This window comes from Paraburkholderia sp. RL17-337-BIB-A (genome assembly GCF_046025895.1).
GTDB lineage: Bacteria > Pseudomonadota > Gammaproteobacteria > Burkholderiales > Burkholderiaceae > Paraburkholderia > Paraburkholderia fungorum_C.
In genome coordinates, this window is sequence record NZ_JARESY010000002.1 from 1,900,652 (window position 1) to 2,015,994 (window position 115,343).

Sequence of the window (115,343 nt, forward strand, 5' to 3'; positions counted from 1 at the left end):
GGTTACGGAAACCTGTTCGGCCCTGACGACGTGACTGAGCTGTTTGCAGCGGTTGAGCGTTGCGACGAGAAGTTGAGCAGACGCCTCTATCTGTGGCATCTGTCCGACGCGATTCCGGTATCCGACATACCAGCGGTACTCGACAGCATGTGCGTGGCCGCCGAAACGCCCTCCCCTGATTCGCCGGCGCGCAACGAATCAGTTGTGTCACACGCTTTGAGCCTGATGCTCGGCAAGCTTTTCAAAAGCGACCAGCAGATTGCGCCTCGGAGCCTCTGGAACTGGCTGGATAGGCTCAGCGGCGACAAGGCTTCGGTGACGGCCTACACGGGTCTGAAAAAAGCGTTGTCCGAAAGGAAAGCTGACGTCATGGCTGCAGTTAGAGTGGGCCTGCTTCAGTTGCCCGCCGACACGAACCCGTATCTGTTCTTCCAGCGCCTTCAGGCGATGACGGCGGGCGCGATTGATGTCACAGAGTTTCTCGACACGCTCGCGAGTGTCATTGAGTCGACTTCGCCAGAGGACACAGGTTTTACAGTCGTATATGAGCTTGCCATCTGGCTGTTGTATGGGCGGACAGCCGAGCGTCCTGCTCTTTTCGAACGATTGTACGAGTTAGGTGAGCAGGAGGGCCTTCGGGCCCGCAGGGACGCCATGCTGGTCTCCGAAATCTCCGAATGGAGGGCGGCTGATGCCAAGCGCAAGCGCGACGAGCGCGCCCAGGCCGAAGCAGCGAAAGTGAATGGTATGTCGTCCTTCTCCCGACACGAGGCCGCAATTCGCGCAGGCACGGCGTCTGGATGGATTGGCTGGGCCGCCGAGGTGTATCTGGGGAAAAGGGCCGACGTCAACCATGGCCTCAAACCTCGCGGTCGTCTTTCGGAATTCCTTGGCGACAATTTTGCCGAGTCAGCCCTGATCGGCTTGATCGCGACGATTGAACGGCCGGACATTCCCGACGTCGAAACCATTGCGGCCAGATCCTTGAACGGCTCAATACCACATTGGTGGCTCGCACTTGTTGCCGGACTCGATGCGCGTTGCGAGCGACACGCCGGCATCGAAGGGATTCCAGACACACTGGTTGGAGCGGCGTTGGCGATCGACCTTGTCTGCCCGACCAGCGAGCGGGACGGGAACACGTCGCGCCGCAAAACCTTTGACTGGAAAACGACGGCGTTGCTAGGGAAACACTGATTTAATCGACGAGTTTGTAACCGCCGTGACGTAGTGAAGCGTTGTTAGAGCTGGAACGACGACAGAGCGATGCGGATGCGACAAATCAGTTTTGCGAGTGCGGAACAGCAAGGCAAGAAGCGGGTTACGCGGCGCGAGAAATTCCTGGGTGAGATGGAGCAAGTCGTGCCGTGGTCGCGCTTGCTGGCAGCATTGGAGCCCCACTACCCGAGAGGCACGAGGGGGCGCCCGCCGATTGGGCTGGAGCGGATGCTGCGGCTGTACTTTGTGCAGCAATGGTACGCATTGTCCGACGAGGGGCTGGAAGATGCGGTGAGCGACAGCGCGGCCATCCGGCAATTTGTCGGTATCGATCTGGGACATGAGGAGGCGCCGGACGCGACCACGGTGCTGAAGTTTCGTCGGCTGCTGGAGGCGCACAAGCTGACTGCGGTGCTGTTGGAGGAAATCAACGCGCACTTGCGCGAGCGCGGGCTGATGATGCGCGAGGGAACAATGGTGGATGCCACCTTGATCAACGCGCCGACCTCGACGAAGAATCGCGACAAGGCGCGCGACCCTGAGATGCATCAAACGAAGAAGCGTAATCAGTGGTACCACGGGATGAAGGCGCACGTGGGCGTTGACGCTGAGTCGGGCCTGGTGCACAGCACGCACTACACGGCAGCCAACGAGTCTGATGTGGCGCACACCCATGAGGTGCTGCACGGTCAAGAGGATCACGTGTTTCTCGATGCGGGTTACACGGGGGTGCACAAGCGCGAAGAGATAGTGAAGGCGCAAGCCGACGGTGCCATCAAGACAGAGGTGCGGTGGTCGGTGGCGATGAAGCGCGCCAAGCTCAAGGGCATGGCCGAAGGGCCGCTGAAGCAGTTGACGCAGGCCCTGGAAAAGGTCAAAGCGCAAATCCGGGCGCGGGTTGAACATCCGTTTCATGTGGTGAAGAACTTGTTCAACCACAAGAAGGCACGCTACCGGGGCCTGGCTAAAAACGGTGCGCAGTACGATACCTTGTTTGCGCTGGGCAATTTGGTGATTGCAAAGAAAGCGTTGTTGCAATCAATGGAGAACTCCGTCTGCGAGGCGCCATAGAGCGCAAAAACGGGGGCGAAAGCCCCGCAGAAGTGAAAATTCTCAGTGGCTAGCGGGCAAATCCGCTGCCGCCTCACGAAAGAATCCGCATCGTGCGCACAGCGTTGCACGATGCTGCTTTGTTCAGCGTTTCCCTAGAGAGGCCCGGACTTGCGCTCGATGTCTATCTAAAGGTGGTACGGACGGACCTCCGTGCGCGACCGCAAAGCGTGACAGGCCTTAGCGAGCTGCTTTCAATGGATGAGTTTGCGTGGTGTCGTGCTTCTGTGGCGATGGAGGTGTTGAACGGTTATCCAAATCTGCCCGAGCATTATCTACGCCGCTTGATGGAAGTCGTGGTAGCCAACGTTTCAATCCGTGACGACTTTCTGGCGCTCGCGAAAAATCGTCTGACGATAGGCTCACTCGAACCGCACGCTTACCCATATTGGCAGGTATCGGCGGTCCTTTTGCAGCCTGACGAGTTTGAGTCAGGATTCGTCGAGGGCGCCAGGATCCATGTTGCCCTGCTCTGGACTTTGAAAGACTTCGGCATAGCCGGGAGAGGCTCGCGCCGCGTAATTCCGACTTCAACACTTGAGCGCATTGTTGTCGTCGCGGCGAGCCATTTCCCCGATGCTCCGCACCCTGAAGGCGGATGGTCGGGCGATCGCAACCCGTGGGATGGCGCAGAATTCGTGAGGAGGCTTATCAACGTGATTGCTCTCGACACCAGCGCAGCCGCGACAGCCGCACTTGAGCGCCTGGCGAACATTGACACGCTGTCAACCTACAAAGACTATCTACTTCATGCCGCAGCGGAACAACGTGCACGCCGGCGTGATGCAGAATATCAGCAACCCGACTGGACGCAGACTATCGCTACCCTGTCAAACGGCGCACCTGCGAACGTCGCTGACTTCCATGCGTTGGTTGTGGACACTTTTCACGATGTGAGCACATGGATTGCAAACGCGAACAGCAATATCTACAAGCGTTTCTGGAATGAGGACAGTTTTGCCCGGATTAAAGACCCGAAATCCGAGGAGAGTGGTCGAGATGTTCTGATAGATTTCCTTCGCGACCGTCTCCGCATAAAAGGCGTCTCTGCTGAACCTGAGGGCCGGATGGTTCACGGCAAGCGCGCAGACATTGTCGTGACATGGCGTAATTTCAAGATACCGGTTGAGATCAAGCGGAACTACCACGCTGATGTCTGGGCCGCTCCGATGTCGCAACTGGATCGCCTCTACACGCGCGACCCAGGTGCATCAGGGTACGGCGTCTACATTGTTTTCTGGTTTGGCAACGTAGCGGACAAGCCGATGCCTCGGCATCCCGAGGGCGTTGCTTTGCCCGCTTCCGCTTCCGGGATGTCAGCCCAACTTGTCGACCTGCTGCCAGACGAGCGCCGGTCACACATCGCAGTCGTCGTGATCGACGTGAGTGGGCAGCCCAAAGCGCTTGAAGTTGTCGCATCCCGCGAACGGGATGCCTAACCGAATTGGCAGGACGGGCACCGATCTCGCCGGTTTTCACACACATTTCCGTCGCGGACTACCGGTCATCCTGCCCGCCAAGCTGCGCGACGGTACCCCCTATCAACCGAAATCCGCATCTAATGCTTGACGAAACACATGGGGGACCTCCAACTAACGAAAGATTGCCAACAGCTCGCCAACGTCTCCACGTTTATCGCTCGCCGCACTAACCGAACGGCGTGCGCTGTAGGTGTGAATCTCAGCGCCAGCGTACAGCTGGTGGGCGAACTCACAGTCGTGATTCGAAATTGCAACCGGTATCCCCTGCCCAGCAAGCTCTCTCGCGAGCTGGGCAAGTTCCAGCTGACGCTCCATACCGAAGACCGCCGCGCCGTACCCAGTGAAGCTGGCCGCATCGTCCCGGTCGCAATATGGAGGGTCCGCGTAAACAACGTCGCCAGGCATCGCGGAACGCATCACCCATACGAAGTCGTCAGACACAAAAGTTGCGCGTTGGGCCTTTTCATGGAAAGCGAGAATTTCCTCAACAGGAAACTTCGGGGAGCGTGATGGCCGACCGTACGGCACGTTAAACATTCCCCTTTTGTTATACCGGCATAACCCATTGAACCCATGCTTATTTAGATAGAGAAACTGCGCCGCTCGTAACATCCCACTGCTTTCCGTGTTGAACGACGCTCTGACCTCTTGGTATCGCTCCTGTGACCGATAAGACTCGTCGAAAAATGGCTCTGCGACTTCGATGAATTCATGAGGTCGTGCCGCGACTTCCCGATACAGTTCGACGAGGTGCGAATTGCTATCGCCAAGCAGGTACTCCTCGTAGTCTGTTCCAAGGAAAATAGCACCCCCACCCACGAATGGTTCGAGGAGTCGCCTGCCGCGCGGGAGCAGCGAAACGACATGCGGCAGAACTCGAGTCTTGCCCCCGACCCATTTGAGGAACGGCCGGCGCGGCGACGTCGCTTGAGATATTGGATGTTTTTGCATCCAACGTGAAGCACGTCGTTTTATCCGGCCGGACTCCCCCTACCGGCCTCCACCGCACAAAGGGGCAAGAAGCGGTCGCGCTGGCACACCTCGCCGTTCCCTCTGACACTTCGGTCGCCCAATCCGGACAGGTTCGGTGCGATGCGCTTTTGTGTTCCGATGAGCTATGCAACAGCGCTGCGCATTAGCGGCGCCTTTCCATGAACATAGTCTCGCCGCGTGAAGACACGTGGTGGCATTTGCCTTTTCTATTTCGTCGAATAGGCAGTCACCCGATTTCTCATCAGATGCACGCCATAACGTGCAACCTGCTGACATGCACATCATGGCGTGCAAACTCGATTGTCATAACCGCCAGTGCCACACACGGCACACCGCATCGTCTCAGAGATACGCACGACATCAATAAATCCGCACATCACATCATTTAACGTATTGATTTATCTAGGCAATATTAATTTTTACTCGATAAATACCAATCGAAATAACCGGACCCCCAATCCGGCCCGTTTAAATATTTGGATATTTTTAAAACCCCCTTGTTTTATACATCCCTCGCAAATATGATTTGCTCGTTCTATTAATTTTTCCGAGCAAATCGCTCGAGAACTTTACCTGCCAAATAATCAAGTTATGGTCGACAAATCATTCACCGGCGCCAAAATCTACACATACGAACCGGACGGCTCTGCGCCCGAGAGACTCAGACCGTTTGTAGGCGAGCCTTGCCTCCTTGTGAGAACCGATTCCCCTCGCTGGGCTAAATACGCCGGAAAAGAGGCTCCGTGCTCTTTGCTCTGCTTCCGCGCGCCCGACGGGCCTGTACTTGTCCTTAGCTACCGCATTCGCGAGTGCTTTTTGTTCGTGGTTGCCGACTTCGGCGACCCGGAGGTATGTCGACTGCTTGACTCGTGGAATAAGAAGGGCAGTTTGCAAACTCGGACAGTCTTCGGCGACAAGATGCTGACGGCCCTGGAGCCAGCGAAACGGCTTCAGCAGTTCGACGGTTTCAGGGATGAGGTACGACACCACGACGCGCATGCATTCGTCCGGAGTTCGGTGTTCCTGCGAGAAGCTGGAATTCTTGAGCAATATGCCACTCTCGTTGCAAGCAAAAGCCCCGTGCGCATCGCCAAAAGCGCGCTCACAGTCGACGTGCATATGCTTCAGACGGAAAAGCTTGCGGACGCTACGCTCGCGTACTTCATGGAACATCGGCCGGAGATATTTGACAACATGTTGCAATCAGTTGCGATGCACTGAATCCGCAACGTAGTCAGACCGCATCAGAGAAATTCCTCCATGGCCAAACGAAGCTAGGAACCAGCAATACGAAATCCAGCTTTCTAAAGCCACGCGCACGTAGTCGTTGCAGGAAGCCTTTAACCCGCGAATTAAAATGCAAACAGCTCAAAATATAGTGAAACAGGAAAAACTCTCAGCCGGAGACCTCAATGACGAGCTGCTCGACTCCATCCACGCCTATCTCGAGGAGGTAGTGGACCCGTGTTCGTTTTATGTTCCGGCTCGCGAGTTATTGACGAACAGGGAGGTGCTGCCGGACGAACAGTGCGTGCTCGTGGCCCTTCCTAACAGAGCGGCGTCAGGCTTTCCAGCGACCGCAGCGAGCTATGGTGCCATGGTCATCACTACGCCCGGGGACGAACATCTCGCTGCTCTTCTTCTTCGCGACGAGGCTATCGCCTTGCCACACCATGCCTTCGAAGCGTGGGGCGGCCCGCGTGCCCGGCGTCTGCTGGTTGTTTACCAGTTCGCCGACGCGGTAATCCTGGAAGAAGTCCCGATGACCGAGTCGCTCGTTGAAGACCTATCCATTTGCGCGGTAACCGCCCAGTCTGGAAGCCGACCGACATACGCCGAGCTGCTGGATAACGCGGATGACACCTCGTCGGATAGTCCACTTCAGGTTCTGGATAACCGACATATCCACAGAAAGGATACAAAAGAGGACAAGTCTTCGTCCGCATAGTCCATCCGGCACTTCTGCGTCCTCGTCCCCATTTTATTTGCCGAACAGAGAGATACCCACTCGCTGTTTTTCATCGCGCACACCGCCCGCGTGCTCCTAAACTTGAGTCACTTATCAACAACAATGTCCCAGATTATCCAGAGGCAGGAGACATCTGCTTCAACCAACGCGGTGCAGTCTTCCTCGCAGTCAGCCGCAGGCACGATCATCGCGACAACCGCGCCAACAGTACAAAGATTTTTCTGCGAACGCTCAACGCCAATACTTGACCGAGTATGGCATCTGTCGCGGCGGCATCGCGATACCTGTTTCCTGGTCAATCGCACCGCTTTGCCGGATGAACTTACACAGCAATTCACAGGGAAAGGATGCATCGTCGTCTCCGCGAAAACACAGTGGGACGTCGCGGCAGCCTTTCATTCCACGGACGCCTTGATCGGATACGCAGAGCTTGCGCTGCCGGCAGCCGAGATGAATCAACTCAAGGTCTTGCTTGCCTTTGACTACAAGACTCTGCTCATCGATTTCGAAGGCCTGCGTAATCGGGTTTTTCACATTTTTGAAGCCGAACTGCCCATCGTCTACAAGGCACAAGATTCGTGCGCTTTAGTGGTTCACCCGTACCATCCGCAGCATCTCGACTCGATGCTCAGCGCGGCGAGCGTCGGCCTCACAGCAGACTGGGACTGCACAGGACTCTCGTTCGAGGACGAAATTCGGCGCAGACTCCGGAGCAACTTACCGCGCAACGTCATTGTTGTTACCGACTGCATTGACATGACGAGGGCACCTGAGAGCGCGGAATTCGAAACTTAGCGCTTCTGCCTAGGTCAGCGGCGAAAGTGTCTCGCCTGTAATCAATACCCCTTCTTACCGCCGCACGCCGCCAGCCGCGCCACGATGCTGGCAAGCGCCGACGACAAGCGGCCTGCGATTCACGATACCCACCATCCGCACTGCCCCGCCTTCCTGCAGGTACCCGGATAGCCCCCGAGGCTTCCTCCACAACGTTACCACCCGCGCCTCTCCTTTATCTCTCGCGCATTAGGCACGACTCCAAATTTTTTCGAGAAATTTCGACGAAAGGCTAAAACCGGCTAAAACCCATCGCTTTACCTGTTTCCGCAATCGCAACAAGGAATCAGGATGTCGTACTCGAAGGACAACAACACACTTAAAGTCGCAGAATTGTTTGCTGGAGTCGGTGGATTCCGAATTGGTCTGGAAGCCATTCACGGAACACCCTTCTCTGTGACATTCAGCAACCAATTTGAACCATCAAAAAAAGTTCAGCACGCCAGCACTATCTATACGTCGCACTGGCCGAGCCAAATGCATATTAACCAAGATATTTTCGAGGTCCTTGCGTCCGAGTCAGGGCGCGAGGCAATACGCGAGGCATCACCGGACGTGCTTTGCGGTGGTTTCCCCTGTCAGGATTATTCGGTAGCAAAACCTCTGTCGCAATCCAACGGGCTTGCCGGAAAAAAGGGCGTCCTGTGGTGGTCTATTGCCGCAGTCCTCAAGCAACGCAAAGAGGACGACAAGCCGGTTAAATACATCTTGCTTGAGAACGTCGACCGACTGATTTCCAGTCCGGCATCGTGCAAGGGACGCGACTTCGCAGTCATCCTTTCTACTTTGAATTCGCTCGGGTACGCAGCCGAATGGCGCATCGTCAACGCAGCAGACTTTGGCTACGCGCAGCGTCGCCGGCGAGTTTTCATCGTCGCTTACCATGAGTCAACAGGCGTCTACCAGAACATGAAGACTGCGGGCCTTGCGTCCGCCAGTTCCGGGTGGCTTGACCATTCAGTCCTCAACGACGCACTTCCCTGCGTTCCTCGCAATCCTCTTGACGGTGCCACGCCGGCGTCAACCCTTCATTCAGACCCGTTCGACGAACAGCTCCATTACCGCCCCCTCTCGAATGGCAAATCGCCATTTTCAAACTGCGGATTGATGCTCGACGGCGCAGTTCGAACCTTCGCTGTCGACGCGGCAGAAATCGCTGACTTCACCGAGTTCACCGGTCAAGCAACGCCGCTTACGCTCGGGGACATCGTCAGCAGGACTGGTCCAGTTCCGACAACTTTCTACATCAAGAGAGAAGACGAGGAAAAATGGCTCGCCGCGAAGGCAGCAAAGAAAACTCCCCGAACGAAAAACGGTTTTGCATATAACTATTCAGAAGGTGCAATGTCGTTCCCCGACCCCTTGGACCGTCCGTCGCGAACGGTCATCACGTCAGAAGGCGGGACGACCGCAGCGCGCACAAAACACGCAATCCGCGAGTCCAGCGGCCTACTTCGCCGCCTGACTCCAGAAGAGCTGGAGGCGCTCAACGGATTTCCCCGGGGCCATACCGATATGCCCGGTGTTTCGGACGCCACACGCGCAGCGTTAATGGGGAACGCGCTAGTTGTGCCTCTCGTGACCCGAATTGGCGAGGCGTTGCACAAGGCCCACGTCCGATACGCGAACGCAGGATAACACGCGCAGCTATATCAAACACACGAAAATAACTGAAGGACACAATGATAATCGACCCACAACCCTTCCGCGAACGCGTCCACGGCGAAGTTTACGAGGAATCGCAACGCTACTACACCGATGACGCTATGGCCGATATTGGCGATGCGGGCGCAGACTATCCATCGCGGGATTTGCAACGCGCCCTTAGCGAAGCTGCGCGCCTCATTGATGTTCACGATGACGGAAGTGTCGCCTACTACGAATCCCTTGACCCCGACGTCATCGGCGAATGGGTCTTTGGTAGCTCGTGGAATAATCCTGACCGCTACGACGCAAAAAATGTGGCTCTTCTTCGAGATATTCTCACGCTCTATTGCGATGTGATGCGTTGTGCTTCCGTGTACGCAAACCACACGTACGACGATACCTGGCGCTTGCTGAACGATGAGAACTGGCTAGATACCCTCGGTTTCTCGGAACGTGCGTTTGCAATCGACAGCCTTCGACACCCGGGGTTGCGTAGGGCTGCTCAGGCGATTATCGAGCGCAGGCGATTTCGTTCGCGTCTGTGCAAACACGACAGCGCTCGCCAGGCGCAACATTCGCGTCTGACTCCTGTCGACTGGCCGGAGCTGTTTGAACCTGTCGAGCCGACAGAAGATACCGGCACGTACGGTCGCGTCCTCTACGAAGAGCTACCCGAGCGAATCCAGGATTTGATTGACGAGCAATCTGTTCTCGTCATCCGATGTGACTCGCTGAACGAGTCCGAGCACTCGGCACTCACCCGCGCGGCGTCAAAGCTCATTTTCGGAATTGACGTCTCTGGAAAGCCAGCCACTTTCGAAGTATTTGCAGGCGGTCTGTTGCGGATTCCAGTTATCGCGAACCGCAATCTGCTAAAAGAGATTCGAAGCCACCTGACGGTTGTATACGTGTTCGCAGACTACGCACTTCTCATCGAGTATCCGTGGCGTGGCATGACAGGAAAAGCGCGAATCGCCTCCGCAGAGTCTTTAGAAATACAGGCCTTCAAGAATCCGGCTCTCGTGCCTTCTACCGTAACGAATGACCTTCTTCCATGCAGGTTCATAGTCAACCGCGTAGAAGGACTGCCGACAAGTCGTCTGGACCTCTGGGCGGACGACGTCCCTTTCTAAGTCATCCGCACGCGTATTTCACATATCACACCACTCGACATCATGTTCAACCACACCAACTCTGCCGTGCCGCACGACGACGTCCTGCGACTTTTCGAGTACGCCAAATCATTGCTAGACCTGCATCAGGACACGGGCGTCGAATTCTGGAGAAACATCGATGAGACCGCTCTCGAAGTTTGGGTCCGCGAGGACCACGCTGACAAATCGAAACTTCTAGGCTCGCGCGACACGCTTACAGACCTGAGAGAACTGTTGTCCAGGCATCTCGCGAAGATGCGATGCGCCGCTGAATGGGTTCATCGCATCATTGAGGTGAGTGGCAACTCTCACCTCAAACCTGACGGCAACTATCGTCCTCCATTCTGGTCCCTTTGCCATAACTATCCTGCCCTCATTCGGGACTGTTATGGGCACGAAGACTTGCCGCACGCAATCTTGACGCTGATGAACAGGTGGTATCTCCCGTCGCCATCAGGCGACGCGGCGGGTGTCATGCAATTTCTGCAACACACGCTCATCAAGACGTCCGACAGCGAACCGCTTGCCCGTTTCCTTGCGGAGCCTTGGCTAGCCGGCAACCGATTTTATGTCGACCGCGACTTGCTCCAACCCATCATCGGGAACGCGACCAACGAACGGAAGGTTTTGATAATACCCCGGTTGAAAGAGTGGCAAGAGAGTTCACACGCGCTAACATCCGCGAACGCTACGCCTGTGATTGAGAAAGGCACGTCAACAGAGCGACTAATCGAAACATTCTCCGATGGCTTGCTCCGCCTTTCGATACTGGGCAGTAGCGAATACCTTGAGTTGGTTCGGAGTCGCATCGCCGTGCTGTATCTGCTCGATACCGGCGCATTGTTCGTGGAATACCCGTGGCATCGTTTCGGTTCTGGTCAACGTAGGTTAGACCAGCCACACGCCATCGCGTCTGGACAACTTCCAGTTGAGGGAGCGCAATACCCAGTCGAGCGACGTGACGATATGGCAGTAGCCGTAAACTGGATTGGAGAACGCATCACCGAGCTACCGAAATGGCACGTCGATACGGGAAGGTCATCAACCTGACTCAATAACACGCCGCTCAGCATGCGCAGTGCATGAGATGTGCCGTTCAAATGTCTAACAGGCCGTTGAAATATCCGTCGTTGATGCGCTCAGATGCATTACGACGGATGCTGGGTTTGCACTTTTGAAACGCGGAACACGTTTGCGGGCATTCGGCGTTACTCGCGGGTTCACCATATCGGTGTTATCCATCGCTTCCTGCCCCTCAACCGGCAAGTGTGCGCATACGCGTCAGGTTGTAGCCGACCTGCGTCAGCACGAAGAGCTGGTCTACGCGTTCAAGTCCCCGATACATCGCTTGTCGAATTCGTCCGACTGTCTTGCCCCATCCGAACACCTGTTCAATGCGCTTGCGCTTTTGCTGGCTGACGGCGTAGCCGGCCCAGCGCGTAGTTCGCTCGTCAATTGCTGAAAACCTCCTGGACGCCCATCGTTTTGCGCCACATGCGGCGTCACACGGTTCGCTCGACAACTGGCCACGAAACCGGCGGTGTCGTAGTTCTTGTCCGCGCCGACCGTGATGCCGAGCGGCGCAACACTTGCGGCATCGGCAAGCATCAGCTCGGCCGCGTCGCGCTCGGCGGTGCCCGTCGCCAGCGTCACCTGTGCGTTGACCACCAGGCCATGCCGGTTGTCGGTCAGCACGTGGCCCATATAACAGAGCATCGCCCCGGTTCCTTTGCTCTTGCGAAACAGGCGCGCCTGCTCGTCCGTCGTCGATTGGTGCGTCGCGTTACTGCGCTTCTGTCCGTGCCAGTTGTCATTCGGCGCGGGCGGTTCGTCAGGAGGCGTGTCGTCTTTGTCTGGACTTGCCTTGGGCACAAAGCTCTTGTGCCCGGCCCATGCCTGAATCAACGTGCCGTCGACGCTAAAGTGCTCCCCGGAAAGATATCCGCGCTCGCGCGCGGTCTCGACCGTCTCGTTGAAGAGCAACACCAGCACATCGTGTTCGAGCAACCGGTCGCGGTTCTTGCTGAACGTCGAGTGGTCCCACACGGTCCCGTCCATCGGCAGGCCGACGAACCAGCGGAACAGCATGTTGTAGGAAATCTGTTCCACTAGCATGCGCTCGCTACGAATCGAATACAGCACCTGCAGCAAAAGAGCTCGCACCAGCTTCTCCGGCGCAATGCTCGGCCGACCTCCTTTCGCGTCAGCCTCGTACATCCGCGCGAACACATCGTCCATGCGTTTAAGCGCGTCATTGAGCCAGGTGCGAATCAGACGCAACGGATGGTCCTTCGGTACAAAATCGTCCAGCTTCAACACCGTGAACATTGACTCGGTAAAACCATCTGGCCCACGCATCCGTTCCATCTCGCTCTCATTGATGACATCAGTTCAACGTTTACGCCTGCGTCCCGGATGACCGCTACATGAGGTATTTCACCGGCCTGCTAAAAGAAGCGCACGCATTTTCCTCGCGGGCGCCTTGTCTCAGGATGGTCGGTGCGAACCAGCACCTGGCGAAAAGGAAGTCGACAATTTCCGCCCATCAGGCTGTCAGGATGTCCCAAACACGGAAGCTCTTGACTATGGGCGTCCAGTTTTCAGCGTCCGGGTGATTGCGATATGAATCGGGATCTGAGTCAAGCAAGCCGTTGAAGACCTCGAGCACGATCCTGCCGCCGACCGGACCAAGTTGCGTACCCGTTTCCGTCGCATTCTCGAGAAGGTCGTCCTCCGAAAACTTTCCGCTTCCGAACTTGGCGACGACATGCTGTTGTGCTTCGGCCAACACGTAAAACCAAAGCGGCGTTGAGGCCTTAAAGATGGCGTCGATTTCTCTATACTGGAACGTCTTGCTGGGAGACGAAGCGATCTGTTCTCGAACCATCAGCTTCACCGAGTCGGGAGCAATGTCCAGGCTGGCAGCAACCTCCTGGCCGGATGGCAACTCAAACGCGGCGCCGCGCCAGAGATTTCTGACAATCAGCGATGGCGGTGGATCATCGGCGACCGATGCCGGGAGAGAAGCCAGAGGATTCGAAACTGACGTGTCGATGCGATACGCAAACTGGAGACGCGGAGCGCCAGGAGCATCGTCCGGCGCGACGTTCTTTCCTCCCTTTCCGGCGGGTATGCCAGGTGCCGGATTCATGGTATTCCCCGCTGCAGTGCTCTCAAGAGACGAGTCGGGAAAGAAGCGGCGCCAGTCGCGGATCACATGATTGACGGGCAACTTCTGAAATCCCACGAGGCTCTGTTCATCCATCACGCCGTCGAAAATCGGAAACGACTGCCCGTCCTGAAGGAAGTAGCCGTTGCGTACCATAGAGTGGCCAAACCGGTACGCCGCCCCAGCGAACTCCAGCGGAATGCCCGATCGATTTACGGAGACATAAAGCTTGAATGCGTTTTCGTCTTGTGACTTCCCTTTGGCGTTCGGTCGACGAAGCTTATCGAAGTTCTCAATTACCTCTCGACTGACGATCCGTTTCAGATAGTCTTCAACCAGAACTTTCTGGTAGGTCCAGGTGACTTCCTGTCGGGCGGCCTTGAACAATGCCTTTCCGTTCAATCCTCGAGTGGCCGAAATCTTCCTTGCCATCTCGTTGTGAAAGGCTATGAACGCTGCATGGATCTGGCTGACAATGGAGTTTTCGTCGTTTCGTTTGTCGCCTATGATCGCCAGATCCGCGCTGTCGCGAAGCAGGTCACGGCGACCGCTCTCCGCATCAAGCACAGCACCCTGAACCAGGAACACGCCGGTCGGATCGTACATATCCGGTCGGTCGGTTGGTCCCTGCCCATAGAGACAGTCCAGATCAAAGCGCGGCGTGCGCTGCGACAAGGGTGACACGCTTCCGTCGAATGTCGAAACCGCATCAAACGACAGATCATGGTCGACAAACTGCCCGAAGTAAGTGTAGCCGGCGGGAACAAACATGTTTTCCTCGGCATCGGGCCCTGGGTCAACCGAATCTTCGGCAGCTTGCATATCAAGGGCCAGCCGCGCCAGATCGCCCTTGCTGTGCTGATCAGATTGCGCTGGCAAGCAACGAACAAACAAAAACTGATTTTGGCCGGCGGCGCCGTGCCTCGGAATATCGCTCATCATCGCTCCTCGGAAAGTTGAACGCGGCTTTAATGGCGATCCAAGTCGCACGATATGGTTGCGTTCACAATAGGTATTGTTTTACCTAGCGCGACGAAGTATAGGTATAGCTTACGTGTTGCCAATGGGTAAGTTGCATATCGAGCGTGCGGTAGCGCACAGACGAAATCATAGCCCTACAGGAAAGCGGCTCACCGACAACACGGCCCGATATCAATCCGTGCCATGCTCTCGTGCTTCAGACGAGTTTTTGTAAACCTTCCATTTTAAAAAATACCCGCATCCAGTAATTTTTTCTATGATTTCCAGGCGGGTTTCAAAAATAATATTTTCTCTCAGCCTCAACGGCAAACGTAGTTGCATAGTTGAAGTTGCAGCTATTCACAGGCGCTGTAAGAAAAGATCATCCATCTGGCTTTGGATACGTTACGACCTGAGATTTGCGAGGAGGAAATATTCAGATACCACTCATTCGATGAAGTCTTCGCAAATGTGGCGCATTCCCCAGCGCGTTTCCTTCCTTCGTGCTCATTGAGCCCAAATAGCTTGACGTGCCGCAGAACGACGATCATCCGCCCCACAACATCAGTTCCGTCGGCGAGCAACGCAGTTCCTCCCGATGAACATTCAACAGCTTTCGACTTAAAGCTATTTAGCAGGCCAATTCAGGCGATCCAGTCAAACGACGCATGCGTATCATTGCAGTCCTAACGGCGAGGTCCGCTGAAGGCACAGCAGATTCGCACGCGTGCTCCCTGCCTCTGTCGGCGGAGCAGAGTCGCCGTCGCCACGTCACAGTTCCAAAACAAGCTCGCCCACTGTTAGGAGTCGCATACCGACCTTCGTGAAAGCAACAATCGACACAGAGATTCTTCTGCCATGCCAAGGATGTAACAGAAGGTTCACAAAAGTCCTCAAATATCTCTGTTGACACGCATATGAAAAAAGTTCGCTGTGTCTGCATTTTTGATCTAGAGTTATCACGACGTCTGAATCCGCGCCAATACGAAGCGAAGCAGATTTTGCGGATCGTGGCCTTACCTTCCTTGCAGCCTGAATTGCCCCTTCCTTAAGATCGGAGGGCGGGATGTCGTTTGCTTACCGTGATTTGGATGAGATTGATCTCGTACAGGAAGACTGTTCGAGGGCAACCATACCCGGGAGAATAAGAATGTCCAACCGCTTCCGCAGCTCTACATCGAAGTATGTGTACGGCGTTTTGGTGGGGCGCATCACAGATGGCCAGGAAAACCCGCACGGAAATTCGCCACACTACGAAATCCTGGTTGACGCAGCTGGCACGACATACCGTGTTGCCGTGAACATCCAGTCTGTCGAAGGGAGCGAGGTACTCGCCTTCTTCGACCCGAAGTATTCAAACAACACGAAGCTCGACCTGAACAGCCTTACGGACGGCGTGCACGGCTTCAAGGCGCTCTCAGATGGGCCCGGTGGAAACGGGCTTGACTACGTTCGGGACGACCTGTTTCCTTTCGAAAAAATGGCGCCCATTCCGCCGGATGGCAGCGGAGTCACACTCTCCGCCCTGCTTGACGCACAGATCGAACGTGCAAAGCAGGATTCCTTGTCGGTAGTAGTAGCAATGGGCGACAAATTTGACGACTCGCAAACAACGGAACAGGTTGGATTCGCCACGGGTCGCGGCGTACACGATATTCACATGATGCAGGGTAATAGCGGCCACTTCGCAGAAGACAACCGTATCAACGGAGACGGCGCTTTGTTCGTTCGCTTTTCAGGCGGCGAAACGATTGCCCTCTTTGTCAGGTTCTCGTCCCAGGCAACCAAAACTGACGACCACGGAAATCCGACGGACTCTTCCGATCAGTGAGCAATGCGTTATGCCCGACCGATTCAGTAACAGATCTGGAGCGTACTTTACCTAAGAGCCTTACACGCTTGCACACAGAGATCGTCCAATTCAGAGGGTTAGCATGCCCCGCCAACAAGCGCTTGTGCCCCGCCTGTGCCCGCACCAGGACGTCTCACACGTGACTGCAGAACCACACGACACACCGTCCTGCGGAGAACAACAATGCCTGAGAAAACCGTCCTGATTATCCGCCACGCTGAGAAACCGGAAGCAGGTGGCGACAGTGGAATCGATGGATCGGGAGCCCCTGATTCGAGGTCCCTGACACCGCGAGGTTGGCAACGGGCGGGTGTATGGGCGGAGCTGTTCGCTCCTTCGCTTGGCCATGCAGGCGTGTTGCCAAAGCCGGCTGTCGTATTCGCTTCAGCCCCAGCGACACATTCCGAAATCTCTGCGGGCAATAGCGGCAGCAAAAGCCGACGCCCCCTTGAAACAGTCTCACCACTCGCGGCTAAACTGGGAATCGAAGTCAACCTCAACTTTGGCAAAGGCCAGGAGATCGACCTCGCAACGGCAATTTCTCAGCTGGGCGGCGTGACGTTGGTCTGCTGGCAACACGAGGATATTGCAAACATCGCAACCGCACTGGCCCCGACCGTTGGCAATATCCCATCTCACTGGCCCGGCGATCGATTCAATGTTGTCTTTAGATTTACCCGCCCAGGGAACGAAGTACCCTGGAATTTCAATCAAGTGACGCCTGTCATGCTCCAGGGAGATCCGGCCAGCAGTATCTAGCTCGGTCGGCCTGCTCTTCAACCGAGATCAATCGACGCATTTCCGGGCGTTTGCCCGGAATTATCGTGCAGTGGTTCATACCTAAAAGAAACAGAAGTCAATCACCGTCCATACCATCGCCATAGGGGAACAGTCCATGCCATCCTTTGTCCAGAAATCAGGAACGAAGCTCGCGTTTAAAGCCTTCGTCGGTGACGCAAAAACACTCCTTGCCTTCAACCTTCCGGACAAGCGCGACGCGAAGAATCTGGCTGGTTTCACTGTTCAATGCAAACCTGACGGCCAGCCGGCGTACTTTCTTCAAAATACGTTGAGATTTGAGACTCCGGGAGATCATGCCCAGGACCAAAGTCAACCGCCAAACGCTAGCATCAACGCACCCTTCCACAAGTTTCGGTGGATCCACATCCCCGGTTCGGTGCACCAGGGAATTTCGCCTTTTTTTGGTAAATACACATACACCGCCACCCCCCGATATTTCAACGACGCCGGGGTGCTACAACCCCTCGACCCCGATCTCAGCGTATCGTTGTCGGTGCAGGTCGTTCCGTTTGTTAAAGGAAATATCGAACTTGGATTCACGCGCGGGTTCACGCAGTCCCAGGCATTTGTCAACCATTTCGGCCTTCACGCGCCCATCGAACCGAGCGGGGATGAACTCGTTTTCGATACATCTACGGTTGCAGGAACAAATGCGCAAGGCCAGCAATTTACTTTCGAGGATGAATACGGGTGGCTTGGCTTCACGGCCCGTCAAAAGATTCTTGACCTCCTGAACGACGTCCTTGCGGACAAGTCGAAGTACCTCGACGTCTTTGCTTACGACTTGAATGAACCGACCATAGTTTCGAGCTTTCTTCAGCTCGCCAAGCAAGGGCGAATTAGAATCATTCTCGATAACGCAGCACTGCACAATTCCGCAACAAAACCAAAACCAGAGGACAAGTTCGAAGATCAGTTTGTCAAGGTTGCAAAAAGTATGTCAGAGACCGACGCCCCCGAGCGGTCAAAGCAACCCACCCAGATTCTTCGAGGAAAGTTTGGACGGTTTGCACATGACAAGATTCTGATCGTCTACCAGGGTGACATGCCCGTTAAAGTCCTGACCGGGTCGACCAACTACTCAATTACAGGTCTGTACGTCAACTCCAATCACGTTATCGGATACTCGGACAAGAAAGTTGCTGCCATGTACGCGGAGTTGTTTAACACAGCGTGGACCGGGAGCGCAAAACTGGGAGATTTCGTGTCATCTGCGATCTCTCAAGAGACCTTCTCCACGTCAACGACGGCGACACCCAAAACCGAGATCACTTTTGCACCTCATAACGAAGACTTTGCGAATCAGGTGCTCCAGTCGATCGCAGACCGGATCGGCAAGGAAGGCTCGAAAGGCGCCAAGATCGGTAGCATTCTGTTTGCGGTGATGGCAGTTGACCAAGGCACCGGTCCAGTACTCGATGCGCTGAAGCAGGTGCACAAGAACCAGAAGATATTCAGCTACGGCATTACTGACAGCACGAGCGGTATATATCTGTATGCGCCGGGAAAGAAGACTGCTGTTCTGGTAACCGGCAAACCGACAAAAACAATACTCCCTCCGCCGTTTAACCAGGTTCGGAATATTGGAGGCATCGGCCATCAGGTCCACCACAAGTTTGTCGTATGCGGATTTAACGGCGACAACCCTGTAGTGTATTGTGGCTCGTCCAACCTCGCGCTCGGCGGAGAAACACACAACGGGGACAATCTGCTGGCCATCTACGACCCAGACGTCGCAACCGCGTTTGCAATCGAAGCGTTGACTCTTGTGGACCATTTTGACTTCCTGGACCGACTTTCACCAGCTAAAGCGACGACGACAAAGAGCCCGGCCGCCCAGAAATCGCAAGCCGCTGCCAACGCGCAATGGTTTTTGTCTACGAACGACCGATGGACAAAGCCCTACTTCGACTCCAACGACCTTCACTGCGTAGATCGGTTGCTGTTCGCCTGATGTAGTGAATCGATACGCAGAAATCGCCAAGCTACGCGGACGACCCGGCTTGAGTTCGCTTTGAGGCCGGCTACGGCTACGGCCCGGCACGCGTGAAGTTCAAGCCCGCCTGCGAGGATGTAATTATAGCTATCGGCAGTTGTGCAATGTCGTGACCCGGCGTTGGCTTCGCGCGTGTCCCGTCGGCACCGTGCCGATATGGACACTCACGAAATCCGACGACTGATTGTCAACCTGATCCGCAAGATCGCGATCATGAACGTTAATCACAGCTGCGCACGCGCCTCGGCGTGCACCCGCTGCCTCATCCAGCATGCGATGCTCATGCGATCGCGCGTGGCGGGCAGCACCTCGTGTTCAAACTGTGCCGAGAGAAACAACAGCAGCGTTCCTGCGCGCGGAAAGACGTCGTGATATGACTGATCGGCAAGGTAGAGCCGCAGTGCGCCGCCCTCGGCGTCCTGCCACCCTTCGTTGAGGTAGAACACGGCTGAGATCACGCGGCTGTCGTTGTTACGCAGGCAGTCGAGGTGGCGTGCATATCCGGCGCCTGGCCGATATACCGCGTAGTGCGATTCGCTATCGACCAGGCCTAGAAACAGGTCGCGGTTGAGCGCGACCCGTAGCGCTTCGATGCGATCGGCGAACGCCTGCTGCCGCATGCTCAGCGCCTCAGGTTGGAACCAGCGCGTGCTATCGCCGCGCAAGAGCGTGGCAGCGCGATCGGCCCCTACACGGGCTGGCGTCAACAGCTGCGCGTCGTGCATGTCCATGCATTCGGTCGACAAGGCCTGCGTCTGGGTCTGTGACAAAAAGTTCGGCACGACACACCAGCCATTGCCGGCGAGCGCACTCGTCGCGATGTCGAATTCGCTGGATCGAGAATTCACCGAGAGATTCATCGCCTCTTCCGGAGCGGCGTCGCGGATCAGGCAATCAACGAGCACTTCGATTTCCGTTTCAGTCAGAGGTCGTTCCAGAAACTCATCCCCTTTCACGTGCTCTCCCGATCGCGTCTCGCTCGGGTCTGCTACAAGCTTGCGAAAACCATCAGGCGTTGGTGGGGCCGCGTCGACCACAGGCATTGAAACGCGCCGGAGCCCAGGAGGAAGCGCGGGGTTGAGGTAGTCTATCTGTTTGGACATCGGCGCAGTCTACACGAGCCGGACATACCGACCGCTGATGCTCGAACGAAGGCTTTGCCCGACCCTTGTACACGTGAAAACGGCCATCAGGACGACGTCGGACCTAACGGCGGAAGCGGGTCGCTTGCGGTGAGTCACAGCGACGCTGTTCGCCACGGGTTTCAACCTGCGTCTTGAGCTTCTGACTTGCATGAAACGTGACAACTCGTCGAGCCCGAATCGGAATCGCTTCTCCGGTTTTCGGATTGCGCCCGGGGCGCTGCGGTTTGTCACGCAATCGAAAACCCCCGAAGCCGGACAGCAGCACGTTTTCACCACTTTCCAGCGCATCGCTGATCACTTCGAAAAGAGCCGTGACCATCTCCCTCGCTTCCTGCGCGTTAAGAGCTGCGCGGTCGCAGAGCAGGTCGATCAGTTCGGCCTTCTTGGGCGTTGGCGTTTCGGTGGACGCAGCGATATTCGAGGTCGGGCTATCGGATAGCATGGCACTGCGTTGCGCGGAAACAAGGGCTTCCAGTTCAGTTGCTTCCATTTGGTCCATATCGATAAAGCCGTGTGGCGATGATGAGGGACGGGGCGCAGCTATCCCGCACCGCCGCCACGAGCAATGCGCGCATCTGACGAAAATCAGGCTGGCGCCGCCCTTTCGCGCGCCCGCATGATGGACTGCCGCGTCGTGCCGTAGTCGCGCGCGAGCTGGGAGACCGATCAGTGCGGACGAGCGTTCCAGCGGCTTGCCTTCTGCGCGTGCGCGGGCAACACCTGCATGCGTTCGCTCGATCAGCAGGTCGCGTTCAAAGTCGGCGATCGCGATCAACACGCCCATGGTCATTTTACCGGCGGCACTCGCCAGATCGGCGCCACCGAGCGCGAGACAGTGAACGCGCCCCCCTCTCGGCAGCGAGTCGCTCAACCGTCGATCGCACGTCCACGGCATTGCGGCCCAGCCGGTCCAGCTTCGTCACGATGAGCACGTCGCCGAGTTCGAGCCGGTCGAGCAGCCTCGCGAACTGCGGACGGTCATTCGCTGCGACACTGACACTGATGCTCTCGGCCACGATTCGCCGCTTGGAGCATCCGTCCATAGAGCGCTGTCAGCAACTGCTCCTGGCGTGCGCCATCCGAACTGTTGTGGTTCAGCAGCCGCGCGTGATCGTGGTGTCTGTGCCAGTACTGAATGGCCCGTTCGATCTGGGCCAGAGTAAAACTCTGCATCGGTCCATCCGTCCCCCTCTAAAAATGTTTCGATTACAGGCATAGGTACAAATCGGCGGCAACGAGGCGGATTCCGGGCGGCGCCACTCCGCCGTCGGGCGCCCAGACGGAGCGACGATGAGCGATTTTTTTGCGGCTGGCCTTACCCATACGTGGTTACCTGTCGATGTCCAGCGCGAATGATAAACGATGCCTGTTCTGGTCGCGCGTTGCCGATGTCCATGTCGTAATACCATGGTCAGCTCATACGAAGCGAAGTCGGCGCGACGCCTTAGATCGGTAAATCAGCATGATTTTCTGTGAGACAGGGGTTGGCACGTAAGCACCCTCGCGCATAATGTTTACGCCTTCCCGAGCAACGGGCGGGTTTATTGATCGCTTACTGGGGAACAGCGCCGCCATGACTGACCGCTGGCGACCCTGACTCGCCGTTCGAAATGAGAACATGCGTGTCCGAGATCCGTCTTTCAGCGGCCACTCGACCAGCGTCTGAAATCGCTACCCAGTAGCTTGCCTTGCCCCACGGCCGTTTCAGCGGGACATCGCCAGTCTTTGATCAATGACGTCGCTTGTGTGAGATTTGAGCGCCAATCGACCGTCCCTGTGGCCATACCGCAACACTTGCATCAGCGATTGATGAAAGCCCGCGCAACGTCAGATTCGACAATGCGGCCTATTGCAAATATTCGGATGAGACACCTGATTGCTTCAGAAACACGGATGTGTAGGATGGAACCGACGTCAGCGCTCCCTGCGCAGCGTGTGTGTTTGGGCCGCAGCAATGTCTGCGGCTTTTTTTATGCATCCGGAATCGCTCCAGCATTTGCGCGAGCCATCCGGCGCCACTAACTCCGGTGGCACAAACGGCCGGCGCTGACTTACCGAAGGGAAAACGGCGGCCTCAGGCGTCGCCGACCGTCGATATGCGCTTTTGCGTATTCAATGGCAAACCTGCATGCTGCGCTCTCGGATGCGAAGTAACCAAGAATGCCAAATGTTTCGCGTTTGCCGTTCCGGTGCGTGACTATCGCAGTTGCTGCGTAGCCCGGGATGGAAACCGGAGCGAGAGGCATGATCGTCGACGCCTCGTATTCCACGGGATCAGCGTGCATGGCATGTCGCTCCTTGTCGTCGTTCGGCGAGCCAACAGTGGCGCCTCAATTACTTTATCGTAGGACAATTGTGTAACGATCAAAAGGTGCAAGATCGGGGAGATCGATAGATTGGGACGCGTCACCGTCATCTCTCTCGCGCATTAACTCACGATCACCGTCTGACTGGTGGTCTGACGGGCTATCCGGCCCTTTACCCTGTGATTTCTTCGCCCGACACATCGCCGCTCCGATCTGACCGGCGATGTCTCGGACCGACGAGCGCATGTACCAAGGCCACCAAGCCAGGTGATAGAACCACACGAACGCTGCGCGATACCCCCGGAGCCACTCCCGACGAACACCGGTTGAAGGAAAGCTCTCAAGGGGACGATGTCCGAGCGCCATCACGCCGATCGTTATCCAGAGGAAAGCAATCAGCAGGGTTGGAAGCGACAAGGCGCAGGCCGCGACGAACAGGGCAAGCGGCAGGCAGATCTCAAGCGCCGAACGTGTTCTTGTTGATTTCCGGTCGGAAGCCGCGTGGACCATAGCAGTAGTCGAGTTCCGGGCTGACGGTTACGCAGCCAATCGATGTTCGTAGTAAGGCCGGTCCCTGTCATCAAGGATTGCGTACGAGGCCGCGAGCTCCGCTGCATCCGGGTTCAACCACGCATTGATGTTCTCGGGCTTTATGGGCAGGATGCAGCGGTCATGCCCCGTTGCCGCGACCTCCGGCGGTGGCTCATCGGTTATAGCCGCAAAAGATAGCAAATCTGGCTGACCGGGTGCGCTCCATCGAGCCCATGTGCAGACAAGCTACGAGTCTAACGAATACGACTCGTCTGAGGCCTTCACGTTGCCTCTGCCACCCTTGTTCGAATATAGATGCAAAATCTACAAAGACTATCTTCTGGCGCGGCGCTGACGGTCTTCCCAGCGCCCCTCGACGAGAATCGTGCGCTGCGCGTTGCGCTGTTGTGGTTCTCAAGATTCATTGCAGCGGAACCAGAACAATCCGAACAGTCAATGCAATACGAGCTAGTCCCAGAAAACCACATGACAGTTGCTCGTCCGTCATTACCTTGCTCTCCATGGTCGCTCCTTTAAAGAACCAAAGACCAGCTTGTTTGGGCACTGTCGCTCTCTGTCACTCGACGCACGCCTGTCAAGACGCGGTCGGAAAGAGCGACGCCCTAACAGGCTGCGGAAATACCTTGCACTGAAGTCATCGCGACGGATAGCAAAAGCGTTGATGTAAGAACTGCACCCGCCCCCAGGAGATCATGCGCGGCACCAACACATTTACCGAGAGTTTGTTTTCCGTGCGCAAGCTGGACGATTTCGTTCCGCCCTCGCATCCGCTGCGCTCGATTCGCGTCATGGCGAACGAGGCGCTGGCGAAGATGGATCGGGTGTTTGCCGGGATGTACGAGGCCGACATCAAGGGAGGCCGGCCGAGCATCGCGCCGGAGAAGCTGCTTCGGGCCATGCTGCTGCAGGTGCTGTACAGCATCCGGTCTGAACGCCAACTCATGGAGCAAACGCAATACAACCTGCTGTTTCGGTGGTTTATTGGTCTGTCGATGGACGATTCAGTCTGGGTGCCGACGGTGTTCACGAAGAACCGCGAGCGTTTGATCCGGCACGATGCGGTGGTCGAATTCTTCAACGAAGTGCTGGGCGTCGCGCAGAAGAAGAACTGGTTGTCGGGCGAGCACTTCAGCGTGGACGGCACGCTGATCCAGGCGTGGGCGGGACACAAGAGCTTTGTGCGCAAGGACGGTGACGACAGGGATAACGACGGTGGCAGCGGCGAGGGCGACTTCAAGGGCAGCAAGCGGAGCAACGAAACGCACGAGTCGAAGACCGATCCCGATTCACGGCTTTACCGCAAGGGCAAGACGGCCAGCGAATTGCGTTACATGGGCCACACGCTGACCGACAACCGCCATGGGCTGGTGGTCAATGCCCGGGTGAGCTGTGCTGACGGACATGCCGAACGTGAAGCGGCCAAGGTCATGATCAACGATGCGCGGCAGGCGGCGAGCGATGCGGCTGCGCAAATCACGCTGGGCGCGGACAAGGGTTACGACGCAGAGGAGTTCATCGAAGCTTGCCAGCAGATGAAGGTCACGCCGCACGTGGCGCAGAACACGTCGGGTCGCCGTTCGGCCGTGCCCGATGAGATTGCGCGCAGTGTGGGCTACGCGATATCGCAGCAAAAGCGCAAGCTGATCGAACAAGGCTTTGGGTGGGCGAAGACCGTGGGGCGCATGCGCCAGTTGATGGTGCGCGGGTTGAAGAAAGTCGACCAGATGTTCGTGCTGAACATGGCCGCCTACAACCTCGTGCGCATGCGTTCGCTAGGACAGGTCCGCCCGTAGTGGCAGAAATTGCGGTCATGAGGCGAAAAACAGGCCTCAAACCGTCGAAAAACAAGCTGGATTCGCGTTGAAATTTCGCAATGCAGAAATTGCGCGGCGGTAGCCGCGCAGAGCGAAGGGCCTTGTTTCAGGAGGGGTGTATTTCCGCAGCCTGCTAAGGCTCAAGCAGGCGCAAGAGCCTCATCTCTTCGAAATCAAGTTCGGCTTCTATCCGATGCAGGACAGCATCGTCGATGCGACCTGCATCCTTGAGCTGCAAAAGCTCCCGACGTGAAACGCTCACCATGTCGAGTTCCAGGCGTAGTTGTCGCGCTCTGACATCGGCCCGCTGGGCTCCTTCGCGATGGGCTCGTTCGTTATTGCCCACTCGAACCTTTTATTCGTCGAGGAGCCGCTCGAGCGCGACATCATCTACTTTCTCTCTGCCTGCCTTTCTCGCTGATAGCTCCTGCAACGCCGCATTAAATGTTTTCGACCTCGCCTCCAGTTCAGACATCGTCTGACGCCCCACCGGTCGAATCCGAATGAGGCGAATCAAAAGGGAGAGCGTCCCGCCCTGAATGACCAGAGTGGAAATGATGAGCGAGAAGGCGCTGAAGACAATAAGGTCTCGCGCGGGAAAGTCGTTGGGCAACGCGAGTGCGGCCACGAGGGTGACTACTCTTCGTATACCTGCCCATGAGAGAATCACAGCCTCCCGAAATGACCAGGCTCGAACGGGATTGGTCTTCTTGAGCAGTTGCCCCGGAACGTACATCATGACGCCAACCCATACCAGTCTCGCAACGAACGTAGCGACGATGGTCGGTATTGCCATCTTCAGTCCGTCGACAAGTAACGAATCTTGCTGCTGCATGCGGACCATGATGCCTCGCAGTGCGAGCCCGATAAGGATAAACACCAGAGAGTTGAGAACGAACTCCGCAGCTTCCCACGTGGCCTTCGCCTTCAGTCGCATGCTCGCGCCGAAAACCCTATGCTGGCAAATCCCTAATATCAGTCCGCACGTCACAACCGAGAGCACGCCAGAGCCGCCCATTTCCTCAGCGAGGGCGTAGCTTGCCCACGCCATGATGAACGTCACGGTGATGCCGATAGCGACGTCTTCTATTCTGGCTATCAACCAGGTCATCAGAGTGCCACTGAGCGCCCCGATTGTGATCCCGATGGCAGTCAGCGAGATAAAGAGATTGCCGCCCCTTGACAGCGTGATATTGCCCGTTGACGCGGACAAAATGGCTATCTGGTACAGCAACTGACCGGACGCGTCGTTGACGAGGCTTTCCCCCTCGAGCGTCGTGACCAACCTGCCTGGCAGCGGATTCCGCTGGAGTATGGCCTTCGCCGCAACTGCATCAGGCGGAGACACGATGGCGCCCAAAGCAAAGCACGCGCTCCACTGCAGAGATGGATTGACCGTGTGGACAACGGCTGCGACGACAACCGTCGTAAACAGCACGGCTCCCAGTGCAAGCGAAATGATTGGGCCGACTTCCCTGCGAAAGTCATCCCATGCGGTATAGAACGCGCTGGACATCAGCAACGGCGGAAGGATTGCTGCAAGCACCAGGCCAGGGTCAAGCTCCAGAGAGCGCCCTCCAATGAGGGCTGCGCAACATCCGCCGACCAGGAGCGCGAGAGCGGGAGGAAATGCCACACGGTCCGCGAGCCAGGTCAGAACGCACGCGCCCGCCATCAGCACTAGCAGGTAATGGAAAAACTGGACATTATCCATGGGCAATTCCGAGAGCACGAGCGCTGCCTTGACAGGCAGCTAAAGTTTGTTTTTCTCTCGCATGATACGGCGCTCGGGCCTCGCCCGCGTGACACTACCAGCCATACTTCAACTCCAGCCCAACATAGTCGGAGTTACTCCCGCCCAGTTCGCGGATGGAATCTCCGACCCGGAAATGAACTGCCTCAACGGATGCAATCAGGTTGGTCGCCACCGTCCAGTCAGCACGTATTTGTGCGTAGGCGCCAGTCCATCGCGTGCCGTGGCCAGCAGTACCCGGGACGACAGCATTTCCCTGCTGATAAACCGCGTCGTTCGTGCTCATCCGCCATTGGAATCCAACGGCAAACAACAAGGCTAGCTTGCTGGACGGTTTGAGCGTAATCGAGGGTTTGACATGGATGAGGTTTGCATACCCCGTGTAGCCCGCCAACGTGAAGTAATAACCGTTCGGGAAAAGCGGATTGAAGGTCTCGACGCGGCCGTCGTTCAAATGGCGGTCACCGGATGCCGCATCAACCTGCAAACCGAACCGTGGCTTCCAGGGAGAATCGAGCGTATAGCCAAACAGCGAGCCAACCGCCCATGCAGCAATCGTCTTGTCGCCGACGTGGCCCGTTTGGTACATCGACTCCACGTCCCAATCTGTGGCAGCGATTTTCCCCGTATATCGCAGGTCAAATACATTGCGATGCTCATCGCCTTGCGCATCAAGGAACTGCGCACCGGCACGGGTGTAAAGCGAATAATATCCAGACAGGTCTCCTGGCCCCACGCCCTGACGTTCGAAACGCACGCCGCTAAACGTCAAATGGCGATTCGACGTGTCGTCGAATGCCGAGATGTCGCGGTACTGAACCGGTCGCGTCGCGTAGCCGATGAACCGCCACTTCTCGTACTCGTAGTCCGCCCATAGTGCATCGTATGCCTGCCTCACGTTTGGACCGTCACGCACAGAGATAAATCGCTGCAGGTCGAAGGCCATTTCCTGCCTCCCAATGCGCAACTTTATCGTTCCCGGGCCGAGCGGACTCACCCAGGCAACGAACGCCTGCTCCAGATCGAGCGGATTCTTGTCTGTCGTCTTCACCTGGTTCTTACCGAAGGCTCTTGCGTCCTCGAGTTGGACAAAAAATTGCAGATATTGGCCGATGCGGGCGTCAGCATGAACCTGCGCTCGCTGAATCACGTAGCTATCGGAGCCTGCCGAGCCGAGCCCGAAAAGCGGTGTCCCGCTGAACTCGAAGCGCTCGCGTAAATTGGCACCCAGCGACAGATACGAATATGGGTCACCTCCGAGCGGGATATATTTCAGGCTGTCGAGTGGCTTGCGCGGTACACAAGGATTCGCGAGAACGGACCAATCTTCTTGCCAGCGATTGAACATCACAACCGGCCGCTTGGCGTCACACGTCTCAGTCGGCGTGCCGCTCTGCTGAGATGGTTGCCCCTCGTCATCCGCCCGCGTGTCTTCACAGAACCCGAGCGCAAGCCCAGCAACGGCAATCCCTATATATGCTGCGAGTTGCATCCCACCTGGCCTCCCGCCCTGTCAAACATTGTTCTTCCAACCTCTATGGAGAGGAGCCCTCCGCCATCGCATACCCCACGCACTTTTCAGATGTCATCAAGGCCCGTCGATGCCTCCCTCCCTGTAGCACGACCAGCGATTGCGCGCGCAGGAGAAGGTGTCAAGAGGCAAGGTTACTACCGCGTTCCGGTGCATCCACGCGTGCATTGCCAGCCAGGCGAGCCCGATTACCGGCAACAGTAGAGCCCGGAAGCCAAAGTTTCTGTAAGCCAGAGCAACGGCGACACCGAGGGATTGAAAGCTGCGCATGATAGTGAGTTTCCTGTCCTGTTTTTTTAGACGCGAGAGCGTCGCTCACCGCTAGCCAGATAGGTGACCATCAAGAAGGCGGCAATCAGCCCGAGGTGCTCGAAAAAGCTGTTCAACGCAATGAAGCGCGCCACACCTTCCAGACGCCAGAAGTTGTTCGCCACGAGCATCGCCACCACCGTCAATGTAGCCAGCGCTCCCGCTCCGAGCCACGTGAACCTGTTGAAGATGATGCACAGGGAGCCGGCTATCTCCACGAAAATTGCCAAGATAGCCCAAAGCCACCCAGGATGGAGACCGAAGTGCACCTGCTCAGCGAGCGCGGCGTCGAAATGCATCAGCTTGGTGACGCCGCCAATGAGGTACGCTGAGACGAGACAGATGCGGACCAATGGCATCACCCACGGTTGACGCAGCAGCGCCGCTACCCAAGATGGACTGTCTGCCACTGGCCCTCGCTCTAGACCGCCCAGCACGCGCATCCCAGTGCTCCCCAAAAGCCCTTGTAGTCCGACGTCGGCGCATTGCCGAGCCACGCGCGCCGATGGTCGTGACCGTGAACGCCGCAAGCGCGCGCGCAGTCACATGCTGTGGACGCCACCTGCTGAAGCGGCGTGCCCGATTCGCCGCCCTGCTTCCACGCGGCAAATCCGCCATACTTTCGCACCGGTGACCAGTCAGGCATCGCCGGAGGTGGCGGACTATCGTCCAGCGAGGCGAATTCGCCAGTCGCGTACACAACCTTGCCGCCTACGACCGTAAGTAAAGACGACGTGCCAGCGATGTCGTCCTCGGCGCAGGCAAAGAAGTCGCGGTCAGGGACGATAAGGTCCGCGAGCTGACCCACTGCAATCTGCCCTTTCTTGCCGACTTCATTCGAGAACCAGGTGACCTTCTCGGTCCACATGCGCAGGGCCGTCTCACGGTCCAGACAGTTGCGCTGGGGATAAATGCGCCGGCCGCCGACCGTCTTGCCGGTCACCAACCAGGACAGGGAGACCCACGGGTTGTAGGACGCAACTCGCGTCGCGTCGGTCCCGGCTGACGTATGAATCCCTTTCTCGAGCATTCGCGCAACAGGCGGCGTTCCCTCAGCTGCCTTCTCACCATATCGCTCGACGAAATACTCGCCCTGGTACGCCATTCGATGCTGGACCGCAATCCCCCCACCGAGAGCAGCGATACGGTCCATCGACTTTTCTGTAATCGTTTCCGCGTGGTCAAAGAACCAGTTCAGCCCGGCAAGGGGTGTATCGCGGTTTACCTTTTCGAACACATCGAGCGCACGACTGATGGTCTCGTCGTACGTCGCATGCATGCGCCACGGCCAGCGATTTTCCACGAGCACGCGGATGACCCCTTCGAGGTCGCCCTCCATTTCCGGAGGCATGTCCGGGCGCGCCACCCTGAAGTCCTCGAAGTCCGCCGCCGAGAACGTGAGCATCTCGCCTGCGCCGTTGTTCCGGAAGTAGTCGTTCCCGTCCTTATACTTCGACGTCTTCGTCCAGTTGACGAAGTCTTCTTTCTCACCCTTGGGCTTTTGAGTGAACAGGTTGTAGGCCAGCCTGATGGTCAGCAGTCCCTCAGCGTCAAGCTTCTTGACGACCTCATAGTCCTCCGGGAAGTTCTGGAAACCGCCGCCGGCATCAATGGCTCCGGTGACGCCCAGTCTATTCAGCTCGCGCATGAAATGCCGCGTCGAGTTCAGCTGATATTCGAGAGGAAGCTTGGGCCCCTTCGCCAACGTCGCATAGAGGATGGCCGCGTTGGGCTTCGCCAGGAGCAACCCTGTCGGATTGCCCGCGCTATCGCGCACAATCTCGCCATCAGGGGGCTCAGGCGTGTCCTTCGTGTAGCCCACCACTCGCAGCGCCGCAACGTTCAGTAGCGCGCGGTCGTAGAGGTGCAGCATGAAAACCGGCGTGTCCGGTGCTGCAGCGTTCAGTTCTTCGATGGTCGGCAGGCGACGTTCGTCGAACTGGTGCTCCGTGAATCCCCCGACGACTCGTACCCATTGAGGGGGCGGCGTGATAGCAACCTGCGCCTTCAGCATGTCCATCGCAATCGCCAATGAGCGCACACCATCCCACCGGAGCTCCATGTTGAAATTCAGCCCGCCACGGATGATGTGGAGATGGTTGTCGATTAACCCCGGAAGCGCCGAGCGTCCCTTCAGGTCGACAGCGCGTGTGCTATCGGACTTGAGCTGCCTTATCTCGCTGTCGCTACCAACGGCGATGAATTTGCCGTCCCTGATAGCAACTGCAGTGGCAGTTGGCTTCGATTTATCTAGTGTCGTGAACCGGCTATTAAAAAGAATCAGGTCTGGCGAATCTAGCTGAGACGTCATGAATGCTTCTCCTCAGACGATACTCCCGCCGTGGGCCGAGGGCTCCCGGAGTCCCGGCCGGGCAAAGACCCAAACAGGTGTTGATTGCAATGCTCCTCCCTCCACGCCACACGAAGGTTGGCTCCGGAAAGCATCTTTTTTGCAACCGGGAAAATTTGCTCGCCCCCGAGTATGCCTAAAAGGCCTACGAGGGCGGCGATAGGAGGCGCCGGTGACGTCACGCCAATCAAGCTATAGACCACGCCTACCAGTATTCCAGCGAGCAGCGAAAGCACATAAGCTTTCATCGACCAACCCTCCTCTGGTTCGCCGCAAGCAACCGCCCGCGACGACGATGACCAAGCCGGAAAAACACCTGCACTGGTGCGACGACTGATGACCGGGCGTCAAACGCCCCCGGACGACGTATGGAATCCTCCGAGCAGTACACACACCGACCGAAAATATAAGTAGAACGCGGCGACCTCCGGACCGTAACTCTTTCGGTGCCCTAGCAGCTTAGGACTTTCAATCTCCAAAGAAAAGCGTCCTGTATCGCTATCGGCGACTTCACATCCGGGCAATGTGAACTATGCTAATTTTGGACCGCGAGACGCCATTGCTCATGTCCTGTTTTTCCAGCGAGGAACACCTAGCCCTTGGAGTCTTGAGACAACGCGAGGGCTGGCCTGACGCTCAAATCTGGCGCGACGTTTCGGTGAAACCTCATACGACGAGAGGACATCATGAGCCAAGAAAAACTCGAGGTACTTACTCCCACCAACAGCCAGGTCATCTTCATCGACCAGCAGCCTCAGATGGCTTTTGGCGTCCAGTCAATCGACCGGCAAGTACTTAAGAACAACGTCGTCGGACTGGCGAAGGCGGCGAAGACATTCAACATCCCGACGACTATCACGACGGTCGAGAGCGAAAGCTTCTCCGGCTTCACGTACCCGGAGCTGCTCGACGTGTTCCCGGACCAGCCCACTCTCGAGCGAACCTCGATAAACTCCTGGGACGACCAGAAAGTCCGCGACGCGCTCAAGAAAAACGGCCGGAACAAGGTCGTCGTCGCCGGCCTGTGGACGGAGGTCTGCAACACGACGTTCGCGCTCTGCGCGATGCTCGAAGGCGGCTACGAAATTTACATGGTCGCCGATGCGTCCGGCGGCACGTCGAAAGACGCGCACGACTTCGCGATGCAGCGAATGGTCCAGGCCGGCGCCGTCCCTGTCACGTGGCAACAGGTCCTGCTCGAGTGGCAGCGCGACCGGGCGCGCAAAGAAACGTATGACGCAGTGATGGCAATCGTGAGGGAGCATTCGGGCGCATACGGAATGGGCGTCGATTACGCCCACACGAGGGTTCATAATGCCCCCCAGCGTACCGAGACAAAGCACGAGTCTCTTGCCCCAGTCCCAGCGAAGACCTGACCTAACAACGCATGCTGAGCAGTTGAGATGCGAGGCTCGTCTCCGGAACAATCATTCTGGTGCGGGCCTTTAGTGCAATGTGGAAATCATCGAGCACGCTGATAGCCGAGTCCGAGGGTTTTCTACCGATGAAGCCTTACATTTTCTCGCTCCTTGCTGGCATTCTCGCCGGGGCGATATACAGCCTGATTCGGGTTCGCTCGCCGGCACCGCCCATGGTTGCCCTCGTAGGATTGCTGGGGATAGTTATCGGGACTCAAATCATTCCGACGGGACGCCAACTTCTGGCGAGCACTACGCTTCCCTTTCCAAAAAACGGAGGCGGTGCAGACGCACACTACGCACTCGCTCCAATTGAACAACACCAAACTGATTTCGCGGGCGCCGGCCAACGTCTCACCGAATTGAATCGCGCTAGGCTGCCTCCGCGAAGTTGCTGGGCCCCGTGCTCCTCAGGAATGTGTCGGCGCTCAAAAACAGGTTCTTCAACGAGCATTGCATCGGTACTCTCCCCCAGAAAATTGCTGTCTTGTGGATTGCCCATGTCGCACCTACGGTAATGGACGCCCATCGCTGATGCTCATTCATGTCGCGGCACTTTTCGAGAGGACGCTCATGTTCTACATCATTCACGCGCTCGACAAACCTGGCCAGACAAATGCGCGCACTTCGCACCGCCAACATCGAGTTGTTGATGCTTAGCTAAACCAAGTTTATTCCCCGAGTTTTGGTTTAAGGCGCCAGGAGGAGCACGTTACCGGGTAACAGAGTTTTCCCGACATGCTATTTACCTATGCTCCTGCAGTGGCGTCAGCGATATTGGCCTTTCAGCTGGACGTAGCTGCCTCGCCGGTACCAGGCGACCGGGCACGCAACGCTTCATATAGCTGCGCTGGTCCCAGCAAAATATCTTTTAATCCTTCGCGCACCCGCTCAGAACCAAGTGCCTGAGTGCTCATCGCACTGTGTGCTTCGAACGCGACGACGCTTTGCGGGTACAGTACGACGCGAGCTGCTCAGCCAGGTCCTCGCATGCGCCATACCGTTCCAGCAATTCCTCATCGGTGAGTCCTACGCGATACTGACCGTCGGCGGACCTGACGGCGAGCTTAGGTTGTGAGCCAGCCAATGACGTGCCATATGGCTCACGCGGAAAATCGTCCGGAACTGGTCGCACGCTATCCTCCTGTCAGTGATTCGCTACTCGGTGTCACAGATGACGATGAAGCTTTAGTTCGCGCACCCGCGACAGCCAGTCGTCCGATGTCGGCCATTCGAACGATACCGCCTCTTTTCGAACCGTTCGGCAGCAACCGCGCCCCGACAATATCGAGGCCGGTCAGCGTGGTGGCAAGCGATGAAGACCTGGTACCCATAGCATTTGCCAGGTCGGCAAGCAGGACATAGATTCGCCGGAACGCAAGCAGGTGTTGAGGTGATACAACACGACATTGTTGCCCTCGCAGCATGATTTCGTGCGATTCCTGCAAGCCAACGCTTATCCAGTGCGAAATGCTTTCCCACTTCCAGCCGGTGGACTTCGCCAGCTGCTGTATCGACATGCCAGATTCCAGAAGAGGCGTTCCAAAGTACCTGGACACATTGGATCGAAGGAAGGCCACCTGGCCGAGATAATGTCCGCGAACGACCGCAATGAACTCACCGGCAGCTATAGCTTTCATGACTGATAGAATCGCGCGCTTGTCGCCCATGCGCCGGCTCGTCAGCTCGACCAAAGTCACTCGTTCCTCATCATTTGGTGCGTCGTCCTTCGCCAGGCGATTGACGCTTTCAAGGAGGCTCTGCAACGACTGCAATTGGATCGGTCCGCCTTTGTGGATGTCATGCCTCCAGTTCGCGTCGGCGGCGATGACCCCAGCGTGGACCATATGATTGAGAACCGATTGAGGAACCTTTGCCTACTTCGCAAGCCGGCTCGTCGTTGACCCGTTCACCGCGTCGTTGCTGGATGCGTTCAATCTCTGCTGTCGGGAACGCCGGACGTACGGCGTCGGACTGTGAACGGCGCAGCCCCCGCCAGCTACGGCATTGCTGCTCCTGACGGCTCGCAAAGTGTGCCCAACTTTCGTCCAGACCCAACTCTGCAGCGATATGGTCCGGATGCCCGAGAAGCGCGCTCCGGCTTCGCGTCACGTTGGCGATGCCCGCCAGCTCACGCCATCCCCACAACGCATTGCCCGCTGCGAGACGCCTGTAGTAACCGAATCCCGATTCATCGTCGAACGGGGAGAAGGTGCGGAGCAGGCTCATCGGATGTCTACTGATGGGGTCGCGACGCGATTCATCGACATGCCGTTGGTCTCGAGCACATAAGGCATGGGCGGTAGTGAGTTCAATCGGGGAGACCTCCGTCTTGGCGAAGGCGGGAAAGTCCGGATGCCCGGCGGCCTGGATTGCGCCGGCTGCAAACCGGCAGTCTTCTATGGTCAGCGGGCGAGGTGCCTCATACCTCATCTGGCTCGCGAGCTCCGGCATGAATTTGCTTAACACGCCCACCAGGCCGCCCGTAAGCAGATAGCACTGGATTACCAGCATTTTCAGGGGTATCTCAATCGGCCAGCCCGACTCGCTGAACAGGTCGGCGTAGGTGCGCACGCATGACGCAAACGCCTTCTGGTCGGAGGGGCTGCGGAAATCATATGGCCTGAATTCCCTTCTGGCCGACGCGCGCATACGTAGTGGTTCGTTGCCCTCGAACAGTTTCGCCAGTCGAGGGACGCCGAACAACATGATTGTCATGTTGAGAGCGTCTGCGGCGGCCTTGAACCAGTCTCCCGCCGCTCGCGGAGGCACCCTCGCGCCGGGCTCGACGAGGTGACTCGCTTCTTCGAAGAGAAAGACCCTCGTCGCCGCAAGCTTCAACTGGTCCAACATGCGCTTGAACATCATCCCGGAGGTGAGGCCCTTCTGCTGCAGGGGAACACCCAGCGCGGACAGAACGCTGCTGGGCAATAGCACAGGCGAGATATTGGGCAATACGGACACAACGAGCACAGGCACCCTACGCTTTCCGTCGACGTTCTGCCCTCGATGTTCACGCGCGAGCGCATTGATGAGCATCGTTTTGCCCACGCGTGATGGCCCCACAATCCACTCGATGCGTGACGCGAAGCCGTCTCTGGCGTCCTCGATATATCGGTTATCGGCGCCGCACAGCCAGCGACAAACAGAAAGAGCGCCGCCGTCAATTACCCACTGACACCCCGAACGGAGCGCCAACCATGACCCCCTGACGCAGCGACATTCACCTCGACCGACCGGCCAAGATGTTTGTCGGTAAACCGGACTTCCTGGTTGACGCTATCCACATTTCTGATACATTTATCTTTCGATAATCGCGCATCGACGGCCATGGACATCCTCTCCGGATGTGGGCAGGTCACCTCACTTTGCGTTGCCATGTCCGACACCTCAAAAGCTGCCGGCAAGACATTGCCCGCTGGATCCATCGGCTCAGTGCCAATATGGCGCGGGATCGGGCCACGCCTGTCGCTACTCGTCGTAACCGGCTGCAGCGCTCTTGTCCTGCTGACCGCTGTTCTGCTCGGAGAGCACAGTGCGACTCGCGCGGTGGCCGCACATGAGCAGTTAATCGGCAACGATCTGGTCGCGTCCGTCGACCGTATCTTGAATAGCGTCAGGTTGCGCCGGAGAGCTGAACTGGCGGCGCTCGTGGGACAACCGTGTGGGGATGTCCGACGTTCCCTGACGCAGTTGCAGACATACGTCCGGTACGTTCGCGGTCTGAACCTTGTGGTTGACGGGCGTGTCTATTGTTCCTCCGGCCTGGGACAGATCGACGTTCCACTGTCGGTCTATCTGAAGTCGACCGCGACGGGTGCCAGTCTCAACCTTCTGCCGCAGACACCGTTCCATCCGGGCGATCCGGTCCTCGCGATGTTCGATGCGACCGGCCAGGGTACCGGCATCCTGTATCTTCTCGCGGGCGACTATATTGCGGACGCCCTCTCCCACGGGGTGAGATACGGTGCACAAAACGTCGCCCTGTCAATAGCTGGCGTCGGGCTTCTGAGCGATAGCGACGAGTTCATGCCTGTCTCGAAGCCCTCACCGTTTTACGCGACGCGTGTTACATCCGGCGCGTGGCCGTTCTCCATCACGTTGGCCTCATCGACCGAATTCGTTTCCCAGTTGCGCTGGCAGTACAGGCTATATTTTGGTGCTGCCGGCGCACTGCTGGATATGCTCATCGTCGCCCTATATCTGCTGGCGTTTGCTCCAAGCCGTCTGCTCCTGAACGCAGTTCGTCGCGGGTTACGGCAACACGAGTTTCACGTCGTCTATCAGCCAATCGTCGACATTGCCAGTCGAGACACGGTCGGAGTGGAGGCCCTGTTACGCTGGGATCATCCGAAGAGGGGGCCTATCAGTCCGTCCTTTTTCATGGGCGAGGTCGAATCCAGTTCGCTTCTTGCGCCAGTGACGGGATTCGTACTGCACACCGCAGTAGAGGAAATGAGCCGTCACGCGCCAACGCTGCCGTTGCGCGTAGCGGTCAATATCGCACCAGGGGACCTGGAGAGAAAGGGCTTTGTGGCGGAAGTGCTGGCCATGAGCAGAACGCTGCCGGGAGGCATCAGTCTGGTCCTGGAGCTGACCGAACGGTTTCTTCTGAACGAAAGTGCCGATACCTTAGCTGTCTTCAAGGCCCTGAAGGCAGGAGGTGTCAAATTCGCTATCGATGACTTCGGCACGCACCATAGCAATCTCGATCTTCTCAGTCGGTTCCCTTTCGACTACGTGAAGATCGACCGCCAATTTGTGAGTCATGTCGATACGGGCGGCGCCGAGCTTATTAAGGCCATTGTGGCCGTTGCGAAGCACTTCGGTTTACAGATCATCGCCGAAGGTGTGGAGACCGAGGCGCAGCATCGGGCGCTGCGAGCAGTGGGTGTGTCGCTCTGTCAGGGTTATCTCTATCAGCGACCCATGCGAGCGGAAAACTTCGAACGGCGGCAAAAACGTCGGTAAGCGCTGCGGCGAGTACGGTGCGCGAAAATTACAGTGTCCAGCGTAGATACAACGGCATCGAAGCAATGACAGGCGTGCACGAGAGGCCTTACGATCAGCTGCTCCATCGTCAAGTCGCACGGCGGACGGCTCGGGGTCGCACCGAACGAACCACGCGGCGCCATCTTCCGCTTCGCGGTGCCGACCGAAGAGCACGCGCAGGCGCACCCGAACATGTTGCAACGGTAGCGGGCCCGGGTACGCTCGGAACTATCCAGATCGCCGATCACCCGTCGTCCGTTATCGGTGGAATCTCGGCCGCACGAAGCCACTTGGGTAGGCGACCGTCGCCTAATGTTAAGCGTTGTCCAACGCTTGACCACACGCGTCGTCGTGCACTCATGAGGCAGCGGACAAGGGCAGGCGTAAAGACCTGCCCCACGGGAGCGATCATGTTCGGCACGAAGGAAGACATGACACAACAGGCGGCCGCCCGTATTCAGCCTTTTTCCCCATCAACATTACCCGTCTCAGTGCACTGCTCCACGCAACCGCAGCGTTTGTGCTGATAGCCAGCATCATCGTCCACATATATGCAGGGATCTGGATCAAGGGAGCCATAGGGGCCATGATTCGAGGGACTGTCACGTTAGGATGGGCGCGCAAACATCATCCGCGCTGGTTCCGGGACGGAATTAAAGCGCACGTTGATCAAAAACATGACTGAAAAGCGGCTGTTAAACCATCAGGAGGATGTTTGCACTGAACATTTAGGGCTTCGGATCATCTGTCATTTGATACAGAATGAAGAGCCCGTCTTTAAACTCGGTGCCCAAATTTTCACAGCTTCAACGGTTACTATCGACCTCCCTCGTTGCCGAGGACTGCTCGATCCTCAGTTTCCTATGTCGAGCGGTGGTTCAGGTGCCGTAGTTCGCGCACCGATTGGTACTGTCCGGTCAATGCGGGCAAGAAGTGCACGAGCGTCCCGCAAATCTTTCGTCATAAAGGCTTCCGAAAACTGATTGTAGACCTGCGATATCACCGAGTGCGCTTCCGAAATGTCCCCTTTCGCTAGTTTCAGGCGCGCGAGACTCATGGCACTGCGCAGCGCCCAACTGAGTGCGCCTTGGTCGAGTGCAGCGTACAGAGATTGGTAAAGAAGCGCGTCGACCACTCTGTGCCCGGCCGCATCGTTTTTCGCAAAAAGGCGATCGGCCGTCCTTCGCAACACTTCAGGAGCGCACCAGCCCACCGCAGACTGTTCGACTCGAGCAACTACCGCGTCAGTAACATAAACGTCTGCGAGTGTCGCAAGCATATCGGCCAGGTCGGCACCCAATGTTGGGGAAATCGATGCGAAGCGGCCGTTCTCCGAAGTTGCGAAACACTCAGTTTGCTGCAGCGCGAACTGGTACTCGTTGCCCCAGATTTGCCACTGCAAAATGCCCTGTTTGCTCGTATAGGCAATTAACTGCTCAATCAGTGAGCGCGCATAATCTATGTCGCCGCGCCATAAGGCGATCGGGATTCCGGCTAGACTGAGCGCTTGACAGAGCGCAATCGGGTGACCGGTCGACGCGATGTCAAGTGTCTCATGCACCATTTTGAGCGCCTGATCCGCGAACCCGCGCAGCCACAAAATCCTCGCAAGGATGATCCTCATTGAGACACGGCGATCAATCCAGCTGTTGTAACGTAGCGGAAGCTGGACGCCAGCGTTATCGAGCACGTGATTCGCCAGATCCCATGACAGATTTTGGTTTCCGAGGTAGTGCTCCGCCTGTGCGCGCAGACGGTCGCTATGCAACGAGCCTTTGAAATCGCGAGCTAGTATCGCCACTGAGTTCGCGCGGTCGGCCGCCTGTTTGGCTCCGAGATAGTCCGCTGTTGCGTACTGGTGCTCCCATATCGAATAAAGCAAGGCAATCTGCTCCGTCGTATTGCCATCGCGTTCGGCACGCGCGAGGGTTTCATCAAGCGCGGGCCGGACCAAAGGAAGCTGGCCGCTCGTGGCCCTTACCCATTGCGTCAACCGACTGACCAATTGCACCTGCGCGACGCTCTCGCTGCCCTTCGCCGATATGGCCTTGAGTATCTGCGGGTACAGTGAGCGCGCTTCCAGCGTCGGAAAATAAGCTGAACGCGTCACGACTTCGGTAAGCGGGATCCCGATATCAAGGTCGCCCTCCGGGGAAAAGGCCCATTCGATCGCCGCACGAATCTCGCCTAAGGAGCTGTGGTACGTCGAGGCCCAGACGGCCTCCGGCATCAATTCCCAATCGGACTCCATAGCGTTGGTCCGTTCGAGCATCAGTGCTGCATGCCGCGCGTAGGTCTCGTTATGGTCATCCATCTCATCGAGTCGCTCGCGCGCAAACAGACGTGTTACATCAAGCAATCTATAGCGTGGCGCATTGTCATGCGGATAATTGATCAGCAAAGACTTCTCGCAAAGCCCGACAATGATCTGCACGATCGAGCTTTGTTCCAACTCGCCCCCCTCGTTGACCGCAACGGCATCGGCCAGAGAAAAAGGCGTTCTGAATACGCTTAGACGCGCCAAGGCGATCTTTTCATTGCTGGTTAAAAGCCTGTAGCTCCACTCCAACACTGCGCGAAGTGTCTGATGGCGTGCATTGGATGTTCGCCGCCCGCTGATCGTCCCTGCTATCAGCGAGTCGACGTGTCTCGCAACATGCTTGAGGCCGAGTTGGCCGACTCTCGCTGCTGCAAACTCGATCGCCAGCGGAATACCGTCGAGCCGATTGCACAGCTCACATGCCACCGGCACGTCATCGTCACCGAGTTCAAAGAAAGTTTGGCTGGCGGTTACCCGCTGAACGAACAAGGCGAACGCAGGATAGGCGGTTGCCGATTCGACCGACAATTCTATGCCGACCGGCGGCATCTCTAGAGTGGCAAGCAGGTGAACCCATTCGCCTTGCACATTGAGACGCTCACGGCTCGTCGCCAGAATATGCAAGTGCGGGAGTTGCTTCAGCATAGTCTCCGCGCAGAGGGCGGCAGATTCGATCACGTGTTCACAATTGTCCAGAACGACGAGCAAACGCCGGGATCGCAACTGGGTGATCAGCTCCTGCAATGGTTCCTCGTGCGGCGCGGAAACGGCGAACGTCGACGTCAGCACTCCGATGACCTGATCCTCGTGAACGCACGGACTGAAATCGACAAACAGAACGCCGTCCTCGAACGCACCGGTTAGTGTCGCGGCGACGGCGACCGCCAAGGTAGTCTTGCCTGCCCCCCCTGGCGCCACGATTGTGACGAGTCGCTGGGACCGCAGGGTCTCAGTCAGGAACGCGATCTGCTCGTTTCGGCCTATGATCGCGGTCAATCGGGCCGGTAGATTGTTCACCGGCCATCTTCCAGGTTCAGTCGCCGCATCCTCCTGCCAGCTGGACTCCCCGGAAAGGTTTGCGTGTCGGACCGGCGCTACGAAACTATAACCTCGGCCGGGGATATTAATCACATATGTGGTACCCGGGTCCGTTTGATTCAACGCTTTTCGAAGCGCAGCGAGTTGTACCCGCAGGCTGCTCTCCTCAACGAACATTCGGGGCCATGCGGCTGCGACCAGTTCGTCGCGACTTAAGATTTCGCCGGGCCGGGCTAGCAGTGTGATCAGCAGGTCGGCTGCGCGGCCTCCCAACGGCACACGCACAGCCTCGAATAGAAGTTCGCGGCGCTGTGTATCGAAAGTGAAAGGCCCAAACGCGAGCGTTCCGCCAGCCGGAGTAATGGTCATACGAAGCAAAAAACGTAATCAGCTCTCCACGAGGGATCGCGTGTGATGCGGGATCCTCTACCAGCCTGCGGTTACGCGTACCGGCGAGCGACGAGGCCCTGCACCCGCAGCCTCATTTATCGACTCGGAAAGTGCCATCACAATGGCTTCGAATCGGCGTTTTAGATGCTTGATCGACCCGATTCAATCCGTATCGTCGCGGTTGGCGTTAGTTTTCACCGAATCAAGCGTTCTTAAGGAGAATTAAGGGCATGCGTTCGGAAAAACTATAGCATGATGCCGGCCATTTCCATAGACGACGAACATATCCGCGACCCACGCCACTCAGCCGTGCAGCCGTGCAGCCGTGCAGCCGTGCAGCCGGCCGGAAAAGCATATGATCCTTGAATGCGATTGGAAACAGGGAGTGATCTGCTTTAATACTTGAAAAATCCATGGTCGTGTCGCGATGGGCTGCGTGGCAGCGCAACATGATGCCCCTCGTCCGGTTTAAAACCTTGATAAGTCGGCTTTTCCACGCAATCAACATGCGGACATCTGCAACCACAACCCTCGTAGCGACCCGTCTTGACGGGCTCCCTGTTACGCGGCTCCACTTGCTTACCCTCGCCGTATGCGGCGCTGGCCTCTTCTTCGATCTTTTCCAAATTGTGCTGGGGAACGTGCTATCGGTGGTTTTTTCAACCCCTCCACATGCTGCCACGTCTCGCGAACTGTCATTCCTGTTGTCGTCGCTCTATATTGGCGCCGCAATCGGCGCACCCGCATGCGGATTTCTCGCCGACCGATTTGGCCGAAAAGTCGTTCTGACGTTACTATTGTTCTGGTTGGCTGCAGTATCGGTCTGCGAGAGCATGACACCGAATATCGCTACATTAACCTTGTTCCGCGTGCTAGCAGGTGTCTCCATTGGAGCATTTTGGCCGCTCGTCGTTGCTTATCTCACAGACATCCTTCCGCCGCGACATCGAGGGGCCTTGATATTTGCGATGACGGCTTTCAGCACCCTAGGCTCTGTTTGCGGGGTGTCTCTGCTTCGGTGGTCGACTATTGAACAGCCGTGGGGTATCGAAGGCTGGCGCAGCACGTTGCTGTTTTGCGGAACGGGTAGCTTTCTCGCCGCCGCAATGTTTCTGTTCCTACCGGAATCAGCCCGATGGCTCGCGGCCAACGGCAAAAGCGCGGTCGCAGATTTTGCCTGCATGCGCTTCGAGCAGTCACCGGGCATTCTAAAGGGTGGTTCGACGATCGCGTCCGACGCCACGCCTGCCGCGTTGCAGCAAAACGAACGTACCTCGACCGCATCAGGACGCTGGCGGTCGGTGATTTTTGGTATGTTGTTTCTATTGAGCCCCTGGTCAACCGTCGCGTTTCCTATTCTCACTGGCGTAGTACTGGTCCAGCGCGGCTATACATTTAAGGACGCGCTGATGTATGTGGCATTCAGTTTCTTAGGCCCCTTCATCGGCACGCTGGCCGCGAGCACGATCGTCGACATGGTTGCGCGCAAAGCGTCGTTGGTTGCGTCAGCGATTGTGATGATTGCTTCAGGATATGTCTTCTGCAAGACTCACGACCACGGGTGGCTAGTTGCCGCTGGATTCGCATACACATTCGGTTGCGTTGTCTACGTCATCACGCTCAATGTCTATAGTAGTGAGACATTTGGCACGCGTGCCCGGGCTTCTTCACTTTCCATGGCTTGGAGTCTTAATCGTATCGGCGCCGCCGCCGCACCTGCGGTTCTGCTGCCAATCCTGCATCGAAGTGGCCCTTCTAACATGTTTCTGTTGATCGCAGGCACACTTCTCCTGAGCGTGCTGCTACTGTCCTTTGCGCCCCGAAGCCGCTCCCGCGAGCCAGTCTACTAGGAGCGCTCATGCTGATCCAGTGTGAATCAGGCGGCAGAAGACGAATGCGTCTCAATCTGCCGGCGGCTCACGGCCCCGTAGGACACAACGCCCGACCCGCTTGGCTGCTGGTGTGACCGGGCGGCGGCTTGCGCGTTCCTCGGTTTCCCGCCGGCTATCGCAATCAACAGTCGGAGGCTCACATCCGGTACCGACTCCGCGTGACTCTCGTCCACGTTCCACGTCGAAAGCGCGAAACGCGCGTGTTGCCGCAATTCTGACCAAAGGCCGAGCCCAAAGAAAAACGGCGTGGCCGCGATAACTAATTCGGCGGCCACGCGCCGGTCGGCACGTGACAAGTTGATGAGATGAAACGCAGCACGTACATCGTCAAGACACAAACGAAAATTCTCGAGCGCACCCCGGTCGCACTCAACGCTCAAATTTCCCAACGCGCAGTGAACTTTGGCGTTCACAAAGGACAGAAAGCGATGTTCGATCTCCGGCTGTTCCCCGTTGTCCGCTAATCTCTGCAGGGCATAGGCGCGGGAGGTTTCAAGCAGCCTGTACTGCGCCGTGCCTAGTTTTGTCTCAGTAACCAAGAGTGACTTCTCGGACAACGCGCAGATTGCATCGATCACGTCGCCTCTGTTGCAGCCTTCTCCCGCAGCGACGGCGATAGCCCCGTCAATCTCAAACAACGCTGGGAACACGCTTACGCGCCGTAACACCGCCTGCTGCTCGCCAGAGAGAAGGCGGTAGCTCCAGTCGAAAGTTGCCCTGAGCGTTTGGTGCTGAGGTAGCGCGGTTCTATAGCCTCCCGTCAAGATACGGAATCGGTCGTCGAGATTGGCAGCTAGTTCGCGTATCCCCAGCGTTGCCGCGCGCGAAGCGGCGAGCTCAATTGCGAGTGGCATCCCATCGAGCCTGCGGCAGATCACCGCCGCGAGCGCAACGCTTCCCTCATCGGACGCAAATTGGCCATCGACCGATCGCGCCCGACCAAGAAACAGCTGCACTGCACTCTTTTCAGATGCCGCGTGGCAATCCTGCTCGCGCAAAGGCACTTCTAATGCCGCGACTTTGTAAACGTGTTCGCCTGGGATTTTCAACGGCTCGCGACTTGTCACTATCACTTTGCAGCCCGGAACTACTGACAAGATCGCAGCTACGACATCCGTCGCGGCCTGAATCACGTGCTCACAGTTGTCCAGCACAAGTAGCGTCTGCTTGTCGAGTAAAGAGGCCACGACACGCTCAAGTGGCGAGCAGTCGCTGGCGCCATCCGGATCTAGCACGTCGGCTACTGCACACGCGACGTACTGGGATGCGGTAACCCGCGAGAGTTCGACAATCCAGACACCGTTCGCAAAGCGGCCCGTAACCTGTCGACCAGCTTCTATTGCGAGACGCGTCTTGCCAATGCCGCCCGGTCCAACGAGGCTAACGAGCGATGCCCTTTCGCTGGCTTCGACCACTTCTGCGATTGCGGCGTCCCGGCCGTAGAGCAGAGAACTTGCTGGTGGAATGTTCGTGTTAGCCGGCGGGCAATGCGCACTTACCCCAGCGTCCTCAGACGACGAATTAGATTGTCCCAATGCGAGTCGATAACCTCGGCCGGAGACGGCAATCAGAAGATGGGACGACGCGCCAAGCATCCTTCTGATCGCGCAAATATGCACGTGTAAATTATTCTCCTCAACGACAGTTTGGGGCCAGACACGACGCATTATTTCGTGCTTCGATACGAGCTCTCCACCCGCCGTTGCCAGCACTTCAAGGATGTCAAAGGCCCGGGAACCAAGCTTGACCGGTTTCTTGCCTACAAGTACACGACGCTCGTCCTGTAGTATCTCGACGTCACCAGTGATCATCATGATGTGCTCCCTTACCAGTAATACTCGCCGCCATCGACCTATGTTTTCGACAAATTCCAACGTTTGTCCAGAGCGCTACCCTTCTCTCCTCGTCTTAGGGTTTCGGGTCAATTAATGATCGCCCGCTGGTATCGAAACCCCAAGTGAATATCTGTGAAAAGAAGCACAGTCAGATTTTTTGGGGAAGTTTGAAATCACCAGCGATCGAATTGGCTAGCCAGGATTGATAGCGACAGTTCACCTATCCCTATGGCATCCAGGCCGATTGAATTGAAATAATTTGTCCGTCAAAAGGCCGACAAAAGGATGCCGACTCGCGTTCAGCGCCAGTTCAGCCAGCGTTGGTATCGCAACGAAGCTCGCGAGGCGGATTCCAAGGCACCGCTGAGTCCTTTCTTCGCCTGCGACGGGTGCGGCCGTCTACGCTGCTCGGCATAAATCAGCCAGGGCGCGGCGAGACATCGCATTGGGCGCCAACTCCGGCAAAATTTTGCGTTATCAAAACAGCGGAGCAGCTCGTAATTTACCTATAAATAAATCTTTCACTTCATAAAGTACATTGGATTCGTGACTCCTCGTCAGAACACACGCACCTCTATTTGCGTCTGACCCGCCCCCGCCCCCGTCACCGCCGCTCTGCCGAGCGCCAAGGTCTCCATGCAACGCCTCGGCCAGACAGGATCCACAAGTGGAACGCGTCGTTTTTTGGGAGCCGGTGTCGATGAAGTTAGGGTAGAGGTGAAGCCTGAGGGGTCGCCTCCCTTGTTCGCAACTTCTATGGTCGTTGTACTTGGCGTGCTGCTTGGTGGATTATTCGCCGCTGACCGGGCGGTAGCAGTCGGTCCGGCACGCGAATCTTCACTATATAGGCGAGGCTGACGGAACTTACCAAGTCTCGCCGCGCGGCGTTTGCCTACGGTTTTAGCACGGTCCGTGCTTGCAACCACGGCATTGTTCGTGCAAGCCAACTCGACGCGCTCAGGACCATCTTTTACCGAAGGCCCGGGTAGATCGGCGACGCGGGCGAAACACCTCGACGACACATAGCCTCAGGCACGTCCAACGCTGCCGACGACGCCGTGTAGCTTGCGGAGTTGTTGCTCACAAACGGCGGGGATGCTGCCGATTTCCTCGCCGACTTGGTCGCGGCTCGGCGCATGGACGCTCCTCTGCTTCAGAAAGGGCGCCCAGAGCGCATTGGTTGGCGTGTTGGTCCATGCCAATCTAGCCGCCGTGCTAGCAGCTTCAAACCGGTTGACCTCAGGTCACGACAGTCTCTCGCTGACATCTATCGCATCGCGATAGGTTGCGCGGTCAAAAGCGCCGACTTACACCACCGCTGCGAGGCCCGTCGAGCTCTTGAGAACATTAGCCGCAGCCATAGGAGCCAATACGGGGCGACTTGTCTCATAGAGAGTCTAGTTAAGAGATGTGATCTCTCTTGTGGGAATGACGCCGAGCTGCTGCTTAGTAGCCGCGTTTGCGACATTGTTGCGCTCCGGTAGGTGACCCGTTGTGTGCGTGAGGGACAACAGCGAGTCTAAGGACCTTGAGCCGCCTTGACTTTGTATCAGGCAGAGACTTGCTGGCACTTTAGACTCGATCGCGCGTTCGCATTGCTGCCCGAGTCGTATGGTGTGACAGCGATCGATACGGCTCGGTCATCCGACAACAGCTTTTCCGAGCGCATTACGTCGCCGACTCGGCAAGATACCGATGTACAAACGTGACCGCCATTGCCCCCTCGCCGACGGCCGACGCAACTCGCTTTATTGATCCATAACGAACATCGCCGGCCGCGAATGAACCGGGGACGCTAGTTTCTAGAAAGTACGGACGCCGCTCCAGCGGCCAGGATTTTTCGAACTGGGGGAATTCCATCAGATCAGCGCCCGTCACTAGCAGGCCGTTGAAATATCCGTCGTTGATGCGCTCAGATGCATTACGACGGATGCTGGGTTTGCACTTTTGAAACGCGGAATACGTTTGCGGGCATTCGGCGTTACTCGCGGGTTCACCATATCGGTGTTATCCATCGCTTCCTGCCCCTCAACCGGCAAGTGTGCGCATACGCGTCAGGTTGTAGCCGACCTGCGTCAGCACGAAGAGCTGGTCTACGCGTTCAAGTCCCCGATACATCGCTTGTCGAATTCGTCCGACTGTCTTGCCCCATCCGAACACCTGCTCAATGCGTTTACGTTTTTGCTGGCTGACCGCGTAACCCGGCCAGCGCGTAGTTCGCTCGTCAATTGCTGAACCTCCTGGACGCCCATCGTTTTGCGCCACATGCGGCGTCACACGGTTCGCTCGACAACTGGCCACGAAACCGGCGGTGTCGTAGTTCTTGTCCGCGCCGACCGTGATGCCGAGCGGCGCAACACTTGCGGCATCGGCAAGCATCAGCTCGGCCGCGTCGCGCTCGGCGGTGCCCGTCGCCAGCGTCACCTGTGCGTTGACCACCAGGCCATGCCGGTTGTCGGTCAGCACGTGGCCCATATAACAGAGCATCGCTCCGGTTCCTTTGCTCTTGCGAAACAGGCGCGCCTGCTCGTCCGTCGTGGATTGGTGCGTCTCGTTACTGCGCTTCTGTCCGTGCCAGTTGTCATTCGGCGCGGGCGGTTCGTCAGGAGGCGTGTCGTCTTTGTCTGGACTTGCCTTGGGCACAAAGCTCTTGTGCCCGGCCCATGCCTGAATCAACGTGCCGTCGACGCTAAAGTGCTCCCCGGAAAGATATCCGCGCTCGCGCGCGGTCTCGACCGTCTCGTTGAAGAGCAACACCAGCACATCGTGTTCGAGCAACCGGTCGCGGTTCTTGCTGAACGTCGAGTGGTCCCACACGGTCCCGTCCATCGGCAGGCCGACGAACCAGCGGAACAACATGTTGTAGGAAATCTGTTCCACCAGCATGCGCTCGCTACGAATCGAATACAGCACCTGCAGCAAAAGAGCTCGCACCAGCTTCTCCGGCGCAATGCTCGGCCGACCTCCTTTCGCGTCAGCCTCGTACATCCGCGCGAACACATCGTCCATGCGTTTAAGCGCGTCATTGAGCCAGGTGCGAATCAGACGCAACGGATGGTCCTTCGGTACAAAATCGTCCAGCTTCAACACCGTGAACATTGACTCGGTAAAACCATCTGGCCCACGCATCCGTTCCATCTCGCTCTCATTGATGACATCAGTTCAACGTTTACGCCTGCGTCCCGGATGACCGCTACATGAGGTATTTCACCGGCCTGCTAGGTAGCCGTTTCGGTCCCGGACTATTGCGGTGTCTTTTGCCCAATTGGTATTCGGTGCACCGCCGATACAGACGAAAAGCAGCTCTAGCGGCACGATTTGAGAGCCTCCGTCCGCGCTCGTCAGTTGCACCGCTTCAAGCCGCGTGTCGCCATAGATTCCCGACACATACGAGTCAAATAGGACGTTGACGTTGCCAACGTGTGCGATACGATCCAGAAGATAATGCGGGAGAGTGGCGGCTAGAGAGGAGCCGCGAACGATCAGTGTGACACTTTTAGCAATCCCTACAAAATTCAATGCCGCTTGCCCCGCTGAGTTTCCGCCTCCTACGATAAAGATCCGTTTCCCCTTGCACATCGGCGCCTCGCTTGCACCAGTACCGTAAAACAGGCCTACGTTAAGTAGTCGTTGCTCGTCGGGAATTCCTAGGCTGCGATACTCAATGCCCGTAGCACAAAGGTTTGCTCGTGCCCTAAGCAGCGAACCGTCTGCGAGAATGACTTCAATTTTTGCGGCGACGAACTTTGCGTGCACGCCCTCGCGCATCATGAGAAACTCGACACCAAACTTCACGGCCTGCTGACGCGCGCGTTCCGCGAGTTCGGCACCAGCGACGCCTGCGGGAAATCCCATGTAATTCTCAATGAGTGAACTGGTTCCCGCTTGTCCGCCAAGCGCCGCGCGTTCGATGACGACTGCCCGCAGCCCTTCCGATGCGGCATGGACTGCTGCGGAGAGCCCTGCTGGGCCCGCTCCGTAAATTGAAAGGTCATATTCCTGAAGACGCGGGACCCAGCCGAGCTTGTTGGCAATCTCAGATAAAGTAGGTGCGTAGAGTCTGGAACTATCTGGAAAGATAACGACGGGCCAACACATGCTATCGAATCCGGAAAGGCCTAATTCGCGGACACAGTCGCTATCCGACGCTACCTCGAACCATTCGTATTCAACAGCTCCCCGGGAGAGGAAATCTCTGACAGAGTATGCCTCCTTGCTATGCTTCGCCCCAAAGACTCTGAGTACTTTTGTATTGTCCATCCCCGCCTCCAATTCGTGGCGCCTCGGGGTGGCAACTCGTTTTGCCCGAACTGGGTGCGGTGAGCCACGGCGATGCCTCGATCTTCAATACAGCAGAATGACGCGCGCAGCTTTGCTGCCTGACGACGCGCTCACAGCCGTCAGGCTGGTATTTCGTGCTCGACTTCGAGGCGTCAATATGCCCCTTCGCAATGAACAAGCCGTTTGCCACCCGCCAAGCTGACCACCCCGCGCAGCGCAGAGCGAAAAGCAGTACATAGGGTCGTTAGTACGGAAGGGATCATCAAGTGAATTTCCGTGAAACTCACATCGACTATCGCGCACAGCATTGCCTACCGTTTTCAAATGCAAAGAAGCTTACGGATGGCAAACTCGAGATATTTCGCGTAGGCGCGCGTGACTCGAACCGATTAACTATACGAACGTTGCTCGTCTTTGCTGGGCGAGGCTGCACCAGGACCATTCGGTCGAGTTTTCGCAGGACAACGTTCCGGCATAGATTTCCGATCTGTAAGCGTTAAACCTGCGCAAATCTGATCATCGCGAGTGGTTTCGCGTCTCTAGACCGGTCTTTGTGACAGAAGACCATCTGCTGCGTTTTGGCAGTTGCTGTTTCGCATCTGCGAATTCTCGTCCTCGACGCGGCGCAGGCCGTATACCGCGAGCAGCAATTAACCGAAGATCTGGTTGAGATTCCGGCGATGTCTTCATCGGGTCTTGAGGGGACCACACAGCCGAATGAATTGTGGGCGCTAGAGCAGCCTGATGCACGCGACAACCCAGACGCGCCGACGGTTGCCGGCAGCTCACGCATTGACGGTGAATCGAATGGCCAACTCGTACGGCTCGATGAAACGCAAGCCGCGCGCATGCCAGTCGTTTGCACAATCATCATCGGCGCTCGATGCACACCCTGGACACAACGATGCGGCTGGGACGTCCCGCCGCTAGTGATGAGCGAAAGCAGTGCAGATAACATGTGTTCTTTCTGATGGAAGATGTAGTGGCCTAGTTCCGCGAATACCGGCACGCCAGGGCCACGTTTTGCCTTGATTCACCACACACTTTCGAAACGCCCACATTATGCGAGCCGCCGTTAGCCGATTCTGACGACTTACAATATCAATATCGTTGTTCATACCTTAATTTTTCTTAAAATATTGGCAACGTGGCATCTAATACACGGCAGGAGAAAAGATAGGACGATGCGATTCGTTTTGAGAGAAGTTCATAGTACCTTCCGCAGAAAATTTCAATACAATTAAACTGGTTTGACGCCTATTCTTACCATTGAGTTATATCATGTCTTCGGCGCTCTGCGGCGCCGGCGCCGCAGACTGCTACGAGTCTGGTCGCCGCATTTCTGCAGGCGTGAACTCATGGATACCTAACCCATAGCCTATGACTTTGTTCCCGGCGGACGGAAACCGAATCAAGAAAAATGCGGGAAACACTCAGTGTGACTAGTCGCAATGGAGAAGATTCGTGGCATCCAAAATGACTCCTGGTGACGAGCCGCTCCGGGTAGTTAGTGGAGTTTCCATTCCGCAGAGCCCGCTTGCGCGTGATGCCCGTGCATTTGCGGACATCATGTTGCCCTCTCCTCTTAAAAACCACGCGAAACGCGTTTTCGTTTTCGCATCGCTTTCTGCCTTGAAGTCTGGCCTCGTCGTTGACACTGATCTCCTGTACGTGGCGTCCATGTTCATCAATGTCGGGCTAGACCAAGCGTTCAAGGATTCTCAACTGCGTTATGAGATAGACGGTGCAAACGCCGCGCGTCACTTCCTCGAGAGCCATGGTGTCGTCCAAGCGTCAACATCAGATGTTTGGCAAGCTGTTGCTCTTCACTCGACACACGGTATCGTCGACCATGTTTCGCCTCTGGCCTCTCTGATAGCCGCCAGTGTCCGCACCGATCTGTTTGGCGAAAATATGTCGGCACTCACACGAAAATCGAAGGACGAAATTTTACGGGCCTATCCACGAGGCTATAGGTTCGAGGAGCGATATCTAGAGGCGCTTGGAGCCGGTCTGTTGCACCGTCCGAGTTCAACTTTTGGCTCAGCGAGCGCTGACGTGTTAGACAGAATCGACCCGAACTACAGGCGAATCAACTTCTGTGGTCTCGTGCTTGGCGCCAGGTGGCGCAGATAACCACATGTCGAGGAAATCGATAGCGTTGGCACACGCACCGCGTCAACTGTTCCAACAGCGATGCAGCCAGCTGGTCGAATTACGGTGCGATCAGAAAAAGAGGTTGAGGGTCGCAAGCACATTCAGCGCGTGCCCCGTCGTCGCAACATAAGTGACGCTCGTCGGATTGTTGACGTAGCTCACTCCAATTCCGACATAGACACCTCGGGACAGGTGAGCGTTGTACGAAAGAGTGACCGCCTTGCTATCGCGGTGGGCCATTTTCCCTGCGTCCACTGCTTGCTCGACAAGATCTTTGCTAAACACATTATCGGTCACCACAACCGATACCACGTCAGAAGGCCGACTTTCAATCAAGCCGATACCGTAGATGCGGAACTCATAATATTGAGTAAAGCGATTCAAGCGCGGCGGGGCGTACATGACGGACATGCCAGCGTAGATTCCACGAGACGCTGCGGTCGAGCCAGCGCTGGCTTGCCAGATTTGCCGGTCCGCAAGAAAATAGTAAAATTGATTCCCACTCGCTCGAGTGCCCGGTCCTTGATTGTTGTTATAGGCGCTTGAGTTGTATGCTGCCCCCCCTCGAAGCCAGGTCATCGGTTCGCTGCGCGACGCCGCTCGCCTGTAACCGATCTCATCAAGGTAGAGGACGCCAGTATTAGGGGTTCGCCAGGCAAATCCGCTTCGATTGGCATCTACTTCCGCAACCTGCCCGTCGGGGTTTACGGCACGCTGAATCGTCGCCTTCGTATACAAGAACGGGGAGAAATTGTATCGAAGGATAATTCCTGGGGTGGGTGTCGTCGCTGAATCAAGCCCACCTTGCGCCGGAATACTAGCGGACGGTCCGAATACGCTAGATGCCAAGGCTCCGCCAATGTAGGTACCGACGAACTCGAAAGAATTGTGTAACAAACCGAGTTTCAGTTCGACGCGACGATCAAACATTGTCTGATAGTAGGTGAGCGCACCCACGCCATATTTTGCCGGCCCTCCCGGATTCCATGTGCTTTGTTGGGCGACTCCCTGGACTAGAATTTGGCCGTCCGGGATGCCAAATCGGCCAAGGTCGTAGGTAATAAACAGCCAGTTTGTCGTTGTATAGGTTGGCCGTTGACCGCTATACGCTTGCGTGGCTCTCGACGCACCCTGCGAGTTCGGCAAAATGTTGTCTGCAAAACTGTTAATGCTAGCGGCGAGATATCCGATCCCGTAGCTGGCCAAGGTGGTGCGCAGGCCTGCCGAAGCGTCAACAACCACGTCGGTGGTTCGAGGAAGCGTGATGTTAATCCCCCTCTCGGCAAGCGAGTCTGGGTCTACAGCGACACTAGGATTTCGTTGGGCACCGGCTGGGATTGCTTGCCCGTAACTAACGGCTGGGAAAGTTCCGAACGCAGCGACCGCGCCCACCATTGCCAAACGCGCATAGATAGAGATTGGGCCGTGAACTGTCATACCGAGCAACCAGCAGTGGCCGCGCTCGTCTGTTGAACGCGGCAATAGCAACTGGGTAAGCCTTGCACGCTCGAGCTGCGGAGGGATAGCGAGTCGACAGGCATCGGATCCAGATGGGCAGTTAAAGGAGGTGCGTCGCCATCATGCGGTGCAAATTCGCTGCTAGCAGAAGATAAGCCGATGAGAAACTGACCATTGGATCATCGCGTGCAGCGTTACTATATCGTAATGTGAACCGCCGCTGAGGAGATCAACGGCGATGTCGAGGCAAATGCCGCAAGGGTTTGTTCAGCCGGTTATGCCATCCCGAAACACGCCGCTCGTTGTCCATCACAGGCGGCGAATTGGGCGCCAACATCTTTGGATGCTAAGACAATCGCCGGTCTCAGGTCATAGCGATTCGGATGGATCCTGCGACGACGCGCCTGCCGGACGGCGATGTTAATTACATTTAGCTTTCATACGCGTCCAGGCTAGCGCTGTGCCGCAATCGATAGGGTAAACACCGGAGCAGGACCACCTCGATCTAAAGAACCGCTAGCCCACAATTTATCATCAGATCACTAGGAAGTCGATAAATTGTAGGGATGGTCTGCGGTAGTCACAAATTTCGCCCATTACCAATCCGTATGACGGGCCTTGGTCAATCGCGTCGGTTTGACGAATGGGTATTCGTTTTCCAGCATGCACGCCGGCTGCCCTTCCATTTTCTCGGCTTCTATCTCAACAACGTCGGAGACGAAGCCGATTTCGGCGCGGTTGCCTTCGTTGCTAGATCCAGACAACGACGGTCTGGCGACTCACGTGGGAAACATTGAGATTCCGGCCGCCGGCGGCGGCTCGGTTGATCAGATCGTTTTCTGCAACCGGTTTCCGGGGAATGTTGCGAACACGGAGATCGGAAAACGTCGCGCTACGCGACCAAACCGTCTTTCAGACTCGGACTACATCAGATTTCTACCGAAGATGCGTTGGGCCTCGCGAGCGAACTGAACTTTCCTGCCCGAGACGTGACGTGCCTCCAGATCCCGCATCCGATGGGCGTTAAAGAAGCGACGGGAACAGAAGATTGAACGTGATTCAGGCTGCTAGTAAACCCAGAACGACAGTGCTGGCTGATTCCTTGGAAGCGTCTTCTCAGTTTCAGAGGCGGGGGGCGAGCGCAAGAAGTGCATTCGCCCGGATAGCCATTCCGCCCGTTCAATCTCCTTCTGAAAACCACAGGCGCCTTACTTCCGTGCCGACGAAATTCAATGATGTTGAACAGCGTTAGGAAGGAGATAGATTGACCGAGAGCCAAGCAGATCCGCAATTTCCTTGACTCTCCTCGATGACGTGTTCGAGCGGCCGCGAGCTTAACGCGAAGTAGCGAAAGCGCGGAATAGCGCTTCGCATAAGGTGTAGGAGCGATATGCTACTTAATCGTTGCGCTTGCTCCCAGGTTCTTTCACGGTACTTTTTGCACGCCAGTCATCCCCTCATTCATCTAGTTCAGAATGATTCAAAATGATTAAGAATATTTACTCTGCCGTAGAACCCTCCGTCGAGTAAGCTCAAGCAAATATCCGGAACCCTTATCGCCAGGATGGTACTGCACTTACTTGGAAGTATGTGCCCCGGTTCTCATCCTAGGAGCAGGTGCGCGTGCACGGCAACGTCAATCAGCGGCGCATTGAAATGAAAAAGAAATCTAGGCATGAACACCGTACGTCATTTCTGGGATATCGCTGTCAGATCGCGGGTTGTGTGTTTCTGTCTTGTCACGCTCGACCCACTGTCGGCAATAGCGGGGGCGCCCCAGGTTCGCACTCAGGGTCCCGGCTTTTATCGGGTAATGCTGGGCGACTTCGAGGTCACTGCATTGCTCGACGGCACGCATCCCTTTCCAGTCGATACGGTGATGGCTGATGTCTCCAAGGACGAAGTCGCACGTGATCTCGCGCGCGATGAGCTGACTCTCCCGATCCAGGGAGCCATCAACGCATTCCTGATCAACACCGGCTCAGAGCTGATCCTGATTGATACTGGCGCGGGCCTGCTCTACGGTAGCTGTTGTGACCATCTAATGGCCAATTTACGAGCGGCTGGTCATCAGCCTGAAGAGGTCGATGAGGTACTGCTCACTCACCTGCACAAAGATCACGTGGGCGGCGTCATTCTCGACGGCAAGATGGCATTTCCCAACGCCGTGCTCCGGGTCTCACAGTCCGAGGCGGACTATTGGTCAAATCTCGCCAACAAAGCCAAAGCGCCGGGCTTTCTTAGTTCGTTCTTCGATAGCGCCATCTCGTGTGTAACTCCGTATCAAAGTGCAGGCCGCTTCAAGACCTTCAGCGACAACGAACAACTTGACGATGGGATTCGCGCGCTCTCAACACCCGCTCATACGCCAGGCTATTCGAGCTATCTCATCGAGAGTCGAAATCAGACCTTGCTGGTTTGGGGCGACATCATCCACGTCGCATCAATCCAACTGCGAAATCCGGTGGCTTCGGTCGAATACGATAGCGACGCCCACGCCGCGCAACAATCACGTCTCATGGCGTTGCGAATAGCGGCATCCAAGCAGCTTCTCGTCGGCGCCGCGCATATTTCCTTTCCAGGGCTCGGACATATCCGTGCCAACGGAAACCAATTTGAGTGGATACCGGTGAACTACGAAGGTGATCCGGGTAAGCGCTAAACATCCCGCCATCTGCGACGAACCGTCTTGCACTTACTCCAACCGAACATCTTTTAACTTTTTCCATCAAGCTCAACAGCAAGAGAGAGACAACATGACCTCGACCGCCCCCCCCATCGTCAATCACACGCGCCGCGCGAACGGCATTCGTCAACACTACCTTGACGCGGGCAGCGGCCCGGTCGTCGTCTTGCTGCATGGTTTTCCCGAAACCAGCTTCGCATGGCGTTTTCAGATCCCGGTTCTGGCGAAAAAATTCCGGGTCATCGCGCCGGATCTTCGCGGCTACGGCGAAACCGACAAGCCAGCAACTGGTTACGACAAGCGAAATATGGCGATGGATCTGATCGCGCTGCTCGACGAGTTGGGTATCGACAAAATTGCCCTGGTCGGTCACGACCGAGGTGCGCGGGTGGCCACACGATTCGCAAAAGACCATCCTCAACGCATTGACCGGCTGGTAGTGATGGACAACGTACCCACGCGCGTCGTGGCTCAGAACATGTCAGCGCAGACCGCACGGGCTTACTGGTTCTTCCTGTTTCATCTGGTTCCGGACCTGCCTGAAACATTGATTAGCGGTAAAGAAGCGGAATGGCTTCATCATTTTTTTGCGGATTGGTGCTACAACCCACACGCGATTGAAGGCGCCGAGTTTGAGACCTATGTAAAAGCTTACAAGCAACCGGGTGCCGTGCGCGGCGCAATGTCCGACTACCGGGCAAACTCTGAGGACGTCAAACAGGATCTCGTCGATGCTGATACCAAAATCGCTTGTCCCACGATGGCAATTTGGGGCGAAGACTTCTACGCGGTCGGTGGCATGTTCGACATGAAAGCCGTCTGGGAGGGAATGGCCGCTCATCTTCGGGTTGAGCCGATCGCGCAGTGCGGGCATCTCCCGCAAGAGGAGCAGCCGGAAAAGGTCAATGCTCTGTTGCTCGATTTTCTGGAGAGCTGGAAAGATTGAGGTTGACTGGATTCGCCCTGGATCTGCGTTATCCACCTACCCCTCTCCTCCGCTCCAGGGCTCGTATCCAATGCGACAAGCGTATCCACAGGGCGGCTTCTATGCTCTATGAAATTTCTTACGCCTGGCGGTTTCAAGGGTGAAGCGCAACAGCCGGATTAATGTTTAGAGCCTTGAGGTTGACTTGCTGAAGCAAGGGTCGCGGCGAAGACCTCGAATGGCGAATGGAAGGCGTGAGTGGCGCGAGGCCGGCTGTTCAGACTGTCGGCAATGGCATCGAGTTCGTCCTGCCTGTAGACCGAAAGGTCCGCGCCTTTGGGCAGATACTGTCGCAGCAGCCCGTTGGTGTTTTCGCAGGTGCCCCTTTGCCATGGACTGTGCGGGTCGCAGAAGTACACCTTCACGCCGGTCGCGGCGGTGAGCTCTTTATGTCGCGACATTTCTTTGCCCTGGTCGTAGGTGAAGCTCTGCCGCAATGGCTCGGCAATCGAATTGAGTTTGGCGGAGAAGCCCGCCAGCGCTGAAGCGGCGGTGGCATCTTCCATCTTCGCAAGCAGCACCAGGCGGCTGGTCCGTTCGACCAGAACGCCTACCGAGGACTGGTTGCCCGCGCCCTTGATGAAGTCGCCTTCCCAGTGCCCAGACAGCAGCCGGTCCTCGATTTCGGGCGGCCGCACATGAATACTGACCATGTCCGGAATCTGTCCGCGCCGGTCTGTGCCTCGTGTACGCGGCATGCGCGTGCTGTGACCATGGCGCAGGCAGGCAATGAGTTGTCGGCGCAGTTCGCCGCGCGGCTGGGCGTAGATGGCCGTGTAGATGGTTTCGTGCGAAACCTGCTGGGTCGGGTCAGTCGGATACATACGCTTCAGTGTGCCCGATATTTGCTGGGGTGACCATTTCCACTCGAGCAGGGTGAGAACGATACGCCAGCAGACGCTTTGCCGGCAAAGCTTTGTGGGGCGGCGGCCCGCACTGCGGCGTGCGGCGCTGAGCGCTTCAGCCGGCACCGATGCGTAACCTGCAGGAGAGCTGTTTCGCGTCAGTTCACGGCTAACGGTGGCCGGCGAGCGCCCGAGTATCCGGGCCATGGCCCGGATACTCGAACACTGTAAATGCAGGCTTGCAATGATGAGGCGCTCTTCAGGTTGAAGTTGCTGGTACTGAGTTCTTTCGTGCATCGCAACACCTTATACGAAACGGTGTTGCACTTCAGATTTGAGGCCGCCCCTTGATCCCGTTCTTTTTCTCGATGGAGTAGGCTATTTCGCAGGCAAGATAAGCAAGGGAAAAATGGCCGTTGCATCGATTAACACGATGCTTGTCGACTATGCCCTTCCATTCGCATTGTTCGTCTATACGGCAAAGATGCAAAGAGGCAGTTTCTCGAGCCACATTCTTCTGGTTGTGGTTCTCGCCGTCGTTATGCTCGTGCCTTATTTTCTCTCATTATTGTTTTCGCGCTTCCTCTTTCAGGTGGCTTGTCGCACGCTCGCGGTGCGAGCGGTGAGCGTGGGTATGCCGAACTTTGCCGCGATTGGATTACCGCTGCTCCATGCCGTCTATGGCGAGCAAAGTGATTTGCCCGTTGCGTTGGCGATTGCCACTGCTTCAGTTGTCATGTCACCTGCGGCACTGATTCTGCTTGAACATTCGCGCAACGCCTGCGCTCCATTGAGCCTGAAGCCAATGAGGCGCGTCAGTCTCTGCTGCTCGATAGCCTTATTCTTGACCTGTCCAGCCACATCGAACTGTACGAAGCCAAGGGGCAGCACTGGCGCAGCGCGCCGAACTGTCATTGGAGCTCCGGGGTGTCGATTCCTCCACAGCTGCAACCTTGCAGGAAGCAATTGCTGTATGCGACGCCGCCACCCCGTCGGACCGGTTATCAGCGTTGGCAGAAGAATGTCGCGCGCTAGTAAGTGCTGAGGCGCAGCGACCATGAACCGAGAACTGAAGAGCCGGTTGATGCTTCCACGAATCCACGAAGCGCGTCAAGATTGCTATCCCAGTATCTCCACCGTCTCGGCTAATCTGGTTGCGAAGCGTCCGCAGCTTCTAGTAGTTCGAAAGGTATGAGACTAGCTTGCGGATGCCCGCGCATTAGCGTGACGGGCGTTCGTCAGCAAATCTGGACGGCCGATATCAAAGCCCAGATCCACAGGCCGGCAGCGCAAGTAGGTTGTCGGTGTAGCGCCCATCTGCACGCGTGCGAAGGTAAGGCGGGATATCGTTCACTACGCCGATTTCAACTGTACCCTGGCGGTCGGCTACATAGAGCGAATTTCCGGCGAGCCGAAGGAAATCGACGCCTTGTTGCCGCGTCCAACGAACCCCGTTAGAGAAGCCAATGGTCGCGATGTGCTGATGTGTTCGAACGCCGCCAGTGAGCGTAATGCAGGCTACTTGGTATCGTGGCATTTTTCCCCGTTTTAAAAGGGTGATTCAACTTAAAAAACCAAATCCCATCACTGCATCTGAGGAGAGACGATCCGGACCGAAAGCAAGCTCCCAGTTCAGGCTGCTGGCACTCGTGCGACGGTACCGCCCCTCCCGTGATTTCCCGATCAGAACCGATGCGCGATGCCGATCGTGTCGACAACCTGCTGGTTACGCGCAGAAGGAGTCAGCCCCGCGACAGAAGCGACAGCTGCCTGCCCCAGCGAGTTTGTCCCAGAGGCACGCTGGTAAGCTGCGACCATGTAGATGTCCGTTCGCTTGGACAACAGGTAGTGAGCGCCGGCAGTAACCTGCTGATAACGGGCTCCCTGATTGTTAGGCCCGTCGTCCTTGGTGAACGTGTATGCCGCACCCAAAGTCACAGCGGGTGCAACCTGGTAGACGACGTTTGCTTCAACGTTGGTGATAGTCGAACTGCCTGAGTACCCGAACGGATTCGGTCCCGAATTGCCGCCCAACCCGACGAACCTAGTATTCGTGTAGACGACTCCAAGGGTTGCACGCCCGATTGCGTATGAGCCACCAGCGCCAAAAATCTGTTGCCGATGAGCGGACGCGTAGCCAGCGATGACGGGGTTACGTTGCGCCGTGGTGGCCGAGCCTAGCGAACCAAGATTGTTTGTGGTTACGCCGCCGGCAGTTGCCGTTGCACCGAACATCGAGATGTTCGGATCGAATGCATCGACAAATGCAACGCCCAGCCGGACCGGCCCGCCGGTGTAACCTACCCCGACGGACCAGACTTGGTTCTGCGCGAAGTTACCCGAGACTCCGCCCATCGAATACATCGCATCGGCGGAAACGCCATTCCAGACCGGTGTCGTGTACTTGACCGAGCCATTTTCCCGGTTCGTGCCGCCGATGTTGTCGAGATCGTCCGGATGGGATCCGATATAGCCGGCCCACTGCGTGATGATTGCGAGCGGCGAGACAAAGTCCCACAGCGAAGAATATTGACGACCGAGAGTCACGCGACCGATCGAGGTCGAGGACAGGCCGACAAAAGCTTGTCGTCCGAAAAGCAATCCGCCCTGCCCCAACGTGCCGTTCGCCGCGTTGAACCCGTTTTCCAAGGTGAATATCGCTGACATTCCACCACCCAAGTCTTCAACGCCCCGGAAGCCGAAACGGCTACCGAAGTATGCCGAGGTAGTTCCGTCTAGCATGGAATACTGCTGCTTGCCAGTCAATTGGCCGCCTGAACGCCCGGTCTGCGCGTTGTTCACAAACACAATGTCGGGATCGATGACCCCGTACAGGGTGACGCTACTTTGCGCGTACGCCGCATTCATTGACAACGCAAGCAGTGCTACCGACGTCCCAAGCTTCTTCATCGCGAGATCTCCTCTTTGACTAGCGGCCATCGCTGCAAGCAACCGCTGTCGCGGCTGCGGTCAAACAGCGTCGTGCCAGTTGTTTTTTAAATGTCAACCGAATCCCCGATTCAACGGACGACACAAAGCGCCACGGGAGAGTCGCCCATGGAAAGGAGTCGTAGCTTCGAAATCGGGGTTTTAAGTTCGGTCCACTACAAAGACAGTGCCGCTGATGAGCAAGCCGTCATGCACACAGCATGCTAGACGGTCCCCCGGCGGCACCCTCGGAAACAACTATAAGTGATCGATTGATAAATCACAACGGAATACGCGCCAGGGTTTCCCGCAGTAACCAAAGTGCGTTGGTTCGTGATGAGACGTTGAAGCGACGAGATGCGCTGCACGGCCATTGGCATCGCGTCGCCCCGCCGCACGCACGCGCGCCGTGATCGTCGCCGGCGCAGGTAGCCTGATTTGAGTGGACCGTGTGTCCAGCGCAAGACGCAGCTGGTAACGCTGATTGCGCGGCGATATGGGGTTAACCGGCAAATTTGTCAGCCATCAAGTTGGCGTAGGACGCCACGAAGGATGAGAGATCCACAAATGAGGCTAGTTAATGAATGCAACACTGCATCCCCTCAGCTATATATAGTCGAACGCCCCATCAGCCGAAGGTCCTCCGACGCATAGTAATGCCCCTGATCGACGCAACTCCAAAAACGCTTGATGGTTTTGGAAGGCTTGTGGCAGACCCAGCCGACTGTCCGATCGAAATCGTGCAGTGGCAGGCGGTAGGCTCACGGGCCATAGACGCTGGCACCGGTGACGAGGCCGGCACGACCTAAGGACGTTCGTCAGCGAATGGCGCGGGGACCTTCTCTACGGGCGGAACGAGGCTGTGGGCGGCAACTACATTCTCGCCTATGCAACAGAGCCTGAAGTAGCCCGCGAAGACCATGCCAATGCTCCGCAACGCACGCTGTTATGTCACGCGAACTACCACCCTGACGGCGGACAGTTGTTCTTTCCTCTCGACCATCGGTCTTACTACGTTCCGTTGGCTCTGCCTGGCGATGACATCACGCCGGAGAAATTCGTGTGTTTTCGTTTCGACGGACACGAGGGTCTCTACATTCATCTGAATATCTGGCATGAAGGTGTCTTCGCGCTGAACGGGACTCAGCGATTCCTCGACAAGCAGCGCGCCGTCCACGCACGCGTATCTGTCGACTTTGCCCGTGAGTTTGATTGTCTTCTCGAGGCACCACTTGCCGATGCCTTCCGACTTCCTTGCTTTGGGCGACGACCTGAAGTCCGAGGACACATTCCAAGAAGCAAAGTGCTCGAAATAATCGACCGCATCGCAACCGCTCCTTAGCTCGCTCGGACTCAGGCAGCGTGCGTTCTGCCCTATCCAACCGACCACGTGGACCCTCCCGCATACACTTGCCCAATGGCTCGCGACAAGAGAGTCCACGCGCACAAACTTTCCTTTGGTCTCAATGCATCTGAGTTACATTGAGTAATCGACTTAGTTACCAACAGACCGAAGTCATGGGGTCCTGGACTCGCCCGGTTGACTTCTGTCACACGCCTTCGACGAGAACCGCGCGATAGCGAGCCCCTTTGAAGCGGTGCTGCACAACATCCTGATACGCCGGACTGTCGTACCACGCGCGCGCCGCCTCGGTGGACGGGAACTCCGCGATCACCACACCCTCCGGCGCATCGCCTTCGAGTACCTGCTGAGGCCCATAGGCCGCAAGAATTTTGATGGGATGCCCCTTGAAGCTCTCGCTGACCTCCTTCTGGTAGATATCCAGTTCGGCTCGATCCTGCGTGCTTTCCCGCGTGAAAACGATATACGTCGCCATAAGATGCCTCCTCGGCAATGTGGAATTAGTCCCGATCATGCCACGCAATCGCAGAACGAGTCGGATTGCCAGCACCTTTGTCGCCCGTCCTTCACATGACAACTGTGACGGCTCTCGTTGTCACAACGCGGTCAACTTCGGGCCCTATCAGCAGCTCCTTCAGGAGGTCTTTTTTGACCTCGGATTCGAGGCGATCACGAATTGCTCGAGAAAAATCCAAACCGGCTAAACTCGATCGACACCTGACCAAAGGAGCGTGCTCATGCCGACTGCAGCGAAGTGTCCGTTCGATCACACCGCCGGCAGCGGCACGACAAACAGGGACCGGTGGCCTAATGAGCTTCACCTGAATATCCTGCGCCAGCATTCGCATCAATCCGATCCAATGGGAGCGGACTTCAAATTCGCCGACGGGTTCAGAGGTCTCGACCTTCTACTGGGGCTCGGAGACCACCTGGCTTGGTGACGACAAACGCTAGTCCGGAGATCGTGAGTTGGCCAGCCCGCTGGCCGACGTCCAGCTTGGGCTGATCTACGTCAATCGGGAGGGCCCGGGAGGCAAGCCGGACCCGCTCGCGGCGGCGCGTGACATTCGTGATGTTTTCGGCCGCATGGCCATGGACGATGAGGAAACGGTCGCACTCATCGCCGGTGGCCACGCGATCGGCAAGACGCATGGCGCCGTGCCCGGATCTCATCTGGGGCCGAGACGGAAGCGTCCGGCATCGAGAAGCAAGGTCTAGGGTGGAAGAACAGCTTCGGCACCGGCAAGGGAAATGACACCATCACCAGCGGCTTGGAAGTGATCTGGACGACCACGCCGACGAAGTGGAACAACAATTTCTTTGAAAATCTGTTCGGCTATCTTCACCGACCGGCCGGAATCGCTCACGAACGACTTCTTCGTGAACCTGCTCGACATCGGCACCGATGTGGAAAGCCGTATCCGATGCCTCGGAAAGTTACGAAGGCCGCGACCGCGTAACGGGTGAGATCAGGTGGATCTGGTAGCCGTGTAGATCTCTCCTTCGGGGCGAATTCTCAGCTTCGTGCGTTGGCCGAAGTCTATGGGAGATTTGGACGCTAAGGAGAAGTTTGTCCATGACTTCGCAGCAGCATGGTGCAAAGTCATGAACCTGGATCGCTTTGACCTTGCCTAATTCGATGCCGGGAGTTCAAGATTCGACACGGACCGGGCAACCCAGATCGCAGCAAGCTCATGCATCGCCGCAACGATCTGGCAGTTGACCGCTGCGCGAGCAGCTTGCTAATATTTACGCGTTGAGCCGACCGAGTGGCTCCCCACCCCCGATGACACACGCGCTTCACTTCTGCGCCACATAGAAGTGGCGCCCCAACCTATCACCGTCCAGCCGATCAACATGCTTACGACGGTAATTGCGAATGCGTCCGGATGATTCCGAGCGTGCGCTCCCACCGCACATACCAGATACAAAGTCATTGCGGCTAAGAGGCCGACACCTTCAAGAAACTGCTTCATCACTTCACTCCGGGACTCTGTTCTCGGCAGCGCGTCAAAGACGCGCTTTGCGGAGTAACACACGCGACGAATCAATGACCTTCGTAGATGCCGTGCGGTGTGGCTACGGCATCACGTTCGCCAGATTCAGACGAAAGCGGCGCGGCACCGCCGTAGGAAGAAGCAGCTGTAGCGTTGCTGGTGGTCTGATGTTCTGCCGCTACTGTCTGTGCACTTTGGCCACGTTGCGAAGCCGGTGCGCCGACTGACGGACGGTAGAACGGTGCCGGGCCGTATCCGCTTGCAAATGCGGGCACTGAAAGCAGTGTCGAGGCTGCAATCAGCAGAGCGGCGATGGGTTTGTGGTTCATGAGAAAACTCCAACGGGTGTTGTGTGACGAGGCGCGCTGGAAGTCATCGCGCCACCACATTGAAGTAAATTTTAGTCTTAATCTATCGATCGATATATAGCGATAGATCGAAGTCTGAATTGCGGGCCGTTCCACCAATCTCGCCGTCAGAAAGACGACGACCGCGATTTCGGTTTGGCCGCGCGATCCAAAGTGGAATGCAGAAACTGTATCGGCATGCACGGCATAGTGGCTAAACGCGCGCTTTTCGTCCGGACGCGCTCGCCAAGGCGTGTTGTTTCACATCCCAACAAATTGCCGAAACAATGGCAGGCTCGGAGCGAACGACCAGTCGTTATCGCCATCTGGCCGGAAAGCCGAACCGCTTCACCGTAAAGGCGCTGTGCGGTGCCGATGCCGATGCCGATGCCGATGCCGATAGTCGGTCAAACTCGCGTGCCGGAAATCCGCGCTTAACGACCTTTGTAGCGATTGTCGGGCGCTGCCACATGCCGACCAGAATCCGATGCGGACGATGCAGGGGCCACGCCGCCGTACGACGAGATCGCGCCATCATTGCCTGCCGCCTGACGCTCAGCTGATATCGTCTGTTCACTCTGACCGCGCTCGGAAGCAGGTGCACCCACCGACGGGCGATAGAACGGTGCCGGCCCATAGCCGCTTGCGAAAGCGGAACCAGCGAGCAAGGCGGATGCTGAAACGATTGCCAAGGCGATATTCTTAAGTTTAACGTAACACTCCAATAGGTTGTTGAGTGGCGGTTGCGCAGCAAATAGAGGTCAGCGCAGCTTCACATCAATGAGAATCTTAGGCTAATGTTATTGGATATCTAGACCGATTAATTCCAATTAACTATTAGCAAATTCCGGAATGATTCGCCTGTCGGTTGACCACGCGCCAGCCGAATTGGCCGCCACATCACCTGTAGCGGATATTCGCAGGTCACGCGATGGTCAGCAGATTGAATGGGCTTTCGTTTCATTCATTGCCTGCTAAGGGCAGCCCGGCGACCACGTGTCATAGAAGTCCCTTCAAAGCGTCGGCCGACCGCAGAAGCCTCAATTTCCCGATAGCCTGTATTTCGATTTGCCGGATTCTTTCGCGAGTGAGGTCGAGTTGCCTTCCTATCTCTTCCAACGACAATTCTCCGGAGGTGTCGATCCCGTATTTCATCCGTAGCACCTTGGCTTCGCGAGGAGTGAGCTGCTCCAAGGCTGCGCCGATTGCCGATCGCATTCCCGCGAGCATCGCATTATCTTCAGGCGAAGTTCCTTCGGCGTCCGGGATCAAGTCACCCAGGCTTGTATCGCTACCCTGACCTACCAGGACCTCCATCGATACTGGCTCACCTGCGATATTCATCATCTCCCGGATCTTCGTCTCGGACAAATTCATCCGGCTTGCCAATGCCTCGACAGCTGGCTCAGCGCCTGTCTTCTGACGGATTTCTCTGGCTATCCGGTTCAATTTATTGACTGCTTCGAGCATGTGAACCGGAACACGGATAGTTCGAGCCTGATCGGCCACTCCACGGGAAACAGCCTGCCGTACCCACCACGTCGCATAGGTAGAAAACTTCCAACCCCGCCGATATTCAAATTTGTCGACAGCCTTCATCAATCCGATATTCCCCTCCTGCACCAGATCGAGAAACTGCAGCCCACGATTTACATACTTCTTCGCGACCGAAATGACGAGTCGCAGGTTCGCTTTCGTCATTTCGTTCTTTGCGCTGCGAACCCGGCTCTCAGCCCTGGACAGGCACCGGCTTGCTTCCTTGATTTCCGAAAGCGATGCGCACATCCGAGTCTCGACATCAACCAATTGCCGCTGCTGATTCTCGATATCCGGAATGCTGCGCCGCAGGCGATCACCGTAGGGCGTCGCCTGTCTGGTCAGACTGTCCGCCCACGAGAGGTTTGTCTCGTTCCCCGCGAAACTTCGCAGGAACTCATCCCTGGGCATTTGACACGTCTCTACGGCAATCTCATATATTTTTCTCTCAATTCCACGCATCTCTGACACAACTGCCTTGAAGCCGGCGACAAGTTTCTCGATCAGCTTTCCGGCAAGCGGCAGGTCGTCAAATTCCTCTCGAATTGCCGCTTTGGCGCTCAAGACGGATTGTGCGTCCACCTCGCGATCCAGCACCGGCTCAGACAGTTTTCTGATGCGTTCGAATTGAATCGCGCATCGTTCCACGGTTGCGGCTGACATCCCCTCTTTCGATTCATCTTGGGGCCCGACAGGGGCGTTCATCCCAACATCGCAAGTTGCCGTAGACAGCGCTAACTCATCCTCAATGGCAAGCGTATCTATGACCTCGTGAAGGTTCAACTCTTCCCCTATTACGCGGTCGGCAGCATGGAGAATCATCTCCACAGTCGGCCGGAATATGAGAATGGCATCGAGCATCTCATTGCGTCCGGCTTCTATTCGCTTCGCAATTTCCACTTCCTGCTTGCGTGTAAGAAGCTCTGTCGCTCCCATTTCCCGCATATACATGCGCGCAGGATCGGTAGTGCGGCCCCATTCCGAATCGGCTGAGAGCAAGGTTACTGCAACTTCTTCGCTTGCCACGCTGTCGACGTCGGCGCTCGCCGGCCCTTCGGTGAGCAGGAGTGAGTCGCGATCGGGCGTCTGCTCAAATACCTGTATGCCCATCTCGCTGAACGTCGCGACGATACTTTCCATTGCGACGCTGCCGGTGAAGAATCCAGTCGCATGGTCTGTGATCTCCCCGTGAGTTACGTACCCACGTTCCCGACCGAGCGCAATTAGTTCCCGCAGTCGACCTTGCGCTTCATCGATGTTGTTCTGCAGATTGAGAGAAACTCCGGTCGTGTCATCGACAACGCAAGAACTCTCCGCACCGGCTTCACGGATTGCCCCAGCCAGCATCCGCTGTGACTTCGTCGCAGCGCTTGTACTGCTAAGCTTCATTATATGGACTCCTTGCTTGACTATGCGCCGTGGCCCCTCAGACAGACCAATCGCTAGCATTCGTTGAAAGCCCCCCTAGCTTCTAGGCACGGAGGCACAGTCTGGACGCCTTGTCCGACCTGTCGTATATGGGGATAACGGTGGGATTCTCAATGCCTGCCACGCGCCGCAAAGACCGGTCAGGCATGCTCAACATGGACAGAGGATTGCAGTGCGGCGACGTATTTGAACCACGGCGCTGGGAGAAAGCGAAGCTAGGCTTTCAAACCTATTTTTGAGCTTGCAAATGCTTCGCTAACCCATGTGATGAATGCCATTAATTTCGGGGCACGCTGACTGCGCTGCGGGAAAACCAGCGAGATGGGCTTGATTGGCACGGGAAACGACGGCAGCACTTCAACCAGCCCCCCGCTTTCCAGCTCCGATTCGACGGCGAAGCGCGCCGGCTGGATCAGCCCAAACCCAGCCTTCGCAAGTTCGATGTAGGTGTCTGAGTCGTTGACCTGAACACTGCTAATCATCCTCACCGTTGTCGGTGTCGAATCGCTAAGGAAATCAAACGAGGGCTGCTTTACTACCTTAGTCGCGGTGTAATGCACGACGCGATGAGCGTGCAGATCGTCCAGAGCGACCGGAGCGCCAACGCGCCTGATGTAATCCGGAGACGCAACGGTGACGCGGTTGAAAATGCCGACCTGTCGGGCAATCATCGACGAGTCTTCTAGCGCTCCCACTCTGATTGCGCAATCCACGCCTTCCTCGATTAAATCGATGATTCGGTCGCCCGTACCCAATATCAAATCAATTTTTGGAAAGCGCTCGTGGAAGTCTTTGATCCTCGGGACAATAAGACACTTCGCGACCGAAGTCTGAACGTCGATTTTCAACGTGCCTTTCGGCGTCGATGCCCCCAGGCGGTAGGCCGACTCACTATCCTCGACGGCTTTGAGAATCTCGACTGCGGACTCGTAATAGAGGCGTCCCTCGTCCGTTAGGTGCAGGCGCCGCGTCGTCCGATTCATCAACCGGACCCCGAGAAAGGCCTCGAGGTCTTTGATCACCCGTGTCACGACGGGTCTGGCCATATTCAGCGTATCTGCTGCCCTCGCGAATCCATTCAGGTCAACAACGCGGACGAAGACCTCCATCGATTGAAACTTGTCCATCACGTCGCTCCGTGTTTAGCATCCCGGATTCCCCCTCGCTCTCCTGAGAGGCTCTGTTTTGCCATGGAAGAGCCGCAGGAGGACGTCTGACGGCCCGATAGGGAGGTGCACGGTCAACGCGGGAGGAGCTTTTCCTGGCCCGGTTAATTTAATGAGGGAAATTGCGGCAGGACGTGCTCCGCCAACTCATGCAGGATTTCGATGAACGGACGTCGCGATGGCTTCGGGTTAAATGCGACGTGGTTGACTCCCGCTCGCTGCAAGGTCTCGAGATAGAAAATCAATCCATTCCGACCGACACGAAGCCCTGCGGGAATCGGTGTGAGAGGAAAATTCGGATTCTCTTCCAGTTGAAGAAAGAGCCCTTCGAAGAACGGCTTGAACACACCATCCCCATTTACTCGACTCACAGCATCAATCCATGACCGGGTAATCAGTTTGACGCGCTCCATCCCGACGTTGTAGAAGAACCAGCCGTCCGCGTGCTTTGCGATCCACTCCAACTCCTGCCGACTACGGCCAGTCACGAACGTCGGAATCTTCCGGACCGTGGGTTTTGGGATCGTGTCTACGCCGCCGGTCAGTTCACCAAACCGTGGGAACCTGCCGCTGGGAAAATCGACTTCCGTTGCGGTTCGGAACATGTCAAAAGCTTCCCGAAACCGCTCGCCTCGCGACTCAAAATCGTCTCCGATTCCGAAGGCCGGATACTCAACCGCGCGGTCCCCCGATGCAATACCGAGGAGCAGACGGCCGTCCGATAGGCGATCTACAGAAGCCGCCTGCTTTGCCAGAAGCAGCGGGTGGCGCAACGTGATCACCGCGCTACCAGTTCCAAGCGCAATCCGGCTGGTGTTTGCAGCAAGGAAGGCCAGATACGTGAAGGGATCAAAGACCTGGCCCACATCCCCGAAGGCTGGATCGTAGGTCGGCACATCGCGCGCCCAGAGCGCACCGAATCCAAGTTCGTCAGCCAGCCGTGTGACCTTTGCGTGTTCCTTCATCGTCGGCGAGGGACCGTCCGGGTATGTCTCGAGCGGAAGAATGAATCCGAGCGTCAGGTGATTCGGTGCAAACACACGGGAATACCCACTGAGGCCAACAAGCGGCCCATTTTCCACGCTTTCCGCCATCAACACGATTAACTCCTTGAACAGATTTGAACCGGAAATATAGGTGTGATTCAGTCTTCTTTAAAGGCGCCACCCACTAACTGACTGTTAACGAATTCGTCAACAGTCAGCTCCAGGCCTGGCTAACGCAAACCGTCTTCCATCCTCGGGCCAATGTGCGGGCCTAGGCTGTCGGCGGCTCGAGCTCCTTTGTCAGCATCTCGCGAAACGCGTCAGGCTTACCGAGGAACTGCCCCACATGTAGCTTGCGCATGACGCCATCCTTCTCCAGCGCCAGCGTCGGAAAGCCAGCGCTGTCCAGTTGCGCCAGCAAGATCAGGCTTTCGCTGAAATGCTTATCAAGCCTGGTGACTGCGCGATCAAGCGCCTCCGCAAAAGCAGAAGCATCCAGCCCGAGTTCAGTTGCGACACGGGGGATTTCTTCTCTCATCGCAATAGGGCGCCCCTTCACGTAGTACGCGATTTGCAGTGCCTTAAGCATCCTCAATCCGGCGCCCGCAACCTCTTCAGCTGCGAGCATCGCCGCCGTCGGCAGCGATGAGTCCAGCAGAATGCTGTAGTCAAACTGCGCGCCATCTGAGTACGCCTCGCCGAACACCTGCCCACTAATGGCCGAAATGCGGTGTTCATGCGGCCTGACAAACTCCCTCCACTCCGGCGACATCATCTGGGCGTTTTCGCCTGTCAGCATCCCTCCGCCATGGGCGACAACTTCTACGCCATTCAGGGCGACCGCGACATCAATTACCGGAGCAAGCCCGTAACACCAACCGCAAAACGGGTCATAGATATAGTGAAGAATCAATTTTTTCTTCATCGCTGCTCCCTGAATGTCCGGAACGATGCCAAGCGCCTCGCCCCGCTTACCGCTGCGTGTCGACCAAATCCTCGGCACACGTATCTCCATTCGCGTTTGACGCCCCTGTGACCGATTCCAAAGCATGAAGCAGCAGTGATGCTGGCTGTGCGCCTTGAATACGCCTGGAGCCAATCTGGATCATCGGCACGGAATTGATCCCGCCTTCCTGACCGTCGAGTTCGTACGCCAATACTTCAGCTTTTCCCTGATCACTGAGCAGAAACGCGCGTACTTCGTCACCGTCGAAACCTACGGCAATCGCAACCACCTCCAATACGGAGACATCGCCGATGTTCTCGCCACGCGAGAAGTAAGCCTCGAATATGGCGTTAAACAAATCGCCAGTTCGACGTGCATCACCTGCCCGACGCGCGAAGACCATAAGTCTGTGCGCAAGAAGCGTGTTGGGGGTGACCTTCACGCGATCGTAGTCGAAGTCCAGTCCGACTCTCTTGCCTGAAGTGGTTACGTCGGCGTCCATCGCTTGCGATCGCTGCCACGTACCGAACTTCCTGGTTCGATACTCCCTTCTATCAACACCGGCGGGAGGCAGCGTAGGGTTGAGTTCGTATGGCAGGTACGACACCTCAAAAGAGGCGCCCGAATCGTCCACATCGAGCGCCTTCTCCAGATTCTTGTGACCGATCCAGCACCAAGGGCAGATGAAGTCATACGTGATTTGAATCTCGACTTGTTTCACATAACCTCCTTGTTCTTGACAGTGAGAGAAGGATAGGCTATCTGCATCTGTTCCTCTATTGGCCCCAAGCGCAACGCACAATTGCTTGTCGGACAAAAACCTTTACCTGCTCAATGACTTATCGGGACGCACAATCTCGGAACCAGGCCACAAGGCCCGCTTGCTGCGCTCATACTGCGGTGGGTAGTCGATAGACCCCGGTGCTCCAAGCTCATCGGCTGCGTGCCAGACCCAGCGCGGGTTATCGAGAAGCGCACGCGCCAATGCAACCGAGTCTGCCTCGCCTGAGGCGACAATGCTCTCGGCTTGTGCGGGCTCTACAATCATGCCGACGGCACTGGTGTGGATGCCCACCTTGGATTTGACTTCGGCCGCGAATGGCACCTGGTAACCGGGAGCAACAGGGATGCGCGCGTTTGCAATTCCGCCGGAACTGACACACACGTAGTCAACGCCGCGTTGCTCCAACTCCGAAGCGAAAGCCGTCGCCTCCGCGACATCAATGCCGCCCGGAATCCAGTCGGACCCGGTGATGCGCAAGCCGAGCGCTACCGTATATGGGACTGCATTCCGAACTGCATCGACAACAGACAACGGAAAACGCATCCGATTCTCCAGGGAGCCGCCATAGTCGTCCTCGCGCCGGTTTGAGATAGGTGAAAGGAACTGGTGTATCAGATAGCCATGCGCGGCGTGAATTTCGACCACGTCGAAGTTGAGACGAACGGCGCGACGAGTGGCCAAAACGAAGTCGTCGCAAACTTTTTTCATGTCTTCCAGGGTCATGGCCGACGGCGCGTGCCAACCGTTGCCCACCTCAAGCGCGGAAGGCGCTTCTGTCTGCCACGGATCCTCAGCAGCGGACAAGGCGCCCCGCCCCTCCCACGGCCGCTGTGACGATGCCTTCCTGCCGGCATGGCTAATCTGGATGCCCCACCGAGTGGTGAACGATGCTACACGTCGAGCGGCGGCCAGGACGCGTGCCAAAGAAGCCTCGTTGGCATCGTTGTAGAGCCCGAGGCAACCATGGGTAATGCGAGCGCGCCGCTCTACAGCAGTAGCCTCCAGTACGATCAGTCCAGCGCCGGATATCCCGAACTGCATCAAATGCATCAGGTGCCAATCGTTCGCGCAGCCGTCATCCGCGCTGTACTGGCACATCGGAGAGACCACGATGCGGTTAGGCAACTCGACTGCACCAATTTTTGCGGGGGAAAACAGCGCGGAAGACACATGCATCTCCTTGACGGAAAGAGGTGGACGCCGCGCATACTTCACGCGACGGCGGAGTAACTTGGGCGGGTCAATGCGTGCCGGCGTCGCGCTGCGGCAGAACGGCCAGCAGGCAAAGAGATGAACTCGTATTGATCGACGTTTCGCAAATTGATGTCGATCTACCCGGGTAGTGGCTTGTTCGACAAACCTCGCCGTACTATCGTATGAGCCGGGCGCCAAAATACTGCATGAATTCTACTGATTCACCCTTAATCCTCATTAACTGCACTCAGCTACGTGAAGTCACTGCGACGTCTGTTTGTCTGCGCCGCCTCAGTCGACCTTCGGCCTTCGATTCCTCGGCTCCAGAGCCAACGACGTATGAATTTCCCACCTTCTGGACGGACGCGTTCGGCAACGACTGACGTGCCCTTGCCATTCAGATGTATTAAGCGCGACTTTCCGGTCTCCGGATTACGATGAAAACTCGGCGCGATCCGACTGCCAGACGTGCAGCCAGCCTAGCGAGGCGTTAAAAAAGGCGCCGAGGCACAGGAGAAAATATCGTCCATCTACAGATCGGTGTTTTCCAGCACGATGACGAACCCAAAGGGAAATTCGCAACATCAACCATCGGCGTGACACGCGCGGAAACGCCCTTCTACACGGCGCCCGATCAGTGTCACCTCACCAAGGCCCTAACCCACAAACCGGCGAGACAATATGAACACGAACACCGTAACGGTCGTCAACCATACTCGCCGCGCTAACGGAATCCGCCAGCACTACCTCGATGCAGAATCGGGTCCCGTAGTGGTGCTGTTGCGTGGCTTCCCGGAAACGGGCTTCGCCTGGCGCTTCCAGATTCCCGTGGTCGCCAAGAGGTTTCGCGTTATTGCTCCAGACCTGCGCGGTTACGGTGAAACCGACAAGCCCTCGAGTGGCTATGACAAACGCAACATGGCCTGCGATCCGGTGGCACTGCTGGGCGAACTAGGCATCGAGAAGACAGCCCTCGCTGGTCATGACCGGGGCGCGCGAGTCGCCACCAGATTTGCGAGCGATCTCCCGAATCGCCTAGACAGGCTGGTCGTTCTGGACAACGTGCCGACTCGGGTTGTGGCGCAGTACATGACCGCGCAGGTTGCTCGCGCATACTGGTTTTTCATGTTTCACCTGGTACCCGATCTTCCCGAGGCCTTGATCATAGGCAAAGAGGCGCAATGGCTGCGGCATTTCTTTTCAGACTGGTGCTACAACCCACACGCGATAGACGGCGTTGCGTTCAAAACGTACCTCAAGGCTTATAAGCGTCCTGGCGCAGTCCGAGGCGCAATGTCTGACTATCGGGCGAATGCCGAGGATTTCAGGCAAGACCTCGCCGATGCCGACGTCAAAATCCGGTGTCCGACGAAGGCGATATGGGGAGAGGATTTCTATGCCGTCGGCGGCTTGTTCGACGTGAAGTCCGTTTTGGCAAGAGATGACCGTCAATCTGCGCGCGGAGCCGATTCCCGAGTGTGGTCACTTACCGCAAGAGGAGCGCCCAGGACGCGTGAACGACCTTCCAAGCGAATTCTTTGAAACATAACAGGAAGCACCAGCCGGTCCTGGGCACCGCTAGCGGTTGGCTCAAAAGCCCGGTGTTCGCCGCAGTTCAGCCCAGGGGCGTTCCAGAGAACTTGCCGGCGGCCACGAAGGGTAATTTCAAGATTTACCCACCTCTACGGCGAACGTCAGTGTGCCTTCTTCGATACAGAGGGCTGGCCGCTTCGCCCTGCGCAAAGAATCGTTGCGTACGGATGGGATACCGCCCCAATGCTTGCGGCTTTAATCTGCACATAAATCATCGCTTTGAGGCACCCATATGAACAACCCTCCGCCGCTCCCCACGGAGCATCCTGCAGCAAGCCGACGCTTCGTCGCCATTGCCTTTGCGCTGGGCGTCACGATGGCCGGCGCCACCCTCGCCAGCCCGCTCTATCCCCTCTACGAACACGCCTTCGGCATCACATCGAGCGGTATCACCATCGTTTACTCGAGCTACATGGCTGGAGCTCTGCTAGCGCTCCTCTTACTGTCGCATCTGAGTGACCACGTTGGATTCGTACACGCACTGCGAATCGCTTTGCTTCTGCTGCTTTCCGGCCTGGTCATCTCGGCGGTCGCACATTCGCTACCAGTCCTCGCCGTGGGCCGGTTCGCAATCGGAGTTGCCGCCGGCATCGCCTCGAGCTCCGCGACTGCAGGTTTAGTAGCGCTGGAGCCAAGCCGCCGGATTAAAAGGGCGCCGCTGGTGGGCTCGATAATGAACATCGTCGGGCTTGGGATCGGTCCCTTCGTGGGAGGGGTCGTGGCACAAGCGCTCCCTCACCCGTTATTAACGCCGTACATCATCTTCGGTATTGCGGCGCTCCTCGCTTTACTTGCGCTCCTGATTCATCCGGCCGACGGTGATGTTGGTCCAATCCTCGACTTTCGCCCTACTCTTCGATTTCATGCACCAACGGCAGCGACTGTACGGCCCTTCGCCGTTGCTTCAATAACAACCTTCACCGGCTACACACTTTTTAGCCTCTTCGCCTCACTTGCGCCAGCCTTTCTCGGCAACCTTCTTCCGTGGCACGGCCCTGCTGTCGCCGGCACGGGCGTCGCAACGCTCTTTATTGGGTCAGCAGTCGCACAGTTTGCGTTGCGCAAGGTCGAACCGCATCGCGGGCTCATGCTTGGTGCCATAGCGATTGGCGTAAGTGTCGCGCTGATGGCCGCATCGCTCCCGCTGCATTCCGGCTCGCTGTTCATCGCGAGCGACCTTATCGGTGGGTTTGGACAAGGCCTGGCGTTTATGTCGGCCGTCTCTGTGGTCAATCAGATCGCACTACCGTCAAACCGCGCACAAGCTATTTCATCGTTCTTCTCAATCGCCTATATGGGCGGAATAATTCCTATTGTCGGCCTCGGACTGCTTGCCGACCGTATCGGGCTTAACCCTGCCATCACCGCACTAGCAATCGTACTTGGCTTGCTGACAGTCTCGCTCGGCGTCCTCTCGTACCAGTGCTCAAGGCAGGTCTCACGCACTTGAATTCGAGAGGTCGGAAAATGTGCTTTGACCAGAACACGAAGAAAAGGCTGACGGCTACAACCCGGGTTTTGCCATCGCCGGCGAACCCGGTTGCCGGAAGTACAAGGTAGTCGGGCTTTTGAGTTTAAGAATTGTCTTTTGCGACCGCCCATCAAGGTCCCGTCGACTGCGTGGCCCCGCAGTCGCTCAAGGGACAAAAAGCGGCCCGAGTACCGCCCCCTCCACTCGGCGTGTTCATGGCGTGGGTCACTGTTTGGCCGCCTTAGCCATCAAACTCAACTTTCGGGGCACATAGGCATATCGCCTCATAGGTTTACCATCATGAAAAATCAAATCGTGATCGCCCTTTCTGTAGTGGCCTGGGCTGCCGCAAGCTCTGCTTATGCCGGCGGATACGGTCCCGCACCGCATTACTCCCCAATCGGAGGCGCACCTGCGTCCCAGCGCGGCATGAGTGCCGAGACCGTATCCTCGGAGTGGGAGCATGCCCGCGCGTGGCCCGAAGAAAATGAGAATAACATCCTGCCCGAAGATCCTCTGGCACCACGCCAACCTGCCGCGTCCGAGTCCGCCAAGAAATGAGTCGAAATATTGACCACGTCTGTCTGGAGCGAGTCGCTTTTGCTCTGCGCACAACGAATCGTTCGACTTACGCTGATTTATCCGGCACCTAATCCGCTCTATTATTAACATGTCGTGTATGCCACCCCAGAGTCATGTTGGGCATGCAAATCTATCTACTGAGGTGAGCTATGTCCGTCTTTCTCGTGAATCTGTTGATCGTTGCAGCCACGATCTATTTTCTTCCGCTCACCGTTGCAATAAAGAAGCAGAGCCCGGACGTCATGAAGATTGGTCTTTTCAATCTTCTCTTCGGATGGAGTGTTGTCGGCTGGGTCGCAGCGCTCTTATGGGCGAGACACTGGAACACGCGAGGCCTCGTCTCGCGTGCTGCCCGGAAAAGCCGTCGCTCAACGGTCAAATCCGCCATGAGCTCAATCGTTACCCGCGCTAAATGCCGGGACTCAAGCAAAGCGGCAACCGCGCCCTGTTACGCCAGTTCAAACTTCTAAAGAAACACTGGATCGCCAACAATATCACGTCCCTTGCATCATATAATGACAGTTGATTTGCATAGCGAAATATAATTTATTGGAATGTATCTCAACGCCTACAATGGTAATTGACCTTCCCCGAACCAAGGAGATTAGAGATGGCAACTTTGAATAGAGACGAGGCGGTTCGCAAGGCGATTGAACTGGTGGACACTGCACTGGCTGCAGGTCTGATCAAGGATGTAAATCCCTGCAGCTACAATCATCCTGAGAAGTCGGGAAGGGATACAGCTCAGTATCTCTGTGGGTTGATGCAGGGGCTTGCAGAAAAGATCGGCGAGCTGTAACGATTTGCCTCATCCGGTGGGCGTCTCGCTCGAGACGCCCACCCCCATCGGATTGCATCAATGGTCAAAGCGACCTTCAATTCTGAACCCGGATTGCTAGCCCTGTTACTTCACCGAAATGCTCTCTTCCATGCCGGGAGCAAGTGGAGTCGCTGCAGCATCCCCCCAACCGCCTCCAAGTGCACGCACCAGATTCACCGTAACGACAGCCTGCACGCCGGAAAGCTGTACAGCGGCACGCTGGGACCGCAGGACGGTTCGCTGGGCATCGATAACGTCAAGGTAGTTGACCGCGCCTTCTGTATACTGCGTACTTGATAGCTGCTCTGCTCTCGATGACGCGTCAACTGCCTCGGATTGAGTCTGAACCTGGTCTCGTAGGATCCTCAGATCCGACAGGTTGTCCTCCACTTCCTTGAATGCCGTCAGGACCTGTTGGCGGTAAAGCGCAACATTCTCCTCGTAGACTGCCCTGGAATTTGCCAGATTTCCTTTACGCTTTCCACCGTCAAACAGAGGGATGGTAAGTGCCGTACCGACCAGAGGACCTAGCAGAAACACCCGGCTCGACCACTTGAACAGATCCGCTAGAGTCGCTGCTTCAAAGCCGCCAGAACCTGTCAGGATTAGCGATGGAAAGTATGCAGATTTCGCAACTCCTATCCTGGCATTCGCCGCGATCATCGCCTGCTCTGCCGCCGCCACATCGGGCCGGCGTTCGAGAAGCGACGAAGGCAGACCCGGCGGGACGCTAACTTTTATGGGTTCAATTGGGCTCGCGGCCATTGAAAATTCAGACGGCGCACGCCCCAGCAGGACGGCCAGACTGTGCTCCGACGCCGCGCGCATACGCTGCACGGTCATCTCGTCCGATCGAGCTGTCGCCAACTCCGAGCGAGCTCTAGCCAGGTCAAGCTCACTGATATCACCCTCGCGATACTTATGCTGGACCAATTCCAAGGCTTGCTGGCGCAGTGTAACGGTACGTCTGAAGACGTCAATCTCTGCATCAAGCTCTCGCAGATTGAAGTAGTTTTGCGCGACATCCGCTTGCAGGGCAAGAAGGACCGACTTGAGCAGCGCTTCACTTCGCTGAGCATCCGCTTTCGATGCCTGCACTGAGTCAGCGACCCGACCGAAGAGGTCTACCTCGTAGGCAGCGTTCGCCTGTGCACGCCACAGGGTTTGGGACGGGAAATCAGTTCCGTCCGGTTGGAACTGTGACGCGGGCGATACCTTTTCTCGGGTCGGGCCAAATCCGGCGTTAACCGTCGGAAACAGACCGGACCTGACGGTTTGCGTAATGGCCCGCGATTCCTTCACACGGGCAACTGCTGCCTCGAGATTCTGATTATTGAGCGCCGCTTCGGACTCAAGTTCGTCGAGTTTAGGGTCGTTGAAAATCGTCCACCACTCACCCCGTGGAATTGACTCAGACGGTTGCGCGGTCTTCCACGTGCCGCCGTCGGCCAGTGGTGCCGGATCAGAACTGAGGGACGGTGTCGCGGCCTGAAGTTCTTTAAACGGTATGGCAGATCCACTGACTGGCGGCCTGTCGTACTTGGGGGCAAGGGAGCAACCGGCCGCTATCGCCAGGCATCCCGAGCAGGAGATCCACCGCATAGACCATTTATATATTGTGGGTACCATGCCTTGCTCCTTCGGTTATTCCGAGGCATCTATTCCCCGCACAGTCGGCCGCTTGCCGTGCCGGTCGGCGATCACCTCGCCGCCCGCCAGTTTGCGGAGCAAGACGTAGAAGACGGGGATTAACATCAGTCCAAAAACGGTCATCCCTAACATCCCGGAGAACACAGCGATACCCATCGCGTGCCGCATTTCCGACCCGGCGCCTTCCGACACGACCAGCGGGATGACGCCCATGATGAAAGCGATGGACGTCATCAATATCGGACGCAGCCGCAGCCGGCTGGCTTCGACCGCAGCTTCGACTATCGTCCGGCCCTGCATTTCCAGCTCTCGAGCGAATTCCACAATGAGAATTGCGTTCTTCGCTGACAGGCCGACAAGGACCATCAGACCGATTTGCGTGAAAATGTTGTTGTCGCCATCAGTAAGCCACACGCCAGTAAGCGCGGCCAGGATGCTCATTGGCACAATCATGATCACAGCGAGTGGCAACGAGAGGCTTTCGTACAACGCAGCCAGTACGAGGAAAACCAGCAAGACGCTAATCGGGAAGACATATACTGCCGAATTTCCTGCCAGAATCTGCTGATACGCCAGATCGGTCCACTCGTACTTGATCCCGTTTGGAAGCGTTTGAGCCGCAACCCGATCAATGGCCTTCTGGGCTTCGTTGTTGGAAAAGCCTAGCGAAGGTCCAGAGTTGATATCAGCCGCCGTGTACGCGTTGTACCGGACAACATCGTCTGGACCATAAGTCGGGGTGACTGTGACCACCGATGAGAGCGGCACCATATCGCCATCAGCATTCCGCGTCTTAAGGAACCCCAGATCTCCTGTATGGGACCTGAATGGGGCATCGGCCTGAACACGAACCTGGTAGACTCGACCGAATTTGTTGAAATCGTTGACGTAGAAAGAGCCGAGGTAAATCTGGAGGGTGCTGAATATATCCGTGACCGCCACGCCGAGCTGTTTTGCCCGCGTGCGATCGATGTCGACGTTGATCTGCGGCACGTTGATCTGATAGCTGGAGAACGCTGGTCCCAACTCAGGCGTCTGCGCCGCAACCTTCAGGAACTTTTGAGCTGCGTCGTTCAAGGCGGAATACCCTAGCGCGGCTCGATCTTCAAGTTGCAGCTTGAACCCACCCACTGTGCCAAGCCCCAATACAGGTGGCGGAGGGAAAACCGCGATGTACGCTTCTTTGATTGCCGCGTACTTCTTGTTTAGCGCCTCCGTAATCGCTGGACCGGAAGTCTCTTTGGTAGTTCGCTTGTCGAAGTCAGAGAGGCAGATGAAGATGACCGCCGCACTTGACGAGTGAACAAAGCCGTTGATGGACATCCCCGGATGCTCAACTGCGTCCTGTACCCCGGGTTGTTTCATTGCGATTTCACTCATCTGCCTGACCACCTGCTCCGTCCGGTCTAATGACGCTCCGTTAGGAAGCTGGGCAAACGCCACAAGATACTGCTTGTCCTGTGCCGGCACGAACCCGCCTGGCACCATCTTGCCCATTAGCAAAGTCAAGCCTATCAGGACCGCGTAGAGACACAACATTGGACCTTTGTGCAAGACGATGATTCCGACACTGCCCCCATACTTCTCCGATCCAGATTTGAACGTCCGGTTGAAAACACGGAAGAATTCGCCGAACACGGTCTCCATGCCCCGTGTCAACCAGTCCTTCGGTTCCTCATGGCCTTTAAGCATGAGCGCTGCAAGCGCCGGCGAAAGCGTGAGCGAGTTGAAGGCAGAGATAACCGTAGATATCGCGATCGTTACGGCAAACTGCTTGTAGAACTGCCCAGTCAGGCCGGACATGAACGCGAGTGGCACAAACACCGCAACTAGCGTCAGCGCGATTGCAACAATAGGCCCGCTCACCTCCTCCATCGCTTTGTAGGTGGCGTCTTTGACCGACATCCCGGTCTCGATATTTCGCTCGACATTCTCGACGACGACAATCGCATCGTCGACGACGATACCAATGGCGAGGACCATACCGAACAGGGACAACGCGTTTATCGAGAAGCCGAACGCCAGCATGAGCGAGAACGTCCCGATGATCGACACCGGAACCGCTATCAGCGGAATTACCGATGCCCGCCACGTCTGCAAGAAGATGACGACGACGATCACAACAAGGATGATGGCCTCAAAAAGCGTGTGGATGACCGCGTGAATGCTCGCCTTTACAAACTGCGTCGGGTCGTAGACGATGCGATACTCAACGCCTGGAGGGAAATCGGCCTTGAGCTCCTCCATTGTTTCTCGAACGTTCGCAGAGATATTGAGGGAATTTGCCCCGGGCTGCTGGAACACCCACATCGCGACAGCGGGCTTGTTATTCAGCAGTGAACGGTCCGCATACTCAGCGGCAGAGAGCTCGACCCGCGCGACGTCCCGCAGGTGCGTGACAGCGCCATCTTTCCCCGTCTTCAGGACAATGTTTCTGAAGTCATCTTCTGTCTGCAGTCGCCCTCTGGCATTTACATTCAATTGAACGGTGGCATCAGGCGTTGCAGGTGACGCGCCAATCTGGCCGGCGGCAACCTGCACGTTCTGCTCACGAATCGCATTCACCACGTCCGTCGCGGCCATATTCCGCTGGGCGACCTTCTGCGGATCGAGCCATATCCGCATTGAATAGTCGCCCGCTCCCTTCAATTGCACCTCCCCAACACCGGCAATTCGCTGGAGCCGGTCGCGGACGTTGATCAACCCATAGTTTCTGAGGTAAATCAGGTTGTATCGACTGTTCGGGGAAATCAGATGAACCACCATCGTCAATGTCGGCGACGATTTGACTGTCGTGACGCCGAGCCGCTGGACGTCCTCTGGAAGACGAGGCAGCGCCTGGGAGACACGATTTTCGACTAGTTGCTGCGCGAGGTTCGGATTCGTTCCCAGCTTGAACGTAATTCTGATGCTCAGGTTACCGTCGCTGGTAGCCTGTGATTCCATGTACAACATATCCTCGACACCATTGATCTGCTCCTCAAGCGGAGATGCGACGCTTGCAGCAATGACCTTTGGATTAGCTCCCGGATAGGACGCTTTGACGACCACAGATGGGGGAACAATCTCGGGATACTCCGAAATCGGCAACTTGAATATCGAAATGACGCCGCCCAGCAGGATCAGCACCGACAAGACCGCAGCGAAGATGGGGCGGTCGATGAAAAAGCGGGATATGTTCATGACATCTTTCCCTCGGTCGCTGAAGGCTACTGGGCGGTGTTCTCGGACAACGCTGGGCTAGCACGCATCGCCACGGTGTGCACCTCCACAACGTCAGAAGGCTTGACTCGCTGGAGGCCGTTGACAACGATACGGTCACCCTCCTTCAGGCCATCTGATATAACCCTCAAGCCGTCGTACATGTCGCCGATCGAGACATTCCGGTACTGAACCCGATTGCTGCTATCAACGATAAGCACGAACTTCTTGTCCTGATCGGTCTCGACAGCGGCATCTTCGACAAGAAATGCCTGGTGAGGCGCCCCTCCACCCACCTTCACCCTGGCGTACAAACCGGGTACGAGAACAGCATCGGTGTTATCAAACCGTGCGCGAACACGGATAGTCCCGGACCCGTTGTCGAGCCGGTTATCAACGGAGTCGATACGGCCCTCTCGCGAATATCCCTTCTCGTTTGCCAGCCCAATTGAAACCGATACCTTCTCCTTGGAGTCCTTGCTCAGAAACTGGAGGTAGGTGCGCTCATCGGCGTCAAAGGAGGCATATATAGGCGAGACAGAAACGAGTGTGGTCAAGAGCGGGGCACTTGCGCCCGTCGACACAATGTTTCCCAGTGTTAGCTCGGCGCGGGATACGCGGCCAGAGACCGGCGCGACGATATTTGTGTACGCAAGGTTGATCTTTGCCGCTTCGAGAGACGCGCGAGCGGTCTTCAGGTCGGCCGAAGCGCTGCGGGCGGCATTTTGCGCCTGGTCATAGTCCCGTTTAGCGATGGCATTGTCCTTCAGCAGGCGCAATGCCCGTTCAGCGTCGGTCGATGCGTAGCCGTTCCTCGCCTGCGCTGCGGCGAGCTGCCCTTCCGCCCGGTCCACCTCTGCTATGTACGGACGAGGGTCAATTGTGAAGAGACTGTCACCTTTCTTCACCAGACTACTGTCTTTGAAGTGGACGGCTACGATAGTGCCCGGGACCAAAGGGCGTATCTCAACCTTGTCTATCGCCTCAATCCTCCCGGCATAGACCTGATAGTCCGTGATCGTCTTGACTACAACCGACGCCACGTCGACCTGAGGATGTGGTGCCGCGACGGGAGCTGCGGCAGATGCCCGAGTCACAAGATAGTCACCATGCGTTTTTTTGTAGGACAGGGATATTCCGAGCGCGACCATCAACATGACCGCAGTCAATCCCCACAGCGTCCCTCTTCCGACTTTCATATCGCGTCACTCCTTCAGGTACATCGACTGTCCCTACGCACTGGCTGGAGGACCTGCGGCGAGAAATCAGACCTCTTCTTCGTCCAGGCTGTATTCGTTGAAAGTGACCGAGAAGCGACTCTCTGTGAAGTTGAGTGCCGGCTACCTTCCGTGGTCGTTAGCGCTTAGCGGCGGTTAACGGCACACCGTTACGCGGCCTCGCCCTGCCGATCTAACGCAGTTTGATCAGCGTCAGCTTTGCGGATGATGTGTGGTTCCGACGCCGGGTGGGGAGAAATGTTTACAGTCTAGAGCGACGATACAAGGGCGGTTATTAAGACTTCTGAACCTGCCTTTGCTGAGCCGCCAGGTTGGCCGGCCGTACGGTGCTATGAAGCGTTCTCGCGCGGACTGGTCGAACATGCGGTCGAGGAAAATTGAGTTGGGAAGCGCTGCGCGCGGTTCCTCGATACGGTGGGCGGCCAGCGTTCGCAGGCTGCGTCCGTACAGAGAGCCTGGCGGAAAAGAAGCAATACAAGGATGGTCGACGTAGCGCGACAATCCCAGAGTCGGTAGTTCGCGCTCAGTCGAAGTTTCTCTTTCTGGACCGGCCGAATCACCGCTTCAATGAGGCGCTACTACGAACCGAACGACTGTCGCCACAGATCAGGCAGACAATCCGCGATGGAGAGGACGGAATGAATGATGCGCCCGCGCCCCCGAACATTCTCGGAAGCACGGGCGCCCCTAAGCACTTAGGCAGTTACAGCCCGCTCATCGTCGGTAGGGCCGGATAGTCGATGTAGCCAGCGGCATCGCCTCCGAAGAAGGTCGCCCGGTCCGCTTCGTTCAGCTCGGCGCCAATTTTCAGACGCTCCGGAAGGTCCGGATTAGCGATGAACGGCCGACCAAACGCGATGATGTCGCCACGGCTGTCCGCAAGAGCTTTCTTTGCACTTTCCGCATCGTAGCCGCCTGCCAGAACCAGAATCCCGGTGAAATTCTTTCGCATCAAGGGGATGATGGTCTTCCAGCGAGCGTCGTAGCTGTCGTCCAGTGCGGTACCGAGAATCTCCGGCTCAACCACATGCAGGTACGCAAGCTCACGTCGATTGAGTTCGGTGGCGATGAGGCCAAACGTTTCCTCCGGCGTATCGTCGCCCATGCCCATGAACCGGCCCATCGGCGTAAGTCGTACGGCCACGTGATTCGCACCTACTTCCCTGATCACCGCGTCGACGACCCGAAGCAGGAAACGAGCGCGATTTTCCGAGGAACCACCGTACTCGTCAGTGCGTTTATTGCTATTGCTGTTGATGAACTGATCGAGAAGGTATCCATTTCCTGAGTGGATTTCGATACCGTCCATCCCGGCGGCGATCGCATTGCGGCTGGCAGCTGCGTAGTCGGCCACAATCTCGTCAATTTCTTCAACAGAAAGTGCGCGCGGCGTCGGTACGTCGGCCCAGACTCCTGCGCCGTCTTCATCGACGATGAAGGTCTTGCCCGGCACCGGCAACGCCGAAGGACCAACAGGCAACGCGCCGTCCGGTTGGAAAGACGGATGCGACACGCGGCCAACGTGCCAGAGCTGCATGAAGATACGGCCGCCCTCAGCGTGAACTGCCTGGGTTACTTCCTTCCAGCCTTCAATCTGCTCGGCGCTGTGAATGCCAGGAGTCCAGGCATAGCCTTGACCCTGCGGAGAGATTTGCGCGGCTTCAGTGATAATCAGAGCAGCACTCGCGCGTTGACGGTAATACTCGACGTTCATCGCGGTCGGAACATTACCTGTCTTTGATGCCCGCGACCGCGTCAGCGGCGCCATAGCGATCCGATGCGGCAAGTTGAGCACTCCAACCTTAATCGGAGAAAACATTTTGTTCGACACAGCAAACCTCCTTTGAAGCAAACAGGGATGGATTCCACCGCTGGCGGTTCAAGCCAACCTGCGAGAGATATCCTTTGAACGGCAAACGAATACTAGACAAGGTGTAAAGCGAAGAAACAGTGGTCAGGAAGTCGGCTACTGCCCTTCCTAGATATTCACCATATTCCTTGTCGATGAGAGGAGGTTACGCGTAAGGGAAAGGAAAGAGAATCCGAACGGTGAGCAACGGAGTTTTGCGCCACCAGGTGAAAAACACATGCTGGAGGCGGCTCCGCAGCCCACTCCCGATCAATCTGGAGAGCGTCGTACTCAAGGCCGCCCGGCGATTCCTTCTATGTGAAGATGACGACGGCGGCTTCGCATCACGGTCCAAGCAGTAGACGCAGCCTGAACTCTTCTAGGTCCAGCTCGGCCTCGATTTTATGAAGGACGGCATCCTTGATTTGTCGCTCCTCATGGAGCTTGACCAGCGCGCGCCGCGCCGCAACAACCGCCCTCAGGGCCAGATTCAGTCGACTCCGATGACGCCGGACGTACCCCACCTCGCCTGAAACAGCATAGCCATTTGAGTCCGCGCGGACCTTGTATTCCCCGATAAGGCGCATGACCAGATCTTCGTTCCCGCAGCAATTCTTCAGGTCGATTGCCTCGAGTTCAGAGATCGAGGCTCGAAACGTTAGAGCCCGAGCCTCAAGCACGGTCAGATAAGGGGTATTCGGATTTTCCGGGTCGTTGTGCAATTTGAGAACACGGGCCAGAAATCCAAGAGTGAGACCCTGCAGGACCACGGTAGCGAAGATGACGCAGAAAGTGGTGAAGACCAGCAGATCACGTTGGGGAAACGCCTGTGCCAGTGCTAATGCTGCTGCGAGGCTAACGAGATGCAAAAGTGCTTTTGCAGCAACTTCGTCAGACGGCGAAACAATTGCACCCAACGCGATGCAAGCTCCCCATGGCAAACTGGGCGAAGCCCATCTTGCGGCAAGCGCGACCATGGCAGTCGTGCAGACGACGGCGCCGACGGCGCCGACGGCCAGCGACATGATGGGAACAAGCTCTTCACGAAATTCACGCCACGCGGTGTAGAACGCGCTCGACATGAGGAGTGGCGGGATGAGCACCACAAGCACGACATCAGGTTGAATAGCTGATGGCCCGTCCCGCTTCGATGCAATCTGGCCGGTAGGAAAAAATCATGAGAGATAGCACCGAATTTCCGGAAAGAATACGTCAACGGCCATGCACTTTCCGTCGATTCAGTAATATTAAGAAGGTAGCTTCCAAGCCTGCAACGCTAGTGCTGGCTGGCAACGAAAACGCAGCGATGCCAACACGCAGAGGTTGGAAAGAAGGAGGATCAGGTCACTTTGGGCGTGCGTCGACAGGCTCCGCGCACCACTGCTCGATGACCTGACGCACTGGCATGCTTAGTCTTCGCACTTCCAGTGCCGCAACGCTCAGCGTTGTCATTGGAAACAGACATCACGCAGCCGGTTTGCACGTCGTAGTGTACGTACGGCCTTGAGGTGGTGGCCGTTCGGATCACAGTTTCGAACCCGCAGAGAGTCGCACCGACTGTGGAAGCCGCCCGCCAGGCGGAGAGTTCGGGGAGGCCGGCGACAGCGTGGCCATTCCAGTCACCACCAAGTACGCAGATACGCACCATCGATTCAGAAGCTAGTTTCAATGGTCCCTCCAGCCATCCACAGGTTTAGCGGGCACTTGCAGTCCGCGCGATTCGTGATACATCGCCACACACGGGGCGCGGCGGTAGCCGCAGACCCAATGGCAGCTTCCTGCTAGACAGCCGCAGGGAGCCGGGCGGTGTATTTCAAATTCACTCGTGCGCATTTTCCGCCTGATCCCGGTCACGCCTAGGCTACATCCGCCTTAATTGCGCTGAAGCGCACTGCACACGAGCCAAGATCAACGGGAATCTCGGATTTGATTTCAATGCGGCGCAAGCCGGCTGGTAACGAAGGTCCTGGCGACGACCCCCTCAGGGAGATCCGGCACAGTCTTCGTCATCAGGAGCGCAAAGGCCCTGACCGGGGGGCGGAAGGTCCGAGTTAGCAGCGCGTACAAGCGCCTCTTTTAACGTCGTCACCGGCACAGCGCCCGAAACAGGGATTGGACCGATCTGAAAATGCGGCACCTCCCTAATTCCTTTCTGGCTCGCACCTCGCTCCAGATCCACGACTCGCTGATCCGTCGTCGGGTCTTTTAGACACTCCAATGCGTCCTGCTCACTGATGTGAACGGAGCGGGCGATACGCGCAAGCTCGGAGTCAACTCCAATGTTCATCCCACATTCGAAATATGCCCTGTAGACTGCGTGAATGAAGGCGCGTTCAAGGTTCCGCTCCTGCGCCAACAGCCGAACCCGATGCGCCGGCCGGGAGTTGGACATCGTCTGCAGTATCCGCATGTCCAGACTAATGCCGTCGTACCGAGCCTGCGCTTCAATCTGCGCATCTAACATCTTTCCGTGCGACTCCCCGTAGTTCGCGGTTCGATATGAGGCCCTGTCGATACCGGCTAGCAGGCCGTTGAAATATCCGTCGTTGATGCGCTCAGATGCATTACGACGGATGCTGGGTTTGCACTTTTGAAACGCGGAACACGTTTGCGGGCATTCGGCGTTACTCGCGGGTTCACCATATCGGTGTTATCCATCGCTTCCTGCCCCTCAACCGGCAAGTGTGCGCATACGCGTCAGGTTGTAGCCGACCTGCGTCAGCACGAAGAGCTGGTCTACGCGTTCAAGTCCCCGATACATCGCTTGTCGAATTCGTCCGACTGTCTTGCCCCATCCGAACACCTGCTCAATGCGTTTACGTTTTTGCTGGCTGACCGCGTAACCCGGCCAGCGCGTAGTTCGGTCGTCAATTGCTGAACCTCCTGGACGCCCATCGTTTTGCGCCACATGCGGCGTCACACGGTTCGCTCGACAACTGGCCACGAAACCGGCGGTGTCGTAGTTCTTGTCCGCGCCGACCGTGATGCCGTGCGGCGCAACACTTGCGGCATCGGCAAGCATCAGCTCGGCCGCGTCGCGCTCGGCGGTGCCCGTCGCCAGCGTCACCTGCGCGTTGACCACCAGGCCGTGCCGGTTGTCGGTCAGCACGTGGCCCATATAACAGAGCATCGCCCCGGTTCCTTTGCTCTTGCGAAACAGGCGCGCCTGCTCGTCCGTCGTCGATTGGTGCGTCTCGTTACTGCGTTTCTGTCCGTGCCAGTTGTCGTTCGGCGCGGGCGGTTCGTCAGGAGGCGTGTCGTCTTCGTCTGGACTTGCCTTCGGCACGAAGCTCTTATGCCCGGCCCATGCCTGAATCAACGTGCCGTCGACGCTAAAGTGCTCCCCAGAAAGATATCCGCGCTCGCGCGCGGTCTCGACTGTCTCGTTGAAAAGCAACACCACCACATCGTGTTCGAGCAACCGGTCGCGGTTCTTGCTGAACGTCGAGTGGTCCCACACGGTCCCGTCCATCGGCAGGCCGACGAACCAGCGGAACAGCATGTTGTAGGAAATCTGTTCCACTAGCATGCGCTCGCTACGAATCGAGTACAGCACCTGCAGCAAAAGAGCTCGCACCAGTTTCTCCGGCGCGATGCTCGGCCGACCTCCTTTCGCGTCAGCCTCGTACATCCGGGCGAACACATCGTCCATGCGTTTAAGCGCGTCATTGACCCACGCGCGAATCGGACGCAACGGATGGTCCTTCGGCACAAAATCGTCCAGCTTCAGCACCGTGAACATTGACTCGGTAAAACCATCTGGACCACGCATCCGTTCCATCTCGCTCTCATTGATGACATCAGTTCAACGTTTACGCCTTCGTTACGGATGACCGCCACATCAGGTATTTCAACGGCCTGCTAGAGGTAGAGCAGGGTTCAATTCGAGAGGCATCCACGACAACTGCCATTCGAAGTCGTCACTCAAAGAATCGATAGCGTGCAGTAGCCTATTGATGCCGAGGTAGCACCAAGGACAGACGAAATCGTGTGTCACCGTAATATCTATCGGCATCAATGTCCCCGTCTGAATACATGGCCGTCTTACTGGTTGGCGGATTCCGCGAGATACCGGTGCACAAACGTCACAGCCATCGCCCCTTCTCCGACCGCAGACGCAACCCGCTTGACGGATCCGAATCGGACATCGCCGGCTGCGAAGGAGCCAGGTACGCTGGTCTCAAGGAAATAAGGGCGTCGCTCCAGAGGCCAACAGCGCTCGAATTCCGGGAATTCTCCCAAGTCTGCGCCGGTGACCAGATATCCGTTCCTGTCGCGGACTATCGTTGTCTCCTTGGCCCAGTCAGTGTTGGGCGCACCTCCGATACAGACGAATAGTCGCTCCGCAGCGACCACCTCGTCCTCGCCGGAAGTACGAACGATACGGATAGCCTCAAGCTGTGTGTCACCGAATAACTGCGTTACCGCTGAGCCAAAGAGCACTTCGACGTTTTTCGTCTGGGTTATACGGTCAAGAAGATAATGCGAAAGCGTTGCGGCCAAAGTCGGGCCACGGACTATCATCGTTACCTTCTTGGCCGTCTTGGCGAAGTTCATCACGGCCTGTCCTGCCGAATTCCCCCCGCCCACAACGAAAACCTTCTTCCCATCACACATTGGTGCTTCGCTTGCGCCCGCACCATAAAAGAGTCCTGAATTGAGCAGCCGTTGCTCTCCCGGTACACGCAGGCTGCGATACTCGATTCCCGTCGCGCAGATGTTTGCGCGTGCTCGAAGAAGCGAGCCATCGGCAAGACTGACCTCGATCTTCCCATTCGTGAAAGTTGCGCGTATGCCTTCGCGCATCAAAAGCAACTCGACACCGAACTTGACAGCCTGTTGCCGGGCACGCTCTGCCAATTCCGCTCCTGCAATGCCTTGCGGAAAGCCCATGTAGTTTTCGATGAGCGAACTGGTGCCTGCCTGCCCACCGACGGCGGCTCGCTCAATAACGACCGCACGCAGCCCCTCAGATGCCGCGTAAACCGCTGCTGAAAGCCCTGCCGGCCCCGCCCCATAGATGGATAGATCGTATTCGTGGTAACGCGGACGCGACACCCACCCCAGTTTGGTCGCTATGTCTGCAAGCGTGGGGGTATACAGCGTGGATCCATCGGGAAAGACAACGATTGGCCAGCGGGTATTCTCGAAATCCAGAACCCCCAGTTGATGCAAACAGTCGCTGTCTCCGGATACCTCACACCACTCATACTCAACGACACCGCGCGCCAGAAAGTCCCGGATAGCGTATGCTTCCTTGCTGTAAGCCTCACCAAACACCTTGACAACCTTCGCGCCATCCATGGTCGTTCTCCGCTAATTCAACGCAGCACAGGCTCCTCGTAGGTTGCTGGGAAAAACGGCTCTACGATCGCACAACACAGCCCGTGTATTGGCTCGTCTTCCGGACGTTTCGGGAGCTTCCGTCTCCACCGTTCACTTCAAAGCACCGTCGACTTTGTCTATCTGCCGTCCGCGCCTGGAGCGGAGAGGTATCGTCTCGACGAGCCGGCACCAATCCAACCATAGACCGATATGGCCTAGAGTGAGCACTTCTTAATTGAATTTAATACGCGTGAAGCGACGCGTTTCTGTGCAAACACCGCTGAACACTGCCAGTACGACCTCGCTCATTGAGAGGTTCCCTGGATGTACACCCAGACGATTGACCATTTTGCCGAGGATGTTGCGTTCAAGATCTCAACAATCACGACCTCGCAGATCTCCTGTTTCATAGGCGCGATGATGGTAGTCGCCGACATCGGCTTCGGCGACACTCTGATGTTCGCCGTCGGGACGCATGTGCCTACCGCCTACGCCCACCTAATCATGGGGGCCGTCTTTGCTTGCGGCCTGACAATCGTGGTCTTCGCAGGCTCAAATCTCTTTACGGGCACCGCGATGTACCTGCCTTTCGCCGCCCTTCGTCGGTCCAGCGGAATTGGTGGCCTCCTTCTGGTTTGGGGAGTCTCCTGGCGTGGCAATTTTGTTGGAGCCGTCGTGTTGGCGATGTTGATACACCCCTCCGGCGAGGGCGTAGCCTTAACCGATGGCGCTACGACCTTCTTCGCGGTCGTAGAGGGAAAACTGAACGGCAGCCCAACGGAGCTCATCTCGAAAGGCGTACTGTGGAACTGGCTCGTCTGTGTTGCGATGTGGATGGCTGCCCGGACAAAGAGCGACGCCGCAAAGCTGGTCCTTATTTTCTGGCCGGTATTTGCATTCGTCGCCTGTGGATTCGAACATAGCGTCGTCAACATGTTCCTGTTCGCCCTGGCGCTCATCGGCCCCCCCCGAAAGCGTGACGTTGGCGCGCGCGGCTGCCAAAATGGTCTTTGTGACGATTGGAAACCTGGTTGGCGGCAGCGTGTTCATGAGCCTCGGCTATTGGCTGCAGGATCGTCACAGCAACCGCTCGCAATTCCGGATGGCAGCGCCCGACAGCGCCGGCGCAGACCTAAAACACCTGAACCTTGGCCTGAAGCGAATTCGACGCGACGGCAAGTAGACGGTCGCTTCGTTGGCCGTGTAGTGATGCGTAGTCGAGCTCGCGACTGTCTATGTTTGCTTGCGGGTCTTCCGTAAAGGTCGACGCTCAGCAGCCCTCAACCAGCTCGCATCAAATTAAGAACGATTTATTTCAGTATGCGCTTTGCCTGAACCAGAATAGTTATAACCCTTATCAGGGGGTAACCGCTGTCGAGTGTGAAGTATGGAATCAAAAGTTAGCAAGTCGGACGGCGAACTCGACCAATACAACGAAGAGTTCACGAGCTACCTCAATCGGTCAGTTGAGGCGAAAAGCAATGTTCATATCTCATTCGGCGTCCGGCTATTTTCGATCGCCGTGTGCGGCTGGACAATTATTGAAACGCCTGCCGAATATGACGCGTTCGCCGGGCTCGGACGATTTCTCGCCCTGCTCATTTCGAAGGTCATCTGGCTGGTGCTCGGAGTAGCCCTGTTACGAAAAATACGGGGCGCTCAGCAAGCATTTTCAATTTTATGCTTTATAAGCATTTTCGCGATTTTTCCCGCGTTGCCATTTGAGTTCGACCATTCGATATTTTCATTTTGTCTTTCATTAACTGATTGCATCCTGAAGATAGGTTTTTTGGCGTCCATCGTCCTTCGATATCTCGACATTGAATGGTAAGCACAATTCTTGAAGTCTCAGTTCGCGACGTATCAACATCAACGCCAGTCGATTTGGGAGTTATCATGCTTCTTTTAAATCCCGCTTGCGATCCGTGGCAACGCACCGTTGGCGCGCTCAGCTCTTGGCCGGATGGCGAACCCACTCTCCCCAGCGCCACTAGCCACTTCTCAATAAAGCACGCCGCAACGGAAAACAAGGGAAAATCCCGCTGCGCCTCCGGCGGGCTGGGTCTTGTCAAGGTCATCGAACGGCTGAACGAGACGACTGCCGTGATTGATTGGCGGGATTCAACTGCCGGATGCTACACAGAGCAGGTCTGGCGAGTCTGTATTGCGCGCGTGACCGGTCAATGCGCGTTAAGCGGCGCAGTCATCAAGAAGGGTGACGCTGTGTATCGGCCGCGCAGAAACAGGAACCTGCGAGCGAACGCGGCATTTATGATCCTCTCACGTGAGCTGGATAGCGCGTTCTCTTTGGTCGATTGCTGATTGTGTTGCGAGTGACCTGAACGATGCCGACGCGGGCCTATGCCGCTTGAGAATCGACAGGTCACCGGTTCTCTCTTGTCGCAAGTCGGCACATCGACGGCTGGACATTGCTCCAGACAAAGTCACCCATTCTCCGCGCCGTGCGCTGAGTGGCGCGACCGAAAAGATCGCTTTGCTCGCCTCAAGCGTGCTGGCGAAAGCGCAATCCACCGCTCCACGCCAGCACATCAATCCTGCATCCTCTATGGAAGGCTCTTCAGTGCCGATACATTGGTGCTGGCCGGCCCAGAGACGATTGACGCACAAGCTTTCCTACCATAAGCCGTCACGAAGGCGTCTCGCTCCCCAAACGCCAATCCGCAAGTTTGCGCTCCAAACCAGTCGCGATTGTCGCCGAGTGTGGCACCGGTTCACCAAAGACCTAACGAACGGGGGATATGTGAGACCCATGACACAAATGGTCTTTCGAGCATCAAAACTAGACAAACTCGCACCTCCAGTGCGCCTGGCGCGGCAGAAATGTCCAAGGTGCGAAGACTAGCAGCTAGTCAGGTGGTGGCAATCTTTGTATTATGGTTGTCTGATCTCTCGACGCCTCTGGGTCCACATGCCAAAGAAAAATGGGCCGATCGACGCCCCCGCACTTTCCGAACCTCACGAACCAGGTACTCGTCGGCTTGCGCCTGAGGTCCGGGAGCGCATGATTGTCGAAAAAGCTATCGACCACTTTGCGACACATGGTTTCTCGGGCAGCACACGGGAACTCGCACGCCAACTTGGTGTGACGCAACCGCTCCTGTATCGATATTTTCCGAGCAAAGAGGCCCTGATAGATCGCGTCTACGAAGAGGTTTACAGCTGGGACAGCGACTGGGAGAAACTGATAAGAGACCGCTCAATGCCGCTCCAGGAGCGCATGGTCCGTTTCTATCAGGCGTACGCTCATACGATCCTACGTCGTGAGTGGATTCGAATCTTTATATTCGCAGGGCTCACCCGTGAAGGTATTAACTCTAAATACCTCGCGCGTCTCCGGGAACGCGTCTTCAACCCCGTCATGGACGAAATCAGGCAGACGCACGGCCTTCCGGCGCCTGCCGGGCCGGCCGAGCGAGCCGTCGAACTCGAGCTAATCTGGAGTTTGCACGCGAGCATTTTCTACGTTGGCGTGCGGAAGTGGATCTACGGGTTGCCAGTCACGGAGGATATTGACTCGCACATCGAACATCAGATCGATGCATTTCTGAACGGCACACCCTCCGCGCTGAAGAAAGTGCTGGAAGCAGGTAGCACCAAGCGCCCAAAGGCAACCAAAACCAGGGCCACCACCTAGGCTGCAGGCGGCTCGTTGCCCGGACGCTCCTGCAGCCGGGCCTCGAATACTTCCAACGGCCTGACCGCCATGCCAAACCAATTGGCCCCGGCCGTCGCTCACGCCCCCGTTCGTCAAACCTCATGCAGCCGCAGCTTGTCATTTGCCTTTTTCACGTTTAATATTGATCGATTGATTACTAAAGGTCGGTTGCGTCGCAGCATTCACTGTGCGATGCACGTCATGCCACGGTTCCAGTGGCTGTGTCCCGCAATCATCGTTGCCTGACACTGGCCGGAGACCGCCAACGACCTACTAGAAAAGTGCTGGTCGTATTCAACATCTGGCACGGTTCGGCCAGCACATCTGCAACGTATTATCCGGACCGGGCAATCGGTGATTTGGCTAAAGAGACACGGAGTGGCTCTTTAGATTTTTCTCCAGGAGTTGTCTGAATAGAGCGACGGATTGAGCTCCGCTAACAATGTCGTTCCCTATCTTAACCGTCGGAACCGAATTAACACCTCGGTCGATAGCGACGGCCTCAATTGTTCGAACCTCGTCTGTGCCGTCACGTCCCGAGAAAAAGGTATTGATTTCTGCGCGGTCAAACCCGGCCGTTACAGCGAGCTCGGTCAGCACTGCGACGTCACCGACGTCCTGACCGACGGAGAAATACGCGCGAAAGATGTTTTCTACCAGTGTCGACACCGGATACCTCTGCTGAAGCATCCAGACCAGTCGGTGCGCGGCCAACGTGTTGGGCGTACGTTCGACACGTTCGTAATGGAAGTCCAGACCAACATCGCGCCCTGCTTCCGCCACCTGCGAATCCATGGCTTGAGAGCGCTTCCAGCTGCCGAATTTCGCCGACCGGTATTCTTTCCGGTTAAGCCCTTTTTCTGGCATACCCGGGTTAAGTTCGTAGGGAATGAAGGCCACTTTGATATTGGCCTCCGAGCCCGTCTCCGACATTGCCAGTCTCAGCTTTTCGCCCCCGATCCAGCACCACGGGCAAATAAAGTCATACGTCACTTCAACGCTAAGCTTTTCCATCAAACACCTCCAACTCGATTGGTTACCACGAACAATCCAGCGATCAACAATGCCAGATAGAATGAACTGTCAAGCCGACGAATCTTCGCGTGAGGGGCCATAGAATGGACAAATTCACGGCGCTATCCATGTTTGTCGAGGTCGCACAGACGGGCGGGTTTACGAGTGCAGCCCGACGCCTCAATATCGCCACCTCATCAGTAACAAGAGCCGTCGAGGCACTTGAGGAATCGCTCGGGACGGTACTTTTCAATCGCACTACGAGACAGGTGGCGCTGTCAGACGCCGGCGCGACTTACTACGCCAGGGCGAAGCGGATCATCGAAGACATGGCCGAAGCGGACGCTTCTGTTTCGGATCGAGGAGTGAATCCTTCGGGTCCGCTTCGCGTTTCCGTGCCCGCAGCCTTTGGACGGCAGTGCATTGTTCCTCATATAAGCTCCTTCCTGGCAAGCCATCCAAGGCTGGAACTGGACATCATTCTTGATGACGGGATTTCCGATCTTTTAGCTGACCGGATAGATCTCGCCGTAAGACTGGGTGACCCGCCGCCAAGCGCGGACGTTGTCAGCCGGACAATAGGTCACTTCGAGCGTTACGTTGTCGCAAGCAAGGACTATCTGGAAATGCATGGCATCCCGGAAACACCTGAAGCGCTTTCCACTCACCAATGTCTGCGTTTTTCTTACGGCTCTGACCAACAGGTCTGGACGTTCTGCCAAGGCGGAAACGTCGCAAAAATCGCGGTTACAGGCCGCCTTAAGACGAACAATTCTGAAGTACTCAGGGAAGTCGCGCTAAACGGCGCTGGTATCGCGTTGCTTCCCAGTTGGCTCATTGATTCTGATGTTCAGGCCGGCCGATTGACTAAACTGTTTGACCAGTACGAAATCAATCCAAATGACGCCCGGTCTTCCATCACTGCGCTTTACATGCCCAATCATCGAGGTTCACGGCGAATCGGCGCCTTCCTCGAGTTTCTCAGCGACATCGTGTCATGACTGAGCGACACAACCAGGAACCCAGCCGTCCGATATTGCCACGCAGAAGTATCAGATTGGCCGCCTGCTGCACGTTTTCGGTGCCGCGATGATGCTGGGTCAGCCCCATCCCGTAGACGAGCACTGCGTTTTTCGATTCGATATAGATTTTGGCGACATTGGTCAGATCCTCTTTGCTCAAACCGGATTGACGCTCAATGGCTTCCCATTTTGTTGCGTACAGATCTTCGATCAGCCGTTCGAGTCCGACAGTGTGTTGATTAATGAAATCGTGATCCAGTACGCTAGGCCGCCCAGTGGCCAACTCCGTGTTGTCGAACTCCAAGACGGCCTTCATGATTCCCTTCAGCGCAGCGACGTCGCCGCCGACACGCACCTGATAGCGAAATGTGCTGATTGGCGTAGACCTCAGCGTCACCATTTCTATCGGATCCTGCGGAGCCTGAAAACGCTCGAGCGCACGCTCCCGGAAAGGGTTGAACGAAACAATTCGCGCCCCTCTTCGCGAGGCCTCGTGAAGATTCGTCATCATGCGAGGGCTGTTCGTCCCTGGATTCTGGCCAAAGATGAAAATGGCATCGGCGGCGTCAAAATCTTCGAGCGTTACGGTGCCCTTGCCTACCCCAATTGACCTTGGAAGCCCTGCGCTCGTTGCTTCGTGACACATGTTTGAACAGTCCGGAAAGTTGTTGGTGCCATACTCCCGAACGAAAATCTGATAAAGGAACGCTGCCTCGTTTGAGGCTCGACCTGACGTGTAGAATTCGGCGTGATCTGGATCGTCCAGCGCATTTAGATGGCTTGCGATCTTTTCAAACGCTGCATGCCACCCAATTGCCTTGTATCGGTCGCTTGCGGAATCATAGACCATTGGATGCGTGAGTCGTCCCGCCATCTCCAGATCGTAGTCATCCCACGCCCGTAGTTCAGAGACAGGATGCATGGCGAAAAACTCGGACGTGCACCGGTTCGTTGTCGCTTCCCACGCGACCGCTTTAGCGCCGTTCTCGCCGAACTCGAACGACGAAGTGTGCTTCGGATCAGGCCACGCACACCCTGGGCAGTCGAATCCTTCAGGCTGATTCATCTGGAGAAACGTATTGGGGCCATAATTCGGGATGCCCTGGAGAGAAAGTACCTTAGCCGTCGCTTTCAACGCACTCCAGCCACCCGCAGGTTCGGAGTATGTCCGCACATCCTTCTCATCGGCCATGGCTTGTCGACCTTTCAAGAACGTCAGAATCATCCTTCGCATACGTGCCGGAGTCGATCCAGGGCGGGCAGCGGTGACCGGGTCGGGTGCATGCAGCAATCACCGACTTCAAACAGCTCCCATCTGCAGTCTGCGCGTCCACACGATCAACGTACTGTTAATTGTTGTGAAAATCAACCGAGCGCCATAGGGTGAAGAATGTTGCCGTGGTCACTCGTCAGCCGAGAGTTCCATTGGTTGAATGAAGTAGACTTTCCGGTATCAGCACTCATCGCGTTGCGTAGTTCGCACTGACGCGCTCGGATCGATCTCTGGGATTGATACCCAGAAGAATGCGTTGTCCAGGCTATCAGGTTGGCGGCCGACGTGCCGCAAGCGTCTGGGCTGCGAGCTCCATGTCAAGCGGACGTTTGTAAGTTCAGAACAATTAACGCACTTGATTCCGGCCCTGGTTCACCTCAATAACTACACTGCTTTAAGCAGCGACCCTTCGGGTCGGCAATGCCCAAAGCTGCACTTTCTCCCAATCCACGACATGATCGAGGCCATATATGAACGATGCAGGAAAGGCAACCGAACGACGGAAAGCACCGCTCCACACCCCGAATGCACTGAGCCAGGACGCAACTCTGGACATTTCGGCGGAGCTGAACGCGCTGCTCGCTGACACTTTCGCGGTCTACATGAAGACCAAGAATTTCCACTGGCACATGTCTGGTCCATATTTCCGTGACTATCACCTGCTCCTTGACGAGCAAGCCGACCAGATCTATGCGACAACCGACCCGATCGCTGAGCGGGTTCGGAAAATCGGCGGCACGACGCTGCGTTCAATCGGCCACCTGTCCAGACTTCAACGGATACTGGACAACGATGCCGATTTCGTCACGCCGGCGGATATGCTCGCAGAGCTCCGCGAAGACAACATGTCCTTGATCCGCTACATGAAGGGCACGCATTCACTTTGCGACGAAGTCGGTGACGTAGCGACGGCAAGCCTTCTCGAACAGTGGATTGATGAGGCTGAGCGACGTACCTGGTTTCTGTTTGAATCCGGTCGCACGTCGTAGCCCGTTTCCGGCGATTGCCCGATAAGGGTCTTTGTCATCGACGGTCCTTACAGGTTGCGACGGGGGTATCGTCGCAGCTCTGTAAGAGAGCCAGAAATTCACGCCGTTACTAGCATCCCAGACAGCGTCTTAAAAACCACGCCAGATTGCCTGCTGCCTTCCCGTCCTGAAATCAACGGACAGATTTCCTCAACGCCGGCGCTCGGTCCTCACCAAACTTTTGCTACACGGATGCATACCGGGCCTCAAATCCCCGCTCATCCACTACAATGCGGCGCGAGCGCCTCTCGCAGATAGCAACAGAATTGCTTTTTATGGGGAGTTCATCATGCTCGACAGTACCCAGCAACGCGCAGTCATTGTCGGCGGATCGCTTAGCGGTCTTTTTACGGCGACAGCTCTGCGTGCGATCGGATGGCATGTCGACGTGTTTGAGCAGTCCCCGAACGAACTCGACAGTCGTGGTGGCGGAATCGTCCTTCAGCCTGACGTCCTTGAAGCGTTCCGGTTTGGGGGCGTGTCAATTCCAACAGACATTGGCGTCGACTCCGGCGATCGCATCTATCTCGACAGAGAGGATCGAATTGTTCAGCGATTCTCCATGCCTCAAACGCAAACCTCGTGGAGCTTGATCTACAACGCGATGCGGCGTGGATTGCCCGCAGGCGTTGTTCATCCTGGTGAGCGTTTTACGAGATTTGAAGAGATCGACAATGAAGTTGTTGGGCATTTCGAGAGCGGGCGAACTGCGACCGGCGACATCCTGATTGGAGCTGACGGTTCGCGCTCCGCAGTTCGAGCCCAAGTGCTTCCAGGAACGCATCCAAGCTATGCAGGGTACGTCGCATGGCGTGGCCTGGTTGAGGAGAACGATCTCCCGTCTTCGGCAGCAACCGTTCTACGTGACAGGTTCACGTTCCAGCAAGGCGAATCGCACCTGATGCTGATCTACCTTGTTCCCGGCGAGAACGGCACAACACGGGTGGGGACGCGCCGGTGGAATTGGGTATGGTATCGCCCCGTGACTGCTAGCGAGCTCGTCGCTCTGATGCTGGATAGATTCGGCACTCAGCGCTCGACGTCGTTACCTCCCGGAACGACGAAGGATGTGGACGTCAGCGAACTTCGGTCTGCTGCTCAAGCCCTTCTCGCCCCGACCTTGCAAAAGCTGGTCTTTGCGACGGTCGAACCCTTTGTTCAGGCCATTCAGGATTTGGCCGTCAACAGGATGGTTTTCAATCGGACGATTCTGCTCGGCGATTCTGCTTTCGTTCCTCGACCACATACCGCCGGAAGCACCGCCAAAGCTGCTGTAAATGCGGTAACGCTTGCCCATGCCCTGTCTAGCGGCGCCACACCCCTCGCGACCGCGCTCTCCCGTTGGGAGATGCAGCAAATACGCCTGGGAACTAGCATGTCCGAACTCGGCATCTCCCTCGGGGACAACATAATGCAGTTAAACCAGTAGCCCAGCCGGATAATTTGGGCAAAGTCCCCGCACTTGAGGTAGTTGTGAGACGCCTCAAGCGGCACCGACCAGGTCTTCAGCATTGACTTGAACAATGAATCGTCTACCGTCTGCGAGACCCGGTCGCGAGCGCCGGGTTCTGCTCGCCGGCGCGATTGTTCTTCTGGTCGAGGCACTTACACCGCTTTGCCACACCTCCTCCATCTTCATACTTCTCCAGACACTAGCGGGGTTGTCGTCCGGCGTCTTTGTCATCCCGATTACAGTTTGGTTTGTGGTGAGAAGTCTTCCTCCGAACCTCGTACCTTTTGGCATCGCTGCGTATGAGATGAATCTCGAGATGTCGCTGAACATTTCGGCGACGTTGGAGGGCCGGTACAGCGAACATATGAGCTGGCACTGGATTTTCTGGCAAAACGCTGTGCTTGCAGTACCGCTTATCCTTTATCTGCTGACGTCGCTTCCGAAGGAGTCGATCAAGCAGGATGTGCCAAAAGGAGAGACTATTCTGGAATGATGCTTGGTGCCGGGGGCTTAGCGTTCATTGCGTTGCACTCGACCAGGGCGAACGGTTCTTCTGGTTTCAGTCGCTTTTTCATCACCATACGCATATTCTTCGGCGTTACCGCGCTGGCCGCTTTCTTCATATACAAGCTGTTGGCGAAGGATTCCGGCATTGCCTTCTCGTACCTCCTGAAGCGCAACGTGGCAATCCTCGTTTTGCTTGTCGGTCTGTTCAGGTTCTCGTCCTTAACACCCGTTTCGTTGCCCCGATCTTTCAGGCCAGCGTCCATAACCTGCGTCCCCTTCAGATAGGCGATACCTTACGCTGGATAGCAATTCCCCAGATTTTCCTCGCTCCGTGTGTCGCTTTTCTGCTGCTGCACATGGACGCGCGAATGGTCATCGTCATTGGCTTTTCCACAATCGCACTCGCCTTTGCCTTCGGTACGCAGATCACTTCCGTCTGGACAGAAATCGACTTCATACCGTTTCAATTGCTGCAGAGGATCGGGCAAACCATGGCGTTGACTTAGGTCATCTATTTCTTTGCGAGGCATGTCATCATGGTCCACGCGCTCACATTTGGAGCAATCGTATAAATGATGCGCCTGTTCGGTGGACAGCTTGGCACGACTTCAATCGCGGTAACCCAACGCATTTTGGAACAAACCCGCTCCAATCTCCTTGGACAGCTCGTAAACCTCTTTGACCAGGAGACACTCTCCCGAATCAATGCGCTTGCCCGAGTAGCGCATAGTTCGACCTATAGCGCCAGTCAGGAGGTCTTCTCCCTGAAGCTTGCTATCCTGAAATCAGCAGTCCGAACGCAGTCGATTACGCTAGGGTTGGCTGATGTCTACAGGGTAGCAGCAGTATGCGCTGTGGTCGGCGTGATTCTCGCTCTGACTCTCAGACCGCCGCCGGTACCGTAATTGTTGGCATGGCAAATAGTAGCTCTCCAGATGCGAGATCGAACGGGGATCGCCGTCTTAATTTTGCTGAATCGCCCGCAAGATTCACGTGAGTGAGTGCCGAGCCGTCTTATACTTTTCTGGACTATCCCACTAAGACGCCCCGGGAGCACCACTTCTGCCTTTGAATGTGCGTTCACTCGCGCACTTCGGCCTATGGAGAAAATATGTCCGCCCTGCTCACCCCTCATCAGATATTTGGTCTATCCCTCAAGAACCGGGTTGTGATGGCTCCGATGACGCGCTGTCGCTCGAAGATGAACGGACTTCCCAATTCGCTGATGGCTCAATACTATGAGCAGCGTGCGTCGGCCGGCCTCCTTATAACGGAAGCCACAAACGTCAGCGCGATGTCTGCGGCATTTGAGCTCGCTCCTGGCATCTACACCGACGAGCAGATGGAAGCATGGAAGTCCATTGTCGCGCGTGTGCACGCGGCCGGAGGGCGCATCTTCATGCAGCTCTGGCATAGCGGACGGGTCAGTTCATTCGCGCTGCTCGACGGTCAATCCCCTATATCGCCGTCCGGGATAAATGACGACCTTGAGCAACTGCAGGTCTGGGGGCATTTGCAAAACGGTCATTACACGAAAATTCACGCAACGCCGTCGCGAGAAATGACGACGGAGGAAGTTGCAGACGTCGTGGCATGTTTCAAAGCGGCCGCGAAGCGCGCTCACACGGCCGGTTTCGACGGCGTGGAGGTGCACGCCGCAAACGGATACCTGCCCCATCAGTTTCTATCGTCGACGACCAACGTCAGAACCGACAGATACGGGGGATCAGTTGAAAAACGTGCCCACTTCCTGCGCGAGATTCTTGAGCAGGTAAGTGAAGTGTTGCCACTGAACCGAGTTGGCGTTCGGATATCGCCATTCGCGCTCTACAACAACGTCCGCGATGGCAATCCCGAGCAGACTTACACCTTTGTGTCCAAGATGTTGCAAGAGTTTGGCGTCGCATATGTCCATGCTGCCGATACGAACGGATGGGTTGGCAAACCAGATCTGTCCAAAATCGTCTCGATCGTGAGAAGCGGCTACGACGGCACACTGATGGTAAATGGCGGGCTTACGCTCGATGAAGGCGAATCACTTATCGAGAACGGGACCGCGCAACTCGTGGCTTATGCACGGGCCTTCATCGCCAATCCCGATCTCGTCGAGCGAATTGAGCACAAACAGTCGTTGTCGACCGCAAATGCGTTCGGGTGGTACGGCGGGGATGCGGCCGGCTATACCGACTATCCGACGCATGCAGGCGAAAAGACTACGCCCGGTGGCCTTGAAATCGGCGAATTCTGATACTGACAAGGTCGTCACCATAGGCAGACGGCAGCGGCAAGCTCCGTCTTCTTCTTTCAGGCGAAACAGAACATGGGTCGACGATCCCTGCCCGGCTTCATTCTTGGGCTCGTTGCTGGAGGATGTATTCTGGCAGTTGCGCTCATGTATGAGCCTGCCTTTGCCCCGGTTGAACCGCCGCCCGTGAACTCATTCGACGCTGGCTTGCGTGCGCGCGGTGCAAGAATTGTAGCGCTGGGCGACTGTGTCGTATGCCATACGGCGAAGGACGGGAAGCCCCTCGCCGGCGGCCTGCCACTCATCACACCGTTCGGTACCATTTATACGACCAACATTACACCAGATAAGGTCACCGGTATCGGTTCATGGTCGTTGGAGGCATTTGGGCGAGCCATGCGACATGGAATTTCCAGGGATGGACATCATCTGTACCCGGCATTTCCGTATGTGCATTTCACCCGTGTCCCGGATGCAGACATAGACGCTGCATATGCGTATTTGATGTCTCGTCCACCAGTCAGTGCGAAGCCACCGATGAACGAGCTCATGTTTCCGCTCGGGTTTCGCCCGTTGGTAGCGTTCTGGAATCTCCTCTTTCTACAAGATCGCAGGTACGTCGAAGAGACGACCAGATCGCGAGAATGGAATCGCGGAAAGCTGTTGGTGGATGGCTTGGGGCATTGCGCCTCCTGCCACTCGCCGCTTAACCTTGCCGGGGCGGAGAAAGCAAGCCTCGCTTTTGAAGGGGGCCGTGTCGATGGGTGGGACGCATACCCATTGATCAACCTGAACAATTCGCCTGTGTCGTGGACAAAGGAACAACTGGTGACCTATCTCCGGACAGGTATAGCCAGCCAACACGGAGGCGCAGCCGGGCCGATGCTTCCTGTTACGCAGGAGCTCGCAACGACGCCCGAAGAAGACGCACAGGCCATTGCGCAATACATACTTTCCTTACAAGAACCGCAGCAAAAGAGCATAGCGATCAAAACGCGACTCGACGGGCGCAACAGCTCGAGCGTTGCACAAGGTTCAATCATTTTCGCCGGGGCCTGCGCGGCATGCCATGGGATGGCGTCACCGATGCAGTCAATCGGCAACCGACCGTCACTTTCGCTGAGCACGGCCGTCAACGCTGACAGTCCACGCAACGTGATCCAGATGATGCTGAATGGGATTGCCTGGCACCAGACGGCTTCCGTAAATTACATGCCAGATTTCGAAGCCGACTTTAGCAACGAGCAGTTGGCTGACATCGCGGCCTATGTGCGATTCAACTTCTCCCATCGGCCGGAGTGGCCTGACGTCAGCAAGACCGTGAGCGAAATACCAAGGGAGAGAGCACGGTGATCATCCAGCTATCGGTAAACGGCGTCACTCATTCAATTGAAGTAGACGCGTCCATGCCTCTCCTGTACGCGTTGAGGAACCGGCTTAATCTTAACGGAGCCAAGTTTGGTTGCGGATTGGGTCAGTGCGGGGCATGCACAGTTATCGTCGGCGATCGTCCGGTCTTCTCGTGCCTCCTGCCTGTGTCGGCGGTAGGCTCCAGAAACGTTCGTACCATCGAAGGACTCGGCTCAGCAACCAGCCCCAACGCCTTGCAGGCCGCCTTTATCAAGCACCAGGCGGCTCAATGCGGGTACTGCATTGCGGGGATGATCATGCGTGCCCAGGCATTGCTCGACAAAAATCCGCATCCCACTGAAATAGACCTCAGGGCTCATATGGAATTCAATCTGTGCCGCTGCGGCACCCATATGCGCATTCTCGCCGCCATTCGAGAGGTTGCCGGCACATCACAAGAACAGGCCCCGAGCAGCCAAAGGCCGAAACTGGAGTCTAGCGATGGACAAATGCGATGAGGAGTTCAGCGCTGCGCGTCGGCACTTCCTTTCATCCGGAGTTCTCGTCGTGGGGTTCAGCCTGCTGCCCGGCTCCCAGCTTCTTGCCCAGCAGGTGGTTGCGGGCGAAGGGGCAGTTGTGCACATTGGGAAGGATACGCAAAATCTGGCGGGTAGCTTGAAGACCAATCCGCTACTGGATGCATGGATCAAGATCACGCCTACAAACCAGATTACCGTCTTCACAGGCAAGGTCGAGCTAGGAACCGGCGTGCGGACTGCTTTGCTTCAGATTGCAGCCGAGGAACTCCGCACGGCGCCGTCGCTTGTCACGTTCCTGACTGCCGACACACTGCTGTCGCCAGACGAAGGCCTAACCGCAGGCAGCCATACGATTGCAGACAGCGGGACAGCCCTTCTGAACGCGGCAGCGCAGGTGCGCGGGCTGCTCGAGGGGGCCGCTGCGAAGCGGCTGAACGTCGACGTCTCGCAGCTCGTGGTTCGCGATGCACGAATCACCGCTTCCGATGGTCGATCAATGACATTTGGAGACACCCTACAGTACGTTGACCTGCACCGGAATGCGACCCAGACCTCCCCGTTGAGTGACCCCAAAACGTTCAGACTGATCGGAACGCCGATGCAGCGCGTTGACATCCCGGGGAAAGTCACGGGCGGCTCAAACTACGTGCAGGACTTGAAGATGCAGGACATGGTCCACGCTCGCGTGGTACTACCGCCTGTCTACGGCGCCCCGTTGGTCCAGACAAACGATCATGCTGCTTTGTCACTTCCAGGGGTTCTGGCGGTGTTCCGGGACGGCAATGTCCTCGCAGCAATCGCTCAAGACGAGTGGCAAGCTATAGTCGCGCAGCGCGCCCTGTCTGCGGTCACCAAATGGGGCATTGGGCGGACGCTTCCCGCGCCGGAAAGCGTCCATGACCAACTCAAATCTATCGCCACCGAACGCATCGAGATTGCGAACCAAAACGGGCCGTCAGCTCCGGCAGCACACACGCTTAGCGCACGGTATATCAAACGCTATCTGATGCACGGCTCCATCGGGCCGTCCTGTTCAATCGGCCTGCTTAAAGACGGCACCCTAACGGTCTGGACTCATTCGCAGGGCGTCTATCCACTACGCGACGCATTGGCAGAGATGCTCGACATGCCGAAGAACAGGGTACGTTGCATCCATGTTGAGGGTTCCGGATGCTACGGTCACAATGGAGCAGACGATGTCGCTGCGCATGCCGCGCTTTTCGCTCGCGCGATGCCGGGACGGCCGGTTCGCGTGGTGTGGATGCGAGATCAGGAACACACCTGGGAACCGTATACGCCGGCCATGGTGACCGAGGTGAGCGCGTCGTTGAACACGAGCGGGCGGATTGTTGACTGGCAGTACGCGTTGTGGAGCAGCTCTCACAACGAACGCATTGTGAATGCCGGCCGGTTGATGCCGGCAACACAGCTTGAACGGCCTTTCGTATCGGCGCCTTCAGTGCCAATGGTCCAGCCCGAAGGCGGCGGAGACCGCAACGCGATCCCGCTGTATGCTGTGCCGAACATACGTGTAGAGAATAACTTCTCACCGACCATGCCTCTGCGGACGTCCGCACTGCGCGGGCTGGGCGCACACATGAATGTGTTCTCAATCGAGAGCTTTATGGACGAGCTTGCGATGGCCGCACATGTAGACCCGGTTCAGTTCCGCCTGAGCCACCTGGATGACCAACGCGCTATCGACGTGATAAAGCTCGCTGCAAAGAAGTTTGGATGGCCCCGAGCTCCACGTCACCCTCGTGCCGGCGTGGGTTTCGCATTCGCAAAGTACAAAAATCTTATGGCTTACGTTGCGATTGCAGTTGAGATATCCGTCGAGCCCGAAACAGGAACAGTTCACCTTGAAGAGGCGGTCGCAGCCGTCGATACAGGACAAATCGTCAACCCGGACGGGGTGAAAAATCAGATTGCGGGAGGTATCCTTCAGTCAACGAGTTGGACCCTGTACGAGGAACTCCGCTTCGACACTCAGCGAATCCGAAGCTTTGACTGGAGCACCTATCCAATCATGCGGTTTTCGCAGGTCCCTCAAACAGTGGCTGTCCATCTCATTGATCGACCGGGAACGCCATTCCTTGGTGCCGCTGAAGCGGCGATGGGCCCTACCGCCGGCGCGCTTGCTAACGCCCTTTTTAACGCGACAGGCAAACGTCAGCGAGCCCTCCCAATCGCTGGCGACCGATTGCGTGCTCAAATTAACCTATGAAAATCATCATTGCAGGCGGTTCCATTGCCGGACTTTCAAGTGCGCTAACGCTTGGTTGCGTTGGGCATGACGTCCATGTCTACGAGCGCTCCGAAACGCCTCTTCGCGGCAGAGGCGGTGGCGTCGTAGTTCTGCGTCACATGCTGCGATTCCTCGAACAGCATGGCCATTTTACCCAGGAGATGATTAGCGTTCCCACGCAGCTGCGTCGACGCATCGGAACTGACGGCCAGTTGATCAGCGAGGAGCCTGAAAAGCTGCCGTTTTCCTCATGGGACTCCGTGTATAGGTCGCTGTGTTCCATGCTTCCCGCTGATCAGATTTCCTACGGCCAGGAAATAACGGGCTACACCGAGCGGGACAACGGTATTGAGGTTCATTTTGGCGCAGGAAACAGCATTCTTGCCGATATCCTCGTCGCAGGGGACGGAGGCGGCTCAAGGATCCGTGCCAAAGTCTTCCCTGAACATGTGCCCACATACGCCGGCTATGTCGCATGGAGAGGTATCGTTGACGAATCGACATTCGCCCCATCTTCGATAGAGACACTCGTCAACGCTTTTACGATGTTCCGGGAATCCGGCCATATGTTCATGGCCTTCCTCATTCCTGGCATCAACGGATCACTCGAACCAGGACGCAGGCGATTTAACTGGCTCTGGTATCGAAACGAGAATGATCCGTCGGTAATGAATAAACACCTCACCGACAATCTTGGCCAACTGCACCACTCGTCCATTGGCCCGGGCAGACTGTCATCCGAGTCAATCTCGGAGCTCTGTCAGTTAGCGAGGGAGTTCCTGCCCGCCGTCCTCCAACAACTCGTAAGAAAAACACAGCAACCCTTCTTTCAGTCCATCTATGACGCCCTGAGCCCGAGCTTTTCACTTGGGCGCATTGTGCTTGTGGGTGACGCAGCATGCACCGTACGCCCTCATACTGGCTCCGGGACGTCGAAAGCAGCGGACGACGCCATTTCTCTTGCCGAAGCACTTGGACATGAGTATGGAAATGAGGTGCAACCGGCCCTTCAAAGCTGGGCCTCACGTCGACGCGAAGAAGTCGAAAAGCTGCTTCGCAAAGGCCCTGAACTCGCCGCGCTCTTTGGATTGGGGCACAACAGCACCGCGAACTTCTAGACTAGTCACGACTGCCGCAACAGCAGCCACGCGTCCCATCCGTTGCGCCTGGCACATAGATAACATCGCCATGGCGATGCAAACTGGTCGATTACCCAGTTTCCTGCAATAGTCCTCACCGCGCACATAGGGTATATACCTCCCCCAGCGGCCTTGGCTATGTACGTATCTTCGCCTACAATTTATCACACGATCACTAATCGATCGATAAATTGTAGGAGGCGGCGATGCCCATCACGAAACTTGCGCACTACTCAATTCGTACCAACGATTTGCAGAAGTCCTGCCGTTTTTACGAGCGAGTACTTGGATTCAAAGAAGGCTACCGCCCGCCGTTCGATTTTCCCGGCGCGTGGCTCTACAAAGGCGGTGACGAGAACGACTTCGGAACCGTCCACATTATCGGCGTTGATCCCAACAACCCCGAAGGCCTTCTCGCCTACCTTGGGGACAAGGACCTGCCGGAAACCGGCACCGGCACTGTGGACCACATCGCTTTTCTCGCAACGGGGGTCGCAGAAATGTGGAAAACCCTCGAAGCCGAGGGTATCGCGTGGCGCGACCGTACCGTGCCTAGCCTTGGATTGCATCAAGTGTTTATCGAGGACCCTTCCGGGGTCACAATTGAGTTGAATTACCCTGCTTCTGAAGTAGCACATCTGAAAGTCCCACACGCGGCTGCAGTTGAAGAAGCATCGAAGGCTGGAGACTGATGATGAATGTTATTTCCTCACGCCCGAGCGCCATTATAGTCGGCGGCTCTCTGGGTGGACTTTTTGCGGCGAACCTGCTTAGCCGCAACGGTTGGCAGGTAGATGTGTTCGAGCGCGTGCCCGAAGAACTCGCCGGTCGTGGCGCAGGCATCGTCACTCACCCAGAATTGTTTGACGCACTCAACGCAGCTGGTGTCGAGATCGACGACAGCATCGGCGTCCATGTTCAGTCGCGTGTCACTCTTGCGCGCGATGGCAGTGTAATCTCAGAGCGTGAGATGCCCCAGACGTTGACCGCGTGGGGCAAGATGTACCACGTTTTGAGATCCGCTTTTCCGACCGTGAACTACCATTCCGGTGGCACTGTGACGTCGGTTAAAAGCGAACCCACGTATGCGTCGGTGACTCTCAGCGACGGAAGCGAGCATCGCGCCGAGCTGATCATCGCAGCAGATGGATTCAAATCTGCGATACGCGACCAGTTCCTTCCTGATGTCAAGCTGCAGTATGCAGGATATGTCGCGTGGCGCGGGCTCGTCGACGAAGCAGCACTGACGCCGGAGACGCGTGACGCGCTGTTCGAGAAGTTTGCATTCTGCCTTCCCGCTCATGAGCAGATTCTGGGCTACCCGGTCGCCGGACAGGGCAACAGTATCAAGCCGGGTGAGCGTCGCTACAATTTCGTCTGGTACAGGGCAACCAGTGAAGACGAAGGTCTTCCGGATCTCTTGACCGATTCGTCTGGCAAACGTTGGGTTGGCGGCATTCCGCCGACTTTGATTCGGCCTGATGTAATCGCCGCCATGGAAGAAGCCGCGAATACGCTCCTCGCGCCGCAATTTGCCGAAGTAGTAACGAAGGCAACCCAACCCCTCTTCCAGCCCATTTTCGACCTGGAAGTGCCTGAGATGGCATTCGGGCGTATTGCGTTGCTCGGAGACGCTGCATTTGTCGCGCGGCCGCACTGTGGCATGGGCGTAACCAAAGCAGCAGGCGACGCCATGGCGTTGGTTGAGGCACTGAACCATAACAGCAGCATTGAAGCAGCTCTGGCTGAATACAGCGCCGTACGAACCCAGTTTGGTAGTGCGATTGTCCAGCACGCCCGCCATCTCGGCGCCTACATGCAGGCGCAACTGAAAACCGATACCGACCGTGAGATGGCCGAGAAGTACCGGACTCCCGACGCAGTAATGCGTGAAACGGCAGTTTCACCCCGCTTCCAGTAGAAGTTCAAGGTAGGCCGACGGAATTCAGTCGGCCTTCAACCGCACCCATCATAACAATACATGCAAGGAGACAGCATGGTACATACAGCTTCCGCGCAACCAGGCGATGCATCGCCACCAAGCGCAGCCTACGTCGTGGCCGTTAATCCGATCCTGCAAGACCCGCGCTTCCAGGTGCTGGTTCATCGTCGTCGCACATTCGCATGGTCGCTCACCGCGACGATGCTTATCGTGTACTTCGGATTCATTCTGACACTCGCGTTCTCGCCGCAAACGCTCGGACACCCGATTTCATCGGGCATGCCGTCGACGTGGGGAATTCCGGTCGGTCTGGGAATGTTCGTTTTCACATTCCTGCTGGTCGCCATCTACGTCTTCCGGGCAAACACAGCGTTTGACGCGGCTATTGCCGAAATCAAGCAAGGAGCACAAAAGTGAAACGACTCAGCCTGCTCACGATTTTATTGCTCAATGCTTTGCCAGCACTTGCAGCAGCCCCCTGGCCAGCCGCTCAGGCGCACAACCCGATTGCAATCGGCATGTTCCTGGTTTTCGTGGCCTCGACCTTGTTCATCACCCGTTGGGCAGCCAAAAAGAATAACAGTGTGTCAGACCACTATGCGGCCGGTGGCAACATTACGGGCTTCCAGAATGGCTGGGCGATCGCCGGCGACTACATGTCAGCCGCCTCGTTGCTCGGGATTTCAGCCCTTGTTTTCACAAGCGGCTACGACGGCCTCATCTATTCGATAGGCTTCCTGGCAAGCTGGCCCATCATCCTGTTCCTCATTGCAGAGCCCTTACGCAACCTGGGGCGTTACACGCTGGCGGACGTCGTCTCATACCGCTTGCAACAGCGCCCGATTCGCGCGTTTGCAGCATCGAGTTCCATCGTTATCGTGCTGCTGTACCTCGTTTCCCAGATGGTCGGAGCAGGCAAGCTAGTTGAGCTGCTGTTCGGCTTCAACTATATTGCCGCCGTGCTGATTATCGGCGTTCTGATGGTTGTGTACGTGTTTTTCGGCGGCATGCTGGCAACCACATGGATTCAGATCATCAAGGCGGTGCTCCTGCTCGCTGGTGCGGCATTCATGGCCATGATGGTTCTTAGCCGGTTCGGCTTCAGCCTGAACGCGCTGTTCACTCAGGCAATCAGCGCCCATCCCAAGCATGCAGCGATCATGAGTCCAGGTGGCCTTGTCTCCGACCCGATCTCCGCTGTATCACTCGGATTGGCTCTGATATTCGGCACAGCCGGCCTTCCGCATATTCTCATGCGCTTCTTCACGGTCGGCGACGTCAAAGCTGCGCGCAAGAGCATTCTGTACGCAACGGGAATTGTCGGTATCGGCTACGCGTTGATCATCATTATCGGCTTCGGCACCATTGCACTCGTCGCAACAGACCCTGAGTACCATACCCCGTCGGGTGCCATCATCGGCGGCGTGAATATGGTGGCAATCCATCTTGCACATGCGGTGGGTGGAAACATCTTCCTGGGTTTCATATGCGCAGTGGCGTTCTCGACGATTCTCGCCGTCGTCGCCGGGCTTACACTCGCGGGTTCGTCGGCCGTGTCGCACGATCTTTACGCCAACGTGATTCGCAAAGGAACGGCAACCGACAGCGAAGAGATGCGCGTCTCGAGGATGACAACGCTTGCGCTCGGCGCGCTTGCAATCCTGCTCGGCATCGTCTTCGAAAAGCAGAATATCGCCTTCATCGTCAGCCTCACGTTTTCGATTGCAGCCAGCTCGAATTTCCCTGTCCTTCTGCTGTCGATCTACTGGCGGGGTCTGACGACTCGTGGAGCAGTCTGGGGCGGCTCGCTTGGCCTGGCAACCGCCGTGATACTCACCATCTTCAGCCCGACGATCTGGGTTCAGGTGCTGGGCCACGCGCACGCCATCTACCCGTATGAATATCCGGCGCTCTTCTCAATGATCGTGGCGTTCGCGGCTATCTACGTTTTCTCAGTGACGGATAGATCAGCCAAGGGTGCCCATGAGCGCAGCCTCTTCGACAACCAGTTGGTTGATTGCGAACTGGGTCTGATCGCCCGGCATTGAGCCGCCAAGGGTCATCAAACGGCGGCTTCCGTGGTCCTGTTAGTGATAGGACGACTCTGGAGTGTCGGTCTTGCCGCGAAAGACCCAGTAGCCGGCGGTTGTGTAGGCAATGATGACCGGGATGATTATCACGGCCCCATAGAGAGCGAACCGCTGACTCTCTATGGGTGCCGCCGCCTCCCACAGCGTGAGGCTGTCTGGAATCGCATATGGCCAGACGCTGATGAGCAGACCGATATAGCCCAGCAAAACGAGTCCGAGAGCGAGCACGAAAGGAAACGCGTCGTGGTGCTTTCGGACCGAAGCAAAAATCGAGAGCGCGGTAACTGCCACCAGAACCGGTATAGGAATCAGAAGAAAGAGCAGACCGTCTGAGAACCAGCGTTTTGCGATCGAGACGTTGCCAAGCGGTGTCCAAATAGACACCGCCCCCATGAATAAAAGCAGAACGATTGTGAGCGGCCAGACCAGCGCTCTGAGACGCTCACGAAGGTTGCCCTGCATCTTCATAATCAACCAGCAGCAACCTAGTAAGCAATACGTGATCATCAGCCCGAAGCCCGACAACAGGCTAAACGGCGTCAGCCAGAAAAATGCATCGCCCGAGAACGTCTGATCCTTTACGGGAATACCCTGCAGATAGGCGCCGAGAATGATTCCCTGGAACAGGGATGCGCCGGCCGACCCCAGGATAAAAGCAAGGCTCCACAGGTTCTTGGTACGTCCCGCCTTCCCTCGCACCTCGAACGACACGCCTCGAAATATGAGGCAAATCAGCATGAAGATGATGGGCAGGCAGCCTCGCCCAAATCGTGGTGAATGCCTGACAAAGTCCCTAGCGACTTTGTCTTCGGGCGGCGATCCAGGTCCCAAATAGTTTGTGGAAAGCAAAACCGATTTGCGATTCTCCTACATCCATCAGCGATCCAGCCATGTCGCCCTCCTGATTGCAAAATGAGGCGTTTCAGAACCAGAACATCCGCCGCGCCTTGTGTCTCATTGCGTAGACCCCAGATTGGTATGCGCGCACGCGAGATCGCTTCGATAGCACGCCGCTGCACGTCACCGAATGCAGTGGAATCGCCTGTGCCCGAATTCTAATCAAGCGGCGTCTGGATAGAGTGGATATGACGCTGAGAAGTTGTGAGCCGATCATGACACGCTCCTGCATCTTCAGGACAAGCTTCATCAAAGCCTTGCCACTGAAAGTGCCCCGTATTGACGATCTGGTATCCCTTCGCCAGTCGCCCTACAGAGCTGTAGCGGCATTCGCCGCCGTTCAATCCAAGCTTACTAGTTGCTAGCAGGCGGCTCCGTTAATTGTTCTTAACCACACACATCCATTCCGCTTAGGAACCATACTCCTTTAACAGTTCCGCCTACCTTCCTATCGAAGACCTCGATCAACGTAACGCTACCGTGGCGCCGACGCCAGGGTAACCACCCGTCCTAAAAACAGCCCGAAGCGACGATACGGCGATACACTGTAATTGTTCGATCGATTATTTAAGACATCTCACGCCGGAGTTCGGAAATGAAGCCGACGCTCAGGAAACGGATGCTGCGAATCGCGTCGAAGTCAACTCGAGAAACCGGGGTCCCGATCCAACGTAGGAGGTTCAGATGAAAATGATGAAAGCTGCAATCTTTGTGGAACCCGGCAGGATTGCGCTGGACGATAAACCCGTGCCCGACATCGGCCCGACGGACGCGCTGATTCGCATCACCACGACGACCATCTGCGGTACAGATATCCACATCCTCAAGGGCGAATACCCCGTGGAGAAGGGGTTGACGCTTGGCCACGAGCCGATCGGCATCATCGAGAAACTCGGCTCGCAGGTGAAGGGCTACGAAGAAGGCCAACGGGTCCTCTGCTCGGCCGTGACCCCTTGCGGTCAATGCGCATCGTGCCTGATGGGCTTCCATTCGCAATGCGGCGGCAAGTCTGCCGGTGGCTGGAAAATTGCCGGAGGTTGGAAAATCGGCAACTACCTCGACGGTTGCCAGGCCGAGTATTTCGTAGTCCCTGACGCACAGGCAAACCTGGCGCGGATTCCCGACAGCCTTACGGACGAAGATGTCCTGTTGATCCCAGACATCGTCAGCACTGGCTTCTCCGCTGCTGAGTCCGGCGGCGTCAAGATCGGCGACGTTGTCGTTGTCGTCGCTCAAGGGCCGATTGGACTTTGCGCGACCGCTGGCGCTCGCCTGCTCGGCGCTGGGTTGATTATCGCAGTTGACCCAGTCGACGCTCGCCTCGAGAAGGCAAAGACGATGGGCGCGGATATTCTTCTGAATCCAACCCGGTGCGACGTTTTGGAAGAGGTTATGAAGCTCACGAATGGCGTCGGCGCCGATGTCGCTCTGGAATGTCTCGGGAGAGATGAGACCATCGCGACCTGCGTCAACGTCACCCGTCCGGGTGGGGCCATTTCCAGCGTGGGTATCTATTCGAAGGCCATTCCTATTCCACTCGATGGATTTGGCGCAGGCCTCGCTAACAAACGCATCATTACTTCGACCTGCCCCGGCGGCAAGGAAAGAATGCGCCGTCTGCTTAACATCGTCTCAACGGGGCGGCTCAAGCTCGATCACCTTGTAACGCATCGCTTCTCGCTGGACGACATCCAGGCCGCCTACGACCTGTTCGGCCACCAACGCGATGGTGTGGTGAAGCTGGCAGTCAAGCCTTAGAACTTCGCCGGTCAACTCCGCGCCGACTGTCTGAGGGGCCCTCAGCAAAGGGGGCCCTTCCTTCGCGACGATGCAACGTCCGCAACCTGGATGTGTCGTCTGCACGCCCCCAGAACACAACAACGAAAGTCGTGCCATCTCGACATCGTCAGCCGGTTCGTCATCCGCCGGAAAAGGCTATGCCTCATCGCTCCGATGGTCCCAACCAGTTCGACGACGCTCCAGACATGAACGCCGATTCGAACGAGGTTTCTCATTCTGACAGTGAAAGCCTCCCGCTTTTCGGCAGGTATTAATTGTCCTGAAGCGACCGCTTATCTCCGAGCTCGCGGCCATACTCTAAAAAGACCGGACCGACCGAACACCTCTGAGGTTCACGCCGGTGCAAAGCCTGGATGCGAGACCGAAATGCAGCCAAGGAAAGGGCGCGGTGATTCCACCTGAGGAGCGACTAACGACGTTCGGCTTTAACGCGTTATTGGGTTGGCATGGGCAGATCACCACCAGGGCTGATCGGCAAACTGAAAAAATGCTCTCTTAAGCAGCAGGAGAGCGGTCCGCATACCGATCAGGACGATTTGTCACTGTGTCGAAACTGCAACGCATTTGCTCTTTCTACCTACCCCTTCAAGGAGTTCCGCATGGCAAAGATCTTGTGTGTGCTTTATCCCGATCCGGTCACTGGGTACCCGCCGAAGGATGCTCGCGACGATATTCCTGTAATCACCCAGTATCCGGGTGGCCAGACGGTGCCGTCGCCCAAAGGGCCGCCTGGCTTCAAGCCGGGCGACCTGGTGGGTTGCGTGTCGGGCGAACTGGGTCTGCGCAGCTACCTCGAGAAGAACGACCATGAACTGATCGTCACGAGCGACAAGGACGGCGCGGATTTAGAACGCGGCATCAAGGTCTAGGGATTTTGCGCTGAAATGTGGAGCCGCGACCGGCTCACAAACAGCCTTCCACCAAAAGCCGCCTCGTACATCAGGAAGATCAAAATGGCAACGACAGAAGTCAAGGTACCGCAGCTCTCAGAGTCGGTTACGGACGCTACGCTCCTCCAGTGGAAGAAGAAGGCTGGGGAGGCCGTTGCGGAAGATGAGATCCTTATCGAACTGGAGACAGATAAGGTCGTGCTCGAGGTGCCGGCGCCGGCAGCGGGAGTTTTGCAGGCATTGCTCCATCAACAAGATGACGTGGTACATGCGGGAGACGTTATTGCCGTTATCGACTCGGCTGCGGGAGCTGCTGCTACCGCACCTGCGGCCGCTAAAGCAGCCGGGGTCTCAGCCCGCGCCGCCGTAGGCCAGGCCCAGACTGCTGACAACGCACAGTTTGACGTAATCGTCATCGGGTCCGGGCCTGGGGGCTACATAGCGGCAATCCGCGCCGCCCAGCTGGGACGGACGGTTGCCTGTGTCGAACAATGGAAGAACCCGGCAGGCAAGCCAAAACTCGGAGGGACCTGCCTGAATGTAGGGTGCATTCCCTCGAAGGCGCTCCTTGCTTCGTCGGAAGAG

General features: G+C 56.7%; 87 protein-coding genes and 10 pseudogenes (2 of these 97 running past the window's edge). 51 read left to right on the forward strand and 46 right to left on the reverse strand.

What is annotated here, in order from left to right:
- The 3 genes from P0D84_RS29400 to P0D84_RS29410 all read left to right on the forward strand — a co-directional run.
- Window positions 1–1,197: the final stretch of an NACHT domain-containing protein gene (locus P0D84_RS29400; RefSeq protein ID WP_408342431.1), read on the forward strand. The gene continues 1,605 nt to the left of window position 1, outside the view; 1,197 of the gene's 2,802 nt are visible here — the last part of the coding sequence; its start codon lies beyond the left edge, outside the window; it ends in the stop codon at window positions 1,195–1,197.
- Window positions 1,198–1,272: 75 nt separating this feature from the next.
- Window positions 1,273–2,289, forward strand: a complete 1,017-nt coding sequence (locus tag P0D84_RS29405) for an IS5 family transposase (protein ID WP_408346107.1) — start codon at window positions 1,273–1,275, stop codon at window positions 2,287–2,289.
- A 236-nt stretch (window positions 2,290–2,525) separates the two neighbouring features.
- The gene (locus tag P0D84_RS29410) at window positions 2,526–3,767 is read left to right on the forward strand and encodes a DUF8371 domain-containing protein (RefSeq protein ID WP_408342433.1); all 1,242 of its coding nucleotides are present in this window, start codon (window positions 2,526–2,528) and stop codon (window positions 3,765–3,767) included.
- A 153-nt stretch (window positions 3,768–3,920) separates the two neighbouring features.
- On the opposite strand, the gene P0D84_RS29415 is transcribed toward P0D84_RS29410, so the two are convergent.
- Entirely contained in the window at window positions 3,921–4,760 is an 840-nt protein-coding gene (locus tag P0D84_RS29415) for a DNA adenine methylase (protein WP_408342435.1), read from the reverse strand.
- A gap of 858 nt (window positions 4,761–5,618) precedes the next feature.
- Between P0D84_RS29415 and P0D84_RS29420 the strand changes: the two genes are divergently transcribed.
- From P0D84_RS29420 to P0D84_RS29445, 6 genes are all read left to right on the forward strand, one after another.
- Window positions 5,619–6,023 carry a hypothetical protein gene (locus tag P0D84_RS29420; protein ID WP_408342437.1) on the forward strand — a complete coding sequence of 135 codons (405 nt, stop codon included), beginning with the start codon at window positions 5,619–5,621 and terminating at the stop codon, window positions 6,021–6,023.
- 136 nt (window positions 6,024–6,159) lie between these two features.
- Window positions 6,160–6,750, forward strand: a complete 591-nt coding sequence (locus tag P0D84_RS29425; protein WP_408342439.1) for a hypothetical protein — start codon at window positions 6,160–6,162, stop codon at window positions 6,748–6,750.
- Between the two features lie 123 nt (window positions 6,751–6,873).
- On the forward strand, window positions 6,874–7,566 hold the full coding sequence (locus P0D84_RS29430; protein ID WP_408342441.1) for a hypothetical protein: 693 nt from the start codon (window positions 6,874–6,876) through the stop codon (window positions 7,564–7,566).
- Between the two features lie 330 nt (window positions 7,567–7,896).
- On the forward strand, window positions 7,897–9,243 hold the full coding sequence (gene dcm / locus P0D84_RS29435) for a DNA (cytosine-5-)-methyltransferase (protein WP_408342442.1): 1,347 nt from the start codon (window positions 7,897–7,899) through the stop codon (window positions 9,241–9,243).
- Between the two features lie 44 nt (window positions 9,244–9,287).
- Window positions 9,288–10,385 (forward strand): hypothetical protein, encoded by a 1,098-nt coding sequence (locus P0D84_RS29440; protein WP_408342444.1) that lies wholly within the window; start codon window positions 9,288–9,290, stop codon window positions 10,383–10,385.
- A gap of 42 nt (window positions 10,386–10,427) precedes the next feature.
- Window positions 10,428–11,456, forward strand: a complete 1,029-nt coding sequence (locus tag P0D84_RS29445) for a hypothetical protein (protein ID WP_408342446.1) — start codon at window positions 10,428–10,430, stop codon at window positions 11,454–11,456.
- Window positions 11,457–11,661: 205 nt separating this feature from the next.
- Here the strand turns inward: P0D84_RS29445 and P0D84_RS29450 are convergent.
- A pseudogene (locus tag P0D84_RS29450) lies at window positions 11,662–12,764 on the reverse strand (IS5 family transposase).
- 187 nt (window positions 12,765–12,951) lie between these two features.
- Complete coding sequence (locus P0D84_RS29455; RefSeq protein WP_408342448.1) at window positions 12,952–14,514, reverse strand: peroxidase family protein; 1,563 nt, start codon at window positions 14,512–14,514, stop codon at window positions 12,952–12,954.
- 1,171 nt (window positions 14,515–15,685) lie between these two features.
- Here P0D84_RS29455 and P0D84_RS29460 point away from each other — a divergent pair.
- The 3 genes from P0D84_RS29460 to P0D84_RS29470 all read left to right on the forward strand — a co-directional run bounded on the left by P0D84_RS29460 (window position 15,686) and on the right by P0D84_RS29470 (window position 19,142).
- Window positions 15,686–16,366: a DUF2278 family protein gene (locus P0D84_RS29460; RefSeq protein ID WP_408342450.1), complete on the forward strand. Its 681-nt coding sequence runs from the start codon at window positions 15,686–15,688 to the stop codon at window positions 16,364–16,366.
- Window positions 16,367–16,570: 204 nt separating this feature from the next.
- Window positions 16,571–17,146: a hypothetical protein gene (locus P0D84_RS29465; RefSeq protein WP_408342452.1), complete on the forward strand. Its 576-nt coding sequence runs from the start codon at window positions 16,571–16,573 to the stop codon at window positions 17,144–17,146.
- A 136-nt stretch (window positions 17,147–17,282) separates the two neighbouring features.
- The gene (locus tag P0D84_RS29470) at window positions 17,283–19,142 is read left to right on the forward strand and encodes a phospholipase D-like domain-containing protein (protein WP_408342454.1); all 1,860 of its coding nucleotides are present in this window, start codon (window positions 17,283–17,285) and stop codon (window positions 19,140–19,142) included.
- Window positions 19,143–19,408: 266 nt separating this feature from the next.
- Here P0D84_RS29470 and P0D84_RS29475 read toward each other — a convergent pair whose 3' ends face one another.
- The 5 genes and pseudogenes from P0D84_RS29475 to P0D84_RS29495 form a co-directional block, all read right to left on the reverse strand.
- A complete protein-coding gene (locus P0D84_RS29475) occupies window positions 19,409–20,140 on the reverse strand; it encodes a 2OG-Fe(II) oxygenase (RefSeq protein ID WP_408342456.1) in 732 nt (243 codons plus the stop codon).
- Between the two features lie 250 nt (window positions 20,141–20,390).
- Window positions 20,391–20,828, reverse strand: coding sequence for an integration host factor subunit alpha (locus P0D84_RS29480; protein WP_408342458.1), 438 nt, complete (start codon window positions 20,826–20,828; stop codon window positions 20,391–20,393).
- A gap of 86 nt (window positions 20,829–20,914) precedes the next feature.
- Window positions 20,915–21,357 (reverse strand): annotated as a pseudogene (locus P0D84_RS29485) (recombinase family protein); the annotation flags it as partial.
- Window positions 21,358–22,668: 1,311 nt separating this feature from the next.
- The gene (locus tag P0D84_RS29490) at window positions 22,669–23,145 is read right to left on the reverse strand and encodes a hypothetical protein (protein WP_408342460.1); all 477 of its coding nucleotides are present in this window, start codon (window positions 23,143–23,145) and stop codon (window positions 22,669–22,671) included.
- A gap of 27 nt (window positions 23,146–23,172) precedes the next feature.
- A pseudogene (locus P0D84_RS29495) lies at window positions 23,173–23,412 on the reverse strand (SOS response-associated peptidase family protein); the annotation flags it as partial.
- A 467-nt stretch (window positions 23,413–23,879) separates the two neighbouring features.
- On the opposite strand from P0D84_RS29495, the gene P0D84_RS29500 reads away from it, so the two are divergent.
- The gene (locus tag P0D84_RS29500) at window positions 23,880–24,980 is read left to right on the forward strand and encodes an IS5 family transposase (protein ID WP_408342462.1); all 1,101 of its coding nucleotides are present in this window, start codon (window positions 23,880–23,882) and stop codon (window positions 24,978–24,980) included.
- Window positions 24,981–25,116: 136 nt separating this feature from the next.
- The gene (locus P0D84_RS29505) at window positions 25,117–25,254 is read left to right on the forward strand and encodes a hypothetical protein (RefSeq protein ID WP_408342464.1); all 138 of its coding nucleotides are present in this window, start codon (window positions 25,117–25,119) and stop codon (window positions 25,252–25,254) included.
- Window positions 25,255–25,356: 102 nt separating this feature from the next.
- On the opposite strand, the gene P0D84_RS29510 is transcribed toward P0D84_RS29505, so the two are convergent.
- From P0D84_RS29510 to P0D84_RS29530, 5 genes are all read right to left on the reverse strand, one after another.
- Entirely contained in the window at window positions 25,357–26,715 is a 1,359-nt protein-coding gene (locus P0D84_RS29510) for a cation:proton antiporter (protein ID WP_408342465.1), read from the reverse strand.
- A gap of 94 nt (window positions 26,716–26,809) precedes the next feature.
- Window positions 26,810–28,246 (reverse strand): alginate export family protein, encoded by a 1,437-nt coding sequence (locus tag P0D84_RS29515; RefSeq protein ID WP_408342467.1) that lies wholly within the window; start codon window positions 28,244–28,246, stop codon window positions 26,810–26,812.
- Between the two features lie 335 nt (window positions 28,247–28,581).
- Window positions 28,582–29,037 carry a DoxX family protein gene (locus tag P0D84_RS29520; RefSeq protein ID WP_408342469.1) on the reverse strand — a complete coding sequence of 152 codons (456 nt, stop codon included), beginning with the start codon at window positions 29,035–29,037 and terminating at the stop codon, window positions 28,582–28,584.
- Complete coding sequence (locus tag P0D84_RS29525) at window positions 29,016–30,905, reverse strand: amidohydrolase (protein WP_408342471.1); 1,890 nt, start codon at window positions 30,903–30,905, stop codon at window positions 29,016–29,018. The genes P0D84_RS29520 and P0D84_RS29525 overlap by 22 nt, the downstream gene beginning before the upstream one ends.
- Window positions 30,902–31,192 carry a DUF1427 family protein gene (locus P0D84_RS29530; RefSeq protein WP_408342473.1) on the reverse strand — a complete coding sequence of 97 codons (291 nt, stop codon included), beginning with the start codon at window positions 31,190–31,192 and terminating at the stop codon, window positions 30,902–30,904. The genes P0D84_RS29525 and P0D84_RS29530 overlap by 4 nt, the downstream gene beginning before the upstream one ends.
- 438 nt (window positions 31,193–31,630) lie before the next feature.
- Between P0D84_RS29530 and P0D84_RS29535 the strand changes: the two genes are divergently transcribed.
- Together P0D84_RS29535 and P0D84_RS29540 are read left to right on the forward strand one after the other, a co-directional pair.
- Window positions 31,631–32,320, forward strand: coding sequence for a hydrolase (locus tag P0D84_RS29535; RefSeq protein WP_408342475.1), 690 nt, complete (start codon window positions 31,631–31,633; stop codon window positions 32,318–32,320).
- 128 nt (window positions 32,321–32,448) lie between these two features.
- Window positions 32,449–32,622: pseudogene (locus tag P0D84_RS29540) on the forward strand (DUF1427 family protein); the annotation flags it as partial.
- Between the two features lie 653 nt (window positions 32,623–33,275).
- On the opposite strand, the gene P0D84_RS29545 reads toward P0D84_RS29540, so the two are convergent.
- The 3 genes from P0D84_RS29545 to P0D84_RS29555 are packed head-to-tail and all read right to left on the reverse strand — an operon-like array spanning window position 33,276 to window position 35,560.
- Complete coding sequence (locus P0D84_RS29545; RefSeq protein ID WP_408342477.1) at window positions 33,276–33,497, reverse strand: hypothetical protein; 222 nt, start codon at window positions 33,495–33,497, stop codon at window positions 33,276–33,278.
- Between the two features lies 1 nt (window position 33,498).
- Window positions 33,499–34,137, reverse strand: a complete 639-nt coding sequence (locus P0D84_RS29550; RefSeq protein WP_408342479.1) for a hypothetical protein — start codon at window positions 34,135–34,137, stop codon at window positions 33,499–33,501.
- 25 nt (window positions 34,138–34,162) lie between these two features.
- Window positions 34,163–35,560 (reverse strand): ATP-binding protein, encoded by a 1,398-nt coding sequence (locus tag P0D84_RS29555; RefSeq protein ID WP_408342481.1) that lies wholly within the window; start codon window positions 35,558–35,560, stop codon window positions 34,163–34,165.
- A 180-nt stretch (window positions 35,561–35,740) separates the two neighbouring features.
- Here P0D84_RS29555 and P0D84_RS29560 point away from each other — a divergent pair, with 180 nt between their 5' ends.
- Window positions 35,741–37,333: an EAL domain-containing protein gene (locus P0D84_RS29560; RefSeq protein ID WP_408346110.1), complete on the forward strand. Its 1,593-nt coding sequence runs from the start codon at window positions 35,741–35,743 to the stop codon at window positions 37,331–37,333.
- A gap of 469 nt (window positions 37,334–37,802) precedes the next feature.
- A pseudogene (locus P0D84_RS29565) lies at window positions 37,803–38,039 on the forward strand (formate dehydrogenase cytochrome b556 subunit); the annotation flags it as partial.
- A 168-nt stretch (window positions 38,040–38,207) separates the two neighbouring features.
- On the opposite strand, the gene P0D84_RS29570 reads toward P0D84_RS29565, so the two are convergent.
- Window positions 38,208–41,081: an ATP-binding protein gene (locus P0D84_RS29570; protein WP_408342483.1), complete on the reverse strand. Its 2,874-nt coding sequence runs from the start codon at window positions 41,079–41,081 to the stop codon at window positions 38,208–38,210.
- Between the two features lie 596 nt (window positions 41,082–41,677).
- Between P0D84_RS29570 and P0D84_RS29575 the strand changes: the two genes are divergently transcribed.
- Window positions 41,678–42,952, forward strand: coding sequence for an MFS transporter (locus tag P0D84_RS29575; RefSeq protein ID WP_408342485.1), 1,275 nt, complete (start codon window positions 41,678–41,680; stop codon window positions 42,950–42,952).
- 26 nt (window positions 42,953–42,978) lie between these two features.
- Here P0D84_RS29575 and P0D84_RS29580 read toward each other — a convergent pair whose 3' ends face one another.
- The 3 genes from P0D84_RS29580 to P0D84_RS29590 all read right to left on the reverse strand — a co-directional run bounded on the left by P0D84_RS29580 (window position 42,979) and on the right by P0D84_RS29590 (window position 49,089).
- Complete coding sequence (locus P0D84_RS29580) at window positions 42,979–44,808, reverse strand: ATP-binding protein (RefSeq protein WP_408342487.1); 1,830 nt, start codon at window positions 44,806–44,808, stop codon at window positions 42,979–42,981.
- Between the two features lie 2,049 nt (window positions 44,809–46,857).
- Window positions 46,858–47,958, reverse strand: a complete 1,101-nt coding sequence (locus tag P0D84_RS29585) for an IS5 family transposase (protein WP_408346113.1) — start codon at window positions 47,956–47,958, stop codon at window positions 46,858–46,860.
- Window positions 47,959–48,036: 78 nt separating this feature from the next.
- Window positions 48,037–49,089 carry an NAD(P)/FAD-dependent oxidoreductase gene (locus P0D84_RS29590; RefSeq protein WP_408342489.1) on the reverse strand — a complete coding sequence of 351 codons (1,053 nt, stop codon included), beginning with the start codon at window positions 49,087–49,089 and terminating at the stop codon, window positions 48,037–48,039.
- 1,485 nt (window positions 49,090–50,574) lie between these two features.
- Between P0D84_RS29590 and P0D84_RS29595 the strand changes: the two genes are divergently transcribed.
- Window positions 50,575–51,246 (forward strand): HD domain-containing protein, encoded by a 672-nt coding sequence (locus P0D84_RS29595; RefSeq protein WP_408342491.1) that lies wholly within the window; start codon window positions 50,575–50,577, stop codon window positions 51,244–51,246.
- Between the two features lie 90 nt (window positions 51,247–51,336).
- Here the strand turns inward: P0D84_RS29595 and P0D84_RS29600 are convergent, their stop codons facing one another.
- Window positions 51,337–52,704 carry a carbohydrate porin gene (locus P0D84_RS29600; RefSeq protein WP_408342493.1) on the reverse strand — a complete coding sequence of 456 codons (1,368 nt, stop codon included), beginning with the start codon at window positions 52,702–52,704 and terminating at the stop codon, window positions 51,337–51,339.
- Between the two features lie 1,696 nt (window positions 52,705–54,400).
- On the opposite strand from P0D84_RS29600, the gene P0D84_RS29605 reads away from it, so the two are divergent.
- Both P0D84_RS29605 and P0D84_RS29610 read left to right on the forward strand, forming a co-directional pair.
- The gene (locus P0D84_RS29605) at window positions 54,401–55,387 is read left to right on the forward strand and encodes an MBL fold metallo-hydrolase (RefSeq protein WP_408342495.1); all 987 of its coding nucleotides are present in this window, start codon (window positions 54,401–54,403) and stop codon (window positions 55,385–55,387) included.
- Window positions 55,388–55,481: 94 nt separating this feature from the next.
- Complete coding sequence (locus tag P0D84_RS29610; protein ID WP_408342497.1) at window positions 55,482–56,357, forward strand: alpha/beta fold hydrolase; 876 nt, start codon at window positions 55,482–55,484, stop codon at window positions 56,355–56,357.
- A gap of 158 nt (window positions 56,358–56,515) precedes the next feature.
- Here P0D84_RS29610 and P0D84_RS29615 read toward each other — a convergent pair whose 3' ends face one another.
- The gene (locus P0D84_RS29615) at window positions 56,516–57,538 is read right to left on the reverse strand and encodes an IS30 family transposase (protein ID WP_408342499.1); all 1,023 of its coding nucleotides are present in this window, start codon (window positions 57,536–57,538) and stop codon (window positions 56,516–56,518) included.
- A gap of 37 nt (window positions 57,539–57,575) precedes the next feature.
- Between P0D84_RS29615 and P0D84_RS29620 the strand changes: the two genes are divergently transcribed.
- Window positions 57,576–58,286, forward strand: coding sequence for an AEC family transporter (locus P0D84_RS29620; protein WP_408342501.1), 711 nt, complete (start codon window positions 57,576–57,578; stop codon window positions 58,284–58,286).
- Between the two features lie 216 nt (window positions 58,287–58,502).
- On the opposite strand, the gene P0D84_RS29625 is transcribed toward P0D84_RS29620, so the two are convergent.
- Both P0D84_RS29625 and P0D84_RS29630 read right to left on the reverse strand, forming a co-directional pair.
- A complete protein-coding gene (locus P0D84_RS29625; protein WP_408342503.1) occupies window positions 58,503–58,778 on the reverse strand; it encodes a DUF3892 domain-containing protein in 276 nt (91 codons plus the stop codon).
- A gap of 146 nt (window positions 58,779–58,924) precedes the next feature.
- Complete coding sequence (locus P0D84_RS29630; RefSeq protein ID WP_408342505.1) at window positions 58,925–60,151, reverse strand: porin; 1,227 nt, start codon at window positions 60,149–60,151, stop codon at window positions 58,925–58,927.
- Window positions 60,152–61,031: 880 nt separating this feature from the next.
- Here P0D84_RS29630 and P0D84_RS29635 point away from each other — a divergent pair.
- Window positions 61,032–61,511, forward strand: coding sequence for an ureidoglycolate lyase (locus P0D84_RS29635; RefSeq protein WP_408342507.1), 480 nt, complete (start codon window positions 61,032–61,034; stop codon window positions 61,509–61,511).
- A gap of 208 nt (window positions 61,512–61,719) precedes the next feature.
- Here P0D84_RS29635 and P0D84_RS29640 read toward each other — a convergent pair whose 3' ends face one another.
- Window positions 61,720–62,007 carry a DUF1330 domain-containing protein gene (locus tag P0D84_RS29640; RefSeq protein ID WP_408342509.1) on the reverse strand — a complete coding sequence of 96 codons (288 nt, stop codon included), beginning with the start codon at window positions 62,005–62,007 and terminating at the stop codon, window positions 61,720–61,722.
- A gap of 262 nt (window positions 62,008–62,269) precedes the next feature.
- On the opposite strand from P0D84_RS29640, the pseudogene P0D84_RS29645 reads away from it, so the two are divergent.
- Window positions 62,270–62,902 (forward strand): annotated as a pseudogene (locus P0D84_RS29645) (peroxidase family protein); the annotation flags it as partial.
- Between the two features lie 372 nt (window positions 62,903–63,274).
- On the opposite strand, the gene P0D84_RS29650 reads toward P0D84_RS29645, so the two are convergent.
- The 9 genes from P0D84_RS29650 to P0D84_RS29690 all read right to left on the reverse strand — a co-directional run bounded on the left by P0D84_RS29650 (window position 63,275) and on the right by P0D84_RS29690 (window position 71,892).
- Entirely contained in the window at window positions 63,275–63,508 is a 234-nt protein-coding gene (locus P0D84_RS29650; protein ID WP_408342511.1) for a superinfection immunity protein, read from the reverse strand.
- Between the two features lie 71 nt (window positions 63,509–63,579).
- Window positions 63,580–63,858, reverse strand: a complete 279-nt coding sequence (locus P0D84_RS29655; RefSeq protein WP_408346116.1) for a hypothetical protein — start codon at window positions 63,856–63,858, stop codon at window positions 63,580–63,582.
- 452 nt (window positions 63,859–64,310) lie between these two features.
- Window positions 64,311–64,601: a hypothetical protein gene (locus P0D84_RS29660; protein WP_408342513.1), complete on the reverse strand. Its 291-nt coding sequence runs from the start codon at window positions 64,599–64,601 to the stop codon at window positions 64,311–64,313.
- A gap of 274 nt (window positions 64,602–64,875) precedes the next feature.
- Window positions 64,876–66,801 carry an RNA polymerase sigma factor RpoD gene (gene rpoD, locus P0D84_RS29665; protein WP_408342515.1) on the reverse strand — a complete coding sequence of 642 codons (1,926 nt, stop codon included), beginning with the start codon at window positions 66,799–66,801 and terminating at the stop codon, window positions 64,876–64,878.
- 254 nt (window positions 66,802–67,055) lie between these two features.
- Window positions 67,056–67,967, reverse strand: coding sequence for a LysR substrate-binding domain-containing protein (locus P0D84_RS29670; protein WP_408342517.1), 912 nt, complete (start codon window positions 67,965–67,967; stop codon window positions 67,056–67,058).
- 143 nt (window positions 67,968–68,110) lie between these two features.
- Window positions 68,111–69,100: an LLM class oxidoreductase gene (locus P0D84_RS29675; RefSeq protein WP_408346119.1), complete on the reverse strand. Its 990-nt coding sequence runs from the start codon at window positions 69,098–69,100 to the stop codon at window positions 68,111–68,113.
- A gap of 163 nt (window positions 69,101–69,263) precedes the next feature.
- Entirely contained in the window at window positions 69,264–69,917 is a 654-nt protein-coding gene (locus P0D84_RS29680) for a DsbA family protein (RefSeq protein WP_408342519.1), read from the reverse strand.
- 46 nt (window positions 69,918–69,963) lie between these two features.
- Complete coding sequence (locus P0D84_RS29685; RefSeq protein WP_408342521.1) at window positions 69,964–70,659, reverse strand: DsbA family oxidoreductase; 696 nt, start codon at window positions 70,657–70,659, stop codon at window positions 69,964–69,966.
- Between the two features lie 102 nt (window positions 70,660–70,761).
- Window positions 70,762–71,892, reverse strand: coding sequence for an NADH:flavin oxidoreductase/NADH oxidase (locus P0D84_RS29690; protein WP_408342523.1), 1,131 nt, complete (start codon window positions 71,890–71,892; stop codon window positions 70,762–70,764).
- A gap of 705 nt (window positions 71,893–72,597) precedes the next feature.
- Between P0D84_RS29690 and P0D84_RS29695 the strand changes: the two are divergent.
- From P0D84_RS29695 to P0D84_RS29715, 5 genes and pseudogenes are all read left to right on the forward strand, one after another.
- Window positions 72,598–73,465 (forward strand): annotated as a pseudogene (locus P0D84_RS29695) (alpha/beta fold hydrolase).
- Window positions 73,466–73,741: 276 nt separating this feature from the next.
- Window positions 73,742–74,959: an MFS transporter gene (locus P0D84_RS29700; RefSeq protein WP_408342525.1), complete on the forward strand. Its 1,218-nt coding sequence runs from the start codon at window positions 73,742–73,744 to the stop codon at window positions 74,957–74,959.
- Between the two features lie 321 nt (window positions 74,960–75,280).
- Window positions 75,281–75,541: a hypothetical protein gene (locus tag P0D84_RS29705; protein WP_408342527.1), complete on the forward strand. Its 261-nt coding sequence runs from the start codon at window positions 75,281–75,283 to the stop codon at window positions 75,539–75,541.
- A 170-nt stretch (window positions 75,542–75,711) separates the two neighbouring features.
- Entirely contained in the window at window positions 75,712–76,032 is a 321-nt protein-coding gene (locus P0D84_RS29710) for a superinfection immunity protein (RefSeq protein WP_408342529.1), read from the forward strand.
- Window positions 76,033–76,172: 140 nt separating this feature from the next.
- Complete coding sequence (locus P0D84_RS29715; RefSeq protein ID WP_408342531.1) at window positions 76,173–76,361, forward strand: hypothetical protein; 189 nt, start codon at window positions 76,173–76,175, stop codon at window positions 76,359–76,361.
- A gap of 105 nt (window positions 76,362–76,466) precedes the next feature.
- Here the strand turns inward: P0D84_RS29715 and P0D84_RS29720 are convergent, their stop codons facing one another.
- The 8 genes from P0D84_RS29720 to P0D84_RS29755 form a co-directional block, all read right to left on the reverse strand.
- Window positions 76,467–78,011, reverse strand: a complete 1,545-nt coding sequence (locus P0D84_RS29720; protein WP_408342533.1) for an efflux transporter outer membrane subunit — start codon at window positions 78,009–78,011, stop codon at window positions 76,467–76,469.
- 15 nt (window positions 78,012–78,026) lie between these two features.
- A complete protein-coding gene (locus P0D84_RS29725) occupies window positions 78,027–81,215 on the reverse strand; it encodes an efflux RND transporter permease subunit (RefSeq protein WP_408342535.1) in 3,189 nt (1,062 codons plus the stop codon).
- 26 nt (window positions 81,216–81,241) lie between these two features.
- Window positions 81,242–82,384: an efflux RND transporter periplasmic adaptor subunit gene (locus P0D84_RS29730; RefSeq protein WP_408346122.1), complete on the reverse strand. Its 1,143-nt coding sequence runs from the start codon at window positions 82,382–82,384 to the stop codon at window positions 81,242–81,244.
- A gap of 790 nt (window positions 82,385–83,174) precedes the next feature.
- A complete protein-coding gene (locus tag P0D84_RS29735) occupies window positions 83,175–84,302 on the reverse strand; it encodes an alkene reductase (protein WP_408342537.1) in 1,128 nt (375 codons plus the stop codon).
- A gap of 362 nt (window positions 84,303–84,664) precedes the next feature.
- The gene (locus tag P0D84_RS29740; RefSeq protein WP_408346125.1) at window positions 84,665–85,477 is read right to left on the reverse strand and encodes a cation:proton antiporter domain-containing protein; all 813 of its coding nucleotides are present in this window, start codon (window positions 85,475–85,477) and stop codon (window positions 84,665–84,667) included.
- An 824-nt stretch (window positions 85,478–86,301) separates the two neighbouring features.
- On the reverse strand, window positions 86,302–86,784 hold the full coding sequence (locus P0D84_RS29745) for a DsbA family oxidoreductase (protein ID WP_408342539.1): 483 nt from the start codon (window positions 86,782–86,784) through the stop codon (window positions 86,302–86,304).
- Window positions 86,785–86,991: 207 nt separating this feature from the next.
- Window positions 86,992–88,092 carry an IS5 family transposase gene (locus P0D84_RS29750; protein WP_408346128.1) on the reverse strand — a complete coding sequence of 367 codons (1,101 nt, stop codon included), beginning with the start codon at window positions 88,090–88,092 and terminating at the stop codon, window positions 86,992–86,994.
- A gap of 272 nt (window positions 88,093–88,364) precedes the next feature.
- Window positions 88,365–89,624, reverse strand: coding sequence for an NAD(P)/FAD-dependent oxidoreductase (locus P0D84_RS29755; protein WP_408342541.1), 1,260 nt, complete (start codon window positions 89,622–89,624; stop codon window positions 88,365–88,367).
- Window positions 89,625–89,969: 345 nt separating this feature from the next.
- On the opposite strand from P0D84_RS29755, the gene P0D84_RS29760 reads away from it, so the two are divergent.
- The 4 genes from P0D84_RS29760 to P0D84_RS29775 all read left to right on the forward strand — a co-directional run bounded on the left by P0D84_RS29760 (window position 89,970) and on the right by P0D84_RS29775 (window position 93,300).
- On the forward strand, window positions 89,970–90,905 hold the full coding sequence (locus P0D84_RS29760; protein ID WP_408342543.1) for a formate/nitrite transporter family protein: 936 nt from the start codon (window positions 89,970–89,972) through the stop codon (window positions 90,903–90,905).
- 127 nt (window positions 90,906–91,032) lie between these two features.
- The gene (locus tag P0D84_RS29765) at window positions 91,033–91,476 is read left to right on the forward strand and encodes a hypothetical protein (protein ID WP_408342545.1); all 444 of its coding nucleotides are present in this window, start codon (window positions 91,033–91,035) and stop codon (window positions 91,474–91,476) included.
- Window positions 91,470–91,967, forward strand: a complete 498-nt coding sequence (locus P0D84_RS29770) for a DUF3331 domain-containing protein (protein ID WP_408342547.1) — start codon at window positions 91,470–91,472, stop codon at window positions 91,965–91,967. Before P0D84_RS29765 ends, P0D84_RS29770 begins: the two co-directional genes overlap by 7 nt.
- Before the next feature lie 607 nt (window positions 91,968–92,574).
- A complete protein-coding gene (locus P0D84_RS29775; RefSeq protein ID WP_408342549.1) occupies window positions 92,575–93,300 on the forward strand; it encodes a TetR/AcrR family transcriptional regulator in 726 nt (241 codons plus the stop codon).
- Window positions 93,301–93,684: 384 nt separating this feature from the next.
- Here P0D84_RS29775 and P0D84_RS29780 read toward each other — a convergent pair whose 3' ends face one another.
- Window positions 93,685–94,335, reverse strand: a complete 651-nt coding sequence (locus P0D84_RS29780) for a DsbA family oxidoreductase (protein WP_408342551.1) — start codon at window positions 94,333–94,335, stop codon at window positions 93,685–93,687.
- A gap of 104 nt (window positions 94,336–94,439) precedes the next feature.
- On the opposite strand from P0D84_RS29780, the gene P0D84_RS29785 reads away from it, so the two are divergent.
- Window positions 94,440–95,336 (forward strand): LysR family transcriptional regulator, encoded by an 897-nt coding sequence (locus P0D84_RS29785; RefSeq protein ID WP_408342553.1) that lies wholly within the window; start codon window positions 94,440–94,442, stop codon window positions 95,334–95,336.
- A gap of 7 nt (window positions 95,337–95,343) precedes the next feature.
- On the opposite strand, the pseudogene P0D84_RS29790 reads toward P0D84_RS29785, so the two are convergent.
- Window positions 95,344–96,549: pseudogene (locus tag P0D84_RS29790) on the reverse strand (molybdopterin-dependent oxidoreductase); the annotation flags it as partial.
- A 551-nt stretch (window positions 96,550–97,100) separates the two neighbouring features.
- Here P0D84_RS29790 and P0D84_RS29795 point away from each other — a divergent pair.
- From P0D84_RS29795 to P0D84_RS29805, 3 genes are all read left to right on the forward strand, one after another.
- On the forward strand, window positions 97,101–97,619 hold the full coding sequence (locus P0D84_RS29795) for a Dps family protein (RefSeq protein WP_408342555.1): 519 nt from the start codon (window positions 97,101–97,103) through the stop codon (window positions 97,617–97,619).
- A gap of 328 nt (window positions 97,620–97,947) precedes the next feature.
- Entirely contained in the window at window positions 97,948–99,087 is a 1,140-nt protein-coding gene (locus P0D84_RS29800) for an FAD binding domain-containing protein (protein WP_408342557.1), read from the forward strand.
- 94 nt (window positions 99,088–99,181) lie between these two features.
- Window positions 99,182–99,604 (forward strand): MFS transporter, encoded by a 423-nt coding sequence (locus P0D84_RS29805; protein WP_408342559.1) that lies wholly within the window; start codon window positions 99,182–99,184, stop codon window positions 99,602–99,604.
- Here P0D84_RS29805 and P0D84_RS29810 read toward each other — a convergent pair.
- Window positions 99,591–99,881: a hypothetical protein gene (locus tag P0D84_RS29810; protein ID WP_408342561.1), complete on the reverse strand. Its 291-nt coding sequence runs from the start codon at window positions 99,879–99,881 to the stop codon at window positions 99,591–99,593. The two genes, P0D84_RS29805 and P0D84_RS29810, sit on opposite strands and share 14 nt — an antisense overlap.
- Before the next feature lie 105 nt (window positions 99,882–99,986).
- Here P0D84_RS29810 and P0D84_RS29815 point away from each other — a divergent pair, with 105 nt between their 5' ends.
- The 10 genes from P0D84_RS29815 (at window position 99,987) to P0D84_RS29860 (ending at window position 111,129) form a co-directional block, all read left to right on the forward strand.
- A complete protein-coding gene (locus tag P0D84_RS29815; RefSeq protein ID WP_408342563.1) occupies window positions 99,987–100,124 on the forward strand; it encodes a hypothetical protein in 138 nt (45 codons plus the stop codon).
- 605 nt (window positions 100,125–100,729) lie between these two features.
- Entirely contained in the window at window positions 100,730–101,866 is a 1,137-nt protein-coding gene (locus P0D84_RS29820) for an alkene reductase (protein ID WP_408342565.1), read from the forward strand.
- Window positions 101,867–101,938: 72 nt separating this feature from the next.
- Window positions 101,939–103,216 carry a c-type cytochrome gene (locus P0D84_RS29825; RefSeq protein WP_408342567.1) on the forward strand — a complete coding sequence of 426 codons (1,278 nt, stop codon included), beginning with the start codon at window positions 101,939–101,941 and terminating at the stop codon, window positions 103,214–103,216.
- Window positions 103,216–103,731 carry a (2Fe-2S)-binding protein gene (locus P0D84_RS29830; protein ID WP_408346131.1) on the forward strand — a complete coding sequence of 172 codons (516 nt, stop codon included), beginning with the start codon at window positions 103,216–103,218 and terminating at the stop codon, window positions 103,729–103,731. The genes P0D84_RS29825 and P0D84_RS29830 overlap by 1 nt, the downstream gene beginning before the upstream one ends.
- A complete protein-coding gene (locus tag P0D84_RS29835) occupies window positions 103,715–105,979 on the forward strand; it encodes a xanthine dehydrogenase family protein molybdopterin-binding subunit (RefSeq protein WP_408342569.1) in 2,265 nt (754 codons plus the stop codon). The genes P0D84_RS29830 and P0D84_RS29835 overlap by 17 nt, the downstream gene beginning before the upstream one ends.
- Window positions 105,976–107,118 carry an FAD binding domain-containing protein gene (locus P0D84_RS29840; protein WP_408342571.1) on the forward strand — a complete coding sequence of 381 codons (1,143 nt, stop codon included), beginning with the start codon at window positions 105,976–105,978 and terminating at the stop codon, window positions 107,116–107,118. Before P0D84_RS29835 ends, P0D84_RS29840 begins: the two co-directional genes overlap by 4 nt.
- Window positions 107,119–107,345: 227 nt before the next feature.
- Window positions 107,346–107,831, forward strand: coding sequence for a VOC family protein (locus P0D84_RS29845; protein WP_408342573.1), 486 nt, complete (start codon window positions 107,346–107,348; stop codon window positions 107,829–107,831).
- Complete coding sequence (locus tag P0D84_RS29850; RefSeq protein WP_408342575.1) at window positions 107,831–109,060, forward strand: FAD binding domain-containing protein; 1,230 nt, start codon at window positions 107,831–107,833, stop codon at window positions 109,058–109,060. The genes P0D84_RS29845 and P0D84_RS29850 overlap by 1 nt, the downstream gene beginning before the upstream one ends.
- 75 nt (window positions 109,061–109,135) lie before the next feature.
- Window positions 109,136–109,498: a DUF485 domain-containing protein gene (locus tag P0D84_RS29855; protein ID WP_408342577.1), complete on the forward strand. Its 363-nt coding sequence runs from the start codon at window positions 109,136–109,138 to the stop codon at window positions 109,496–109,498.
- A complete protein-coding gene (locus P0D84_RS29860) occupies window positions 109,495–111,129 on the forward strand; it encodes a cation acetate symporter (RefSeq protein WP_408342579.1) in 1,635 nt (544 codons plus the stop codon). The genes P0D84_RS29855 and P0D84_RS29860 overlap by 4 nt, the downstream gene beginning before the upstream one ends.
- A gap of 39 nt (window positions 111,130–111,168) precedes the next feature.
- Here P0D84_RS29860 and P0D84_RS29865 read toward each other — a convergent pair.
- Window positions 111,169–111,924, reverse strand: a pseudogene (locus tag P0D84_RS29865) (cytochrome d ubiquinol oxidase subunit II); the annotation flags it as partial.
- 828 nt (window positions 111,925–112,752) lie between these two features.
- Here P0D84_RS29865 and P0D84_RS29870 point away from each other — a divergent pair.
- From P0D84_RS29870 to lpdA, 3 genes and pseudogenes are all read left to right on the forward strand, one after another.
- Window positions 112,753–113,826, forward strand: coding sequence for a zinc-binding dehydrogenase (locus tag P0D84_RS29870; RefSeq protein ID WP_408342581.1), 1,074 nt, complete (start codon window positions 112,753–112,755; stop codon window positions 113,824–113,826).
- Window positions 113,827–114,467: 641 nt separating this feature from the next.
- Window positions 114,468–114,713, forward strand: a pseudogene (locus P0D84_RS29875) (NAD-dependent formate dehydrogenase); the annotation flags it as partial.
- Between the two features lie 108 nt (window positions 114,714–114,821).
- On the forward strand, window positions 114,822–115,343 hold the start of the coding sequence (lpdA, locus tag P0D84_RS29880; RefSeq protein WP_408342583.1) for a dihydrolipoyl dehydrogenase. 1,233 nt of this gene lie beyond the right edge of the window; the window shows 522 of its 1,755 coding nt (coding positions 1–522); its start codon is at window positions 114,822–114,824; the stop codon falls past the right edge of the window.

What these genes read in the sequence shown, in the direction of transcription:
- P0D84_RS29610 (WP_408342497.1), top strand. Translation starts at nt 55,482, where the DNA reads ATGACCTCGACCGCCCCCCCCATCGTCAATCACACGCGCCGCGCGAAC.
- P0D84_RS29820 (WP_408342565.1), top strand. Translation starts at nt 100,730, where the DNA reads ATGTCCGCCCTGCTCACCCCTCATCAGATATTTGGTCTATCCCTCAAG.
- P0D84_RS29765 (WP_408342545.1), top strand. Translation starts at nt 91,033, where the DNA reads ATGGAATCAAAAGTTAGCAAGTCGGACGGCGAACTCGACCAATACAAC.
- P0D84_RS29625 (WP_408342503.1), bottom strand. Translation starts at nt 58,778, where the DNA reads ATGCCACGATACCAAGTAGCCTGCATTACGCTCACTGGCGGCGTTCGA.
- P0D84_RS29460 (WP_408342450.1), top strand. Translation starts at nt 15,686, where the DNA reads ATGTCCAACCGCTTCCGCAGCTCTACATCGAAGTATGTGTACGGCGTT.
- rpoD (WP_408342515.1), bottom strand. Translation starts at nt 66,801, where the DNA reads ATGAAGCTTAGCAGTACAAGCGCTGCGACGAAGTCACAGCGGATGCTG.
- P0D84_RS29650 (WP_408342511.1), bottom strand. Translation starts at nt 63,508, where the DNA reads ATGAAGCAGTTTCTTGAAGGTGTCGGCCTCTTAGCCGCAATGACTTTG.
- P0D84_RS29590 (WP_408342489.1), bottom strand. Translation starts at nt 49,089, where the DNA reads ATGGACAATACAAAAGTACTCAGAGTCTTTGGGGCGAAGCATAGCAAG.
- P0D84_RS29615 (WP_408342499.1), bottom strand. Translation starts at nt 57,538, where the DNA reads ATGCACGAAAGAACTCAGTACCAGCAACTTCAACCTGAAGAGCGCCTC.
- P0D84_RS29715 (WP_408342531.1), top strand. Translation starts at nt 76,173, where the DNA reads ATGGCAACTTTGAATAGAGACGAGGCGGTTCGCAAGGCGATTGAACTG.
- P0D84_RS29800 (WP_408342557.1), top strand. Translation starts at nt 97,948, where the DNA reads ATGCTCGACAGTACCCAGCAACGCGCAGTCATTGTCGGCGGATCGCTT.
- P0D84_RS29415 (WP_408342435.1), bottom strand. Translation starts at nt 4,760, where the DNA reads ATGCAAAAACATCCAATATCTCAAGCGACGTCGCCGCGCCGGCCGTTC.
- P0D84_RS29670 (WP_408342517.1), bottom strand. Translation starts at nt 67,967, where the DNA reads ATGGACAAGTTTCAATCGATGGAGGTCTTCGTCCGCGTTGTTGACCTG.
- P0D84_RS29525 (WP_408342471.1), bottom strand. Translation starts at nt 30,905, where the DNA reads ATGACGTCTCAGCTAGATTCGCCAGACCTGATTCTTTTTAATAGCCGG.
- dcm (WP_408342442.1), top strand. Translation starts at nt 7,897, where the DNA reads ATGTCGTACTCGAAGGACAACAACACACTTAAAGTCGCAGAATTGTTT.
- P0D84_RS29850 (WP_408342575.1), top strand. Translation starts at nt 107,831, where the DNA reads ATGATGAATGTTATTTCCTCACGCCCGAGCGCCATTATAGTCGGCGGC.
- P0D84_RS29585 (WP_408346113.1), bottom strand. Translation starts at nt 47,958, where the DNA reads ATGCGTGGGCCAGATGGTTTTACCGAGTCAATGTTCACGGTGTTGAAG.
- P0D84_RS29535 (WP_408342475.1), top strand. Translation starts at nt 31,631, where the DNA reads ATGAGCCAAGAAAAACTCGAGGTACTTACTCCCACCAACAGCCAGGTC.
- P0D84_RS29470 (WP_408342454.1), top strand. Translation starts at nt 17,283, where the DNA reads ATGCCATCCTTTGTCCAGAAATCAGGAACGAAGCTCGCGTTTAAAGCC.
- P0D84_RS29640 (WP_408342509.1), bottom strand. Translation starts at nt 62,007, where the DNA reads ATGGCGACGTATATCGTTTTCACGCGGGAAAGCACGCAGGATCGAGCC.
- P0D84_RS29770 (WP_408342547.1), top strand. Translation starts at nt 91,470, where the DNA reads ATGGTAAGCACAATTCTTGAAGTCTCAGTTCGCGACGTATCAACATCA.
- P0D84_RS29870 (WP_408342581.1), top strand. Translation starts at nt 112,753, where the DNA reads ATGAAAATGATGAAAGCTGCAATCTTTGTGGAACCCGGCAGGATTGCG.
- P0D84_RS29720 (WP_408342533.1), bottom strand. Translation starts at nt 78,011, where the DNA reads ATGGTACCCACAATATATAAATGGTCTATGCGGTGGATCTCCTGCTCG.
- P0D84_RS29805 (WP_408342559.1), top strand. Translation starts at nt 99,182, where the DNA reads ATGAATCGTCTACCGTCTGCGAGACCCGGTCGCGAGCGCCGGGTTCTG.
- P0D84_RS29655 (WP_408346116.1), bottom strand. Translation starts at nt 63,858, where the DNA reads ATGAACCACAAACCCATCGCCGCTCTGCTGATTGCAGCCTCGACACTG.
- P0D84_RS29515 (WP_408342467.1), bottom strand. Translation starts at nt 28,246, where the DNA reads ATGCAACTCGCAGCATATATAGGGATTGCCGTTGCTGGGCTTGCGCTC.
- P0D84_RS29845 (WP_408342573.1), top strand. Translation starts at nt 107,346, where the DNA reads ATGCCCATCACGAAACTTGCGCACTACTCAATTCGTACCAACGATTTG.
- P0D84_RS29835 (WP_408342569.1), top strand. Translation starts at nt 103,715, where the DNA reads ATGGACAAATGCGATGAGGAGTTCAGCGCTGCGCGTCGGCACTTCCTT.
- P0D84_RS29760 (WP_408342543.1), top strand. Translation starts at nt 89,970, where the DNA reads ATGTACACCCAGACGATTGACCATTTTGCCGAGGATGTTGCGTTCAAG.
- P0D84_RS29810 (WP_408342561.1), bottom strand. Translation starts at nt 99,881, where the DNA reads ATGGACGCTGGCCTGAAAGATCGGGGCAACGAAACGGGTGTTAAGGAC.
- P0D84_RS29510 (WP_408342465.1), bottom strand. Translation starts at nt 26,715, where the DNA reads ATGGATAATGTCCAGTTTTTCCATTACCTGCTAGTGCTGATGGCGGGC.
- P0D84_RS29785 (WP_408342553.1), top strand. Translation starts at nt 94,440, where the DNA reads ATGGACAAATTCACGGCGCTATCCATGTTTGTCGAGGTCGCACAGACG.
- P0D84_RS29840 (WP_408342571.1), top strand. Translation starts at nt 105,976, where the DNA reads ATGAAAATCATCATTGCAGGCGGTTCCATTGCCGGACTTTCAAGTGCG.
- P0D84_RS29825 (WP_408342567.1), top strand. Translation starts at nt 101,939, where the DNA reads ATGGGTCGACGATCCCTGCCCGGCTTCATTCTTGGGCTCGTTGCTGGA.
- P0D84_RS29530 (WP_408342473.1), bottom strand. Translation starts at nt 31,192, where the DNA reads ATGAAAGCTTATGTGCTTTCGCTGCTCGCTGGAATACTGGTAGGCGTG.
- P0D84_RS29560 (WP_408346110.1), top strand. Translation starts at nt 35,741, where the DNA reads ATGTCCGACACCTCAAAAGCTGCCGGCAAGACATTGCCCGCTGGATCC.
- P0D84_RS29815 (WP_408342563.1), top strand. Translation starts at nt 99,987, where the DNA reads ATGGTCATCGTCATTGGCTTTTCCACAATCGCACTCGCCTTTGCCTTC.
- P0D84_RS29605 (WP_408342495.1), top strand. Translation starts at nt 54,401, where the DNA reads ATGAACACCGTACGTCATTTCTGGGATATCGCTGTCAGATCGCGGGTT.
- P0D84_RS29755 (WP_408342541.1), bottom strand. Translation starts at nt 89,624, where the DNA reads ATGGATGGCGCGAAGGTTGTCAAGGTGTTTGGTGAGGCTTACAGCAAG.
- P0D84_RS29630 (WP_408342505.1), bottom strand. Translation starts at nt 60,151, where the DNA reads ATGAAGAAGCTTGGGACGTCGGTAGCACTGCTTGCGTTGTCAATGAAT.
- P0D84_RS29445 (WP_408342446.1), top strand. Translation starts at nt 10,428, where the DNA reads ATGTTCAACCACACCAACTCTGCCGTGCCGCACGACGACGTCCTGCGA.
- P0D84_RS29455 (WP_408342448.1), bottom strand. Translation starts at nt 14,514, where the DNA reads ATGAGCGATATTCCGAGGCACGGCGCCGCCGGCCAAAATCAGTTTTTG.
- P0D84_RS29780 (WP_408342551.1), bottom strand. Translation starts at nt 94,335, where the DNA reads ATGGAAAAGCTTAGCGTTGAAGTGACGTATGACTTTATTTGCCCGTGG.
- P0D84_RS29745 (WP_408342539.1), bottom strand. Translation starts at nt 86,784, where the DNA reads ATGTTAGATGCGCAGATTGAAGCGCAGGCTCGGTACGACGGCATTAGT.
- P0D84_RS29680 (WP_408342519.1), bottom strand. Translation starts at nt 69,917, where the DNA reads ATGAAGAAAAAATTGATTCTTCACTATATCTATGACCCGTTTTGCGGT.
- P0D84_RS29500 (WP_408342462.1), top strand. Translation starts at nt 23,880, where the DNA reads ATGCGCGGCACCAACACATTTACCGAGAGTTTGTTTTCCGTGCGCAAG.
- P0D84_RS29725 (WP_408342535.1), bottom strand. Translation starts at nt 81,215, where the DNA reads ATGAACATATCCCGCTTTTTCATCGACCGCCCCATCTTCGCTGCGGTC.
- P0D84_RS29570 (WP_408342483.1), bottom strand. Translation starts at nt 41,081, where the DNA reads ATGACCATTACTCCGGCTGGCGGAACGCTCGCGTTTGGGCCTTTCACT.
- P0D84_RS29730 (WP_408346122.1), bottom strand. Translation starts at nt 82,384, where the DNA reads ATGGTCGCGCTCGGAATATCCCTGTCCTACAAAAAAACGCATGGTGAC.
- P0D84_RS29750 (WP_408346128.1), bottom strand. Translation starts at nt 88,092, where the DNA reads ATGCGTGGTCCAGATGGTTTTACCGAGTCAATGTTCACGGTGCTGAAG.
- P0D84_RS29775 (WP_408342549.1), top strand. Translation starts at nt 92,575, where the DNA reads ATGCCAAAGAAAAATGGGCCGATCGACGCCCCCGCACTTTCCGAACCT.
- P0D84_RS29430 (WP_408342441.1), top strand. Translation starts at nt 6,874, where the DNA reads ATGTCCCAGATTATCCAGAGGCAGGAGACATCTGCTTCAACCAACGCG.
- P0D84_RS29675 (WP_408346119.1), bottom strand. Translation starts at nt 69,100, where the DNA reads ATGGCGGAAAGCGTGGAAAATGGGCCGCTTGTTGGCCTCAGTGGGTAT.
- P0D84_RS29710 (WP_408342529.1), top strand. Translation starts at nt 75,712, where the DNA reads ATGTCCGTCTTTCTCGTGAATCTGTTGATCGTTGCAGCCACGATCTAT.
- P0D84_RS29425 (WP_408342439.1), top strand. Translation starts at nt 6,160, where the DNA reads ATGCAAACAGCTCAAAATATAGTGAAACAGGAAAAACTCTCAGCCGGA.
- P0D84_RS29410 (WP_408342433.1), top strand. Translation starts at nt 2,526, where the DNA reads ATGGATGAGTTTGCGTGGTGTCGTGCTTCTGTGGCGATGGAGGTGTTG.
- P0D84_RS29580 (WP_408342487.1), bottom strand. Translation starts at nt 44,808, where the DNA reads ATGATGATCACTGGTGACGTCGAGATACTACAGGACGAGCGTCGTGTA.
- P0D84_RS29705 (WP_408342527.1), top strand. Translation starts at nt 75,281, where the DNA reads ATGAAAAATCAAATCGTGATCGCCCTTTCTGTAGTGGCCTGGGCTGCC.
- P0D84_RS29795 (WP_408342555.1), top strand. Translation starts at nt 97,101, where the DNA reads ATGAACGATGCAGGAAAGGCAACCGAACGACGGAAAGCACCGCTCCAC.
- P0D84_RS29855 (WP_408342577.1), top strand. Translation starts at nt 109,136, where the DNA reads ATGGTACATACAGCTTCCGCGCAACCAGGCGATGCATCGCCACCAAGC.
- P0D84_RS29700 (WP_408342525.1), top strand. Translation starts at nt 73,742, where the DNA reads ATGAACAACCCTCCGCCGCTCCCCACGGAGCATCCTGCAGCAAGCCGA.
- P0D84_RS29490 (WP_408342460.1), bottom strand. Translation starts at nt 23,145, where the DNA reads ATGGTCCACGCGGCTTCCGACCGGAAATCAACAAGAACACGTTCGGCG.
- P0D84_RS29480 (WP_408342458.1), bottom strand. Translation starts at nt 20,828, where the DNA reads ATGGACCAAATGGAAGCAACTGAACTGGAAGCCCTTGTTTCCGCGCAA.
- P0D84_RS29600 (WP_408342493.1), bottom strand. Translation starts at nt 52,704, where the DNA reads ATGACAGTTCACGGCCCAATCTCTATCTATGCGCGTTTGGCAATGGTG.
- P0D84_RS29405 (WP_408346107.1), top strand. Translation starts at nt 1,273, where the DNA reads ATGCGACAAATCAGTTTTGCGAGTGCGGAACAGCAAGGCAAGAAGCGG.
- P0D84_RS29465 (WP_408342452.1), top strand. Translation starts at nt 16,571, where the DNA reads ATGCCTGAGAAAACCGTCCTGATTATCCGCCACGCTGAGAAACCGGAA.
- P0D84_RS29440 (WP_408342444.1), top strand. Translation starts at nt 9,288, where the DNA reads ATGATAATCGACCCACAACCCTTCCGCGAACGCGTCCACGGCGAAGTT.
- P0D84_RS29520 (WP_408342469.1), bottom strand. Translation starts at nt 29,037, where the DNA reads ATGCGCGTGCTGGGCGGTCTAGAGCGAGGGCCAGTGGCAGACAGTCCA.